Raw genomic sequence first — 115,343 nt, 5'->3', positions numbered from 1 at the left:
CATCCTTGGTGATAATTATTTTCTCGATCACTAGCCTTGTATGGATTACTCAGATATTAAAGTTTTTACACTTAATTGATAAAGGAATAAAAGCTCAGGATTTCTTAAATTTAATTATTTTAGTTATTCCATCTTTGTTATTTATTTTGTTACCTTTTGCAACTATTATCACTATTATTTATACTTATAATGCTTTAAGTGAGAGGCGTCAGATAATTATTCTGCAAAATTTGGGATTAAGTAATATACAACTAGCTAGTCCAGCATTGATTGTAGCCTTGGCAGTTACGTTATTTGCTTATTATATTTCGACTAGTTTATTGCCATTATCTTATGCAAAGCTTAAATCAGATCTTAATTTCATGAAAAATAATTATGCATCCACTCTACTAAATGAGAAGACATTTAATACAATTTCTAAAGATATCACGGTTTATTTTGATAAAAGATTGGCTGATGGTACAATGAAAGATTTAATCCTTTTTGATAATCGTAAACATGATAATCATGCAATTTTATTTTCTAGATATGGGATATTTAAAATACACAACAACTCTTCATTTTTTCAGTTAAAAGATGGAGTTAGGCAGGTATATGACTATAATGGTAATTTAACTAATTTATCATTTGATGTTCTAACAGTAGAATTAGTCAGTAATGATGCTAAAAGATTGGAAAAGGAAGAGTATAGTCGAGAAATCAATGAATATTATATTCATGAATTATTAAAACCCAACAATAATCTATCGAAGCAGAGGAAGATTAAATTAGTTGCTGAGGGACATCAAAGGTTGATTTGGCCAATGTATAATTTTGTACTTGTTTTTCTAACATTGTCGGTTTTTTTAAGACAGGCTTATAATAAAAAATCTAGTCTAAGGCAGATTTTAATTACGGCACTTTCTGCAATAATTATTACATATTTACACTTTGTATTACAAAATCTTGCTTCTAAAGATTTAAATTTTATCTTTGCTTGTTATGCTAACATTATTATCGCTATTATTTTAAGCCTGTATTTATATTTTCGTAAAATTATATGAGTTTTCAAGATTTACCACAATTTCTAAAAATTTTAGAGCAAAATGGTCTCCTAAATCGTATATCTTATCCTGTATCATCTAACCTTGAAATAACAGAAATCAGTAGAAGAGTTTTAATAAAAGATGGTCCTGCTCTTTTGTTTGAAAATGTTATTAGAGATGATGGGACTAAGTCTGATATGCCAGTTTTAACTAATTTATATGCCAGCACGCGGCGGATCGCCTTGGGACTTGGTTTAAAGAATACAGAAGAGTTGAAGAAATTTGGTGAATTGCTAGCTTTTCTTAAAGCCCCAGAACTACCTTCTTCCTTTAAAGAAACCTTTGCTATGTGGCCACTCGCCAAAAGAATATTGGCTATGTCGCCCAAGATTTTGTCAAAAGCTCCTTGTCAAGAAGTGATAATTAATGATCCTGATGTTAATATATTGCCGATACAAACCTGCTGGCCTCTTGATATTTCGCCACTACTTACTTGGTCAATAGTTGTTACAAAAGGACCTAGCTTAGAAAAAATAGATAATTTTAACCTTGGTATATACCGAATGCAGGTAGTAGAGCGTAACAAACTTATTATGCGCTGGCTTAAAATGCGAGGTGGAGCTCAGCAACATAAGCGTTGGCAATCAGCAAAGATTGATCCTTTCCCTGCTGCAGTGGTTATTGGGACAAGTCCTGCTGTAACTATGGCTGCTGTTATGCCGCTACCCGATAATATGTCTGAGTATAATTTTGCTGGATTATTAAGAGGTAAGTCAATTGAACTAGTAAATTGTGTCAGTATAGATATGAAAGTGCCAGCTCATAGTGAAATTGTTATTGAAGGGCATGTAAGTTTTGAGGAGTATCTACCAGAAGGACCATTTGGCGATCATACAGGTTACTATAATGATGTTGAATATTTTCCAGTGTTTAATGTTAAGACTATTACCATGAAAAAGCAACCCATATATTTAAGTACTTATACTGGTAAAGCCCCAGATGAGCCATCTATACTTGGTGAAGCATTAAATGCAATGTTTATTCCGATAATTCAACAGCAATTTCCAGAGATCGTTGATTTTTGGTTGCCACCTGAAGGCTGTTCTTACAGAGTTGCTGTGGTATCTATTCGCAAAGCTTATGCAGGTCATGCAAAAAGAATAATGATGGGGATTTGGTCATTTTTAAGACAATTCATGTATACAAAATTTATTATTGTGGTAGATGATGATATAGATATTCGTGACTGGAAAGAAGTGGTTTGGGCCATATCGACTAGGGTAGATCCTTCTAGGGATACTACTTTTATCGATAATTCACCAATAGATTATCTTGATTTTGCCTCACCTGTGTCTAGCCTTGGTAGTAAAATGGGAATAGATGCAACTAATAAAATAGCCCCAGAAACTAATAGAGTTTGGGGTAAGAAAATAGAAATGACTAGTGAAGTTGTTGAAAAGATTGACAAAATTTGGGATATGCTTGGTATATCCGCAAAAACTTGAAATATTGATAAGCCAATATTGACTTATTAAATAATTTTTTCTTAAAACACTTAGTGTTAGAAATTTATAGTATATATTATACTTAGCAAGTTAGTACTAGGCTCAAGTAATCATCCCTATTGTGGGTGATGTCACCCCTACTTGCCATTAGGTCATCCCAGCGAAAGCTGGGATCTAAAAAAATAGCCAAAAGCTTATTAAAACATTTTTAGACCCCTGCCTACGCAGGGGTGACATCCGAAGGGGCAGGGATGTCACCCTAGGCTATTAAACCGATGTCTTACATCGATATTTGAGGTTACTTAAATGATTTGAAGAATTGGAATTGGATATAATGGATAATATTTCTAGTGATGAAATAATCAAAAATATAAAAGAAGTTAGTGATAAATACCAAGAGATAATACTTTGTCTTATGCAGGGTAGGGGGAATCTGATCCCTGCATCTCTTATTGATATGGATAAAAATAGAGTTATTTTATCAAGCTTAAGTGAACAATTTATAAAAAATCCTGAAAAATTTTGGCAACTAAATATTCAGTATGTTGAGAAATTTCAGGATCTTGTCATAAATTCAGTAGAGAAATTTGTAGGAAAATCAACTACCCCTCTTTTTTCACCAAATAGTAAAGATAGAAGGTTTAAGGATTTAGCTTGGCAGGATAATGCGTATTTTGATTTTGTTAAGCAGTTCTATTTAATGTCTTCAGAATGGTTACAGGATAATATCGAACAATATGAACTAGCACCTGACCTTAAACAGCATTTGGCATTTATGACGCAGCAATTTATTAATGCCTTCTCTCCGTCAAATTTTGCTTTTGGCAACCCGATAGTTCTTAGTAAAATTTTGGAAACAGGTGGTCAGAATCTTGTTCAAGGCTTAGAGAACTTTCTTGCAGATATAAGAAATTCGAGTGATATATTAAATATAAAAACTACCGATAATAATGCTTTTTTACTTGGCAAAAATATAGCTACTACTAAAGGAAAAATTGTTTTTCAGAATCAATTAATACAGTTAATATGTTATGAACCTAAGCAAAAAACACGGTCGATACCATTACTTATAATTCCACCCTGTATTAATAAATACTATATACTTGATCTATCTGAACATAATTCAATGGTCGCATTTCTTGTCGAACATAATTTTCAAGTATATATGGTCTCTTGGGTTAATCCCGATGAAACTCTAGCTGATAAAAGTTTTGAGGACTATTTAAAAGAAGGAGTTTTAGAAGCTTGTGAATATATAATGCAGTCTGGATATAACCATATTAATGCTATGGGTTATTGTATTGGTGGAACTTTTCTTGCGACTGCCATTGCTTATCTGAAGGCAAATAATTTAAATTATATTAATAGTGTCAGCTTTATTACTACCCTTTTAGACTTTAAAAATCCCGGGGAAGTAAGTATTTTTGTCAATGAATCATCGATTGCTATGATCGAACAAGAAATGAATTCTAAAGGATATTTTGATGGTCGTTATTTGTCGAATAGCTTTAGTTTGCTAAGAGCTAATGATTTAGTATGGTCGTTTTTTGTTAATAACTATCTGCTTGGTCAAACTCCAATGCCATTTGACTTATTATATTGGAATGCTGATCCAACGAATTTACCAACTAATATGTATAGCTATTACTTACGTAATATGTATCTAAATAATTTATTGAAAGAATCGAGTAACTTATCATTATTTGGTACGCCAATTGATTTGAGCAAGATTGACTGTAACTCTTTTTTCCTTGCTGCAAATGAGGATCATATAGCTCCGTGGCAATCGGTGTATGAAGGATTAAAACTATTAAAAGGTAACAAAACCTTTTGTCTTACAAGTTCTGGACATGTTGCAGGTGTGGTTAATCCTCCTGCAATGTCTAAATATAATTATAAAACTAATAAAGACTTAACCTTTACTAGTGAATCATGGTTTATTAATGCTGACGAACATCAAGGATCATGGTGGCCTTACTGGCTTACTTGGTTAGAAGATAATAGTGGTGAGTTAATAAAATCGCTAGATTATGATAGTTTAAAATCCATCGAACTTGCCCCCGGCAAATATGCTCATAAAAGAATATAACCCCTAATTTTTTCAGTCCATTATATAATATTTAAATTTAAGTTGAGTTATTTTTGCTTATTCTTTATAGTTATTCGTATAATATGTTTTATACGTACCGTTAGGGCATAATTTATTTTTCAACAGTTTCATTATATGAAAAAATTTTTACTATTAATCATATTATTAATCATTAATACTAGAACTTTGGCAAAAGAACAAATAACTAATTTAATCACCCCAGTTAGTTATTTTGTCAATCATGAACAACAGCTTAAGACTATTAAGGACAATTTAAGTAAATATAAACAAGCAAGTATAGTTGGTACTAGTGGTATAGGTAAAACTCAATTAATTAGAATGTATGCTTATGAAAATAAAAATAATTATGATCTAATTTGGTTTTTTGATTGTAACCTTGATTTTGATGAACAATTTGTTAAATTAGCAAAACAACTCAATATGGTTAAACAAACTAATATATCTGAAAAGATCGCTTTAGCAAAAAAAGAAGTAATATCCTATTTAACTACTATTAATAAATGGTTATTAGTGTTTGATAATTTAAAAGTTAATGAAAATAAGAAAGTGCAAGATTTAGTTGAATGGGAACATAATGGTAATGTAGTGTTTTGTTCGCAAGATAATGAAAAGTTACCTAATATTATAGCAATGCCCATACTTGATAAGCCTACTATTATAGCTTTAGCTAATAACTTATTGAACAATAAGGATAATAATAGTATCGAATTTTTAACGCAATCTTTTAGTGGTTATCCAATATTGATAGTGCAAGGAACTCAATTACTTAACAAAGTTCAAGGTTTAGATAAAGAGGAATATAAAAAGAAAATTTATCAATCGATTGATAAAATAGCAACGAATATTAGTATGGCTATTCAACAATTACCTCCTAGTGCAATAAAGTTACTTAATAAAATAGCTTTACTAAATAACCAAAGCTTCTCAAAACAGCTTCTTACTATCATTACTGAACATAAAGATAGTTTAGATGATGATATATATCAATTATCTAAATTTATGCTAATCAATAATATCAATCCTAGCGAGGATAATCCTATTTTTGAAATGCATGATATAGTTAGCAATAAAATAATGGAGCTAAATGGTGATAATAATAAAATATATTTAGAAAATATTATTAATAAATTACCTAAATTTAAAGGTCCTTATTCAGGATATTTGTGGACAAGCAGCAACACTATACCAGAAAATTTAGAAATTCTTCTAAGCAACTCTGAAAAATATAATATTAACTTATACACAATACTTACCTTAAGAGTTGAGTTGTTTGCTCTATATGTGAACAGTTATAACAGCAAAATGCAACAAATAGTTGATTTATTTAATCAAGAAGATAAAAACAAGGCATTTAAATTATGGCAAATGTCTGAATCTCAAAAGTGTTATTATGTTAGATATTTAACGATAATAGGGAGATATTATCATATAATGCTCAATCCTGAAAAAGCTATTGTTTATTTTACTAAATCATTAAAGATTTTGGATAAACTTGATAATAATGAAACTACTTGTGCCTTGAAATTTAATATTTTGACTAATATTGCTCTATCTTATGTGATTTTAGGTGAAATTAAATTAGCTGAAGAATTTCTTAACAATGCAGAAAAGCTAGTAAAACAAGGAGTAATACAAGAAATTGATACATTTATGATATATACTTTAAAAAGTTCATTATGTGAGGTGCAAGGCAAATATCAAGAAAGTTTAGAGTGGGAAGATAAAGTTATTAAGCTACGTATAAACAATGGAGTGCATATTAATGACCTAGCCTTTTTGGGATCCTATATATTTAGAGCAAGCGTATTGAATTCTCTTGGTAGATATCAAGAAGCCCATATTCAAGATCAGCAGATATATGATATGCTTAAGACAAAGCATAAGGATCATGAAATATTTGCAGATCTTTACGTAGAAATGGCAAGAAGTGAATTAGGTTTAGGTAAAGTAGATAAAGCTTCTGAATACATTAATAAAGCTATTTCAATATTTTTAGCACATGAAAATATAAATACTAAGGCAATAAATTATTCTAAAAATCCAAGCTTAGCAGCTGGTTATATAGTACAAGGTGATATTTTGTTTGCTCAAGATAGCCTTGAACAAGCCATAGAATCTTATAAAAAAGCGTTTGTTATATATCATTATTTATATGGGGATAGAAGTAAAAATATTGCTCAAGTAAGTAAATTATATAATAAAGGAGCAAAAGCCGCCTGTAAAAGCAAAGACTTATACAATTATAAATTTTTTGGTAAGCCCCAAATAAAGGAATTTGGCATACACCACCCTAACACAGTAGATATGTTTGAATATTGTAAACAATATAACATGGATTTGTGGATCAAGAATCATTAAGCATTAGTTGTGTTAACCAACAGTAATTAAACTCTTACCAAGAGGGTATCCTAGGTTATTAAACCGATGTCTTACATCGATATTTGAGGTTACTTAGAAAATCTTGCTACCCTTATAGTTATTATGTCTGAATTTAATTCAATATTAGTCATATATTCTGGCGTGAAATCGCTAGCAAATTCACTTAAGGTTTGCTCGAGAATGAATATACTATGTTGCTCAACTATTTGCATAAAATCTAGTTTGCCTATGATTTCTAGGAAGATTCTATCATTCATGGCAAAATTGGCATCTTTTCTCGCTTGTTGAATAAAACGTACTAAATCTCTTGCAATACCTTCTTCGTATAGTTCTTTTGTTATTTCTAAATCCAGTAATATTAGTCCATGATTATTAGCTAAAGACTTTGTACCTTTAACATTTTTAGGTTCTAAAATTAGAGAGAACTCATCTTGATTTAATGTTTCTCCCGCTATTACTAGATGCTCATTCATCAGTTGCCACTGATGCTTTTTAGAAGCTATTATGATATCTTTGACTTTATGAGGTAGACGTTTCCCTAAATTAGGAAAGTTAATCGATAATTTGTAATCAGCATGATTTTCTACATCATCTTTATAAATTACTCTTTTAACATTAATCTCATCTTTAATTAATTCCTCAAATTTTACTAGTAATTCATTATTTTTACTAATGATCGTTAAACTGCTCAGTGGTTGTCGAACCCGGATATTTTCGTTACTTCTAATGAATAAAGCATTACTACAAATATCTAATACTTGATCCATGATGCTGACCAAATCATAGTCAACTTTTATCATATCAAGTTCAGGAAAATCCGCTAAATGAACACTGCCTCCTTGCTTTTCTAGCCTTGTAAGTCCTAAATAAATTTCCTCAGAAATTAATGGTAGTAAACTGGATTGAGCAATAGACATTATTTCAAGACAACTATACAAGGTATTATAAGCATCTTTTTTATCTTGATCTTTTTCACTTTTCCAAAAACGATTTCTACTTCTTCTAATATACCAATTATTTAATACTTCAAAAAAATTGCCAACATTATTATAAGCTATTTGAGTATCAAAATTATCTAGCCCATACTGGATTTTTTCTACTGATATTTTTAGTTTTGATAAGATATAACGATCTAGCACATTTTGAGAATTAAAGTGGTTTTCTGCTTTTATCTGATCGCTATTAGCATACAGAGTAAAGAAATGGTAAGCATTCCAAATGGGTTTGATAAATAAACGTAAGCTCTCATAAACCATTTTACCGTCTTTATCGATCAGCAGTTCCTGACCTTTGACTACATTGGAAGAGAGCATGGTAACTCTTAGAGCATCAGAACCATATTTATCAAATAATTCTAGCGGATCAGCATAATTATTAAGACGCTTTGATAATTTTTGCCCGGTGCTGTCTAATATAACCCCATGACAAATACAATTTAGAAAAGGTGGTTGGTCGAAAAGGGCTGTTGACAGTACCATTAAAGTATAGAACCAACCGCGTGTTTGTGCTGAATATTCCACTATAAAATCGGCAGGAAAATGCTTTTCAAACCAATCTTTATTTTCAAATGGATAATGTACTTGCCCATAAGGCATAGAGCCGCTTTCAAACCAGCAATCAAAGACATCTTCTACTCTAACCATCATTGATTTACCGGTTGGATCATCCGGATTTTTTCTAGTTAGTTGATCAATAAAAGGTCTATGTAAATCGGTAACTGTAACCCCAAAATCTTTTTCTAACTCCTCTATTGATCCATACACATCAATCCTAGGATAAGTCGGATCATCTGATTTCCATACAGGTAGTGGTGTACCCCAAAATCTATTGCGGCTAATTGACCAATCCTTAGCATTTTCGAGCCATTTGCCAAATAAATTATCCTTGACATGCAAGGGTATCCAGTTAATTTGTTGATTTAATTCAACCATTCTGTCTTTAAATTCGGTAACTTTTACATACCAAGAAGGAACGGCTTTGTATATAAGAGGGGTGTCAGTACGCCAACAATGGGGATAACTATGAATATATTGCTCGGTTTTAAGCCAATTACCCTGATTTTTTAGCTTAATGATAATTTGATCATTAGCATCAAATACTTGTAAACCGACAAAATCATAAATTTCTTTAGTAAATTTCCCAGCATTATCTACAGGACAAACAAGTTCTATTCCTTGAGATTGACAAAGAATCTGATCCTCCTCACCAAAACCAGGAGCCATATGTACGATACCGGTGCCGTCTCCTTCAACTACAAAATCTCCGGAAAGTACTTTAAAGCTACTTGGATGATTGGCAAAATAATCGAATAATGGCTTGTAAGTAAGATTTAATAGGTACTTACCTTCAATTATATCATAATTTTGTTCATCACTAAGCCCTAATTCTTTCTGATATTTAGCCAAAGCAAATTTAGCTAAAATATAACAAACAGGGCCATTTGGTACTAGAACATATTCGATATTTGGTCCAACGGCTAATGCTAAATTAGCCGGCAAAGTCCATGGCGTCGTAGTCCATGCCAGCATTCTGTACTCGTTATATTGTACAGAATTTGGTAATTTCCCCTCAAGTACAAAACTTACCGTAACTGCCTTATCAGTTCGTTCTCTATATGAATTATCTAGCCTTGTTTCAAAATTAGACAAAGGTGTCTCACATGCCCAAGAATAAGGCATTACTCTCATTGATTCATATAGCAGTCCTTTGTTATATAATTCTTTAAAAGCCCACAGCACAGATTCCATAAAAGCTTTATCCATGGTTTTATAGGAATTGGTAAAATCCACCCATCGTGCTTGTCGATTAACATATTCCTGCCACTGATTAGCATATTTCATGACCGATGATCTACAATGCTCGTTAAATTTATCAATACCAAAATTGATAATAGCCGTTCTACCAGAAATACTTAATTCCTTCTCTGCTTGCATTTCGGCAGGGAGTCCATGACAATCCCAACCAAAGCGTCGCTCGACTCTTTTTCCTTTACTAGTTTGATAGCGTGCATAAACATCTTTGATAAAACCAGTTAGCAGATGGCCATAATGCGGTAGGCCATTAGCAAAGGGCGGTCCATCATAGAATACAAACTCATTATTTATGGATGGTCTAGCATCTATCGTTTTTTGGAAAATATTGTTCTTCTGCCAATAAGCTAAAATCTTTTTCTCAATCGTTGGAAAATCGACATTAGATTGGATATCTTGGTAGTATTTATTAGTCATGTTGTAATCTTGATTATTATGAAAATAGTCGAATAATTGGTATATCGACAGGATTTGGTAGCTTTACAATATTCTTAAATTTAGAGGTTATAGTTATAATATTGGATAAGGATTTAGTAATATATTTATCGGTATCTATATTATTCTCTGACTCATCTTGAATGTAATAGAGTATCGAACTTATATAAACGCTGAGTAATAAACTTCTCTTAGTATAATAATTATAATCTATAGACTTATCACCTGCATAACGCCAAATTAAATCACAGGTACGAAAGCCTATTTTTGTAGCAAATAGAGTGTTTGATGGTGTGGTAAAATAAGTACGATTCTTCAAATGTACAAGTTTAGGTGTACAATTTTTTATTCTAATTTTTAAAGCTAAATCAATTTTATCCTTTATTTTAGCTGGGGTTTCTTGTTGAGATAATAACTCAAGCATTTTTTGATCTTGCCAGCTTTCAAAAAAATCAACTATTTCCCTTAGACCATTTGGAAAAATTATATGACAATACCCCTTAACAAAACCACATTCCTTTTCCGCATCTAGCAATAATTTATTATTCCACTCATCAAAGATTAGTAGTCTTGCTAGAACTTGTACAAATTGTACTTTCAAACTATGATATTTTTCGTAAATAGTCATTAAATGCATCTTTTAATCTTGACATATAAGCTTAGTATATAGATAATGTTACTATCATTCAATAGTCTAATTTATGTTAAAAAGGGGGTAATTAAAAGTGATACTAGTAAACGTTCATGCTGGGAATGGTGAGCAAGCAATTAAAAATTTGAAAAGAAAAATGCAAAGAGAGCTTGTGTTCCGTTCAATGAAAATGTCGCGTTTCTATGAGCCTCCTTCAGTAAAACGTGTTCGTAAAGATCAAGAAACAGAAAGAAGAAAAAGAAAAGTTGCACGTAAACAACTAATGGAAGGTTGATGTCGTTGTAAACGGCATTGCCGCGTGGATCAGTGGTGTGTCATTGCCGCGTAGGTAGCACTGCTGTCCGGTTTAAGTCGGTTGTCATCTAAAACTAGAGCATACTTCACCTGAATTTATTTCAGGATTTAGAAAATCAAGTAGTTAGCGTAAATTATCGTAAGTAACCTCAAGTATCGATGTAACAAGTTAATACTAGGTTCAGTATCATCGCCATTAGGGATGATGTCACCCCTGCCGCCATTGTGTCATCCCAGCAAAAGCTGGGATATAATAATGTTTAATAGTCTTTTAGGCTATTTTTTTAGATTCCCGCCGTTGCTAAGAATGACAGCTCTGGGTAGTAACTACAACTGTAGTATTAGCGTAGTTAATAATGGGAAATGGTATTACTTTAGCAAGAATTCTTATAAATCCACGAAATTAACATAGAAGATTTCCAATAATCTATAGATTTTACTTCTAAAAGTTGTTTTTAACAACTTTTGAAGTTATAGTTATACTTAAATAATTTTATAAGATTAATTTTACCTCAATTCGATGTAAGAGATCGGTTTAATAGCCTAGGGTGTTATCTCTGCTCGCCATTATGTCATCCCTGCGAAGGCAGGGATCTAAAACTATATAACATACCTTCTATGCTATTTTTTTAGACCCCTGCCTATGCAGGGGTGACATCCGAAGGGGTGGGAATGACATAATGGCGGCAGGGGTGACATCACCCCTAATGGCGATGATTACTTGAGCCTACTATTAATTTATTACATCGATATTTGAGGTTAATTTAGATAATTTTAACTATGGGTAAATAAAATGTCATTACAAGAATCAGAAGAAACTTTATCCGCAATAACACAACTTCAAAAAAAGATGAAAACTGGACAGGGTATATTTGAAAAAGCTAATGAAGACCTCAAAGTGCTACAAAGAGATATCCGAGACAAGCAAATAGCATTAGATACTCTAAGAAAGAGTTTGCAGGGACAAGATAATGATGCATTAGAATTGTTGGAAAAACTTTGGAAACAGCAGAAAAAAATAAAAGGATACCTAGCTGCTCAATCATCAGACGAAATAATACAAGCCATCCAAGAACAAAATGAATTTATAGATTCAGAGTTAGAACTGATCACGCAGCAATCTGAAAAAATTGTATCAAATCTTAAACTATGCCAAGAGTTTGAGCAGTTTTTACATGAAGATAGAAAAGATATTTCTTATAGGAGCATTGAACACAAAGAGGAATTTGCTAAATTCCTTGAAGGAAATGCCTTACTTAAAGAAGATGACAAACAAGGATTACTTGAGAAAAATTCGCAGCATATGGTCGAGCTTAATGCCAGTATGAAGAATTTAGAAGAAAGGGAGAACTCTTTAATCGAGCAAAAAAAGAAGTTACAAAATAAAGATTTAGCTGATAATCTAGCAGTTTATGTTCAGCCAAAACTACAAGAATTGTTTAAGGAATGGCAAGCGGAGATAGAAAAAGAAATAGACGTTATATTAGCAGACAGTCCTATAATAGTGGAGCAATATGAAAATGTAAAACTACAAGAAGAAGAAATAAGGAAAATCCAAGATCAAATAGAGCAAAAAACTCAAATCATTGAGCAAAACAAGCAGCAAGAAGGGCAGTGGTTTGAAGAATTAAAACAATTGGAAGAAAAATCTTACCCCCCTCTATCCAGTGCAAAACAACAACAAGAAGATCCAGTCAGTCATTATCCTATATTACAAGAAAGAGCTAATGATGCTGAGGTGTCAGTGAAACATCAAATTGAGCTTGGTAAGTTGAATACTAAGCTTGATATTGCAGAGGAAGAAGCAGATTATAAAACCTACCAATTAGAGCAATTAAAGTCATTGATAGATACGGAAAAATTATCTGTAAATCAAGAAAGGAAAAAACATCTAGCAGTAATAAGTGAACTCCAAGAACGGATTGGAGAACTGGAAAGAGAAAAAAAAGAGCAGCAAATAGGGCAGCAGCAATTTATTACACCGCAGGATCTTAGTTTATCGGATGAACTAGAAAAAGTACTTAAAACAGATGAATTTGTAATAAAGTCAGAAGCTCGGATAAGTGAGTTAACCCAAGAGAATAATGATTTAAAAACTAAGTTAACCAAAGTTCAGGGTGAGTTAGAAGGTAAGATAGAGCTTCTTGGTAAAGAAAAAGAGTCAGCAACTTTCAACTTGCAGGCATTACAATTAGTTCATGAAGCAATGCTTAAAGGGCAATCAGAGGCAGCTGCAGCAGAATTGCGAACAATAAACGAGGAATTATTACAACTAAAATCAGAGCAGCAAGAAAGACAGACAGAGTTAGATAGAACAAAAGAAAAATTAACTGGTACTAGTGAGAAATTGCTTGAAGCTGAAGAATTGCATGGAAAAGGAAGTGAGCAGGCTAAAAAATTACAAGATCAGGTAGAGGAATTAACCAAGGTTCAGTATCAACTAACGACTGAGTTAAAAGCAACAAAAGAGGAGAAGGAAAGTCAGATAAAGGCTCTTACTGAAGCAAAAGAAGCCGCTAATTTGGATTTACAGGCAGTAGAAGAAAAATATGCAGTAATGCTTAAAGGACAATCAGAGGCAGCTGCAGCAGAATTGCGAACAATAAACGAGGAATTATTACAACTAAAATCAGAGCAGCAAGAAAGACAGACAGAGTTAGATAGAACAAAAGAAAAATTAACTGGTACTAGTGAGAAATTGCTTGAAGCTGAAGAATTGCATGGAAAAGGAAGTGAGCAGGCTAAAAAATTACAAGATCAGGTAGAGGAATTAACCAAGGTTCAGTATCAACTAACGACTGAGTTAAAAGCAACAAAAGAGGAGAAGGAAAGTCAGATAAAGGCTCTTACTGAAGCAAAAGAAGCCGCCAATTTGGATTTACAGGCAGTAGAAGAAAAATATGCAGTAATGCTTAAAGGACAATCAGAGGCAGCTGCAGCAGAATTGCGAACAATAAACGAGGAATTATTACAACTAAAATCAGAGCAGCAAGAAAGACAAACAGAGTTAGATAGAACAAAAGAAAAATTAACTGGTACTAGTGAGAAATTGCTTGAAGCTGAAGAATTGCATGGAAAAGGAAGTGAGCAGGCTAAAAAATTACAAGATCAGGTAGAGGAATTAACCAAGGTTCAGTATCAACTAACGACTGAGTTAAAAGCAACAAAAGAGGAGAAGGAAAGTCAGATAAAGGCTCTTACTGAAGCAAAAGAAGCCGCTAATTTGGATTTACAGGCAGTAGAAGAAAAATATGCAGTAATGCTTAAAGGACAATCAGAGGCAGCTGCAGCAGAATTGCGAACAATAAACGAGGAATTATTACAACTAAAATCAGAGCGGCAAGAAAGACAGACAGAGTTAGATAGAACAAAAGAAAAATTAACTGGTACTAGTGAGAAATTGCTTGAAGCTGAAGAATTGCATGGAAAAGGAAGTGAGCAGGCTAAAAAATTACAAGATCAGGTAGAGGAATTAACCAAGGTTCAGCATCAACTAACGACTGAGTTAAAAGCAACAAAAGAGGAGAAGGAAAGTCAGATAAAGGCTCTTACTGAAGCAAAAGAAGCCGCCAATTTGGATTTACAGGCAGTAGAAGAAAAATATGCAGTAATGCTTAAAGGACAATCAGAGGCAGCTGCAGCAGAATTGCAAACAATAAACGAGAAATTATCACAACTAAAATTAGAACAGCAAGAAAGTCGGAGTGAGCTAGAAAAGAAGCAACAAGAATTAATAATCGTTCAAGAAAGCCTAAAGGCAGCTGAGCAAGAATATGGTGTAGAAAGTAAGCAAGCTAAAGAATTACAAGCTCAGCTAGGTGGATTAACCAATGAGAATAATAGTTTAAAAACTCAGTTAGAAGAAATAGAAAATGCAAAAGAACAGTTAGAGATACTTAGTGGGAAGAAAGATTTAGAGTATAATTATTTAGAGGCAGAATACGAAAAACAACAGGCAGAGCTAAAGAAAATTCAACAAGAATTAACCGAAGTCCAAGAAGAACTAACGTTGGAAAAAGCTATTTCTGATGAGCAAAATAAAAACTTTAAAACTCAGCTAAATAAAGTAACCGATGAGAATGAGGGTTTAAAATCTCAGTTAGAAAAAATAAAAGAAGATACAAAAAATCAGCTAGAAACACTTAGTGCAAGAAAAGATTTAGAGTATAATGCCTTAGAAGAAAAACAAAAAGGGGATATAGATGAACTTTGGGGGAGGTTGGAGGTTGCTCAGGAACATGCCCAAAGAATCCAAAAAGATGAACAGGCTAGGGTAACAGAGCTTAAAGATAAGGATGTTAGGATAGCGGAACTTGAAGCTAAAAATGCTGCACTTCTAGAGCAGTTGAAAAAATTACAAATTAAGCCGGAAGTACAAGGAGCTGGGATTCAAACGGATGAGATAGCTGGTAAAGAGAAGACGTCAGTAAGTACGGAAACAGAGAATATTACTAAAGAGTTTAGAGCAGTTGATAGCCAAACAGATAACATGCATGAAAAGCTAGAGCAATCAGTAGGTACAGAGTATAGGTCTAGTATGGATAGTGGCGTGTCAACCGAGGAAGTTGCAACTAATGCGACAAAGGTAATTGTTCAGGAGCAAACAGTACCTACTTCAATTGAAGAGCAAACTGTAGATAAAGTGTTGGTTCAGAATAAAACTAAGGGTAATGTTTATGACGATGATAAAATATTGCAAGCTTTTAAGGAATTGTCAAGAGAGCAAGTCCAGCCAATTATTAATAAATTTTCTTTGGAATCTACAAGCAGTTTTGCTCAATTTGCCCAAGAAAATGTTGGAGAATTATCCGAAGCATTTCGGGACTCAAAAGTACTACGAGAGATAGAAAATATTGAACAAAGAGGCTATACAGATATTCATAAAAAATTTGCAGCTGAGTATAAAGATATTGAATGGCAAGAAAAAGCATCAGGTAAAAGCTTTAGCTTGCAGCAAAACGGTCAGGATGTTGTGACAATAAATGAAACAACATTGAATCATAATGACAAAAATGCTAAATATAAAACTAGTAAGGGAGAAGAAATTAAAAATGCTCGTATGGTAAATATACCGTTATCTATAGATATGAAAGGGGCGTGCCATATGTCTTTTGCAGTACAAGATACAAATGGACGTAATATTAGTAAAGAAGATGCTGTATATTTGACTGCTCACTATAAGAATGGCAAGTTAGTGCATCTGACCAAACCTACAGAAATATTTTCTTGTTCTGATGACAATAAGTCACCTTTATATTTGAAACGTAAGGGTAAAACTTATACTTTACCAGTAGATAAAAACACTCTTGAGCAACTTGAGCAAGAAGTCCTTAAAAACAAAGGAGAATATGTAGGAATAGTTAAAAATGCCCAGGGTAATATTAGGGTAAAGTCAGCTGCTGTTCACGGGTTGCAACCTGATTGTGTAACAGCTGATCCTCTTTTTAAGGATGCGTCTCAGCTATTACACGATGCTAATGCCACCCCTGCTCTAGATGGTTCTCTAGATATGAAAGGACTTGCTCATAAAAAACCTAACCGAAATGCAGGTAGTGTCGGAAAGTTTTAACGAGAGTTGCTAATTATGTAATAATTAGCAACTTGTATTAAAATTTCACTGATCCATTAACATAGAAAGAGTGGGTAGTAAAATTTTTCTTTAAACTATAATCATAACCAGCACCTAATTCAAGTGCTGATACAGATTGCATGTTTATACAACCTCCTAAAGTATACATAACATTCTTTGGAGAAGGTCTTAGAGATTTTGTGATAGCTACTGTTTGAGTATGGTGTTCTATGCTAGTAAAATTAATAATGTCGGTTGAATTATTTAGTAGAATAGTATGATCTAGTTTGAAGTGTACCTTAGGAATAATTGAAATATTTTTTACCAAAATGCGTTTACTGAAATCAATTCTAGTTTCAAGTGATACTCTTTTTCCTTTTCTAGTTGGTACATTAATATTAAAATCTTTCCTATATTCTGTAAAATTTTTGATTAGAAAACGATCAAATATTATTCCTACCATTGGTTTGAACAAAAATTTATCTAAATCAACTTTATAGTGAGTTTCAAGCTTCGCACGTCCTACATAACCCTTAGTCTTGCTGTTAATTGATATAGTATCTCTTTTCCCTAGATTTTTAATAAAGGCTTTACCATATTTAAGATAAGAACTCAGATACATATTTGGTGATAAGGTATATTTGCTGTAAATTGCAGCTACGTGTAAAATAGTATTTTGCTTATCATTAAAGATGCTTTGAAATTCAGTGTATGAATTTGCATTAGCATATGCGATTCCTATAATAAGTTCATCAAGAGGCTGTGCATCAAAACCTAGAACGAAGCCTTGCTGATTATTTTTAAAGGGTAAAGTATTTCCTTTTTGTTTGCTAGTAGAGTTCATAACTTGAATCCACCCTCCTTTTTTAATATAATAATCATTATCCCCTGCCGCTGCCATATTTACCGTAGAATTATGTTTTAATAGATTATTTCTAGTACTTAAAGCATTTGAAATTAAATCCAAGTAATCAAATTCTATATATGTAGTATATTTTGCTATATTTTGTTCGATATCGAAATTAATAGGCGGGATATAAGGTTTTTTTTCAACTAATATTATAGTTTCTGCAGGAGGTTGAGGTGCAGCTACGAGAGTTTGCTTATTATCTACAATCTGTTCATCCTTCTGAGATTGATCATTATCTGCATGATGTTTATCCTTTTGAGGTTGATCTTCCTGAGGTTGATCATTAGCTGCAAGAGGTTGAACTGCAGGAGGATCATTTTTTACATGGACTACATCTGCAGGAGGTTGATCATTAGCTACTATTGGCACAGCCTCTTCTTTAAACAATTCTTCTAACCCAAGATTATCTTCATCAAATATATCATGTTCAGGCTTCTGAGGTTGACCATTAGCTGCAAGATGTTCATCCTCAGGAGGTTGAACTGCAGGAAGATCATTTTCTACTACATGGACTACATCTGCAGGAGGTTGAGGTGCAGGTGCAGCTGCAAGAGGTTGATGATCAGCTACAGGATGCTGCTCATTAGCTACAGGAGGTTGAACTGCAGGAGGATCATTTTTTACTACATGGACTACATCTGCAGGAGGTTGAGGTGCAGGTGCAGCTGCAAGAGGTTGATGATCAGCTACAGGATGCTGCTCATTAGCTACAGGAGGTTGAACTGCAGGAGGATCATTTTTTACTACATGGACTACATCTGCAGGAGGTTGAGGTGCAGGTGCAGCTGCAAGAGGTTGATCATTATCTACAATATGTTCAACTGCATGATATTTAGCCTCAGGAGGCTGCTCATTAGCTACTATTGGCACAGCCTCTTCTTTAAACAATTCTTCTAACCCAAGATTATCTTCAAATATATCATGTACAGCTATACTCCTTTTCTGCCTTTTAGTTTTGTAAAGTTTCGGTGGATTCTCATATTCATGTAGCTCTACGTTGTTTTCGCTTACTCCTTGTTTATTGTCTACATTGTATATTACAACTTGGTCAACTATTGCGTGCATTGTTGAAGATTGTTCTTGAGTTATTGGTGGAGGTTTATCCTCATAGAATGTCGGTTCTAGAAGAGGTGGAGGGTTAGTTAATTTAGCTACTGAGGGCATAGTTTCTATAGGAGCTATAGTTTCTGCAGGATATTGAAGTTTAGTTACTGGAGGTGTAGTTTTTGCAAGAGACTGAGATTCAGTTACTATTGGCATAGCCTCTTGAGTTATTGGTAGAAACGTTACTACTGCTATTTCATTACTGTTTTGAGAGGGTGCAACATCTTGATCAGATGTTGCATTTGGAGTTCTATCTATTTCTAGAGGCTGAGATTGCAATATAGGAGGAGCTGAAGAAGATCTTCTATACAATCTTGGTGGTTTAGATTCCTCGTCATCTAGTTTACTATCTAGGGATTTATCACTAGAATCAAGATTTAAGGCATCTGATGATCTTCTTGAATAATATAGTGGATCGAGTGGTGCTAATGAAGATGACCGTGAAAACCTTTTTAAGGGAAAATCTATGGGTGATTCATCTTCAGAGTCGCTCCACTCTTCCTTTTCAGATTCTGATGTGCTGTGATGAGAAAAAAAACCTTCGTCTAGTGATTGGGGTCGGGGGAGTTCGAGGCTAAACGTACGAGTAATAGTTTTCTTATCTTGATAATATTTAGGTTGTTCTGTTTCGACGCTATGTCTGCGAGTAATAATCTCCTTACGTTGATTATTACCGTCATTTTCTGTTGAAAACTCTTGAAATTCATCGTGTAAACTTTTAGTGTTTACTTGTGGTATAGCTTTATCGGTTAGCGTTTCATTATTAGGGGTATCTAATATTAGAGGCGTAACAACAGAAGCCTCTATTTGGTATGGTAATATCTCTGTTTGCATACTTAAGCTTGGAGGCGGAGGTTGGTCATCAAGAGATATATAAGGTGATTTTACTGACACCAAATTATTAGAAGTTTGAGGTTGTGCTTTGATAATAGAAATAATGTGTGCTGCCACATCCCTAAACTGTAGTTTCTTCTTTGGTAAAGTAGGTAATAAATTATCAGCCTCTTTACAATCTAGCTTAGATTCACAGTATTTTTTTGTTTTGTTTAACTTGCGGATTTTTTCTTTTTTTATATTGATAGCACTTGATAGTTGGTCGTAATTATCTTTTTCTTGCTTGAGTATTGACTCTTGCTGTTCTGTCTCACTTATCTTCTGTGCCAAATCTTCTAAATTTTTATTTACTTCATTAAGCTGATTAGTATAGAGAGTTTCTTTTGCGTTATCATCGTACCCTAGCTCTTGTGGAGATAGGTCTATTTTTTTTAGAATTTTAACTATACTTAAATGATCTGAAAAATTGCCTTCGTAAATACTTTCGGGACCTGCGTTTACTACGTTGTATTCGCTCCCTCCTTGTTTGTTGTTCTCATTCTTCAAATTATTCAAGGATACAGCATCTTGATGTGGGGTTTCCTCTAATTCTTTTTTTATTTCTGATAAAGATTTTTCCTTGTCCACCAAAGCCTTTAGTTTAGCTTCTGATTGAGCTTTATAATATTCTGCCTTTTCCTCAGAAGCCTTTCGTTCAGCCTCTGATTGAGCTTGATAATATTCTTTCTTTCCCTCAAAAGCCTTTCGTTTAGCTTCTGATTGAGCTTTGTCATATTCTTCAGAATTGCTCTTTATTAGTTGCTCTATTGCGGTTAAACCTTTCTTCTTTATACCTTGTAGCGTTTTGTTATCTGATATTTTTTCTTCGATCATTTCTTTCTTTAAACTATACTTTCTGTGTGAATTAAGTAATGTTAAATAATCTGCTTTTAGTAACTTAAGTACTCTTGGATAATAATTGTTTTGTAAACCAAATACTTTTTTCAACTCATTGTCATAATCCTCAAATCTGTCTATTATTTGTGCATTACGTGTTTGTTCTAGTATTGTCAACTCACCACGAGCTTCATCAATAAGTTGCAGAGTTGCCTCTATTTCATTTTCAAAGTATTCTCTATTAGTAGTTGGGTCTAGATGAGGTAGATTTATACTCAAATGATTTGAAGAATTGGTTTCGTAAAACTGCGGGGTATTCGCGTACTGACGTACTTCATGTACGCTTCGTTCGCTCACCCCTTGTTTTACGTTCCAATTCTCCAAATCATTTGAGTATATTTGCTCATTTCTTAGTCCTGCTGCCAAAACATTAGATGTACCAAACCCTTGTAATAAAAAAAAAAGAAAAATTATGCACCTTGTTACTAAATATCTATTAGATCTATTAATAAGAAAGTTATTTTGTAGCTTGTTAAATAAAACCATTTTATTACCTATTAGTTAATTTATTTATTAAAGATTAATTAATGTTAATGCGATTGTCATAGAGAGGGAAAGTAAAAAGTGTATTTATAATTTTATTTTTAAAGGAGAATTTATTAATATGTGATAAAAATCACGATTACAGATTAAGTATATTGTTATAAAGCATGACTTTAAATATGAGAGAACTACCAAGAAAAAAGTAAAGTAAGGCAAGAATATTAAGTGAAAATGTGATTTATCGACTTCGAATTATGGATCTTTAATTTTAATTCATCAAGGTTGAACGTTATGTTGACAATTGCCCCTCCCTCGTGCTTGTTTGCTAACTCTAGTGTTGCACAATGATCTTGTGCTATTTTTTTGATAATGGCTAGCCCTAAACCAGTTCCTTTAGATCTAGTTGTTATATAGGCTTCTGTAGCCCTATCAATTAAATTTGCTTGGAATCCTATTCCATTGTCATTTACTGTAATAGTAATCTGATGGTTAGACTTGGTTATAGAAACAGCAATAACACCTTGTTGAAATCTAGTAAGTCCTATAGATTCTTCGGCATTTTTTAACAAATTAACCATAATCTGATTAATTTGAGTTGTATCACAGATGAAATCTATGTGCTGATCAGTTGTGATGAACTTATATAATATTTTATCATTAATTAATTTTCGTGATTCAACCATATTCTTTATAAGAATTACTAGATCACAATCCATAAATATTGGGGCTGGTAATCTTGCAAAATTAACAAATTCAGAGACAATTTTCTTAATGTCGTCAGTATGACGTATAATCATCTGTATGTATTTGTTGAACTCTGCCTTATCTTCAACTTGATTACTAAATTTCCTAAGCAATCTTTCGGAGGCAAGATGAATAGGTGTCAAAGGATTCTTAATTTCGTGAGCTACTTTCCTTGCTACGTCAGACCAAGCAAGTGCACGCTGAGCTATAACTAGATCTCTTTGTTGATGATCAATTTGTTTAATCATCCTATTAAAAGCTGAGGATAAAACGCTTATTTCATCTTTATTAACAAGGTCTTCTGGCACTTGAATAGTTAAGTCACCATTTTTAACCTTTTCAGTAGCAATCACTAATTTCCGAATAGGCTTTACTATCTTTGTAGCAAAAATCATCCCCCAGCTTATTGCAGCTAATAGCAGTAATAAAGCAATAAAAATAAATACTATAGAAAATTTGATCTGCATACTAGATATATGTTTTTTAAGACGATAATATTCTTCAGCTGCACCGTTAGTTTTATCAATATGATCAATAATTTTGGCATCAATCAATCTACCTACCAACAAATATATATCATTATGATCTTTAAGTTTTGTAAGCATTCGAATCTTTTTAGGATCAGATTTTATTTCAACAATTTCTCCTACCTCAGCTCTTTTCATTAAATGAGCTGGAATAGTAGCAAATGAAATTGCGAAACTTAAGAATGTATTAGCAATAACAGTATTAGTAGGTCTATGAAAAACTATAGCTTCATCAAGAGAACGCATCTCAACTTCAGTATTTAATGCTTCATTAAATGAAAGGGGATTATGTATTAAATTATAATACATCTCAGTTAAATCATCAGCGACAGATAATGCTGTTTCTCGTAACTGCAGTTTATGTTCGTCTATATAAGATTCTGCTACTATTATCGACTGATCAAGCACAGCAGAAATCTTTTTATCGAACCAAGATTGAATACCAAAGTTAAAGAAATATGCTGAAAACACTGAAACAATAATAGTTGGGATTGTAGCAATCAAACTAAAGGTAATAATGATACGATTTTGTAATTTCGAAGACGTCTCCCTCTCACCTTTATCAATAAAATCTCGTAAAAATTTACGAGCTAATAAAATGCCTAAAAATAAGAATACAGCAAGATCTACTAATATAAGCCCTATAACTCTACTTGGGTCTGGACCAAGAGATTTCGACTCAATTGAAATCACATAATAAGTTGAGCAAGCCAATATAATGGCTACAATTATTAGAACAAATATTAATTTACCGCTATTACAATATTTTTTAAGATCTCGATAAAAGTAATTCAACATTTTTATTATTCAAAATCATTTGAGTATATTTGAAGTTCTACCACCTACCTAGTACTACAGTTGTAGTTACCCACAATATCTAGATTATAGCATTTTTAATAGATCCTGAAATAAATTCAGGATGACGTCCCACGAGTCCAAAGATGTGGGTAATAGGAAGGTGTTGAAGCAGGGGTGACATCGTTTTTACTACTGATAATCTAGTGATACTACAACTGTAGTAGTAGTTAGAATTAATTTTTAAGCTATTATTTAGAGCTAGTTTAAACCTAAGCAAATTCAAGTAACACCTGCCCACTAACCACCTGATCTTTCTCATTAACTAGGATTTTAGCAATTTTCCCATTACGCTCAGCAACAAGTATATTTTCCATTTTCATGGCAGTTAAAACCATAATCTCTTGACCAATAACTACCTTACTGCCTTCTTGAACCTTAATTGCAATAATTTGTCCCGCAAGCGGGGCGTGCAGTTCTGTTTGCTCTTCTTGGATATTTTTTGTAATCATCAACGCTTCTAGTTCAGACATCCGTGGGGAACGGACATAAGCTTTAACAGTAATACCTGAATGTGATAACATATAACCTGTTAAGATATTGTCAAGTTTTATATTGGCTTTTCTACCATTTACAATACAGGAAAAGAGTCTACTGCCTAAGTTCCAGTTACTACGTATATAAATTCTATCATTTTCTTGTCTTATATTATAACCATAATCTACTGATTTAATTAAAACTGGAAATAGTTTATCATCAATTGATACAACCCATCTAGTGCCGATTTTATGAGTTTGATCGACTATTTGACCAGAAATTAACGAAGCACGTTTTTGTTCGGCAATATAAATAAAAATGGCTGTAGCGAGGAATATTTTAGTGATTTCAGAAGTTAAGCTTGCTCCAGAAAAACCATCTGGATATTCTTCTTCTATAAATGCAGTATTTATATCACCTGCTATAAAACGAGGATGTGATATTACTGCTTCTAAGAAACTAATATTATGAGAAATACCTTGTATTATGTAAGCACTTAAAGCAGAACGCATAACCTCAATAGCTTGTTCTCTAGTCTCTCCGTAAGTACAAAGTTTTGCAATCATTGAATCATAAAACATACTGACTTCTCCACCAAGTCCAAGACCTGTATCCACACGTATGTTAGCATTTTTTGGTGGTTCTGCATATTCAGTAATTCTACCGCTAGACGACAGAAATCCACGCGTTGGATTTTCTGCACAAATTCTAGATTCAAACGCATGCCCCTTTAATTTTATATCTTCTTGAGAAAATGATAATTTTTCACCAGCAGCAATTTTTATCATTTCTTCTACTATGTCAATACCAGTGATCAGTTCAGTTACTGGATGCTCAACTTGTAGCCTAGTATTCATCTCAAGGAAATAAAAATTCTTATCTAAATCAACTATAAATTCAACTGTACCGGCTGAGTAATAACCTACCTTGCTAGATAAAGCTAAGGTCTCTTTATACATTTTTTGCCGTATTTCCTCGGTAATAAAGGAGCTTGGGGCTTCTTCAATCACTTTTTGATGATAACGTTGAATTGAACATTCTCGCTCACCAAGACAAACACTGTTACCATATTGATCAGCTAATAATTGTATTTCAATATGCCTTGGGGACTTAATTAATTTTTCAATGAATAATCTACCATCGCTAAAATTATTTACTGCCTCAAGCTTAGCTGATTCAAAGGCATTAGCCATTTCTTCAGAGTTTTTTACCACTCTCATTCCACGACCACCACCGCCAGCTGTTGCCTTAACTATAACAGGGAAACCTATTTTTTCTGCAATTTCTATGGCCTGATTTATATTGCTGATAGTCCCAATATAGCCAGGGACTAGGCTGACTCCTGCTTCCATAGCGATTTTTTTTGCTTCAATTTTATCACCCATTTTCTTAATAGCAGAAGCATTGGGACCTATTAAGGCAACTCCTTCCCTTTTTAAGATATTTGCAAAATTTGAATTTTCTGATAAAAATCCATATCCTGGATGCACCGCCGAAGCACCACTTGCTCTAATAGCATTTACAATATTTTTAATTGACAAATAGCTCTCAGTGGCAGGAGAATTGCCGATATAATAAGCTTCATCAGCATATTGTACATGCATTGAATGTGTATCTGCTTCAGAATATACGGCAACTGATTTAATACCCATCTTCTTTAGGGTTTGCATTATTCTCAAAGCTATTTCACCACGATTGGCGATTAAAATTTTATCAAATAATGGTTTAGTCATAAAATCTCGTGCTTAAGTATACTAAAGTGGTAAGTTATCATGCTTCTTCCATGGTAATTGTATTTTTTTGTTTTGAAGAAAGTTTAGTGCTTTACATATGCGCCATCTAGTATTTTGAGGCTTTATAATATCGTCTAGGTATCCTCTAGATGCTGCAGCGAAAGGAGAAGTAACAGTATCTTTATACTCTTGGATTTTTTGTTTTTTTGATTCTGGATCTTTGCATGCTTCTTTAAATATTATTTCAGCAGCTCCTTCAGCCCCAAGTACTGCAATTTCTGAGTTGAACCACGCGTAATTCATATCACCACGAAGATGTTTTGAGTTCATCACTATATAAGCTCCACCATAAGCTTTCCTAGTAATTATGGTAATTTTTGGTACAGTTGCTTCAGCGTACGCATATAACAATTTTGCTCCATGTTTAATAATTCCGTTATGCTCTTGATCAGTGCCAGGTAAAAAACCTGGTACATCAACTAGAGTTACTATTGGGATATTAAACGCATCACAAAAACGAACAAACCTTGCTGCCTTTCTTGATGCGTTAATATCCAAACAGCCAGCTAAATGTAATGGTTGATTCGCAACAAATCCTATAGGTCTTCCTTCCATATAACCAAAGCCGATTATAATGTTTCTAGCAAAATCTGGTTGCAGCTCAAAAAATTCTCCTTCATCAACAATACGCTCAATTAATTCTTTCATGTCATAAGCTTTGTTCGGAATGCTTGGGACTAAGGTGTTTAGAGACATATCAACCCGATCAGCTGGGTCTTCGGTACGACGATGTGGTAGGGGACTACGATTTGATAGAGGTAAAAAATTAAAGAACCTTCTAGTTTCTAGAAGTAGTTCTATATCATTTTTAAAAGCAAGGTCAGCAACACCACTCTTGGTAGTATGCATTTTTGCCCCGCCAAGTTGTTCTTGGCTTACTTCTTCACCTGTAACAGTTTTAACTACGTCTGGTCCTGTTACAAACATATAAGAAGTATTTTTAACCATGAATATGAAATCTGTTAAGGCGGGAGAATAAACAGCACCACCAGCACAAGGTCCCATAATTAAGGTGATTTGTGGAATAATACCGGAAGCAATTACATTGCGTTGAAATAATTCTCCATAACCACCAAGAGCGTCAACCCCTTCCTGAATTCTTGCACCCCCCGAATCATTTATGCCAATAACTGGTGCTCCTACTGCCAAAGCAGAATCGAGTATAGTGCAAATTTTTTTAGCGTGATATTCCCCAAGAGATCCACCTAACACGGTAAAATCTTGGCTATACACAAAAACCAACCTACCATTTATAGTGCCATGTCCAGTTATTATACCGTCCCCTAGGAATTTCTTGTCGTTCATGCCAAAGTTACTGCATCTATGTTCAACAAACATTCCTGTTTCTTCAAAACTCTCAGGATCTAGCAATACTTCTATCCTTTCTCTCGCAGTAAGCTTACCTTTTTTATGTTGTAAGGCGATTCTCTCTCCCCCCCCACCTTGACGGGCATTATTACGCTTTTCATCAAGTGATTCAGGAGAATTTACAATATGTTGATTCATTATGGCTATACTAGTTCATTATAAAATCATAACCTGTAGTATAATAATAAAATGTCGAAAAGATAGTAGAAATTTATTTGAATAGTTATAGAATGTAAGTAGTAAAACTTGAAGAATTTATAGGAGGGTTTTTATAACAAAGGAAAAGCAGCAGAAATTACAAAATAGTGACAGTAAATTTCAAAAACTGTCTAGTGCTTTAAAACAGAATATAGCAAGAAGAAAAAATAGCCAAAAAGTTCATATTGAGGATAAAAACAAAAGTGAAAATAATTAAGATCGCACCTTCGTTACTATCAGCAGATTTTGCTAATTTGCAAAAAGAAATCAGTTCTTTGGAAGAAGCTGGTGCTGATATGATCCATATAGACGTTATGGATGGACATTTTGTACCTAACTTAACATTTGGGTCTCCTATAATCAAAGCTTTAAGACCTCACACTACATTGCCATTTGACGTACATTTAATGATTAATAACCCAGAATATTCGATTAAAGACTATGCTAGTAGCGGAGCGGATATTATCACTATCCATCCTGAAACCACTATCCATCTTGACAGAACTTTAGGTATTATTCAAAATTTAGGGCTAAAAGCTGGGGTGGCACTACTTCCCTCTACAAGTCCAAATTCTATAGATTATATTATTGATAAAGTAGATCTAATTCTAGCAATGACCGTAAATCCCGGTTTTTCTAGCCAAAGGTTTATAGAGAATCAGCTAGAGAAAGTCAAAATTATTTCAGAAAAAATCAAAAATTTTGGTAAACCTATAATGCTTTCTGTAGATGGAGGAATAAATGATGTTACCGGTAAGAACTGTATAAAAGCTGGAGCTGATATTTTAGTATCAGGTAATTTTATTTTCCAATCAAAAGATTATAAAAAACAAATAGACTTACTAAGGCATTAAATATTGATGGAGAGTATTGCCATGTTCCTTAAGCCATAATCTAGCCAACTTATAGTCTGGATAAAGTCTTGCTACTAAATTCCAAAAACGAGGACTGTGATTCATTTCGATTATATGACACATTTCATGGACCACTAAGTATTTTAATATTTTTTTTGGAGCAAAAATAAGACGCCAATTAAAAGCAAGTACAGCCTTACTAGAGCAACTTCCCCATTTGCCCTTATTATTCATAATTTTAATTTTAGTAAAGTTTATATTATGTTCTTTCGCTAGAAGAGTAACCAGTTTTGTGGTTTCTAGTAACAACATATCTTTCAAAAACTTTACTAAAGTACTTTTGTGTTGTGAGGGTAAAGAATATATTTGAATAACATCATCCGTGATTTGTACTTTTTCATAATCTGCATCAATATTTAATAACGAATATACTTCGTCAAAGACTGTTATTGTGTTATAATCGACGGGGGGCTTGTTTAAGAATTTTTGCAAATTTTGTCTAATCCAAGATTCTTTTTCTAATAAGAATTTATATCCTGTATTAAAATTTTTATTAGGTAAAACTAATTCAGCTCCTTTGTGGTTTATTCTAATGCTAATTCGTGTGGCTTTATTACTATATCTTACTGGAATGTCAATATCAGACCCTAGTTTATCTAAAGTAATCTTCTGATGTTTCATGTTTAAAATCTAATTTAAAAATTATTACTAATATAGTATATTGATGATTATAGTTAATTAAATTTATTAAGAGTAACTTAATTATGCATACTTTATCTTTGATGATCAGTTAAACGAACAAATTGAAACTTTTGCTAAAGTGCATGACCGTAGTAAAGCCTATGTACTAAGAAAAGCTGTAGAGTTATATTTAGTCGATCAAAATGATCTTACAATTGGCAGGCAAGCTTTAGATGAGTTTTATAACGATGGTTTTAAAACTTACTCATTAAATCAAATTAAAAAGGAAAATGACTTATAGTATTCTGTTTACGGATCGTAGTAGAAAACAATTTTCCAAATTAAATTATAGCCAATGATAGTATCATATGATACTATCATTTTATGAATAACAAACCACCTTTTCAAGTAAGTAATAAAGTACTTACATTACTGCAAGATATTGCATATGAGCTTGGTATTTTATCTGGAGCTAAGCTTTCTCTGCCTGCAGTAAAACTTAGAAAAAGTAACCAAATAAAGACTATCCATTCTTCTTTAGCAATTGAAGGTAATAGTTTAAGTTTAGACCAAATAACCAATATAATTGATGGGAAACCGGTACTAGGTTCTAAAAATGATATTATTGAAGTTAACAATGCCATTAAATTATATAATAATTTACATAAACTAAATCCATTATCAATAGATTATTTACTAGAGGCACATAGATTATTGATGCAAGAGTTAATAGTTGATAATGGCTATTTTCGAGCCAGCGGAGTTGGCATATTTAAAGGCGATGAAATAACTCATATAGCTCCTAAAGCTAGTCGTGTCCCATTATTAATGGATAAATTATTTCAGTTCATAAAACAAAATAAGGATATTCCGTGGCTAATTAAAGCTTGCGTATTTCATTATGAGCTAGCATTTATCCATCCTTTCTCAGATGGTAATGGACGAATGGGTAGGTTATGGCAACAATTATTATTAATGAAAGCAGATCCAATTTTTAAATATATTCCGGTGGAGGTACTAATAAAAAACGAACAAAGTGAGTACTATAACGTTTTAGCTGAGTGTGATAAAGCAGGGGAGTCTACCTTATTCATTGAATTTATGGCAACACAGATACTAAAGACTCTGCAACTATATGTTAATAATGTAGTATCTCCAGTCAAAACTCCTAAGTCTAGGTTAGAATTTGCTAAAATAAAATTACCAAATAGTTGGTTTTCAAGGAAAGATTATATTCTATTACATAAGGATATTTCTTCTGCGTCGGCCAGTCGTGATCTAATCTTTGGTGTTAAGGAAGGTATCCTAACTTATAAAGGTATAAAAAATCAAACTTGTTATAAATTTCAGTAGCCATTTTTATTACTGTAGTTATAGTAGGTTGAATATACTAAAATACGCGAATTCGGGATAAGAATTTGTCAATTCTTATCCCGAATTCGCGTAAGACGTCATTGCAAGACCACGTGAGTGTAGTGGCAATCCGTTTCTAATCTACTTTCGTGGATTGCTTCGTCGCTACTATTAAGTAGCTCCTCGCAATGACGGATACTATTGGGTTAGTGGTAGAGAAAACATTAAAAAAGTAATGAATGAATAAGTGGATATATTAATGGAAAATTACGATCTAGCGATTATTGGTGGTGGACCAGGTGGTTACGTGGCTGCGATTAGGGCCGCACAACTAAATAAAAAAGTTGTGTTGATTGAGAAGGAGCATTTAGGGGGGGTCTGCTTAAATTGGGGTTGTATACCAACAAAAGCATTGCTTAAATCAGCTGAATTATTTCAAAAAATTAGACATGCTAAAGATTATGGTATTATAGTAGGCGAAGCAAGTTTTGACCTAAAAAAAATAGTACAGCGTTCTAGAGATATATCGACGCAGTTAACATCTGGTATTAAATCTCTGCTAAAAAAAAATAAGGTTATGATAATTGATGGCACGGCTAGGCTAGGAACAGGCAAGGTAGTAGATATCAATAATAATGGTCAAAAAATTTCGATTAAAGCAAAGGACATAATAATTGCAACAGGTGCAAGATCTAGAATCTTAGATGGATTTGAGCCGGATGGCAAGCAAATTATTACCTCCAAAGAGGCTATGGTTCTTGATAAATTACCAAAATCTATGATTATCGTTGGATCAGGAGCGATTGGTATAGAATTTGCTTCATTTTATAATGCTTTAGGAACAAATGTCACTGTAATTGAAGCACAAAATAGGATTTTACCTAGTGAAGATGAGGAGATTTCTTTAATGGCACGAAAAACCTTTGAAAAGAAAGGTATAAAAATTCATACTAATAGCAAATTGTTAAATCATAGCAAAACCCAAGACCATATTGTAGTTGAAGTTGAGATAGATGGCAAAAATTACAAGATACAAGCTGAAATTTTGCTTATAGCCGTTGGTATAGTTGGTAACACGGAAAACCTTAATTTAGAAAAAACTAATATCAAAATAGATAGAGGTCATATTATTACCAATCAGTTTATGCAAACTTCGGAAGAAGGCATTTATGCAATAGGTGATGTAACATCAGCACCATGGCTTGCCCACAAGGCAAGCCATGAAGGTATTATTGCTGCGGAAACTATAGCGGGTCTTAAGGCTCATCCTATAGAGAAACGTAATATTCCAGGCTGTACTTATTCCTCACCACAGATTGCTAGTGTAGGACTTACTGAAGAACAAGCGAAAAAAGCTGGTTACCAAGTAAAAATTGGCAGATTTCCATCTATCGCTAACGGTAAAGCCTTGGTTGATGGTTATAATGAAGGAATGATTAAAACGATTTTCGATGTAAAGACCGGAGAATTGTTAGGGGCTCATTTGATAGGTAAAGAGGTTACCGAACTAATTCAAGGTTATGTAATTGCTAGAACTATGGAAGGTACAGAGCTTGATTTAATGAATAGCATTTTTCCACATCCAACTTTATCTGAAATGATGGGAGAGGCGGTATTGCAGGCTTATGGTAGAGCTATTCATATTTAAAGAACTCGCCTTACGCGTAACCCATAGCAATTTAAAGTTGCTGGAAAGTACAGGACGTCATTGCGAGGAAGACCGTAGGTCGACGAAGCAATCTAGGAAAATGACTAGAAATGGATTGCTTCGTCGTCACTAAAGTGGCTTCTCGCAATGACGCTAGGCTGTTTTGCCTATGACTTTTAAATTACCATGGGAGTTATGCGTAAGGTGAATAATAAAAAATTTTTCTTTTTGCTACTTAGTGGTAAGCATAAATTATGTTATAAATTGTCCTAGAATTATATGAGGAAAAAGAAATGAGTAAAATGAACCGTGAAGATTATGGAATCTACCCACCAAGGAGGAAAATAAACCTTGTTATGCAGCATGGCGTGTCATTTGGTTCGGCACTTGCTATGGCTATTTCATTTAATATAAACCACTCGGTATTATGGGCAGTCGTACATGGCGTGTTTTCTTGGCTGTATGTGGCTTATTATTGTTTGATTTAGTTTTAGTATAGCTAACCCGAAAAGGTTTAAGGCATAGTAATGGTGATAGAATTGATGTCATTCCCGCGTAGGTAGCGAAATCTAATACGATCTTACAATGTCACCCCTGCGTAAGTAGGGGTGACATATACGATGAAACGATGTCATTCCTGCTTCGGTGCGGAATCTAAAGAAATAGACAGGAAGGGTGCTTTAAATATTCTAGATACCTGCCTTCGCAGGGATGACATAAAGGGAAGCAGAGACATAATGGCGGTAGGGATGACATCGTTTTGACGTTAGTACTACAACTGTAGTACTAGGGTTATAGAATTTTAATGGATATAAAAATATAAGATATAAAAACATAATGATTAACAATAAATTAGTACGTAACTATACTTCTGCTTTATTTGATAATGCATTGGCAAGTAGCTTGGAAGATAAAATATTACAGCAGATTACCATTATTAATCAATTTATCGAGGATAATTCGCAAATCAAGGCTGTTATATTTTCTCCTATAGTAAAGGATGTTGACAAATGTAAAATAATTGAGTTAATTACAGAAACCTTTAATATTGAATCTATAGTTAAGCGGTTTTTGTTAATATTACTAAGGCATTCACGTATGCCTATTTTATCAAACATAGTAGTATTATACCAACAACTACGTAATAACAGCAGAAATATTAAAATGGTAAAAGTAACTTCTTCTAAATCTTTGCAGACTAGAGAGAAAGAATGGTTAACAAAGTATTTAGCAGATGACTTTCAACAGAAGGTTGCTATAAATTTTTGCCAAAGTCAGTCAATTATTGGTGGTATTGTGGTGCAATATGATAGCATAGTTAGGGACTATTCTATTGCGGGAATGTTAGAAAAAATAACGAAAACCTTGAAAGCTACAAAGATACAGCCGAATTTGGGATAACTTGTTATCCCGAATTCGCGTGTTAAATAAATTTTATATGAGGAATAACTATGGGGTCTACCCAACAATTAAAGGCTGTCGAACTTGCTGAAATATTAAAAAAAGAAATTGCTAACATTGATCAGCTTAGCGATTTACGGGAAGTAGGGCAGGTTGTAACAGTTGGCGATGGTATAGCTAGGGTATATGGTATCGATAATGTGGAAGCTGGCGAGGTAGTTGAGTTTGCGTCAGGAGTGAAAGGGCTTGCTCTTAATCTTGAAACAGATTCTGTAAGTATTGTATTAATTGGTAGTGATCGAGAAGTCAAACAAGGTGATGCGGTAAAAAGAACAGGAAAGATTTTACAAGTACCAGTTGGTAGGTCATTGCTTGGTAGGGTCGTTGATGGTATGGCAAATCCTATTGATGGTAAAGGTGAGATTATAACTGATACATATAGGAATATAGAGGAAAAAGCTCCGGGGATAATTGTCAGAAAAAGTGTTAAAGAGCCGGTGCAAACGGGTATTAAAGTGATTGATGCCCTAATTCCTATTGGTAGAGGTCAGAGAGAGTTAATTATTGGTGATAGGCAAATAGGTAAAACCGCTATTGTTATCGATACTATTATTAACCAAAAACAAGCTCATCTTAACGGCGATGAAAAAAATAAAATTTATTGTATTTATGTAGCTATTGGTCAAAAAAGATCGACTGTTGCACAGGTAGTAAAAAGATTAGAAGACTCAGGAGCAATGGAATATACCACAGTTGTAGCAGCTACTGCCTCTGATCCTGTTGCATTACAATATGTTGCACCTTACACTGGTTGCAGTATTGGTGAGTATTTTCGTGATAATGGTATGCATGCGCTAGTTATTTACGATGATTTAAGCAAACATGCTGTTGCCTATAGACAAATCTCACTGTTACTTAGAAGACCGCCGGGACGTGAAGCTTATCCAGGAGATGTATTTTATCTACATTCTAGGTTACTTGAACGAGCAGCAAAAATGTCAGATAAAGCTGGTGGTGGATCTCTTACGGCTTTGCCAATTATTGAAACCCAAGCAGGTGATGTTTCCGCATATATTCCAACCAATATTATATCAATTACTGATGGACAGATTTTTCTAGAAAATGAGTTATTCTATAAAGGTATCAGACCGGCAGTAAATATTGGTATATCAGTGAGTAGGGTAGGATCAGCAGCACAAGTAAAATCTATGAAGCAAGTGGCAGGAAGTGTGAAACTTGAGTTAGCGCAATTTAGGGAATTAGCAGCTTTTTCTCAGTTTAGTTCAGACTTAGACGTTTCAACTAAACAACTTATTTCACATGGTACAAAGCTTAGCGAAATATTGAAGCAGGATCAATATAGCCCTTTCCCTGTTGAGGAACAAGTGGTTAGTCTTTATGCTGGGGTAAAAAATTATCTTGATAGTATTCCTGTTGAACGAATAAAAGAATTTGAGCATAGAATGCTGCAAGAAATAAAACTGAGTGAAAACGATATTTTAGTATCTATTAGAGAGCAAGGACAAATTACTGAAGAAATGGAACAAAAGTTAAAAATTTTCTTAGAAAATTTTGTGCAAAACTTTAATGCTTGTTCAGTAAGTTAATCTGAGTTCAATATAAGAATAACCTCAGTTTGATGTAATAAATTAATAGTAGGTTCAATATCATCGCCATTAGTGGTGATATCACCCCTGTTGTCATTATGTCATTCCTGCGTAAGCAGGAATCTAAAACTATATAACATACCATCTATGCTATTTTTTTAGACCCCTGCCTACGCAGGGGTGACATCCGAAGGGGCAGGGATGACACCCTAGGCTATTAAACCGATGTCTTACATACAAACTGAGGTAAGAATAATTATTCATCCCTGCGAAGGTGATGTCATCCGATGGGATGACATTGATGATATGGTAATGTTGTATCGACTTTAGGTTAAGATTAATTAGGTAGTATGTCAGGTTTAAAACAGTTAAGATCTCGTATTAAGAGCATTAAAACAACGCAAAAAATCACTAAGGCTATGCAGATAGTTTCGGCTACTAAGTTTACAAAAGCCAAAAACCAAGTTAAGGACTCAGAGGATTATATTGGGATTCTGCAGGATATAATGTCTAGCGTGGCATCTAGCAATAATTTACAGGATATGCCGATCGAACAGAAAAAATTTTTTTCGGAAGGATTATTAGACCAAGGTGACTTGAATATAAATAAGTCACATTTACTAATAGTAGTCACCTCCGAACGAGGTTTATGTGGAGCTTTTAATTTTTTACTGTCCAAGCAGGTAAAATCTGATATTGCAAATTTGGAAAATGCTGGTAAACAAGTAAGGCTTATTATTATTGGCAAAAAGGGTTATGATGCATTTAAGGGGCAATATTCCCATTATATTGATAATTATTATGAGTTTCCAAAAGCTCATAATAATAATTTGTCATTTCAGCTCAAAGAAAAACTGATGGAGATGGTAGAGGATTTTGGAATTAGCAATTGTCAAATATATTTTAACAACTGTAAAAATGCTATGATACAGATTCCAACTAAAAAGCAAATATTGCCAATTGAAAAACAGCTATGTTCAAATGAGAAATATTTGAGCTATGAATATGAAGGTGAAGGGCTTATTTTGCATATGATTCATCTTTATGTATCGGCTCAAATTAATTATGCTCTACTACAAAATAGAGCTAGCGAAGAAGGAGCTAGAATGACAGCAATGGATAATGCAACAAAAAATGCTAAGGAGCTTATTAATAAGTTAACACTAAAACTTAATAGATCTAGACAGGATCTGATTACTAAGGACTTGATAGAGATTATTGCAGGGGCAGAAGCCGTATAAAAAAATAAATTAAGGTAAAATATGACGAAAACTATTGGCAAGATTGTGCAGATTATTTCAGCTGTAGTCGATGTGCAGTTTAGTAGTGATGGTAAATTGCCAAAAATTCTCAATGCACTTGAATGCGATAATAATGGAGAGAAAGTGATACTAGAAGTATCACAGCATATAGGAGACGATATTGCTAGATGTATATCTATGGGGCCAACAGAAGGGCTAGTAAGAGGGCAAGCAGTAGCAGATACAGGAGAGACTATTAAGATACCTGTCGGTATTGGCACACTCGGACGCATAATAAATGTGGTTGGTGTACCAATTGATGAAAGAGGTAAGATTGATTCAACTGACTTTGCTTCAATTTACAAACCAGCTCCAAATTTTGTTGATCAATCAACTGAAAGAAACATTTTAGTTACAGGGATTAAAGTCATTGATCTTTTAGCTCCTTATTCAAAAGGAGGAAAAATTGGGTTGTTTGGTGGTGCTGGGGTAGGAAAGACAGTGTTAATTATGGAACTTATTAATAATATAGCAAAAGCACATGGAGGATATACGGTTTTTGCAGGAGTTGGGGAAAGGACTAGAGAAGGTAATGACCTTTATCACGAAATGATTGGCTCTGGGGTAATTGATTTAAAAAATCCCAAAAAATCTAAAGTAGCTCTTGTTTATGGGCAAATGAACGAGCCACCCGGTGCAAGAGCTAGAGTTGCTTTAACTGGTCTTACTATAGCCGAAAGTTTCAGGGATTTAGATGGAGGACAGGATGTCTTGTTTTTTGTCGATAACATTTTTCGCTTTACCCAAGCTGGTTCTGAGGTATCAGCCCTTTTAGGCAGAATACCTTCAGCAGTTGGTTATCAACCAACACTGGCAACAGATATGGGAGAGCTACAAGAGCGTATTACTTCAACAAAGCTTGGATCAATTACCTCTGTGCAGGCTATTTATGTGCCAGCAGATGACCTAACTGATCCTGCTCCTGCTGCCTCTTTTACCCATTTAGATGCGACTACCGTACTTAGTCGACAAATTGCTGAGCTTGGTATTTACCCGGCAGTAGATCCACTTGATAGTAGTTCACAATTACTAAATCCGGCAATTGTTGGAGAGAAACATTACTCGGTTGCTCGTGAGGTACAAAAAGTTTTACAGTCATATAAGTCTCTGCAAGATATAATTGCCATTCTAGGAATGGATGAGTTATCGGAAGCAGATAAATTAACCGTTACTAGGGCAAGGAAAATTCAACGCTTTTTATCTCAACCTTTCCATGTTGCCGAAGTATTTACAGGTATAGCTGGGAAATTTGTTAGTTTAGCTGATACTATTGAGGGGTTTCATGGGTTGGTTTCCGGCAAATATGACTATTTACCAGAGGCTGCTTTTTATATGGTTGGTAGCATTGATGAAGCAGTAGAGAAAGGCGAAACACTTAAAGAAAAAGTGGCATAATGAATAAAACAATTAGGGTTAAAATTGTAACGTCAGCGAATGTTGTGTTTGACATGGAAGCTCAGATGGTAACAATGCCGGGAGAATTAGGAGAATTTGAGGTTTTACCAGGTCATGAGTTATTAATTGCAAATTTAAAAGATGGATTGACAAAAATTACAGTAGATAATTCTGTATTTAAGTACTTTATCTACTCAGGGTTAGCTGAGGTCACGTGGACAAATGTAAATATAGTAACAGAGTTTGTTGTTGATACTAGCAGTTTGCAACTACATGAGATAATTAGGAAAATAGACTCTTTAACAAAAGAAATAGACGAAGAAATTGATGATACAAAAATTGATATTATTAAATTGGATATTGCTAGATATGAATCTTTGCTAGCTCATATTTAAAGAATTCCCCTTACGCATGGCATTTAAAAGTCATAGGGAATCTGAATTCGATGTAACTTGTTACATCGAATTCAGGTTACCCTAGGCTATTAAACTGATGTCTTACATCGATATTTGAGGTTAATTATGATAAAGTGTACTCGTAAAATTGAATTTGATGCAGGTCATAGAGTTGTTGGACATGAGAATAAGTGTCAATTTCTACATGGTCATCGTTATGTCCTTGAAGTTACAGCGGGATCAAGTGTTACCGATAATCTTGGTATGGTTATAGATTTTGGTCACATGAAGTCAATAATACAAAAGTGGATAGATGATAATTTTGATCATAATCTTATATTACATCAAAATGATAGAGAAATGGGAGATAGAATATGTGACTGGACTGGTCAAAAAATATATTATATGCAACAAAATCCAACCGCAGAAAATATAGCGTTATACCTAAAATTGGATATTTTACCCAAATTATTTACTAATAGTTCTTTTGTTATTACAAAAGTCAAATTATTTGAAACACCTAATTGCTTTGTTGAGGTATAAGTGGTACAAAGATGTTGTGTGATTTTAACTACGACCAATGACCGGCAGGTGGTAGACAAAATAACAACTAACTTATTGGAAGCAAATCTAGCTGCTTGCATACAAGTAGATAATATAGTCAGCTATTTTAAATGGGAAAGCAAGATTTCTTCTGTGCTAGAATATCGTATTGTGATAAAGGCTAAGTCTGATAACTACAATACAATAGAAAAGGTGATTACTGATATACATAATTATGATCTTCCGCAAATAATAAAGCTCGACATTCAAGATGGGCTGTTTAGCTATTTAAATTGGGTAACTCAAAGTATCTAATTTTAATAGAGTGTTTATTAGAACTAAGATTTACCCAATATATATAGCTAAGATAACTAACATATAGCTAAAACCTTCTTTAGGTTAGCTATAGACATTTACATGAAATCAGCAAAATAAGTTTAATCAAAACACTCTTTAATTTAATTAAGTAGAACAATGAAATTATGGAAAAAAGTTACCTTGGGATTAATCCTAGGTATAATGTTTGGTATATATTGTCCTGAATATGTATCTTATATAAAACCGGTAGGAGATATTTTTTTGCGTTTGATCAAAATGATTATTGCTCCTTTAATATTTTTTAGTTTAGTAGCAGGCATAACTAGTATGAGTGACCCTACTTCTCTTGGCAGAGTAGGAATAAAGGCTGTTGCTGCTTTTTTAGGAACTACTTTTTTTGCCACAGTTTTTGGTCTTACAGTTGCTCTTGTATTAAAGCCAGGTCATGGTGTTCATATTAACTTTGATGTTGCCTCAAATATTTCACAAGAGAAATCCTTTAATATGATTGATTTTTTTGTGAATATTGTGCCTGATAATGTCGTAGGGGCTTTTGCCAGTTCTAATGTTTTACAAATTGTATTCTTTGCAATATTTTCTGGGCTTATACTAAATAAAATGGGAGCTAGTGCTGCACCCATTAAAGATTTATTTCATAGATTATCAAAAATGGTGTTAAAAATGATCTCAATGATCATTCAACTTTCTCCATATGGTGCATTTGCTTTAACTGCTTGGGTAGTCGGTACGCAAGGCTTTGATGTAATGATTAGTTTATCAAAATTAGTTGCTGCCGTAGTGATTGCCATGATATGTCAATATGGTATTTTTGGCACGCTAATTTATGTATTTTGTCGAATGTCACCATTGCCTTTTTATAAAAAGAGTTTGGAATACCAAATACTTGCCTTCTCTACTTCTAGTAGTAAAGCAACGCTTGCTACAACTATGCAAGTTTGTCGTGAACGGCTAGGTATCTCTGAATCTAGTACTTCTTTCATATTGCCACTTGGGGCATCGATAAACATGGATGGGTTTGCTATAAATTTGGCTCTTACCACCATATTCTTTGCTCAAATGATGGGTATAGATTTAGCGGTGCATGATTATTTAGTCATTATTATTACCTCAACTCTTGGATCTATAGGTGGTGCTGGTATTCCAGGGGCCTCTTTAATAATGCTACCTATGGTTCTGTCTTCAATCCATTTACCGATTGAAGGTGTTGCTATAATTGCTGGAATTGATAGGATATTAGATATGTTACGTACCACCATTAATATTACAGGTGATGCAACAATTACCTTGATTATCGATAACAGTGAAGGTACTTTGGATAGAGATACATATAACTCGGTTTAACAAATATACCAAATGTACAAGTTTAAGTAGATATAACAGCCATAAGATGTTATTCCCGCTTCGGTGCGGAATCTAAAAAAATAGCCTAAAAGACTATTAAACATTATTAGATCCCAGCTTTCGCTGGGATGACATCGTTTTGACATTAGTACTACAACTGTAGTGCTAAATAGCGTAGTTAATAATGGGAAATGGTATTATTCCACCGAAGCAGGGGTTGATGACAATTTGGTAAAATATATAAAAAAATACATTTTTTGTATTAGTGGGCAACATAAAATATGATAAAAGAGAACATATGACAAATAATGGAATCAAAACTCTAGAAAATGTTGAATTAAAAATAGGTGATAAGTCTTTTAATTTACCAATAAAAAAAGCATCGATTGGTCAAGATGTTATTGATGTTAGCGGTATATATTCATTAACAGGCTATTTCACTTATGACCCTGGCTTTATGTCTACAGCAGCTTGTAAATCTGCAATGACGTACATAGATGGGGATCAAGGGATATTAAGATATCGAGGATATGATATTAAAACGTTAGCAGAAAAAAGTAATTTCTTAGAAGTTGCCTATTTACTGTTAAATGGTGAATTACCCACCACGAATCAGTATAAATCTTTTTCTCAGAAAGTTACTAATCACTCGCTGGTTAATGAACAGCTTAGAAGTTTATTTATGGCTTTCCGTCACTCAGCTCATCCTATGGCAATTATGTTGGCTGTGGTAGGATCTTTATCTGCATTTTATCCAAATTTTTTAAACGTAGAAGAAAATGAACGCGAGTTAGCTGCTATTAGAATGATTGCAAAAATGCCAACTATTGCAGCAATGGCATATAAATATTCAATAGGTCAGCCTTTTATATATCCTGATAATAGTTTAGATTTTACTGAAAATTTTCTCCATATGATGTTTGCGACGCCTTGTGAAAAATATAAGGTAAACCGAGTAGTAAAGAACGCCTTAGATAAAATATTTATTCTCCATGCTGACCATGAGCAAAATGCTTCCACTTCAACAGTACGTTTGGCCGGATCATCCGGTGCTAACCCGTTTGCCTGTATCAGTACTGGCATAGCGTCTTTATGGGGGCCAGCACATGGCGGAGCAAATGAGGCAGTAATTAATATGCTGAAAGAGATTGGGACAATAGATCGTATTCCACAATATATTGCAAGAGCAAAAGATAAAAATGATTCTTTCCGCTTAATGGGTTTTGGTCACCGAGTCTATAAAAGTTATGATCCAAGAGCAGTTGTACTTAGAGAGACCTGCAAAGAAGTATTAGATGAATTAGGAGAAAATAATAACCCATTACTACAAATCGCTACTGAGCTTGAAAAAATTGCTCTCAATGACCAATATTTTATAGAGCGTAAGCTTTATCCAAACGTTGATTTTTATTCTGGTATTATTTATCAAGCTATGGGGATACCATCACAGATGTTTACAGTGCTTTTTGCTATAGCAAGAACTGTTGGTTGGATGGGACAATGGAAAGAGATGCATGAAGATCCAGAACAAAAAATTAGCAGACCTCGGCAATTATATACTGGGTATGTACAAAGAGAATTTATTCCTTTTGATAAAAGATAATTATAGTAAAATCCTATATTAAAAAAGAGTCCTACGGCATTGCTGGCTAAATCTAGTGGTGAGCCTATTGCTTTATTGAATCATAATAAACCCACGGCTTATTTAGTTCCAGCTGAGCTATACGAACAAGTAGTTGAAATATTAGATGATAGAGATTTACTTAAACTTGCTGAAGAAAGACTAAAAGAAAGAAGCTATAGCAGTTGATTTAAATTGTTTATAAACTTTTATGTATACTCGGTGAACTTCAAGAATTGGCGTCGTCGTGTCTAAAGATCTCCGCTGCTCACGTACTAATGTACGCTCCGCTGCTCGACTTTGACACTCCTAGCTCTTCTTGAAGTTGACCTTCGTCTACCCAACTCTTGAAATCATAGCAGTATACATAAGTACAAGGTCTCGAAAATACTTAAAAGACCCTGAAATATTATGCATTGCCGACTTTATGTAATTCTTCATCATCTGTTATTTTAGCAGCATGCATTATAATGTTAAAATATGAGAAACAGTATTTTAATAAATAACGCTCAGTTATTATGTTAGTTACTAAAAAATTATCAAATTTATCTTTTTCAGTATTGGCAGTATGCAATATATTTTCTTGAATATAAAGCCTATTAATCAGCTTAGCTTCTAATAAAGTAGTAATTACCACCCAAGTTACGAAATAACAAACATTACCAAATATACTGTCATCGATGATTAGATTGATAGGACTATTATAATTATTTTGTTTGCTTACTGTATAAATTAATTCGCGAAGTATACGGTCATCGTATTTATTTGGTGCGTCGATAATTTTTATTATTGTAAAATTATTTTCCTTACAAAAATTGATCAAAGATTGCCTTATGAGTTCAAAACGGGCATGTGATAAATATAATAAGATAATGGCTTGTTGGTTGTTCATATGCGACCCCTTCTCTAATGTTTTAATAATTAAGAGTTTTGATCGCCAAAGATAAAATGATAAAAGAAAAATTTTTATAGGTTATACATATCTTGGCGATCGGGAAAGTTCGCAGAAACCGTCAACAGCCGGTATGGTAGCCTTTAGGCTTGAAGTTTACACCCCAAGCCTTGAACATACGCTACCACCCCCCCGATCATAATAATCAAGGAACAACATTTACGGTTGTTGTATACCGCTGTTGATAGGGGCTGCGAAACCCCAAAATAACTTTGCAGTTACTTCATTTTTAATTTTAAACTATAGTTAGCAAAAGTCAATAATAAGCTTTTAAATTACCCTCAGGGTAATTTAAAAGTCGGGCTGCAAGCCTAATAGATAAAGGAAAAAGTGCTTAATATGCACTCGATGTTATTCTTAGCAACGGCGGGAATCTAAAAAAATAAGCCTGAAAGACTATTAAGTAATATAGATTCCTGCCTTCGGTAGTGGTTAAACTTGTATCTATAACAACTAATGATTGCGATTTTTAAATTACCCTAGTTGTTTCACTTTGCCTTTTCATCTCCAGGTAATACATAACTTGGTCCTTGCCAACTTGATGAAAAATCAAATTCTCTATATGGTTGGTCGAGTTTCACTGGCTCATATACTACTTTTGCAAGAGTCTCATCATATTTAACCTGCACGTAACCCGTTAATGGGAAGTCTTTTCTGAGAGGATGGCCGACAAAATCATAATCTGTTAGAATACGACGATTATCATGACTACCACCAAAAATTACTCCAAACATATCATATGCTTCGCGTTCATACCAGCAAGCAGCACTAAATATTTTGGTAACTGAAGGGATTATGTCATGTTCTCCAGCCTCAATTTTTACTAATATACGTTTATTTAATTTAAGACTTAGTAAATTATACACTATCTCAAACCGATTAGAGCGGTTTAGGAAATCAGCAGCAAATAGATCTGTTAGCACAGTAAAACGCAAATCCTCAGATTCTTTAATTGCCGATAGAAATGGTAGTAAACTTTCTATACCAGCTTTATAGCTAATAAAATGTATATTCAAATCATTTACAGGCAAAGCAGTTATCTCAAGCTCCTGATTTTTTATTAAGTCGTCAATGATATTTTCCATTTGTTGCCTAGGGTAATTTAAAAGTCATATTTTCACCTTCTCTAAATCTAGTAGTTCTTCTAATCTTCTTTTGTAACTGCATTAAACCATAAATCAAAGCTTCAGCAGTTGGAGGGCAGCCTGGCACATATACGTCTACTGGAACAATCTGATCACAGCCGCGTACTACTGAGTATGAATAGTGATAATAACCACCACCATTGGCACAGCTTCCCATTGACAGAACCCACTTAGGTTCAGTCATTTGATCATAAACTTTTCTAAGAGCCGGAGCCATCTTATTTGTTAATGTCCCTGCAACTATCATTAAATCAGATTGACGTGGGCTTGGTCTAAACAACATGCCAAAACGATCTATATCATAGCGGCTAGAAGCAGCTTGCATCATTTCTACTGCACAACATGCAAGACCAAAAGTCATAGGCCAAAGTGAATTAGATCTAGCCCAGCCTATCAAATCATCGAGTTTAGTTATAAGGAATCCTCGGTTTGAAATTTCTTCTTCAAGGAGCTTATCTTGATCGTATTCATATAGATCTATCTTTGCTTGCATGTCATTACTCCCAGTCTAAAGCACCTTTTTTCCATTCATATACAAAACCGATAGTAAGTACCAATAAGAAAAACATCATTGAGAAGAAACCAAATTTACCAATTTGTCCAAGCGTAATAGCCCATGGCACCAAAAAAGTTATTTCTAGATCAAAAATAATAAATAAAATAGCTACTAGATAAAAACGTACATCAAATTTGCTTCTAGCATCACCAAAAGGTTCAAATCCGCATTCATAACTATCCAACTTAGCCTTATTATATTTTTGAGGAGCTAAAAGCCTTGGCAATGTAACTATTACCAACGACAAAACTGATGCTATACCAAAAAACACAGCTATAGGCAAGTATTCCTGTAAAATATTAGATGTTTCCAACATTAGTAATTATACTCCTGTGATTTTGCAAGAAGTAACTTAAACAAAATCATTGCTCCAAAAGAGCTGCAAACCCACCATATTTGCCAAATGTTAAATGAAATCATACCTATTATATAATAATTTATAAAGCAAGCATAGGCAACTGACTTATAATTTAATACATCTATACTCTTCTGCTTTGAAGAATTGGTTTCGCAAAACTGCGGGGTATTCGCGTACTCACGTACTTCATGTACGCTCCGTTCGCTCACCCCTTGTTTTACGTTCCAATTCTCCAAATCATTTGAGTATACACCTATTTTGTTATTCTCCTTCGTTCGATTTATCTTACCACTTTTAGAAGACTGCACTAAGGATATATTACTAATTTTTTGAATATATTTGTAAATTAAAGATAAAAATAGTATCAAACCTATTAAGCCCGTTTCCAATAAAATTTGCATTATATTATTATGTGGGTGTAGAGGAAGGGGAGACCACGTCCACTGGTTATAGCTAATCATTTGTTTCTCATCAATTTTAAAATTTCTTGATGAAGCAAATCCATGACCCAAAATTGGTTTATTGATAATTTGTTCGGCAACAAAGTGCCAAATAAATACACGGTGCTTAGCAGAGTCTGGTAGAAACTTGGCATAGTGATCTGAGGCATAATATGGTTGTATTTTATATGCAATTATCGGCATCAATATTGAACCAGATATCATAGCAAGGGTAAATAATTTCAAAAAAACAGATTGCAGTGATTTGGTTACTAACAGCCTATTTGTTAAAAATACTAATCCAGCTACGGTAAATGCTAAAGAGCTTGCAAGGCTATCTGAGATATAGAGCAAATAAAAAATTATCAGGTAATATATTAGTGCTAATAAATATCTATGATATGATATAATTATAGCTATAGCTACCCATGAAAGAACTGATAATAAAGAACATCCACGGTCAAGAATGAATAAAAAGAATTGACATGGAGATTTTGGTTGAAAAACAGTACGGAAAGCCTTTGTTATAATACCGTGGGATGCGTATTCTATAAAAAACAGAGCAATTGCTGCTGTTATTCCTATAATAAAGTATATTTTTATTTTAGTTACATTTATGGATAATTTGTCAATATTGCTATTTACGATAAACCCTATTAGAACAATTAAACAAACCTGTAGATAGTTAAATAAAGAGGAGGGGTAATTAGGTGAATAAAAATTTGTTATAAGACACCAAAGACAAAATAGTAATTCCAGTTTCCAATTGGATAACAAAGTTTCTTTAATAGTAGCGTATTTCAAATGAATAAAGATTTTATCTCGCAAAGCAATTGATATAGTTAATAACAACATAGGAACTGTTACTGCAGCAGAAAAACCAGAAATCAATCCAACTACTGGGAATAACATAACTAATAGGCAGATCATGGATTGTATACTCTTCTGCTTTAAAGAATTGGTTTTTGCAAATACTTGCGGGGCATTCGTGTACTCACGTACTAAATGTACGCTCCACTCACTCTCCCCTTGTTTATTGTCCCCATTCTTCAAATCATTTGAGTATATCATTACTTAAAATATCCTATAAACAATTTTTAGCAAAGATTTCATAAATAGGATGTTCAAAGGTGGAGACTGAAATACTTGACGAGATAAGCCATCCTTGGAAAATTAACATAGCATCCTCATCAATTTTATGCTCTGTAATGGTTAATAGCATGTAATTATCTTCATTATAAGGATCAAGATTTTTAATACATTTATGAAGTTTAATTTGAATATTACCAAAATATTGTGGTTCATTAGGCTTTAATACCAGCTCCTTTGATGTTGCTGTGATTTTATTTAAAGCAATAATCTTACCAATACTGCAAGTTTTTAACTTTGAATGTTCAACATTATTTTGTATATTTAGCAAATTATTAGAATTAGCAACATGCTCAGTAAAATTATTATCTTTTTCTAATTCATTACTTTCATCTGTAGTATCAAGGAATTCCATATTTTGAGCAGTATCTTCAGCTTGTCCATAAGAAGAAAGAATGCATAAAAACCCCATTATACTGGCAAATATAAGGTGCTTCATCAATTTCTGCAACATGCGAAAATAACAATTCTTTAAGTTATAATTTGGATTATGCTGAATTATACTAGCATGTAGCAAAATTGTATATATAAAATTTTGTGGTAGTGTGATTCATCGCTAGTAGTTTAACCTCAAGTATTGATGTAATAAATTAATAGTAGGCTCAAGTAATCATCGCCATTAGGGGTGATGTCACCCCTGCGAAAGCAGGGGGCTAAAGAAATAGCCTAATGGAACAGTTGAGCATTTTTAAGACCTGCCTTCGCAGAGATGACACCCTAGGCTATTAAACCGATGTCTTACATCAATACTTGAGGTTAGTTTAAAATAAGTAAAACTTTAGTAATATTTTTATTGTAATTTATTTCTCTATACTCCATATTGGTAGGATCGCTACATAAAGATCAAATAAAAACTAAAAATATTTAAATAAATTTTTGGTTAGTTATTTATTTTTTCATAAATCAATATCACTTAAGTGAACATTAATGCAAGCTATTATCCGCCTTATATTAACAAACCCGCAGATTAAGTCTAAATTTAGGGTCATTTTCTCGTACTTTTCTATATTCCTTTTTATGGGGTTTGCTACTTTTGTATCTTTATCGATCAATAAGTTCGTTAGTGATACTATGTCAATTACCATAGCAGAGCCAGAACTTGAATCTTCAGAAGAACTATCAAATGAAATCTCTCAAGTTATAACAGTCAAAAAAGGTGATACATTAAAGGCAATACTTTTACGGCAACAAATTCCAAATAATGAAATAAACCAAATCATAAAACTAGTAAAAGACAAGAATATTGAATCTTCCCTGAAGATAGGACAGCAACTTGTTTTTGATTATGAAATAAAAATTACTGAACAAGACGATGAAGATCTTGCTTCTGAGTCACGTATATTGAATAAAATAACCATAGCGTATGATAATGTTAAATCTTTAGAAATTATTAGAGAAGAGGAAAGTTTTTATGCGAAAGATGTGACCAAAGTTCTAAATAAATTAATAACCAAATCTTCTGTGGTTATTAATTCAAGTTTTATGTCGGCCTTAAAATCGTTGGGATTATCAAGTAATAGTATAATTGAGCTGATTAACTCGTATAGTTATCAGATTGATTTTCAACGTCAAATTAAAAGTGGTGATACGGTAACTGTTATAACCGAAAAATTTGTTACCAAGGAAGGTAAATTTTCTCATCATGGTAAGGTTTTATATGTATCGCTTAATTTGTCAGGTACAGAATATAATATTTTCCGGTATTCTCTAGACAATACACCCAATAATCATGATTTCTTTTCTGAAGATGGTAAAAGTGTAAAAAGAAGTTTGCTTAGAACCCCTGTTAAATTAGTTAGAATTTCTTCTCATTATGGTAATAGACATCATCCTACTTTAGGCTATACCAAAATGCACAAAGGTGTTGATTTTGCTGCTCCAACTGGTACGCCGATTTATGCTGCAGGTAATGGGGTGATAACTGAAATAGGATGGAAATCTGGCTATGGAAAATTTATACAGATCAAACATAGTCAAAATCTATCAACTGCTTATGCTCATGCTTCTAATTTTGCTAAAAATCTTAAGCCAGGAAGTATAGTTAAACAAGGCCAAGTTATTGCGTATGTTGGTAGTACTGGTAGAACTACAGGGCCACATTTGCATTATGAGGTTAAAATAGGTGGTAAGAACATAAACCCTATGCACGTTAAATCTAGTCCAGGTATAGAACTTGCTGGCAAGCAATTAGCAAAATTTAAACAATTTAAAAGTAATGTAAAGTCTTTAAGTAGTGAGCTTGATAATAAGTCAGAGATTGCTGAAAATTCAGCAACAAAATTCTTTTGAAATTTTAAGGATGTCACCACATAACTGTTGAAAGTTAGTAAATACAGCTTCTTTATACGTCATGAGCTACGAAGGCCGTAAGGTCGACGAAGCAATCCAGTAACATCATTTATCTATAGATTGTTTCCTAGATTGCTTCGCTTACGCTCGCTAATAGACGCTGTGGTATAGGTATTTGTAAACTTTCGACAGTTGTGGGATGTCACCCCTACTCGCCATTATGTCATCCCCGCTTCGGTGCGGGATCTAAAGAAAATAGCCAAGAAGGATGTTATACATTTTTAGACCCCTGCATACGCAGGGGTGACATCCGAAGGTGCAGGGAGACACCCTAGGCTATTAAACCGATGTCTTACATCGCATTAATTAGTTTATGTTGAAGAGTTTGCTAGTTCATTAGCAGCAATAAGCCGAGAAAAGCAGCTAAAAAACTGGCATAGATATTGTTTAGTCAAAATGCAGCTAAGTACTGTAAATAGTAAACATAAGTAAAACAAGGTGATCCTAAAAATTATGTCATCATTTCTTTCGCAAAAACATAAGAATATAGGTATAGTTGGTTTAGGTAAGACTGGTATAGCTGCTTGGGAAGTACTGAATAAAGTAGCTAAAGTAATTTGCTATGATCAAGCAAGTAGCAGTCGGGATGCTTTTACCAAAATCTATGGGAGTGATAGTCTTGTTAGCTTATCTGATCTGCAGTGGCAAAATCTTGATAAGATTCTACTGAGTCCAGGTATTCCTTTGTCTCATGACATTGTTACAATGGCTAATTCCCATAATATACCGATAACTTCAGATATAGATCTGTTATTTGAGGAAGTTAAGTTAAGAGAGCCTGAGGCAGCTAATTTCATTGGCATAACTGGTACTAATGGTAAGAGTACTACCACTGCTTTAACCGGTCATATTTTACAATCTTGTGGTTTTGATTATCAAGTTGGAGGAAATATTGGTTTTCCTGTTTTGGCTATGAGGTTAGATAGTAAAGGATATGTATTGGAGCTATCCTCATTCCAATTAGATTTATTAAACAGTTTTAAAGCCAAAATTGTGGTGCTTCTTAATATCACGCAAGATCATTTAGACCGACATAATAATATGCAAGGCTATATTGCTGCTAAAAAAAAGATATTTAATCGAATGGATAAAGATTCATTTGCTATAATTAGTGTTGATAATGAAATTACCAAGAATATTTTTCTAGAATTACAAAAGGAAAATAGAACAAATGTAGTACCAATCTCTATTTATGAAATTCTTAATAAAGGAATATCAATTTGTAATAATATGATTTATGACAATATTTTTGAACCGATTACTATTAATCTCCATAATAATAACTATCTACAAGGTATGCATAATCAAGAGAATATTGCCGCTAGTTATGCAGCTTGTCGAGTTATAGGGGCAAGGCCAGAACAAATAATTGCCGCTATCGGGCTATTTAAGGGGTTACCACATAGAATGCAATATGTTGGTACAGTACAAAAGCTATATTTAAATGTTCCTACGAATATAAATTTTTATAACGATAGCAAAGCTACCAATAGCATGGCTGCCTCTAAATCCATCTCATCGCTTGATAATATATATTGGTTAGCTGGGGGGATAGCAAAAGAAGGAGGGATAACAGAGCTAGAGCCATGGTTTTATAAAATTCGTAAGGCTTATCTTTTTGGTCAAGATAAAGATCTTTTTGCATCATTCCTTAATGGCAAGGTAGATTACCAAATTTGTCAAGATTTAATGGAGGCTTTTAATTCTGCCTTTAGAGATGCAATGGAGGATATGGGGGGTATAAAGAATATTTTGCTAGCCCCGGCTTGTGCTTCCTACGATCAATTTAAAAATTTTGAGGAACGCGGAGAATTATTTATTAAATTATATAATGCTATTATTAATCATGGCTAAAGATAATAATAATGAATTGTCTAACAACTATATAAAATGGTGGTGGCGTAGTATTGACCAGCAAATGATTATTGCTTTAGTAATCCTATTTGTGTTTAGTATGATGTTGGTTACCACATCAGGATCAGCAGTAGCAAATAGAATTGGACTTAATGAGTATTATTTTGCATCTAGACAATTATTCTACCTTGCTAGTGCTTTGTTACTAATCATTTTTTTTTCTTTTTTCTCAAAAAAATGGTTAAAGAGATTCTCAATTCTAGGATTTATTGGTAGTATATTATTATTAATTTTAGTTAGATTTTATGGTTATGAGGTTAAGGGGGCTACTCGTTGGATTAATATTCTAGGTCTCTCTATGCAACCTTCAGAATTTGTAAAACCATTTTTTGCAGTGGTGGCAGGCTGGATATTATCGCTGAAATTTGAAGGTGAATTTCCAAGTTTTTCTATTTGCATAAGTCTTTATAGTATCGTTGCTTTATTATTAATTATCCAGCCAGATTTTGGTATGTTAGTGATGGTTACTGCTGTTTTTGGTATTCAACTTTTTATTGCTGGTATGCCGATATTTTGGATTATACTTGCTGCTTTTATGTTGGTATTTGGGGTTACAGCAGCTTACTTTTGGCTTCCTCATGTAACAAAAAGGATTAATAGTTTCTTGGATCCTGATAGTAGTAGTAATTACCAAGTTGGTAAGTCAATCAGGGCGTTTGAGCATGGAGGTTTATACGGTCGTGGTCCTGGTGAAGGGGCGGTAAAACAAGTATTGCCGGATTCGCATACTGATTTTATCTTTGCTGTTGCTGGTGAAGAATTTGGGGCAATTATTTGTTTAATCATTGTAGGGATATTTGCTTTTATAGTTATTCGTAGTTTACTTAAACTTATTAATGAAGAAGATAAATTTATTCAATTAGCAGCAAGTGGTATTATTTCCCAAATAGGGTTACAAGCAATCGTTAATATTGGTGTAACCTTGAATTTATTGCCAACCAAAGGTATGACGTTACCCTTTATTAGTTATGGTGGTTCTTCAACTCTTGCCATAGCCATTGCTACGGGGATGCTGCTTGGTTTTACCAAACATAAAACCTCTCTTAGTAAATATAAAATTCAAGATATTGACATATGAAGAATATAATTGTTGTTGGTGGTGGTACGGCTGGTCATTTGTTCCCCGCTATTGCTTTAGGTGAAGAATTAATGGAGCGTGGGTATGAGTCGTATCTTATCACCGATGTTAGATGCCAAAAATATTTGGCTGAAGATTTAAAACTTATACCACATATAATAAATTTTAGATTGCCACCTAAAGGTTTATTTAATAAGTTTAAATTATTGATTTCTTTATTAATTATAACTTTTAAGATGTTATTGCTATTAGTGAAGATTAAACCATATGCTATAATTGGGTTTGGTGGCTATCCGACTTTTCCTCCATTGCTCGCTGCAGTATTTTTACGTATTCCTATCATAATTTATGAACAAAATTGCTTTATTGGTAAAGCTAATAGATTTTTCTTAAAATATGCTAGGAAAATTGCTCTTACATATGATGAAACTAAAAATTATAATATTCTTGATAAGAATAAGAAATTGGTTATAGGAAATATAGTACGGGAGAATGTTAAAAACCTGAAAGTTAGGGAAAATTTTAATAATGATATTTTCCGAATATTTATTTTTGGAGGAAGTCAAGGAGCAAAGATTTTCTCTACTTTAGTGCCTGAAGCTATTCAGATATTAGTGCAATCAAATCCTGATATTAAACTGCATATTACCCAACAAGCTTCCCTAGAAGATCATGATAATATTGCTAAAATTTATGCTCAGTTGAAAATTCCATATAAGTTGGCAGATTTTTTTTATGATATGGATCAGCAATATGCCAATCAAGAATTAGTAATATCAAGAGCTGGGGCATCGACTATTTCTGAGCTTTGCTATGTGGGATTGCCGGCGATTTTTATTCCACTACCTTCAGCTAGCGAAAACCATCAATTCTATAATGCCAAGGCTCTAGAAGATAGTGGGGCAGGGTGGTGTTTTGAACAAAGTACAATCACAGCAGAAAAATTAGCCAATAAACTCTTAGTGCTAGTAAAAAATCGTGATATATTAAAAAAAACATCTAATGAGTTATTAAAAAGGAAAAATGATGGTAGTAAGACTTTAGCTGACGCAGTAGAAGAAATAATAAGCTGATTCTTGCAGTTTTAATAATTTTGTGTCATTAATTAATATTAATAGAAAATTATCGGATTAGGTTATGTTAAAGAAAATTATTATTACAGTTTTGGGATTGTTCCTACTTTCAGGTTGTACTGATGGTTTTAGAGGATATTTTAAAAAATCTGCTAATAATAAAATTATAGATACCAAAGGTTTTGAAGGTGGTAAGCGTCCGCCTCTTTATAATAAGAAGTATATATCAACGGCAAAAAGGAACGTCATGGAAGGAAATTTTGATGACGATGATGAAGATTTACTTAGTGAAGATGATACGGAAACAATCAATCCAACTTTAAGAAATCGTCAGATGTATCTTAAGATGGTAAAACAGGATGCAGATCGCAAAAGAAGGCAGAAGTTAAATCAAGACAAAGATTATCCTTCATTGAACTTAGCAAGTGATAGGGTGAAAAAGCGAAATAGTGATGAGGCAAACAGTAAGTTACACAAAGAGCTAGAGCAAATTAAAGCTATGCTGCATGAAACTAAAAAAGATTTAGAAAAGTATAGTTGTCCTGCGGGAAAAAATGCTAAAACACAAAGTGCTGATATGTTACCAATAGAAACAGATAGTCATAAAACAATTAAAAAGCTAGAAACTAATAAAACTAAGAGTGTACTCAATAAATCAGAAATGAAAAGAAAGTTTCTTAGTGAAGATTATGATGATATAAAGGTAAATGACCCTAATGGGAAAGTTGGTAAAAACGACACTAATAATAGAGTTAATGAACAAGAGAAATTCCAGTTACCGCCTCGTGCAATATAAACAACCCTTTAGGATATTTTTTAGACCCGCTACTTTCGCAGTGGTGACATCAGGGATGATACTGAACCTAGTATTAACTTGTTACATCGAACTTAGCTAAAATAAGTAGGAATAGTTGAAGGTATGAGTAAATTTATCCAAGCAAATGGCAGGGTTATATATACCCAGACCCACCTTACTAGAGAGCAAAAAGAAGCTGTCGGGTTACTTTCTATCGGAACGTTCTTAGAGTTTTTTGACTTAACTTATATATTCCCATTATTAACTACGTTAATACTACAGTTGTAGTTACTACCCAGGGATGTCATTCCCGCCGTTGCTAAGAATGATGGTATGGACGAGTAAGTAAAAGAAACTTTACTTACTACCGTGATCACGAATATAATTCGGTCACATAATTATACTATTTAATAATTAAAAAGGAGTCCATACCATGAAAGATATTAACATACTAGGCATTGATTTAGCAAAAACAATTTTTCATATTGTTGCATTAAATAAAGATGGTGAAAAAATATTAGCTAAAAAATTACACAGAGAAGAATTTGAAGACTACATTTTAACAAACATTCCCAAGAATAGTTTATTGGTAATGGAAGCATGTGGCAGTTGTCATTATTGGAGCAATAAGTTTATGGAATCAGGTTTTACAGTAAAATTACTTAAACCATGTGATGTAAAAGCTTTTGCAAAAACTCGGCAAAAAAATGATACAAATGATGCTTTGGCAATAGCAAGAGCAGGAAAAGATCCGGAGTTAAAATCGGTTCGTATAAAAAATATATCACAACAAGAGATTAGTTGGTTACATAAACGTCGGCAACATATTATTAGACAAAGAGTACAATATAGTAATGGTTTAATGAGTGATTTACTTGAATTTGGTTATTACATAAAAATGCTTAGTACAGGACAAAGAGATTAACAAGGTGATAATCGGAGTAAAGATGGTATTATTGGCTTAATAAATTTTGTTATAACTTCCATCCATTTTTCCATCATTTCTTCAATATTCAAAAATATTCTCTGCAAATAATCTAAGCCATACCTGAATAAGGAGATAGACTTTCTACCATGTTTTTTAAGCTTTATAGGTTTGATAGAATTTTGCCATTGACCCACAACATAAGCAAAAGTAAATGCTATAGCAAGTAAACCAAGCAATTTACTAATTCTATCTAAATACGTTAATTCGGGATAAGGATTAGTAAAAATAGCAGACATATATATACTACGAAGAGCAATTAATGTATGAATTCACAGAAATGCAATTTATACATATCCAAAATCTTGTATTAGTTATAGCTAAAGCATTTTTACTAATCCTTATCCCGAATTGACGTTAAATGTATTATATGGGTATTTTCAAAATTGAAGCCCCGCGTCTTAAGGCAAGCAAAAAGGCTTTCTATTTCCCATCTTTTTTTATATATATTTAGTGCTACATGCGGATTATCATTGGTAGCTATGATTACTAATACGCCTTCATCATTACGCAGTGCAGCCACAGATACTTTAGGTCCTTTATAATTCTTACCCAAATATCTTTTTCCTTTAAACAACATATATTCACCATTCTGTAACTTCTTAATTAAATGATTAGCAGTAACTAACTCGTCTTCTGCTCTGCCAATGGTAAGATTGGCTTTGATTCTAATATAAAATGGTATCATTTTATCAGCTAAAAACTTTAGCCATAAATCACCAATAAACTCCCGATCCCCAAGCAATGCTGACATTTTCTCTATGCCAAACACACTCATAAACCTTTCCATTAATTGCTGACGTTCAACGTTATTAGAAGTTCCTGCTTTTGGCAACATATCCCACATAATTGGTATAGCAATGCCTTTATGGCAAATAGATAATACTAAAATATTGATGTCAAGCTTGCCAAATTTCCAATTTGTCCGATCAAGCACTAGTAACCATTGATCAGCATCAATTCCAGCCAACTTCACCAATAACTTGGCTAAGGACGTATATGATAATTCACATTTGGCAAAAAATCTCTGTAATTTCTTATAGCGTGATTCTTGCTTATCTCCTTTTATCGTTAAGGCAAGCTGGGTAAGATTTACATCTCTCACTTGCAGTAATCCTAATATTATTTGTTCTATTAATTTTATGCTTGCAAAACTATTAAAAAAGTAGTCTCCTATTAATTGTGATAACGCTGTAATCATTCTCTTGCCTCTTAAGTCTTCAATAACCTAAGTAATAGAGCTTTGGCTACGCGTTATCTACTATTTTTATTCTCTCCTTAATCTCTTTGTCCTGTACTGAGATAAAAATGAGTAAATCTAAATTTGCCCGTGAGGCATTAAATATAGTAGAAGATGCCAAAAATGCTGGTGTGATTTCAGAGAGAATGTATAAGGAAATGAAGGTAATAGCTGAAGAAATTGCTACGTTATTAATACAAGAATCAGCAATAGATAAACAGCTAATAGCAATAAATAAAGAATCTGAAACAGCTACTTTATTAAAAACAATACCAGGTATTGGAGAAATTAATGCTAATATACTAAGCATAGCAGCTTATGAAAATTATGATGATTGTCGAAGTTTTGCTGCAAGTTTGGGATTAGTGCCTAAGCAAAATAGCACAGGTGGTAAAACAAGTCTTGGATCTATCACTAAGAAAGGAGATAGATATGTTAGAACTATGCTGATACAAGGAGCAAGGTCTATTGCAATCAGAGCAAAAATACAAAAGGATCCTACTGATCATTTAGTGCAATGTGCAAAGAAATTGCTGGAAAGGATGAGCTTTAATAAGGCTGCTGTGGCAATAGCAAACAAATTAGCTAGAATAGCGTATGTATGTGTTACAAGAAAATGTGCATATGCTTGATAGTTGGTGGTGTATATAGATTTATCTGTATTTTATCTATATAAAAAGAAGAAGTAAGTAAATAGGATTTAAGAGGTACGATATAAGCGAAAGTGATTGGAGATAATAAATGGGCATTCCAAAAACAAGTCCGAGATTTTATGTCAAGGCTTTAGAAGCCGTAAGAATGAGTGGATAACTCCAAGGATTGCGTGGAATGCGAAAACTATTATGGCACTAGATGCAGAATATATGACAGCTTATTTTTTTATTACTCCCGCATCATTTTTCTTATTGACTTACTTACTCGTCCATATATGACATCTTCTCGAGTTCTTTTCATGACTTTTAAACTGCCATGAATTATATAACTCAATAAAAACTTGATTATCGAGTAAAAGACAATAAAACATTATTAGATACCAGCTTTCGCTGGGATGACATAATGGCGAGTAGGGGTGACATAAAAGGAGAGGCAGGGAAACACCCTAGGCTATTAAACCGATGTCTTATATCGAACTCAGCTTAGTTATTCAAATTGAATTAAATAGCAAAAAAAGATATTATTCTTGTAAAAACATATTAGTGGAAGAAATTTTTGGTATATACTGCAAAAAATTGAAGAATTTAGAAGAGAAAATTCTATAACGATGTTATCCGAGCTACAGCACATAAGTGTTAACTTAAACAGCCACTATGTCATCCCTGCTTCGGTGCGGGGTCTAAAAAAATAGCATAGAAGGTATGTTAATAGTTTTATATCCCAGCTTTCGCTGGGATGACATAATGGCGAGCAGGGGTGACATAAAAGGAGATGCAGGGGTAACAATAGTGGCTAGTAGAGATGACATCGTTTGTAGGGAATACATCAGTCCTCGTGGAGATGGCATGAAAGAAAATAAAAAATATTATAGCTGGTTAACAATAATATTTTGTTTAATAATTAACTGTTATTCAACTATTTATGCTTCTAATACAAATATTGAAAATAGATTTGCGACAAGAATTGCTATTGTAGATATATACTCTATTCTAGAACATTCTGTAGCAATCCAGTCTATAAGAAAATCTGTAGACCAAATAAGCGAAAAAATTCGACAAGATATATCAAAGAAGGATGGAGAACTAAAAGAAATAGAGAATCTATTAATGGAAAAACGTAACTCTTTAAGTGAATCAGCTTTTGAACAAGAATTTAGTCTTTTTGAAAATAAAATAAATATAGCACAAAAAGAAATACGAGATAGGAAAGTACGTCTTGAGCAAGCCCATGCTGAGGGCATAGGGAAAGTACAAGAAGCAATAACAAAGATTATAAGTGCTTTAGCAGAAAAGTATAATCTTGATCTAGTTATACCTAGTACTCAAATTTTATTTGCTAAAAATAGTCTGAATATTACGCAAGAAGTAATAGCAGAACTAAATAATGAACTAAAACATGTTACAATTAAATACGAATAATTTGTTATAGAGGTTTATCAATGACAGAATTTACTCCTATTACAGTAGCTTATGGTGATGGTATAGGCCCAGAAATAATGCAAGCAGTACTGTATATTTTAAAAGAAGCTGAAGCAAGAATACGTATAGAAATGGTGGAAGTAGGAGAGAAATTATACAAGAAGCATTATACTTCAGGGATAGCACAAGATACTTGGGAATCATTGGCAAGAACTAAAATTCTTCTAAAAGCCCCTATTACCACTCCTTTAGGTGGTGGGTATAAAAGTTTAAATGTAACTCTTAGAAAAGCCCTCTCTCTTTATGCAAATGTTCGCCCTTCTGTCTCTTATGCTCCTTTTGTTAAAACACTCCATCCAAACTTAAATACAGTTATAGTACGGGAAAATGTTGAAGACTTATATGCTGGAATTGAATATCGCCAAACTCACAATGTTTATGAATCTCTTAAACTAATCAGCAGAGTTGGTAGTGAAAGAATTATTAGATATGCCTTTGAATATGCGATAAAAAATAACCGTAAAAAAGTCACATGTTTTAGTAAAGATAATATTATGAAACTTTCTGACGGAATTTTTCATAAAGTTTTTGATGAAATTGCGAGTAGATATAAGCAGATTCAAAGTGACTATTATATAATAGACATAGGCACTGCAAGACTGGCAACTCAGCCAGGATTATTTGACGTCGTTGTAACCTCAAATCTGTATGGGGATATTATATCTGACGTAGTAGCAGAAATTTCTGGATCAGTAGGACTTAGCGGTTCTGCCAATATAGGTCAAAATTATGCTTTATTTGAAGCTGTACATGGCTCTGCCCCAGATATTGCAGATCGTAATCTAGCTAACCCTTCTGGTTTGCTTAATGCAGCAATTATGATGCTAGTTCATATTCAGCAAAAGGATATTGCTGCATTAATAGAAAATGCTTGGAAAAAAACCATTGAGGACGGAGTTCATACTGGGGATATCTATGATGAGAAAATATCTAGCAGAAAAGTTGGAACTAAGGAATTTGCTGATGAAGTAGTGAAAAGACTAGGTTTCAAACCTTCTAAGCTCGCAGAAGCTGCATATTCATCATCAACTGCACAAGAAACTATTGACAAGATATATTCGATTAATACTAAAGAAACTAAAGAATTGGTAGGTAGTGATATATTCATACAGATGGAGGCTTTGACTGCCCATGATGTAGCAGCAAAAATTCAAACTATCAATTTAGGTGACTTAGAATTAAAAACCATAGCTTCCATGGGACTTAAATTATGGCCAAGAGATGAGAGATTTGAACTACTGTCTGACCATTGGTGTTGCCGCTTTATGGCAAAGAAAGATGGGAAAAGAGTAACGCATTTATCTATAGCCCATTTACTTGAAGCTCTAAGTAAGGCAAAAGTAGATTTTATTAAAATTGAAAATCTATTTGAATTTGATGGGAAAGCTGGATATTCGCTTGCTCAAGGAGAATAGAATATTTATGTTTTTTGTTATCGGTTATGGATTAATCTTACTCGGAATTATAGCAATATTTTCCGGGATTGTTGGACTTTTTAGATTTCCTGATTTCTATACAAAAATTCATGCTGCTAGTGTAATTGAATGTTGCGGCGTACCTTTATCACTTGTTGGTCTTGCCTTTTTACAGGATGATTTTACTAGCTCTTTTAAATTAGTTTTTGCCTCTATATTGATTTTAATATTAAACCCGGTATCTACTCATGCAATTGGCAAGGCTGCTTCATTAGGAAAAACTAACCTAAAATGATTGATCGTTTATTTATGATACCAGAAATAATAAATTTTCAACTAGCTAGCTGGTTGCTTATGGTAATCCTTATAATGCTTGCCATCGTATCAATTAAGATTATATTTTGTAATTCTTTATTAGAAACAGTAGTAATAAATTCTATTTTTAGCTTACTTATTGTTTTATCTTATCTTCTTATGGACGCTCCAGACGTGGCAATGACTGAGGTAGCTCTAGGTAGCTGTTTATCTAGTTGTGTATTTTTAGGATTTTTAAGCAAATTGCCAACCATACAAAAATGTAATCCTAAACCAACACGAGTAATAAGTTCATCAATTATATGTGTAATTTTTATAGTAGTGTTAAGCTTTGCAGGACTTGATTTACTAGAATATGGATCTATAGATTCTCCTATGCAAAGTCACCTAACCAAATATTATATTGAAAATACTAAAAGTGATATTGGTATTCCCTCTTTTGTAGCAGCACTACTAGCTAGCTACAGAGGTTATGATACTCTTGGAGAAACGGCAGTCATTTTAATTGCTGGAATATCGGTATTATTGCTATTTTCACAAAAAAGTAATGAACATGCTTAAAGATTTTATCATTATAAAACATTCTACTCTTTTTATCTTACCTTATATATTCTTATATGGTCTATATATTCAAATTAATGGTGATGCATCACCAGGAGGCGGATTCCAAGCTGGGGCTATATTTGCTTCTATGATAATTGGTTTTGATTTAGTTCATGGTCAGTTTAAATTAAAACAATATTTTTCTACTGATTTACTAGTTGGTATGGCTACTATCGGGGTACTTATCTATGCCATGACCGGTATGGTATCAATATTATTTGACGATAATTACTTAAACTACTATTCTCTTGCAAATGACAAATTATTAGCTCAACATATTGGTATCTTTATCATTGAAATTGGCGTTGGACTTTGCGTTGCATCGGTTATGTGTTTAATATATTCTATAATGAGATATACTCGATGAAAATCAAGAATTGCGTCGTCATTATCCAAGATCTGCGGTGCTCACGTACTATATGTACGCTCCGCTCCTCGACTTGGTAATTCCTAGCACTTCATGATTTTGATCTTCGTCTATCAACTCTTCATTTACGAGCAGTATATGTATAAACTAATACAGCTAATAAAATGGGAATACTTAATTCAAAATCGTATTAATAATCTTAGCAAATATCTATTTATATTTTTTTTATTTTGTATTTTCAGCACTGCTTTAATCAATGACCAAGCAGATATTAAGAAATTTGGGGTTATCTTTTCAGTAATTTTTTTACCAATAGCCCTAATTGGCTTCTCTAGTCTAATATTAAAGCAAGATGTGGAGGACGGAAGTTTAGAGCTATTATTATCCAGTTTCAGTGAGAATGAAATTGTTACATCTAAATTATTTGCTATATTTTTTAGTTCACTTACTAGCTCTTTATTAAATATCCCGATAATTTATATTATTTTCGATCTTGATCTAATAACAGTAACCTATCTTTTTATCACTCTAACTTTGCTATTAACTTTGTCCAGTAGCCTACTAGTTTTAATTGGATCTATTCAAAGCTATTTTAGGTCAAATACTAACCTGCTAGCAATATTAATCATGCCACTATTAGTACCCAACATAATACTTACCGGTCTTGTTTTACAAAATCTTGAGAATATAAGCCTAATTTTTGTTATGATTGGTATCAATATGCTTCTTTTACCAACCATATTTTATCTCTCATCATATTTAATTAAGAATATTTACAACATTTAATTTATATTATACACCATACTGACCCCTTCACTAATAAAAAAATTGTTATTTTTTTATTATTCATGTAATTTAGTCATAGTTTTTTAACCATTTTTTGGTAGTTATATATGTGGCAAGCTTTAAGAAGACTAATAGCAGCTAACCCTATGGGGATGTTTTTATGGAGTATCATAGCTAAATGGTACTTTATGATAGCAGTTACCTCTTTGATAGTATTATTTTGGGTAGCCAAGGGTCTTGAACAAATTGGATTTATAAAATATATGACCAATGCTACAACTGAAATTCTTTATACATCTAAATCAATTGCACAAAACTGTACTACAAAATTAGGTCCCAACTTTGAGAGCTTAACCAATTTTTGGAAATGTTTAGGAGACCCACCAAAATACGAGATTAAAGAAGAAGAAACAGGTGAAAAAGCTTTAGAGGATGGATTAAATAAGTTATTGCCTAAAGATAAGACAGTACCAGAAATGCTTCCATATCGCAATCCTTATGATTCTCCTAGAGATTCTACAGATAGTGATGGTAAATAAACCGATGGTAATTACCCCAATTCGGGATAAGAATTGACAAATTCTTATCCCGAATTCGCGTTAATTGAGAATAATCTAAGCAAAATTAGGGTAATACTTCACTGTTAATTGCTGAAGCTATCCTTGATTTTTTGTTATTTTTCCAGTAATCTATTATAAGCTCAAGTATCGATGTAACAAATTAATACTAGGATCAGTATCATCTCCATTAGGGGTGATGTCATCCCATAACTGTTGAAAGTTAGTAAATACAGCTTCTTTATACGTCTATTAGCGAGAAGGCTGTAAGGTGCAACGAAGCAATCCAGTAACACCATTTATCTATAGATTGCTTCGCTTACGCTCGCAATGACGCTGTGGTTTTAGATATTTTAGATCCTGCTACTAAAACAGAGATGACATTGAAGGTAGCGGGGCTATTAAACCGATGTCTTACATCGATATTTGAGATTATTATATTAAATATACTAGTCAGTTTATGTCAAATACTAATGATTATGATAAGGCAACTCGTAGAGATTTTATAACCTTAACTGCCAGCAGTATGGTTGTGGTTGGAGCTGCATGTGCTACTTGGCCTCTTGTTGATTCATTCAACCCTTCAGCGGATGTTCTTGCCCTATCTTCAATAGAAGTGGATTTATCTCACATACAACCAGGTCAAACTCTTACTGTTAAATGGCAAGGTAAACCGGTTTTTATTACTAACAGGACTCCTGAAAAAATTGCTGAAGCAAGAAATGTAAACCTTTCCGAGTTAATAGATCCCGAACTTGATCAAGTACGAGTTAAAGCTGGACATGATAAATGGTTAGTAACTATCGGCATTTGTACACATTTAGGTTGTGTACCACTTGCAAACCAAGGAGATTATGATGGTTGGTTTTGTCCATGCCACGGCTCTCAATACGACTCATCTGGTCGCGTTCGTAAAGGACCAGCTCCTTTAAATTTGGCTGTCCCACCATATGAGTTTATTTCCGATACAAAAATTAAAATCGGATAGTTATTTATGAATGAAACTAATAATCCTAAAAAATCAAACCCCGTTATAGAATGGGTAGACTATAGACTACCTGTTTTCTCGTTCCTTAAACATTTAGGCGAATATCAAACACCCAAAAATTTAAGTTACCTATGGAATCTAGGGTCAATAGCTGGTATCGCTTTAGTAATTCAGATAATCACTGGCATTATTTTAGCTATGCATTACACTCCTCATGTCGATTACGCCTTTGAGAGTGTTGAAAAAATTATGCGTAATGTCAATTACGGCTGGTTAATACGTTATATACACTCAGTTGGAGCATCAATGTTTTTTGCTGCAGTTTATCTACATATCTGTAGAGGATTATATTATGGCTCGTACAAAAAACCTAGAGAGTTGTTGTGGCATATAGGCATAATAATTTTTCTTACTATGATGGCTACTGCTTTCATGGGATATGTACTACCTTGGGGACAAATGAGTTACTGGGGAGCAACTGTAATCACCAATTTATTTTCAGCTATACCTATTATTGGCAAATCGATAGTTACTTGGCTTTGGGGAGGATTTTCAGTTGATAACCCTACACTTAACAGATTTTTTGCTTTACATTATTTATTGCCGTTTATTATAGTAGCTTTAGTACTACTCCATTTAGTAGCACTACATATTCATGGATCAAATAACCCCAAAGGGATCGATGTTAAGTCATCCAAAGATACTATTTCTTTTCACCCGTATTATACGGTAAAAGACTTCGTTGGATTCGGTGTCTACTTTTTAATATTTGCCTTTTTTGTCTTTTACCAACCAAATTATCTAGGACATCCTGACAATTACATACCAGCCAATCCTTTGGTTACTCCAGCTCATATAGTTCCCGAATGGTATTTTCTGCCATTTTATGCCATTTTACGTGCAGTACCGTCAAAGCTAGGTGGCGTAATATTAATGTTCTCTAGTATTTTGTTATTATTTGTTTTACCTTGGCTTGACAGTTCAAAAGTTAGGAGTAGCAATTATAGACCAATGTTCCGCATAGCTTTTTGGCTGTTCATATTGGACTGCTTGACACTTGGGTATCTTGGAGGACAACCAGCAGAAGAACCTTACATTACCTTAAGCCGGTTTGCTGCTACTTATTATTTTTTTCATTTTTTAATTGCAGTACCCCTAATTAGCAAATATGAAAAAACTCTGCCATTACCGGATTCTATATGAAAGACAACAAAATTATACAGGGGCATTTGAAGTTCAGCTTTATAGCAAAAAAGATGTCATTCCTAGCTAAAGGCTTTGCCCGTGTAGATCAGGGGCTATCATTCTTAGCAACGGCGGAATCTATGATATTTAAACCGATGTCATCCCTGCGAAAGCAGGGATATATTATACTTAATGGTCTTTCTTTTCTGTCATGGAGAAACTCTATTATTTGTCTATTCATATTATTACTATCAAACATCTCTATCGCAAACGAAGCACTACCTGCAAAAAAGATTGCTTGGCCATTTGATGGAGTTTTTGCAACTGTTGACAGGAAAGCTGCACAGCGTGGATTCCAAGTATATAAAGAAGTATGCAGTAGCTGTCATGGTCTTTATAATTTATATTATCGTAATCTTAAAGATCTAGGATTTTCAGATGAAGAAATTAAAGAAATAGCCAAAAATTATACTGTACAAGATGGTCCAAGTGATGCAGGAGAAATGTTTGAAAGACCTGCTCTACCCTCCGATCCATTTGTTCGTCCCTACCCTAATGAACAAGCAGCAAGAGCTGCCAACAATGGAGCAGACCCGCCTGATTTATCGTTGATTATCAAAGCAAGACCTGATGGAGCAAATTATTTATATTCTATACTTACTGGTTATAGTGATCCTCCTGAAAATTTTAAACTAATGCCAGGATTAAATTACAACCCATATTTTCCACATAGTCAGATTGCCATGCCAGCTCCCTTGTCAGATGGACAAGTAAAGTATATAGACGGAACAAACTCATCAGTCGAACAAATGGCTATGGATGTTACGACATTTTTACAATGGGCTGCTGAACCTGAAATGGAAAACCGTAAATCCATGGGTTTGAAAGTGATGATGTTCTTAGTAATTTTTATAATTTTCTTCTATATCTCTAAAAATAGAATTTGGAAGAATCTAGAAACAGAAGAGTATAAATAACAAATCTTTAGAAGTAATTTACTTTTTAGTGTAATACCATTTCCCATTATTAACTACGCTATTTAGCACTACAGTTGTAGTACTAATGTCAAAACGATGTCATCCCAGCGAAAGCGGGGATCTAAAACTATTAACATATCTTCTATGCTATTTTTTTAGACCCCGCTACCTTCGCAGGGGTGACATCCGAAGGTGCAGGGGTGAGCATAATGGCGGCAGGGGTGGCATCACCCCTAATGGTGATGATTACTTGAGCCTACTATTAATTTATTACATCGATACTCGAGGTTAGTAATAGAATTAATGTCACCCCTGCGTAAGCAGGGGTCTAAAAATGTATAACATCCTTTTTGGCTATTTTTTTAGATCCCAGCTTTCGCTGGGATGACATAATGGCGAGTAGGGATGACATAACGACGGCAGGGGTGACATCACCCCTAATGGTGATGATTACTTGAGCCTACTATTAATTTATTACATCGATACTCGAGGTTAGTAATAGAATTAATGTCACCCCTGCGTAAGTAGGGGTCTAAAAATGTTCAATTGTACTTCGATCTACTTTTTTTAGATCCCAACTTTCGCTGGGATGACATAATGGCGAGTAGGGATGACATAATGGTGATGATTACTTGAGCTTACTATTTATCCCTACGCCTTCGATGTCATCCCAAATTCGCATAAATCGCTACGCCCTCCCAGATTCAGTACCTTTTTTGATACTAACTGGTTTGGGGGATGGAGGAGGAGCAAGGGGTTTGTCTCCATCTTTTGGGGTCATGGAGAGACTTCCTGCAATAGCTTTTGCTTCTGACTGTAATTTTGGAGGGAATTGTCCTTTTGTCGCATCAACGTTAGCAACAGGGATAGACGGTAACTTAGCCAATTCTCCTCTATCAAGATTTTCCTTAATCTCCTTTAGATGCTTGATGACTTTGTCTCGGTTTTTCTCCCTATCGTCATCGTCCCAAATTTGGTCATCATTAATAAGTTCAATTAGCTCCTCATCGTTGTTAACACCACCCTTCTTAATAAGCATGTTAAGAGTATTTTCATCAACAATTTTGTCCTCAATAAGTTGCACAAGAGCAGCATGTTCAGGTTCATCATCATCATCATGCCATGCCTGATACCTCTTTGCCATAGTCTTATCAAAGTCTTCACCCAGTGGGCTAGGAGAGCGAGGGGGTGTTTTTTGTTTTTTCTCTAGTTCTTCTAGTGCTTTATTTCCCCCTGATTCAGATATCTTTTCTTCCCTAAGCTTTGCCTTCAGTACCATTTCAGTTAAGAAGTTTGCCTTTCCTTCCCCTTGCGTTGCTACTGTTGCTTTGTCATGATCATAACCTGACGGCGAAGGTGGTGCTGGATGGGCTGTTGTGGGTGCTACCTTTTTAAGTTGTATCCCCGTCTTAATTTGAGCAAATAAGTCTCCCCTCTCTTCCCCTTGTCCTTTCGGTGTTGCTACTGCTGCTTGCTTCTGATCTTGACCTGCCGTAGGTTCTACAGCTGGTGGTGGAGCTGGCGGCGGTGGCACACTTCCCTTTGTTTGCTGAGTAGCTTGTGGCAATGGAGGAGGTGGAGGTATATTAATTGTAGGTGGCAACGGTGGAGGCGGTGGCGGCGTAGGTGCTGCCATAGCATTTCCTGCTGCTCGCTGAGCGGCATGTAAACCTTCTATCGGAGGAGGTGGAGGTATATTAGCTGTAGGTGGCAACGGTGGTGGTACTGGTATACTTCCCACTGCTTGCTGAACATCTTGGTTCTGCAACGGCACAGAATGTGTAGGAGGCGGTGGGGCTTGACGCAGCGTTGTATTTTGACCCGGCAACGGAGGAGCTGGAGGTATAGAACCCGGCAACGGAGGAGCTGGAGGTATAGCAGGCTCTGCTGCTTGCTGCACCTCTTGATTCTGCAACGGTGGCTGTGGTGCTTTATATTTAAGAGATTTAGGTGTCTGTTTAGCTTCCTTTCCATGCTGAATATTTTGTGAATCCTGCAATGATATATGGGGAAGGGATGAAGATGAAAGAGATCTTGTTGTAGTGTTTTCTGCTGCTTGATGAATAGTTGGGTTCGGCATTGACGTAGTACGCATAAGTGGCGGAGCTGGAGGTATAGCACTTTCCACTACTTGCTGAACAGCTTGGTTCTGCAATGATGCATATGGAGGTCGTGGTGGTGCTTGGCGTGTAGGTATTATCCGGTCAGGCATTGATGATGACATGGCTTGAGATTTAGTCTGATCTTGGCTTGTAGACAATGGCTGTGAAGCAACAGAAGCTGCTGCAAAAGTGGACTCAAGCTTACTACTTAAGTCTTTTGCTGCTGTTAACTGCTCAGGTGACAGTTTCCTTTTTGTCAGCTTCTCTAATTCTTTATGTAACTTATTTGTTCTAGCTATTGTTGAATCCTCTATGTTTTTACCAGTGATCTCTAATCCCTGATCAACCCTTTTTAATATTTCATTATTGTGGGTTATGTTGTCTTTTAAAATTTGTTCTGGAGTATTTACGAAAACATGCTTGATCTTTACAACAATTTGCTTAAGTTTTTTTATTAGCAAATTTGATGGTAATTCTTCCCGCAATTCTGCTAATTCTTTCTTTATTGAAAGAAGTTCTTTAACATTATCATTAGCCTTTACCAACTTAACTAGGTCTTGTTGTAGGTGTGACAGTCTTATTCTTTCTTGGTATAGTGCCTTCGCTTCATCAGCATTATAAACTTGTGGTACAATTTGGCTAAATTTTTCAGCAGATATATCCAACTTTACTAAGGATTCTCTTAATCGTTTTACCCGTTGTAGTTGTTCTTCTGATAGTTCTTTGGTTATGATCTTATTAAATTCTTCTTGTAACTCTGTATCTATAATTCTCTGTAAAGATAAGTTTTTTTTACCTACATCTCTTAATGTATTGTCAACATGTTTGAGTACAACTCTGTTGGTTCTTCTCTTTTCTTCAGCAATTTCCTCATCATTTTTTATAAAAAGATATTTTACTTGTGGAATTATATGTATAAGTCTTTTAAACCAAGGTAAAGAGGGGGCTTCTTTCTTTAAATTTTCCACTTTTTGTTGTAGATCTCTACTAGCGTCTAGTTGTTTATTAGCCTCTAAAAGATTATCTACAGAATTTATTATACCCCGTAATGTATCTTTTTCCTGTGATAACACGCTTTCTATTTGTTGATCTTTATCTTTCGACATGCAAATACCTCCTTATATAACTTAAACTATCATTTGTGTTATACTCGATAATCAAGTTTTTATTAAGTTATATAATTCATGGCAGTTTGAAAATCATGAAAAGAAGTTGAGAAGATGTCATTCCCGCGTAGGTAGATGAATCTAAAAAATAGCCTAAAAGACTATTTAAACTTTTTTAGATCCCCGCCTACGCTGGGATGACATAAACTGCCATGAATTGTAGCCTTTAGAAAAAAACTTGATTATCGAGTTATAAACACATTTGGTATTGTAAGCAGCTTTAAAGCTGCTTGTCAAATTAATACTTGAATTTTTTAGCATTTAGTACTATCATCTATGCTTTAAAAGCTCTTGGGAGAAAAAGATGAGTGAACTATTAGAACTTGCAGCAGAAATGCGGGAGAAATTTGGTACGGGAGTCGCAAGAGATCTACGTAGGAAAGGTATGATTCCAGCCATGGTTTATGGAGCAGGTAAAGAAGTGCTAGCCGTTTCTATCGAAGAAAAAGAGATAACTAAGCATTATAGAAAACCTGGTTTTATCTCTACAGTTATTCAAATTAAAGTGGGTAGTAAAACGCATAAAGTGTTACCAAAGGCTGTAGAATTGCATCCTATTACTGACATAGTAAGGCATGTTGACTTTGTACATTTAGAGGAAAAGACCCAAAGAATGGAAGTGCCGGTAGTCTATGAAGGTAAAGAAAGAGCTTTGGGAGTTAAAAGAGGTGGATTCTTTAATATAATAAAAAGAACTATAACTCTTGTATGTGATGTCAATAATATACCTAAAAATATTAATATTGATGTTACCAACATGCATATCGGTCAGTCTTTAAAAGCAAAAAGCATTAAACTCCCTGAAGGAGTCCAGCTAGCTAGTAAAAATGATTTTATTATTGCTACTATAATCGGTCGTAAGGGTAGTAAGTCAGAAGGTGAAGAAGCTGCAACTGAGGAAGTGAAGGCAGCGAAGTAGTTGTTTTTGAAGCTACGAGGTAACAAAAAACGATGTCACCGCCATTATGTCATCTCTGCGAAGGCAGGGATCTAAAAAGGTTTACATATTCTTCTTGGCTACTTTTTTAGATACCTGCCTTCGCAGGGATGACATATACGGTGAAACGATGTCATTCTGCGAAAGTAGCGGAATCTAAAACTATATAACATACCTTCTTGGCTACTTTTTTAGATACCAGCTTTCGCTGGGATGACATCGATGCAGGGATTGCATCAACCCCTTAAATATAAATATAAGTGCAAATCGCTCTCTAATGATATTATAATATGCTTAAATCTGAAGACAAAGGGTATATAGTTGTTGTAGGTTTGGGCAATATAGGCAAAGAGTACCAAAATACTCGCCATAATGTTGGCTTTACAGCTGTGGAACGTTTATCAGAATACTATAAATTTTCTTGGAATAGCAAAGATAAATTTCATGCAGAACTTGCACAAGGGATAATAGGTGGACATAAAGTACTATTAGCAAAGCCTCTGACTTATATGAATCTGTCTGGAAAAGCGCTGCAAGCAATATGTTCTTACTATAATGTCAAATTACAGAATATTTTTGTTTTACATGATGATATAGATTTAGAAACTGGTAGAATAAAATATAAATTGGCTGGTGGTAGTGGTGGGCATAATGGTTTAAAATCATTGGATCAGTGTATAGGAAATGATTATCACCGTATAAGAATAGGGGTAGGAAGACCAGCAGCGTATGATGATGTGTCGGATTACGTTTTAGCTTCTTTTTCTAAAGAGGAATATAAAATTATTGTTAATTCCATTGAAGTAATAATGCATAATTTTCATTTATTGCTTTCATGTGAAATGGAAGAGTTTAAAAGAGGCATCGTTTAAATATGAACCAACAATTAACTTGTGTCTATGCAGATGACATGGATGCACAATATTCGAAGATAATGCAGGATGGATTAGATGAACATGCTAAAAACAAGAAGGGTCTTGATGCTGTCCAATCATTTTCCTTCTCGTGTTTTGATAATGATAAAAACTTTGTTGCTGGTATAAAAGGTGTAGTTTTTTATGGTTGTTTATACGTTGGTACGTTATGGGTTTCTGAAGATTTTCGAGGTCAGAATTACGGTACTTTACTAATGTCCAAGGCAGAAAATCTAGCACGAGAGCGTAATTGTAGATTTATGAATTTGTGTACTACCGATTGGCAAGCTAGACCATTTTATGAGAAATTAGGTTTTAAATTAGAGTTTACAAGAAGGGGATATGATAAAGATTCAGAATTATATTTTTTAAAGAAGGATTTGTGATAATCTGAATTCGATATACCTTCCCGCTTTCGTAGGAATGACAGCAAAACTGCCACTTATTACAAAAAAAATAATTCCTATAAACAAATGAATAAAAAATTATGACATTAAAATGTGGTATTGTTGGCTTGCCAAATGTAGGAAAATCAACCCTATTTAATGCCTTAACTTCAAGTATTGCAGCAGAAGCGGCTAATTATCCTTTCTGCACTATAGAGCCAAATTCTGCTATAGTACCAGTGCCGGATGTTAGGCTAAATGAGCTATCCATTATTGCTGGTTCTAGTAAAATTATTCCTACTTACATAGAAGTTGTAGATATTGCAGGTTTGGTAAAAGGTGCTAGTAAAGGGGAGGGGTTGGGTAATAAATTCTTATCTCACATACGAGAAGTCGATGCTATTTTGCACGTACTACGTTGTTTTGAGGATATAGATGTTACTCACGTACATAATAAAATTGATCCAATATATGATGCTGAAATAATAGAAACAGAATTAATTTTAGCAGATCTTGAGTCGGTAGAGAAACGCTTAATAAATGCTGAGAAACGTTTAAAAACAGGTGATAAAACTTTAAAAGACCAAATAGAGTTATTAAAAGAAATTCAAGCAACTCTAACGGTAGGTAAACCGGTGCGTAGCATGATAGGGACTTATAGTAAAGAGGCTTTGGATCAATTACAATTATTAACTTCTAAGCCGGTTTTGTATGCTTGCAATGTACTGGAACAAGATGCAGTTACTGGTAATAAATTTACGGAACTTGTAGCCAAAAAAGCTGGGGAAGAAGGTGCAAAACATGTTATTATTTCATCAAAAATTGAAGCGGATATTGCAATTTTAGAAAGTGAGGAAGAGAAATCTGAATTCTTAAATAGTATGGGTCTTGTAGAAACTGGTCTAAGTAAAATTATCAAAGAAATGTATAACTTATTAGACCTAAGAAGCTTTTTTACTGTAGGTCCAAAAGAAACACATGGTTGGACTTTTTGTAATGGTACGCTAGCCCCTCAAGCAGCCGGTATTATTCATACTGATTTTGAGAAAGGTTTTATCCGGGCTGAGGTTATTAGTTATGAGGATTATATAAATTTTAATGGTGAAGTGAAAGCCAAAGAAATGGGTAAAATGCGTTTAGAGGGCAAGGAGTATAAAATGCAGGATGGGGATGTGGTGCATTTTAGATTTAATGTTTAAATAAGGGATATGAGAAAATTATACCATTATCCTATTTGTCCATTATCACGTCAAGTTCGGGTGTATTTAAAAGAGCTAGATGTGCAGTTTACTATGGTTAAGGAGGATTATTGGCTTCGAGATAAGGAATTTTTGTCTTTAAATCAGGCGGGGACGATACCTGTCTTACAAGAGGCGTCCACCCTAATTATAGCAGGAATTTATCCCATCACTGAGTATTTACATGAAAAATATCCAAATTTTAATTTTATCGATGAAGATATTGATATTAGATGTGAAATTCGTAGGTTGCTCAGTTGGTTTAATGAGAAATTTTACCGCGAAGTAACAAAAATTATTATCGATGAAAAAATAGTAAGATCCTTCTGTCAATTAGGTGGTCCTAGAACCGATTTTCTTAGGGCAGCAAAAAATAATCTATCACATCATTTAAACTATATGTCAAATTTATTTGAAAAGCGTAGCTTTATTGCATCAAATTCTTTAAGTTGTGCAGATATAGCTGCTGCCTGTCATATATCGGTTCTAGATTATTTTGGCGAAATTAATTGGGACAAATGGCTGTCTATTCGTCATTGGTATGCAATCATAAAATCTAGGCCTGGCTTCCGCTCTTTATTACACGACCAAATACTAGGTTTCACCCCACCCGTTTGTTATGCTGATTTAGATTTTTAGTGGTTGCGATACAGTTGCTTTTATGATAGCTTCTAATAGTATAATAATCAAAATATAGAGGAGATTATGAGTAAAGGTGACGATAATAATCCAAAAGTGGATTCTCCACCGTCTTATCAGGAAGCTATAAAACCAAGTGTACCGTTTCATGATAAAGCTGTCGGTTTAAGTAATAGTGGTGTTGTTGGACCATTGGGAAATATAAACATAGCTTTAAATACAGTTGAAGAATATTTGAAACAGGTAGAAGAAAAACTAAAAGAAATTCCACAATTAAACGGATTAGATAAATTGCAAGGTGAAAAAACGCAAGAACTTTGGCAGGATTTTAAAAAGGGCTTTGACAAAGTAAAACAAGAGGTAAAAGGTTATACTGACACTCTAGCTGGTTCTCCTATCAAAGCTTTTGCTGATGAGAGAAATGCTGAAAATTACGCAAAAAGTCCAATTGGACGCCTAGAAAAATTTGCCAAAGAGCAATTAAAGAAAGTTGAAAAAGTATTTGAAGGGCCAACTAATGCAGTTAAAAACAATCCAATTTTAAATGCGGTAGGGAATGTGATAAAATCTGCCTGTCATGCGGTTGTTACTATAGCTAAAGGTACTTTAAACAATGCGATAGCTACTGGAGAACTTGCCAAAAATGTTGTTAATCTAGGTGTAGCAATAAAAAATACCATTGTAGGAAAAGGAACTAAACAAGCTATGGGTGTAGTTTGACATAGTCATTTTTTGTGTAATCGTTATCGCGATGCACCTACAGACACCACAATCGTCATTGCGAGCAGCTACGTGGCAATCTTTATGCAGTATTACGCCTCACTCCACTAGATCGCCACGACACCTAAAGGTGTCTCGCGACTCATCTTCGAGATAAATATGAGTAAAAATTATGCTATAGAACTGGATTATCATGCAGCGTGTGGAATGAAAATTTATATTTTAGTTACTGGCTACATTGTGTCATTTGTGGTATCTTGATGTCGAGTAAATTGAATAAATATTGATGGTAGTGCGGTTTAACGATGAGAATTTTCACTTGAAACAATTATAACATACATGCAAAAAATTATACTGATTAATTTTAAGCATGTCAAGCAAAAAAGTAATGTTTACATGGCTACAAACCTCATTCTTTAGGCGTTTTAAGCACTTTTTTGTTTGGAAGATGAGTAGCGAGGGCGTTCTGACTTCATAGTGGCTAGCACTCGTTTATCCATTGCTTGTTGTCCCCATCAAATTATTTGAGTAAACATCTTTAGTTACTTAATTTCTCTGCTATCAAAATCACATTCTCTCTTCCATCTAAGCTCCATGATTTTGATTTATACTCTAATCCAACCACTTTACATCCAATTATTCTAAAATTGTGTTTTTTAAAGATTGAAGTTAGTACGTTTTGATCCAGAAACATAAACGGTTCATCACGAATTGACGCAAGCTGATTAGAATTAGTAACTGGGATATTTACCCAATCTTTTAAAGATTGGACATAACCAGGAAATGGTTCTTTATTTAATACTCTTTTTTCATATTCAGGAATAAAACTCTCAAAACGCTTAACATATGGCGTAATAGCAAGTACATAAACTCTTCCCCTATCTTTTAACAGACTAAATATGTTGGCAACTGCATTATCTAATTGCTCTGGAGAAAAGAAATGTAAGACCCGTGCTATCAGAATAGCATCATACTTATCACCAGTTTTAAAGGTTGAAGTAATATCACCAGAGATAAATTTAATTTTATCTAAAGTTGATTGATTTAATTTTAACGTTTCTATGTTGTATGCTGCAATAAAAAGATGACGTTCATCAAGATCATTTAAGTGATAAATAACGTTATATTGCTTCTTTAGTGTTTCTATCATAGCTTTTCCATAAGCACCCCCAATTTCTAGGACTGTCCGGTTCTTTGAAAATTCTATAAATTTCTTTGTTACCTCATCTAAACGTGGTGACATTGCCCCTTTCTTATTAAGAGTTTGAATCCGACCATCATCTTCTTCTTTAGGCTGCAACAATTTTAGATCATAATATTTGTTTATTGCTTCTTTAAAGCTATATTCTGCTGCATAAAGTTCATAATTCTTGCATAATACGATTAGCCAAATACAAGATATTTTTAAAATTTTAGACATTTACTTTATTTAACTTCTAATTATAATAGTGGATAATATTGTGTGGTTATATAATTCTCCAGTATGGCAGCAACGCCGGTAACTTGGGTATTTCTCAGGATTACTATAGGTATCCTCTAACATCTTGGTTATATCTTTAACACCTGCTTCTTGTAATTGAAGTTCTACATAAGCTGGTAAATCGAACATATAATGTCCTGTTTTCAGGGAATTAATAAAAAACCTTGAGTAATCAGCTCGCTGCTTTACAAAATTATCATAATATTCCTGACCAACTTCATAAGAATATTATTGAATACTAGGGCAAATAATAGCTTTAATATTTTTTGCTCCTTTTTTCTGCATTAATTCTACTACATTATTGCCGAGTAAATTGAATAAATATTGATGGTAGTGCGGTTTAACGATGAGAATTTTCACTTGAAACAATTATAACATACATGCAAAAAATTATACTGATTAATTTTAAGCATGTCAAGAAAAAAGTAATATTTACATGGCTACAAACCTCATTCTTTAGGTGTTTTAAGCACTTTTTCGTTTGGAAGATGAGTCGCGAGGCATCACCCACAATCGTCATTGCGAGGAGCTGCGACAGCAGCGACGTGGCAATCTTTATGCAGTATTACGTCTCACTTCACTAGATCGCCACGACACCTAAAGGTGTCTCGTGATGACGATTACACAAAAAATGTAGGGTACTATGGTAGTTTGACAACACCCTATATTCCACTTGCATTGATATATTCATGGATTTTTAGTAAATCATACCAAGTGGTTTTTTTCTGCATTGGTTGTCTAAGCAAATAGGCAGGATGGAAGATAGAAGTGGTTTGAATTGGTTTGCTAAGATACTGATTTGTGTATAAATAATATTCTTGTCTGATTTTACTTATACCAGCATTTTTGCCAAGTAAGCTGGTTGCCGCGACATTTCCCACTAAAACAATTAGTTTGGGGTTTATTAAAGCAATATGTTTCTCAACAAAAGGTCTGCAAATATCTATTTCTTCTTGTGTTGGTTGGCGGTTGGCTGGTGGTCGCCAAAATACAGTGTTAGTAATATAAGCGTTATGTTCTCTTGAAATATTGATAGAGGCTAATACATTATCGAGTAACTTACCACTTTCACCGCAAAATGGTATCCCTTGTGCATCTTCGTTACTACCCGGTGCTTCCCCAATAAACATTATAGAACTTTGTGGATTCCCATCAGCAAATACGGTTTTATTGGCTAATTTCTTTAAACTACAACCGTTAAAATCCATTAGTAGTTTTTTTAGTTCTTCTAGGCTGCTAGCTGCGTCAGCCAAATCTCTAGCAAGCTGTATATTTGAATGTTCCTCCGAATTCGAATCCACAGGAGATTTTGTCGGCGTTTTTCTTAGGGGCATTTGAACTTCCTTGATGTTATTCCCGCTTCTCTTTATATCATCCCTACTCACCATTATGTCATCCCTGCGAAAGCAGGGATCTAGAATTTCTAAAGTACCCTTTCGGTCTATTTCTTTAGATTCCGCACTGAAGCAGAATGACATTGTTTCATCGTATTTACTTCGTTTATCTCCGCTTTCCTTTATGTTATTCGAGCTGTGGCGGGAATCTAGAATGTCTAATATTTTTTGCTTACTGCTTGATTCTGATAAATAATAATCTATACCAATTGCTTGCAACCATTTTAGTTGGTTGATTTTTTGTGTAAAATGCGTCATTTTATTCATTTAAAAAATATTTCGTAGTAGATGGAAGAATATAACGTACCAAAAAATTTAGATGGGTTTAGACTTGATAAGGCTTTGGTAAGTCTTATCAGTAAAACATCTAGAAGCCAAATTCAGAAGCTCATAAATGGCTTGCAAGTACAAGTTAATGGTTTGATTATTTCTGATTCCGACTTTAAGGTCAAGGAGAATGATCTTATTTCAGTAGTTTTTAAAGATACTGAGCCTTTAACAATGCAGGAAGCTGATATTAAACTTGATATTTTTTATGAAGATGAAGATTTAATGGTTATCAATAAAGCAGCTGGTATGACAGTGCATCCTGGTAGTGGAAACCATCAGGATACTTTGGTCAATGCTTTATTACACCATGCAAAATCTTTATCTAGCATAGGAGGGTTGGAAAGACCTGGTATAGTTCATCGTTTAGATAAAGATACATCAGGATTGATGGTTGTCGCCAAAAATAATTTTGCCCATCAACATCTTGCCAGTCAGATAGAAAGTCGTAATCTTATACGCAAATATAAAGCATTAGTTTGGGGTATTATCAATCCACAAGAAGGAGTTATAAGAAATAATATCGGAAGAAGCCGTTCGCTACGGCAGAAAATGACTATTTTGAAATTTGGTGGTAAAGAGGCAATTACTCATTATAAAACAGAAGAAATATTTTTTAATGGTATTATAAGTATGGTAGAATGTCGACTTACTACTGGGCGAACTCATCAAATCAGAGTGCAGTTGAGTCATTTAAAACATTCTGTGGTAGGAGACCAAACTTATGGTAAGAATAGCAGGAAAGTTAACCATAATTATAGCATAGTACCACAGAAACTAGTAAATTTCAAGAGGCAAGCATTACATTCTTGGTATATAAGTTTTACCCACCCAGTGAGTGGTAAATTGTTGGAATTTCAATCACCTTTGCCACAGGATATTATGGAGATAATTATACCCGATGAATATAAAAGCATTATTAATTTATGCTGCTAGCAAATTACAAACAGTAGGTATTAAATCAGAAAACCTAGAATCACGCATATTGATGCAGCATGTAACTGGTAAATCTATTGAATATTTATTAGCAAAATCAGAAGAGGAATTGACCGAGGCAGAACAAATTATTTTTAAAAATTTAGTTAATAGACGTATATTATTAGAACCAATAGCCTACATTATAGGGTATAAAGAGTTTTATGGTTACCAATTTATCATAGATAATAAAGTGCTTATTCCTAGGCAAGATACTGAGGTACTTGTAGATGCGATTTTAAGCGATATAAAAACAAATGCAGAGCTAGCAATATTGGAACTTGGCACAGGTAGTGGTTGTATAGCTTTGAGTTTGTTACTGGAAATGCAAAATAGCAATGTAACTGCGACTGATATAAGTAACGAAGCGATTGCTATAGCTCGTCAAAATGCTATAAAACATAAAGTTTCTGATAGATTTAAAATAATTAATAGTAACTGGTTTGAAAATTTGGAAAAGCAAAAATTTGATATTATCGTAAGTAATCCACCATATATTTCTTTTGATGATACTGTTTATATGTCTCCTGAGACTCTAAAATATGAACCCCACTTAGCCTTATTTGCCGAAGATAATGGATTAGCCTCATATTACATAATTGCTAAAGAAGCCAAGGGATTTTTAAAACAAAATGGTAAATTATTCTTAGAGATTGGTTTTAATCAATTGGCAGCTGTTACAGAAATATTTGTTAGTTATGGTTATACGGTTAAGCAAGTTTATAAGGATTTGGAAGGTAGAGATAGAGGGTTTTTAATAGATATGGCTAACCCGGGAAATGTTTGAGGTATAGGAATGATAGAATCGATGTTCATATATGGACGAGTAGGAGTGACCTGTACTATGTCATCAACTATGATTTTTTAAAAATCATAGTTGATGACAATATTGTGAGTAACTACAACTGTAGTATTAATTAGATAAGTTTTAAATTTAAGAGAATTATCATGCAACAATTTAGTCTTTACCATACTGCTGAAGGATTACTATATAAGACAACCTGCCTTTTAGTAGAAAAATCTTATCATAGTAATTTAAGGATTGTAGTTTTAACTCCGGATCTTGAGGTACAAGAATCACTAAACAAGATGATATGGACATATTCTAGGAAACAATTTATTCCGCATGGCAGTAAACTTGATCCATTACCAGAAAAACAACCAGTTTATATTACTCATCAGTTAGAGAATCCTAATCAAGCTACCATCCTAATAATCATTGCCCCATTTGATATACAAGAAATTCTTAATAACAAACATTATATCGCACATTTTCAGAGAATAATTATAATATATGATGGTTTGGATAATTTAAGTCTAATAGTTAAAACGATAAATGAACTAACTATTGCAACACCGATAATTGATTGTTATAAACAGAGTCCAGTAGGAACATGGAGTAAGATTGAAATATAGCTAACTTGACTAGGCTAAATTATTTTTAGAAGAATAAACAAATTTACCAATATGCAAAAATTATCATTTCAGCAAATTATATTAACCTTGCAGAATTACTGGGCATCATATGGTTGTGCAATTTTACAACCATATGATTCGCATGTTGGAGCTGGTACTTTTCATCCTGCCACTGTACTACGAAGTCTTGGCAAGAAGCCTTGGTTTGTAGCTTATGTTCAGCCATCTAGACGCCCTAATGATAGTAGATACGCTCAGCATCCCAATAGAATGCAGCATTATTATCAATTCCAAGTTATACTAAAACCATCTCCTGATGATATACAAGAGCTATATTTAAAGAGTCTCGAATGTCTTGGTATAGATTTGAAAAAACATGATATTAGGTTTGTTGAAGATGATTGGGAGTCTCCTACTCTTGGGGCAGCTGGACTTGGTTGGGAAGTATGGTGTGATGGTATGGAAGTATCGCAATTTACTTATATGCAACAAATTGGTGGTATTGAATGTCGCCCGGTTGCTGGTGAAATTACCTATGGTTTAGAACGTCTAGCACTTTATATACAAGGGATCGATGAGGTCAAAAGTCTTGACTGGAATGGTCAGGTTGGAGAAAAGGCTTTAACCTATGGTGAAGTAGATTTTGCCGCTGAAAAACAATTTTCAAAGTTTAATTTAGAATTGGCTGACATAGCAATATTATCTCAACATTTTATTGATAGTGAAAAACAATGTAATGATTTGATTGCTGCAGATTTACCGTTGCCAGCTTATGATTATTGTATTCAAGCTAGCCATCTTTTTAACCTGTTAAATGCTCGGGGGGTGATTAGCGTAACAGAGAGAGCATCTTACATACTCAGGGTACGAAATTTGGCGAAGCTATGCTGTAATAAGTGGTTAGAATTAACCTCAATTCGGGATAAGAATTAGTTAATTCTTATCCCGAATTGGCTTTAATATAAGGAAAAATGCATTCTTAAAGCGGTTTTGCGAATGCATTTTAAACCTTTCTAAAGCTAAAAACATGATTTTAATTTTTTAAAATCATGTTTTTAGCAAAATATTAATTTAACAATCAGATGCAGAGCCGTCTCAAATCTGATTGTTTCGATTAAATTTTACCGAATTTGGGATAAGAATTTATCAATTCTTATCCCAAATTCGTGTAATTAGAAGAGAAGAAGAGTTAATATGAGTGAGTTATTGTTAGAATTGTTTAGTGAAGAAATACCAGCTTTGATGCAGAAAAATGCAGCGGAAAGCTATAAAACCATATTTACTACAATCTTGCAAGATAGTAGGCTAACAGGGGATGTTCAGGTATTTATTGGACCTAGGCGAATTGCCGTATATATTACCAATTTACCGAAATCTATACCGCCAAAAGAAATTACCATAAGAGGGCCAAAAGTTTCAGCTACATCGCAGGCTATAGAAGGGTTTTGTCGCTCAAATAATATTGAGCAAAAAAAATTATCTACACTATTAGTGCAAGGGCAATCATATTATATAATAGTAAAAAATACTAAAGAAACCGATATACGAGTGCTATTGGAAGATATGATTCCTAAAGCAATTAGTAAGTATATTTGGCCAAAATCTATGTATTGGGGGAACTATGATATAAGCTGGATTAGACCTCTTAGGAATATTTTATGTATATTTGATGGAGAAATACTAGCAATTAAATATGGTCATTTGACGGCTAATAATATTACCTTTGGGCATAGATTTATCAGTCCTGAATCGATTACTATAGACAGTTTTTCTGAGTACCAGATTAAGCTGCGGGAGAGTAATGTCATTATTGACCAAGAAGAACGCAAGGAGATAATTAAAAGGCAATTATTAATAATAGCCAAATCACTTAATTTAGTGATAAAAGAGGATGAGAAATTATTAGAAGAAGTAACAGGATTAGTAGAATTGTCAGTTGTTATGGTGGGTAAAATACCATCTCACTTTTTGAAGTTACCTAGAGAGGTGCTGGTTAGCTCAATGCGCAACCATCAAAAATATTTTAGTACTTTTGATGAGACTGGTAATTTTGCCCCTTATTTTCTTTTCGTCAGTAATATGCCTCATGATAAGGATATTATTGTAGCTGGCAACGAGAAAGTATTATCTGCTAGACTCTCTGATGCCTTGTATTTTTATCAGCAGGATTTATCTAATAGTTTACAATCAAAATTGCCAAAACTTGAAAGGATAACATTTCATGCCAAGCTTGGTAGTGTAAAACAAAAAACTGAAAGGGTTGCTGATATTTGTAATTATATCATATACTCAAATGATTTGGAGAATGGGGACAACAAACAAGGGGTGAGCGGACTAGGCGTACATGAAGTACGTGAGTACGCGAATGCCCTGCAGTTTTGCGAAACCAATTCTTCAAAGCAGAAGAGTATACCAAGAAATCAGAATTTACAAATAGCCGCTAGACTTTGTAAAAGTGATCTCACTAGCGAAATGGTTGGAGAATTTCCTGAGCTGCAAGGAATTATGGGATATTATTATGCTAAAGAAGATCGGCTAGGGGAGGAAATCGCAGCGGCAATCAGGGATCATTATAAACCACAAGGTCCATCGGATAGTTTGCCAGTAGGAGATGCAGCAATATTGGCTATTGCTGATAAATTGGATAGTTTAGTAGGTTTGATATTAATAGGAGAAGAGCCAAGTGGTTCAAGAGACCCTTACTCACTCAGACGGCAAGCACTAGGTATTATTAGGATAATTTTAGGTAATAGACTGAGTATAAATATTAAGCAATTAGTTGCTTATGTAGTTCACTTATATCAAACTATGTTTGAAGACATTGTATCACACCGTCATTCCCTACCGCCCCCTAGTGAGGCAAGTGGGAATGATAGTGGGCTAAATAAAGCTAGGCAGATAATTCTAGATTTTTTAGAAGAAAGAGCAAAATATTATTTTAAAAATCACTATGATATATCGTTAATTAATGCTGTGCTTGATTTTGATATTGAAGAAGACCTAGTTGTTAGTGAAATAAAGCTTGCCTCCTTACAGGAGTTTCTGACTAAGGATGATGGTAAGAATTTATTAACTATTTACAAAAGAGCAAACAATATACTAGAAGGTAGTAATATAGAAGGAGATGTTAACCAAGATGCTTTTATTTCCAAATATGAACAAGAATTGTTTTTATCATTGGGAGTTATTTCTAAGCAAATTGATAGTTATATTATAAAAAAAGATTTTACTAAGACTCTTAGTCTATTACTAGAGATATTAAAACCTGTAAATGAGTTTTTTGATAATGTTATGGTCAAAGATCAAGATCATAACATTGCCAATAATCGTTTATTGTTGCTCAGAATGGTTACGCAATTATTTGATAAATTAGCAAAATTTAGTTTCTTATGACTGATACATTAAAGCAGGCTGTCAAATTCATAAAACTTGGTAATGTGGTAGCTTTTCCAACAGAAACAGTATATGGACTTGGTGCAGATGCTAGTAACGAACAAGCTTGTCAAAAGATTTTTAAGATAAAAAAGCGTCCAAGTATAAATCCTCTGATTGTCCACGTGGCAACTATGAGGCAAGCTAAAACTATAGGGGAATTTAATGCAGATGCTCTTAAGTTAAGTAATGTCTTTTGGCCAGGACCTTTATCTATTGTTGTACCATTAAAAAGCGGTGCAAATATAGCGGGGTCAGTATTAGCGGGACTTACGACGGTTGCACTTCGTATACCATCACATAATATTGCTTTAGAGCTAATAAGAAAATCTGGCACGGCTATAGCAGCACCTAGTGCTAACCCATCAGGTTATATTAGTAGCACGGCTTTAGAACATGTAAAAGAACATTTTTTAGATGAGAAAGATGTTTTTATTTTAGGTGATAATTTGAATGATTGTAAGTGTCAGTATGGTATAGAGTCCACCATAGTGGACACTACTACTAATAACCTAACTATTTTGCGAGATGGCTTTATAACGAAGGAAGCATTAGAGGAAGTTCTAGGTAAGAAATTAGATAAAACACCTAGCTTGATGCAAATTAAAGCTCCAGGTATGATGCATAAACACTACTCTCCAAAAGCTAGAGTAAGGTTGAATGCAGAGAGTTTAGAAGCTAATGAGGTAGGGCTTAATTTTGCTAATAGTAAGCTTGAGGGCAAATTATCGCTTAACTTAAGTTTAACTGGCGATTTAATTGAAGCAGCTAGTAACCTATTTGCCAACCTTAGAATATTGGACAATTATGCGGAATTAAATGGGTTGGCAATTGCTGTTGCCCCCATACCGGAAGTTGCTATCGGAGTTGCGATCAATGATAGGCTTAAAAGGGCGGCTATAAAATGACCTCTATATTTACTAAATTAAAACAGGCATTAATCAATAGCTCGGATAAAATATCTTCGGGCATTGATCAAATATTTTATAAGAAAAAGCTAGATGAGCAAACTTTAAATGAGCTAGAAGAGTTGTTAATATCTTCAGATATAACTCCATCTGTTGCGATAGAACTTGTCAGTAAACTAAGATCTATCAAATTTGACAAAGAAGTGAGTAGCTTGGTAATCAAAGAAAAACTTGCTGATATTATTGGGCAATTATTGATAAAAACTAGCAAGCCTTTTGAATTGTATGATAAAAAGCTTAATGTAATCCTAGTTTGTGGTGTTAATGGTTCAGGTAAAACTACCACGATAGGAAAGCTTGCCGCCATTTATAGTGGGCAAGGTAAAAAAGTGGCTATTGCAGCTTGTGATACATTTAGAGCTGCTGCTGTTAGCCAATTATCTAGTTGGGCTGATAGAAGTGGAGCTATGTTTATTACAGGAGAAGAATCAGCTGATCCTGCTAGTGTTGCTTACACTTCTATGCAGTCCTCAATAAAAAACGATGTGGATATATTATTTATTGATACAGCTGGCAGGTTACATAACCAAAAAAATCTGATGGAAGAGCTTGGAAAAATTGTTCGGGTTATCAAGAAGATTGATGATACAGCACCTCACCATAGTATATTGGTAATTGATGCTACCACTGGGCAGAATGTATATAACCAAGTCGAACAATTTTCGGCTATTGCTAACATAAAAGGTCTTATAGTTACTAAATTAGATGGTACAGCAAAAGCTGGCGTAATAGTTGGTGTTGTACAGCAATTCACCTTACCGGTATATTTTATAGGGATAGGAGAGAAAATAGATGATTTAAAATCGTTTGACCCGGTTTTATTTGCCAGTAGTTTAGTAGGAAATTAACTATTAAATATAGACAGGGTAATTTAAAAGTCACAATTAATAGTTGTTATAGATATAAATTCAACCGCCTTCGATGTCATTCCCGCGTAGGCGGGAATCTAAAAAAATAAGCCTGAAAGACTATTAAGTATTATGGATTCCCGCTTACGCGGGAATGACATCTTCTCGGCTTCTTTTCATGACTTTTAAACTGTCCTGAATTATATAACTCAATAAAAACTTGATTATCTAGTGTAAGGTCTAATAATGTTTCTCAAAAATAAGGTGTTTCTATAATGCACGTTGTAACAAAAGAATTATCTATCCAATCACGCTATTACAAAGAAATTTTGTCAATACTGAAACTAAATGGAGGGGTGGCTAGAATTGTTGGGGGGGCTGTTCGGGATGCTATTCTTAATGTTGTCAACTACGACATTGATATAGCAACAAATTTATTACCAAAACAAGTAATAGATATTTTATCAAAAGCCAACATTACGGTCATACCAACTGGCATAAAACATGGTACAGTTACGGCTTTAGTAAAGAATGAAAAATTTGAGATTACTACACTTAGAAAAGATATAAAATGTGATGGTAGGAGTGCAGAAGTTATCTTTACTGATGATTTTATGGAGGATGCTGCTAGAAGAGATTTTACTATTAATGCCCTCAGTTATTGCCCATTTGAACATAAAATTTATGATTATTTTGGTGGCATAGATGATTTACGACAATCGAAAGTAATATTTATAGGACAGGCATTTGAACGAATCCAAGAAGATTTTTTGCGTATTTTACGGTTTTTTCGCTTTTCCTGCTATTATGCTGCACAGCTGAATCCCGATGGGCTAAATGCTTGTATTAAATTGCAAGAAAATCTAAAATTATTATCAAAAGAACGGATAAAATGGGAAATGGATAAATTGATTATCTCAGACAATAGTCCTGATATTTTGCAACAAATGTTTGATAATGGCATATTGCAAATAATATTGCCAGTTAGCCAGTTTGATAAAAAATATTTGTCAGAAGCAATTAGCTTTGGTTCTTTTGAACAGGCTGACATATACGATGGAACGATGTCATTCCTGCGAAAGCAGGAATCTAAAGAAATAGACAGGAAGGATGTTTTAGATATTCTAGATTCCCGCCGCAGCTCGAATGACATAAAGGGCAGTAGGGATGACATCGAAGAAGTTCAAATGCCCCTGTCTCTTGCAATTTACACTAGGTATTCACTTTTATTTTATCACATAAAGAACTTATCACTAAGTGATTTACTAAATTTAAAATTTTCCCGGCAAATCGCCCTAAAAATCACTACTATACTTAAAGTTATTAATAGAGAAATAAATGAATTTGTATTAAGAGAAATTTGGTTGGAAAATGGTGATTATTTGCAGTATATAAGTGTTCTAGTATCATTAGGCAAAGTAGATAGAACGGTAGCCAAGAAATTTCTAGATAGATATAGCTCTAAAGCCCGTCCAATATTTCCTATAAAGGGTCATGACTTGCAAAAATTAAATATTCATGGTAAAGCTATTGGCATATTGCTGGACAAATTAAAAAAAGATTGGATAGAAAGTGATTTTACACTTAATAAGAATCAATTACTTAAATTATTGGAAAATAATGAAAATTACTATTAGTGCTAGCATTTTTATTGCTATGATGATGATATTGTTTAATTATGCAGCTTTTGCCAGTGGTAAAGTGAAAATTGTTACTAGTATAACTCCGCTAGCAGCTATTATAGCTATGCTAGTTAAAGATCAAGCAGAGATTGTAGCTATTGCTAATAATGATGATTGTCCGCACCATTATAATTTAAAACCTAGTGACCTTAAAAAAGTCAAAGATGCAGATATTGTATTTTATATAGATGAGCAATTTGATGGTTTTGCTGGGAAGCTAATGAATGGTCATAGTAAAAATGTTATTAAAATTAGTAATTTTACGGGGCTAAAAATTATTAGTAATGACTCATATAGTAATTGGCATATTTGGCTTGATTTAGATAATGTAAAAGTAGCGTTAGAACAATTATCTAAGATATTAGCGGAACGATTTCCTGAGATTAGTTCAGATATTTACCAAAATCTTGATAAGGCAAAAAAACAAATAGAGAGACTTACGAAAATCAAAAATGAAAAATTAAGACCTTTGACAGATGTTATTTTACTTAGTGATAGTCTAGAATATTTTTTTGATAATAGCCAAAAAAGCGTTGCAAAATTATATAATTCTGATCAAAAAAGCCTTAAATATATCAGTAATCTTGAGCATTTATTAGCTATGTCCAATAGTAAATGTTTATTATTAAGTCTCGAGCAAGATGTTCGAATTTATAAAAATTTTAAAGCAGAGATAGTAGAAGTTGAAAGCGAGAATTGGAGAATAACTGACATTAACGATGATTTATACTATAATCAATATTTAAAAATAATTAACCAAGTAGCTAAATGTTTAAATTACTAAATCCTTATTTTTTTAGTAAGTTAATACAAACCATGATACCATTATTGCTAGTTTCCATGTTGATATTAATGGGGCTGGGGTTATACCAAGCTTTGATAGTCTCACCACAAGATTACCAGCAAGGTGAGATGGTCAGGATTATGTATATTCATGTGCCAGCTTCTTGGATGGCACTAGGGATTTATACATTTATGGCTATTTGTAGCTTGTGTAATCTAGTGTGGAAGACTAAAATGTCTTTCTTAATGGCGGTGGCCAGTAGCCCTATTGGTGCAGTTTTTTGCCTGATTAGTATGGTTACAGGTTCGTTATGGGGAAAGCCTATTTGGGGGACTTGGTGGGTTTGGGATGCTAGACTTACCTCAATGTTAGTATTATTCTTACTATATTTAAGTTATATAGTAGTTGTTAATAGTGGTGATAATATAAGGCGTGCTGAAAGACCAGCTTCAGTGATTGCCTTGATTGGTTTTATCAATATCCCCATAGTAAAATTTTCGGTAAATATTTGGTATAGTTTGCACCAACCAGCAAGTGTTTTACGGCTAGGTAGCCCGACAATTCATAATTCTATGTTATTGCCCTTAGTGCTAATGTTTATAAGTAGTATACTATATTTTCTATTAGTTTTAGGTTTGAGATCTTGTGTTTTAATAGCCAAATTCAAGGAATATGATAATTCATGACTTATGTTGTTACCGATGAGTGCATAAAATGTAAATATACCGATTGTGTAGAAGTGTGTCCTGTCGATTGTTTCTATGAAGGGGAGTTAATGTTGGTGATTAATCCCGATGAATGTATTGATTGTGGAGTATGCGAGCTTGAGTGTCCGGTTAAAGCTATTAAGCCGGAGTCAGAACAGCTGATTGATTGGATAGAGAGAGCTAAATTTTTCTCAAGCATTTGGCCGAATATTACTATTAAAAAACCAGCTCTAGTGGATGCAGATAAATATCAAGACGAGGAAAATAAGTTTGAAAAATATATGGGAGGGATCTAATTTGCTATGGATTATTTATTTAATTAATTCGATGTAAGACATTGGTTTAACAACCCCGATGTCACCCCTGCGTAGGCAGGGGGCTAAAAAAATAGCCAAGAGAACTATTTAGACTTTTCTAGACCCCGCACTGAAGCAGGGGTGACATCAGGGGAATCAGGGAATCTAGAATGCCTGAAACACTCTTCCTGTCTGCTTCTTTAGATTCCGCTACTTTCGCAGAATGACATCGTTTCATCGTATTTTGAATCAATTAATTATAGTTTTTTGTTACGCTGTCCATAAATTAAAAACTCCTGATTGCCTTTTGCCCCTAAAATAGGGCTGGGTATTATCCCGTATATATTAAAGTTATGGTTTGATTCTAGCCATTGTTGAATATGGTTACATACTCTTTGGTGTAAGAGTTGGCTTCTGACAATTCCACCACTCCCGACTTCATCCCTTGCTACTTCGAATTGTGGTTTAATTAGGGCAACTAGATTACAATTATCTTTTGCTAGGGCAAATGAAGTGGGTAATATAGTGGTAAGACTAATGAAGCTGGCATCACAAACGATAAGGTCTAGTGGTAAGCTAATTTGCTCAACTGTTAGATAGCGGGCGTTAGTTCTTTCAATTACTGAAATTTTAGGATTATTACGCAATTTATAATGTAGTTCACCATATCCTACATCTACTGCAAAAATCTTTTTGGCATTTCTACGGAGTAAAACCTCAGTAAAACCACCAGTGCTAGAGCCTATATCTAGACAAACTAAATCTTGTGGATCAATATTGAAATAGTCTAGAGCAGCAATTAATTTCAAAGCACCTCGTGATACATAATCATGTACTGGGTGTTTTATAATAATATCAGGAGTATCAGGCAATATTCCTGTACCTGGTTTGGTATTTTGGTACTGGTTGATATATACTTTGCCTTGCACTATTAAGCTTCGTGCTATGTTAATATCATCAACTAGTTTGGATTCTACTAGATACTGGTCAAGTCTTATTTTTTTCATAAATCTTCATAGTAACTTAAACCTGAGTTCGATGTAACAGGCTTGATGTCATCAACTAGGGCTAAATTAATTTCTGTTGAATCAAATTTATAGAGTCCTTAATACCAAAAAGTTTAATAAAAGACCCAAGCCTTGGTCCTTCATTTTGTCCAAGTAATATTTGATATAATTCTTTAAAATAATCTCTTAAATTATTATAACCATGCTTATTACCAATATCATAAATTTTTTCTTGGATTTGCTCGGAAGTAATATCTTCCGGCAAAACATCTAACATAGAGATAATGTCTTGTAAGATAATTTTCTGCTGATCATTAGGAACTAAATAGCACTTATTAGCTTTAATAAAGTCATTATAATAACGAGTGGCAAAATCTGTCAAATGATCAAGGTACGGGGCATTTTGTTTCGTCGCACTCGGGGCGTACTTACTGATAAATCCCCAAAGTACCGATTTATCTTCAGGATTGCAAACCGATGCGAGGTTTAGCAATAAGCTAAAACTAATGCCAAAAGTTTCGATATTAGGCACATTCCCGTGATGAATATGATGTACTGGATTAGCAAAACGCTTTACTTGCTCTGTTTCTAAATGATATTTTTTATTGAAGGTAATATATTCATCAACATTTTTAGGTATCACATCAAAATGTAAACGTTTGGCTCTTGTTGGATTTTGGTACATAAATAACGACATACTTTCCACTGGTGCATATTGCAGCCATTGATCAACAGTAATGCCATTGCCTGTAGATTTAGAGATTTTCTCTCCGCTTTCGTTAAGAAATAATTCATAAAAAAATTGAACTGGTGGGATTCCCTCTAAGATTCGACAAATCCTAGAATATAAGCCAGCATTAGGCATATGCTCCTTACCATACATTTCATAATTAACTTGCAAGCCGGCCCAGCGCATACCAAAATCAGGTTTCCATTGCAGCTTACAATGTCCCTTTGTCACAGGAACTTCCACAAATTTCCCTTCATCGTCTTTATAGGTAATAGTAGCGGCTAAGCGATCGATCTTTGCAATAGGTACTTGTAGTACAATACCGGTTTTTGGACAAATTGGCATAAAAGGTGAGTAGGTGGCTTTTCTTTCCTCTCTAAAGCTTGGTAACATTAGAGCCATTATTTCATCATATTTGTCTATGACTTTAAGCATCATCTGATCAAATAAACCGGATTTATAACATTCTGTACTACTAAAAAATTCATATTTAAAGCCAAACCTATCTAAAAATGAGCGAAGCTTAGCGTTCATATAATGTCCATAACTTTCACATTCCCCAAAAGGATCGGGAATAGATGTTAAAGGCTTGCCAATATGTGATGCCACCATATCAGGATTTGGGATATTATTTGGGACTTTACGCAAACCATCCATATCATCAGAAAAACAGATAATCTTAGTTGGGATATTGGATAGTTGTTTAAATGCTTCTTGCACCATTATAGATCTAGCAACTTCTGCAAATGTACCTATATGTGGTATCCCTGACGGTCCATAACCAGTTTCAAATAATACATAACCTTTAGCTGGAGTTTTGTTACCCAGTTGATCTAATATTTTTTTTGCTTCTAAAAAAGGCCAAGCGTTTGATTTAACGGCATTTTCTAAAATTTCTAATTCTGACATCTATATATTCCATGTAGTTTGATTATACCCACTGAGATTATACGTATACTTGGTTTTCTGTAAACTTATAAATTATCTCTTGAGTTTTTGGTAATATTCCTAGACAATAGCGACTTAAAAAAATAATATTTACTTATGCTAATTTCTTCTATTGTACATTTTTTTCGCAAAGATAGTTTTAGAGTTTTACATATAACCCTAGTTTGTACGTGCATCTTTGCCTTATCTTTGGCTTATTTTGTCGAATATATATTACATTTTTCACCTTGCCCTTTATGTATTTATCAAAGATTCCCATATTTATTTATAATCAAGATTTCAGTTGTAGCGATTCTTATCAAGAAAATAAGCAAATATACTTTATTTTTTATCGTTCTAAACTTATTAGGTGCTTGCATATTAGCAGGCTATCATAGTGGAGTGGAAAGAGGGATATTTGAACCAAGTAGTCTTTGTTCAACTTTAATCCATATTCCAAAGCACTTATCCATCCAAGATATTAAAGAAATATTTTATAGCCAACCTATTGCGACTTGCACAAAACCGGCAGTTAAATTATTTGGTATATCTATGACAGAATGGAATTTACTACTAAACCTATCTTTATTATTTGCCGTACTCTTTATTTGGTTTTATCCTAATCCTACAGTTGTAGTTACTACACAGAGCTGTCATTCCGCGTAGGCGGGAATCTATAATATCTAATAGCCTTTGCAGGCTATTTTTTGGATTCCCGCCTACGCGGGAATGACATCGTTTTGACGTTAGTACTACAACTGTAGTACTAATCCCAAATCCGGAAATTAATACTAATATAGAGGAAATTTGACTAGCACTAAGTATAAATCTTGAAAAATATCATAATTCTTCAAATATTTTACATACTTGGATCAAAAAGAAAATTAAATTCTTTCCAGCTATTGTAACGCTGAGGGTCTAGATTATTAATAGGACTTGCTTGCCATACTGCCCTCATTGCACTGTTAGATAGAGCGTCACAAGCTATTTTTGTTATATTTGGGCATATTGTTTCTTTGACTTTTACTTCTTTGACACTGCCATCTTGATTTAAAGCTATATACAAAGTTACCCGTAGCTGCTCAAGGTTTTGTATCCCAATAGGTTTGTTCCATACTCTCTCTATTTGTTGTTTAATTAAAGATATTTCACTGATGGAAAGAGGCAATGTGTCATCGTAAGGACCTTTTGATTCTTGGGTTTCTTTATTTTCTTTGGATCTAGCTTGTTTATTTGATTTTGCACTCGACCCTTCAGATAATTGTTCTAAATTTTTAAGCAAAGAATCTAAGTCACTTTTATTAGGAATTTTCTTTTTTTTCTCGAGTGGCTTCTTTGTTTCTACAGGTTTTTTTTCTTCTGCAGACTTCTTCTCTTCTATAGGCTTTGTATCTATAACCTTCTTTTCCTCGATAGGAAGTTTGTCTTCAAGAGGCTTCTTCTCTTCTATAGGTTTTTTATCTATAACCTTCTCTTCCTTGATAGGAAGCTTGTCTTCTAGAGGTTTCTTTTCTTCTAGAAGTTTTTCTAGAGGCTTCTCTAAAGGTTTCTTCTCTTCTGTATCATCAGGTTTGCTTTGTTCTACTTTTTTTGTATCTTGATTTTCTATAGTTTTTTCAGACTGTTTTATTTTATTGGGTACATTAGATTTACTATTAATTGATAACATTTCAAAAACTATTACTTGTTCTTCAGGAGGTTTTTTAAACAATGATGGAAGACCAAATAAGAAGAAATATATTATTAGTAAATGAAGTACTACGGAGCAAATAAAAGAAATAGAAAAAATATTATTATTTTTCATTATATTTAATATTTGAAACTAGTGCTACCTTAGAAAAGCCTGCTGCATGGATTTCAGATACAACGCTAACTACCTCGCCATATGGCACGTTTTTGTCGCCTCTTACAAAAATTCTAATATCTTTTTTTTCTTTTGTAATATTAGTTAGCTTAGTAGCTAAATTTTGTCTCTCTATTTTAGATTCCAATAAATATAATTCTCCTTTGTTGTTAATACTAATCACTAACGGTTCATCTTGCCCTGACAGTGGGCTAGAGGTTGTTTCTGGTAAATCAACATTAATACCGGACACTAGCATTGGAGAGGTTATCATAAAGATGATCAATAGCACTAACATGACGTCAACGAGTGGTGTAACGTTGATCTCACTGACTAAATTACGTCTAGATCTTTGATTGTTTGAATTTGGTAATTGTATAGCCATTACATTTTCCCTTCATCTATGGCTCTTGATAGTATAGAACTAAGCTCATTAATGAAATCATCAATTTTGTTATTAATCTTAATTATTTGTGAAGAAAGGTAGTTATAAAAAATCACCGCCGGAATTGCCGCAAATAGACCTATTGCCGTTGCAAGTAGAGCTTCTGCAATGCCAGGAGCTACGATAGCAAGTGAGGTATTTTTTGATGCTGCAATAGATTGAAAACTATGCATAATCCCCCAAACAGTACCAAATAACCCTATAAATGGTGTACTAGAAGCAACAGTTGCCAAAAAACCTAAATTTTGCTCTAATCGTTCAAGTTCACGATTCCTTATCAAGTACATAGATTGTATTATTCGCTCTTTATGGCTAATTTTAAGTGCATCAGTGAGGTTGTTAGGATTTTGGCGTTTACATTCGTTCATAGCTGCTACAAAAACTGCGGCAAGAGGATTATTCATTGTTCTTTTAATAGTTTCATATAACTGATCTAAAACTGCTCCAGACCAAAAAGTAGCTTCAAAAATTGCAATTTTCTTTCTTATTTGAACTAAATGAACTATCTTATCTATAATTATTGTCCATGCCCAAATTGAAGCAATTACCAAAATTATCATAACAGATTTTCCTATAATATCAGTGGATGATATCATAGAGAAAATTGATGAACCGCTTTGTGCTGTAATTTCTACAACATCATTAATATTGTTATGTGTACTCATTGGATGTAACTAACCTTCATTGCCTAAATATTGTTTTTGTATATATTTGAATGTGTCTTCAAATTAGCTTCGTGAATAACCTGAATTCGGTATAACATTACTCTGACATCAACCCTCACTGGGATAAGTCTAGCTTTCAAATTGCCTTGGTCACAATGATGGTACCTCTGGCCGGACTTGAACCAGCACGCCTTTTGAGCTGTAGATTTTGAGTCTACCGTGTCTACCATTCCACCACAGAGGCATTAAATCCCTAAAAATTAGATCATATTTTTTAAGTTTTGTAGACAAAATAGCAATATCTTTGTATCATGTAAACAACTAAATTACCTGAGCTTATCGGGGTAATTTAAAAGTCGCAACTAATAATTGGTATTTACCTCAGAATAATTTAAAAATTAGGCTGTAGGGCTTGTAAAATAAGGGATACAGCTTTCAATATACCCTCAATAATTCGATGTCATTCCCGCGTAGGCATTGCCCACATGGATCAAAAAGCCAACGTAAGTAATGGTACTTACAGGACCAAAAACGATGTCATTCTTAGCAACGGCGGGAATCCGTATTACGTCAATTCGGGATAAGGATTAGTAAAAATGCTTTAGCTATAACTAATACAAGATTTTGGATATGTATAAATTGCATTTCTGTGAATTCATACATTAATTGCTCTTCGTAGTGTATATATGTCTGCTATTTTTACTAATCCTTATCCCGAATTAACGTGTATTCTTAATAGCCTTTCAGGCTGAATAATAAATATTAATCTAGGAAACTGATTATAAAATTTTCTCTCTAATCTTTTCTTTGCTTTTATAAGCGTTTCATGATAATTTAAATAAATATTTCACAATTTTCTTCTTGAAAAGAAAAGGTATGAAGCTTATACTATTATAGTATAAATAATAACATGATTCATGGGGTTTCTTATGATTGATTACACCAAGACTTTTACTGCTACTCAGAAAACATATGATGTTGGACTGAGAGAATACATGCTGAAAGTCTATAATTATATGGCTTTAGCTCTTGTGCTAACTGGAGTAATGGCTTTTGCTACTATATCATTTGAGCCATTAACTAGGCTTTTATTTCAAGTTGAAGCAAATGGACAGTTCATGGGCTATACCGGTTTGGGAACGTTGGTAATGATTTCTCCTGTGGGAATTGCTTTGTACTTTTTTATGGGATTTGGCAGGATGAGTCTAGATACTACTAAAGTATTGTTTTGGGTTTATGCTGCTTTAACTGGTATGTCTTTGGCATCCCTCGGGTTTATCTATACAGGAGAGTCAATTGCTCGAACTTTCTTTATTTGTTCATCTGTTTTTGGTGCAATGAGTCTTTATGGGTATAGTACCAATAGGGATTTGACATCAATGGGTTCATTTCTTATCATGGGATTATTTGGTCTTATCATTGTGTCGCTAGTCAACATGTTTTTGCAAAGCTCAGCGATATATTTTGCAACGTCTCTCATTGGAGTTGGCGTATTTATGGGTATTATTGCATGGGATACTCAAAAAATTAAGTCTATGTATTTTATGTCTGGAGGTGGAGAGTTAGGGCAAAAAATGTCTATAATGGCTGCTTTTAATTTGTATTTAGACTTTATTAATTTGTTCTTACATCTTCTAAGATTCTTTGGTAGTAGAAGAAACTAGTACTACAGTTGTGTTACTACACAGAGCTGTCATTCCCGCGAAGGCACACTGATATTTGGTTTAAGTTGGCGACACGTCACATCCTAGACAAGTGAGAGCCTTCGGTGCGAACGCTCGAGTCAGAATTCTCGAAACTTCAAATTGTCGTAAGGCTGATTTGTAAATTTTACTTAACCTCAATTTGATGTAAGACATCGGTTTAATAGTCTAGGATGTCATCTCTGCACTTTCGGATGTCACCCCTGCGTAAGCAGGGGTCTAAAAAATAGCATAGAGAGCTATGTTATGTAGTTTTATATCCCTGCTTACGCAGGGATGACATAAAGGAAAGCGGGAATGACATGTACGATGAAACGATGTCATTCCTGCGAAAGTAGGAATCTACCGTCTTGCTAGTCAAGAAAAAAAGTAGATTAGTATTCATAAATTTTATTATTTTTCACCATAGAATTTAAACAAATAATTACTTTACGCATAACGGCTACTAAAGCGACCTTTGCTTTTTTACCAGCATTAGTCATACGTTCATATAATGCCTTCATTTTGTCATTATGACGCATCGCTACTAAAGCAGCCATATACAAGCTTTTTCGAACAAAAAACCTGCCGCCTCTAATATGAGCCCCATTAGTTTTTTGACCGCTTTGGCTTGTTTTTGGGGCGAGTCCAACTAAGCTTGCAATTTCCTTATTGCTCAGCACACCAAGCTCTGGCAGTTCTATTAGCAAAACACTAGCTGTTTTTTCGCCTATACCTTTATAGCTTATCAGCAAATCATTTTTTGCCTTTAAACTCTTATCTTCCTTTATGGCAGCCTTTATATCTTTTCTAATTTCCTCAAGCTGTTTTTTGCCACACTTTATCATTTCCTCGAGATATTTCTTGGCCTTCTCGGATGCAACTTTTGTTCTGCATTGATTAGCATGTATATCTTCTTCTATATTACGTTCTATGCTCCTTAGAGATTGTAATTCTTCTTGTATAACAGAAATTATTTGGTCTCCTTTCTCATCATTAGCAATAAAAGCTGCATATTTCTCAAGTAATAACGCATCCAATTTATCAGTCTTAGCAAAATGGTTACAGACCTTGGCAAAAGCGTGAACTCTATTAGGATGAGCTCTATGCACAGCAAGCCCGGCTTGTTGCAACATCCTCATAACCAAACGTTCATAACCGCCAGTAGATTCCAAAACAGTAAGCACAATATTTCGAGAAGCTATTTCTGATTTTATAAAATCAGAAATAGCTTTATCTGTATTTTTAATCTTACAATGAATATTGTTCATAGATATATCAAGCGTATTTTTTGAAACATCTATTCCCATAAATATCTTGCTTTTTTCGGTCATTTGCTTTACCTATAATTAGTGGTTGTTTTGCAAAGTTTTGATACATGATTGTAAATTCGATCTCTAAAGGATCATCCTACCGTTCGTATTATACTTTGCGATTCAAGGAAGGAGTGTACCAAGATTCCCTCGGTCTTTAAAGACCAATCTAAATTAAACGGCGTCACTCCTTCCGACCATATTAACTCCATATTGAGCTAATATTCAAGATACAATTCAAGGAAGGAGTGCACCAAGATTCCCTCGGTCTTTAAAGACCAATCTAAATTAAACGGCGTCACTCCTTCCGACCATATTAACTCCATATTGAGCTAATATTCAAGATACAATTCAAGGAAGGAGTGCACCAAGATTCCCTCGGTCTTTAAAGACCAATCTAAATTAAACGGCGTCACTTCTTCCGACCATATTAACTCCATATTGAGCTAATATTCAAGATACAATCTAAAGAAATAGACAGGAAGGGTGTTTTTAGATATTCTATATCCCTGCTTACGTGGGAATGACATAATGGCGAGTAGGGGGGCATAATGGCGGCAGGTCTGCTCCTCATGTGCATCTCAGTACGCTGCGGTTCGCAGTGAAGTGGCTTCTTTAAATTCCTCAGCATAAGCGAATTTCGAAAGAGATCTATTGAATTCAGGATATTCTAGTAAAACTAGTTGTTATCGTATAGTTTTTGTTAGGGCCTAAAACTTTATAACTCAGTTCAAAAGAATTCTTATTCAAGAATGTGTAATTAGCTTGATAAAGATCCAAGTTGCATTGATGTGTACCTTCAGCCTGAAAAGGAGTATTAGAGATAAAATGTAATTGGTAAAATAAACCATTGTTATTTTCATTAACAAAATATTTAACAATTTTGTTTTGCTCTAGAGAGTATAGATAGTCCTTAAAAGCTTTTACCTTATTGGTATTACCATAGTATTTAACATCAAGCTCCTCTCTGTATAATATACGTGAATGAGGTGAGTATATATGTTTTTTATCTTCTATAAAGTAAGCGATTCCTTTAGCTGTACCATAATTGCCTAAAATTCTCGTAATAGCATATGTTCCAACTAGGTTGTGAAATATACTCAAATGATCCTCCGAATCAGCTCTTGCAAATACTTGCGGGGTATTCGCGTACTCATGCACTTCATGTACGCCTAGTCTGCTCACCCCTTGTTTATTGTTCCCATTCATAGGATCATTTAAGTCTATTATTTTTATTACATCATTTGAGTACATTTCAATCTAGCAATAGCATTTTCTTTACCAATTATGGCGATAATTTCAAAAATACTTGGGGAAGCAGTCATGCCTGTTATTAGAGATCTAATGGATTGCATGAGATCTGCAAGTTTAATATTATTATTCTTGGCTATTTCTTTAAATTTTATTTGAATTGAGTCTTTATCAAAATTTTGTAAATTCTCTAATTCCTCAATAACTTGGTTAAGTAAATTTTTATCACAATTTTTGATTATCTCTTTGGCTTCCTCAGAGTAGATAATAGGAACGTTAATCAAATAAATCTTGGCTAGTTCAGCTAATTCGACTAAATTTGTGCTTCTTATCTTCAAGTTTGGCATTGCTTGCTTAATATATTCCGTTTCTTCCGTGGTAATTTTATAAGTTTTTTGCAAACTCTCACAAATCATTTTTGTTAATAGCGTAGCATCAAGCTGACGTAGATAATGAGCGTTTAAATTATCCATTTTGGCAAAATCAAGACGAGCAGGCGATTTACCAAGTCCTTCAAGGTCAAACCATTCTATAGCTTGTTGTCTTGAAATAATCTCATCATCTTTGTGACTCCATCCTAACCTTAGTAAATAATTACACAAGCTCTCGGGTAAATATCCCATATCTTGGTATGCTTTTATTCCAAGAGCTCCATGTCTTTTAGATAATTTTGCCCCATCATCACCATGTATTAACGGTATATGTACCATATGTGGTACATACCAACCAAAGGCTTGATAAAGTAGGATTTGACGAGCAGCGTTAGTTAAATGGTCATCCCCCCTGATAATATGGGTAATCTGCATATCGTGGTCGTCCACTACTACCGCCAACATATAGGTACTACTTCCATCGCTACGTAACAGCACCATATCATCTAGGTGGGAGTTTTCAATAGTAACATTCCCTTGTAAAGCATCATGGATAGTTGTATAGCCAGTTCTTGGAGCTTTCAGCCTAATCACTGCTTTTGTGGATTGGTAACCTTTCGGAAAGTTAGCAGGATCAGCATCTCGCCAAGGGCTTTGAAATAAAAAATGTTGTTTATTAGCTATAGCATTATCTCGTTGCCGATCTATTTCTTCTTGAGGCGTAAAACAATAATAAGCTTTTCCTTCATCTAGTAATTTCAGAGCTGCTGTTTTGTATAAATCATTTCTTTTAGACTGAAAAACCACTTCACCGTCCCAGTCTAAACTAAGCCATTTCAAACCGGAAAATATAGCATCTACTGCATCTTCGGTTGATCTTGTTTTATCAGTATCCTCAATTCGAAGTAAAAATTTGCCATTATGGTGTTTGGCAAATAAATAATTAAACAATGCTGTCCTTGCCCCACCAATATGCAAGAAGCCAGTAGGGGAGGGAGCGAATCTGGTAATTATAGTCATAGTATTTCCTTTAAAGTCAATTCAGAGCGGGTTTTGCAAGAGGTCTAGTTAAATAAGCAAAATAATTTACCTCTATATCATCACTCAACTGCCAATTTCTATTGACGATATTATAGGTTAAGCCCTTAAGCTCTTTAAGCTCTATGTTATTTTTACTAAACATAGAATAAATTTCAGATGGTTTAAGAAATTTACTATGGTCATGGGTTTTTTTTGGTATCCAACTAAGCACGTATTCTGCCATTAAAATAGCTAACATATAAGCTTTTACAGTACGGTTAATTGTTGAAATTATAATCATGCCATTTGGTTTTACTAAACTAGCAAGGTTTTTTACAAAATCACTAGGATTGTCTATATGTTCTATGACTTCTAAGCATAATACCACATCATACTGTTTGCTATTTGAGTATACTAATTCCTCAGCAGTCGATTTAAAATATTGTATATTCAAATTTTCTTCTTCAGCATGCTGCATCGCAATATCTATATTACTTTGTAGTGCATCTATGCCAGTGACTGTGCCATTTAGTTTACAGAGAGCAGAGGTAATTAATCCCCCGCCACATCCTATGTCTAAAATATCTAATTTTGAAGGTAGTACTACATCATCATCTATATTAAAATGATCTTTTATCTTATCTATTATGTAACCAAGACGAATAGGATTTATTTGATGAAGAATTTTAAACTCTCCATCTTCCTGCCACCACTCGCTAGAAATTTTACTAAACTTTTCTAGTTCTATTTGATTAATAGAAGATTTTGTAGACATATTTCTTCACTGGTTATAGAATCCATTCCTAATATACCACAAAAATCATGAAGCACTAAGTGCTATTCTCAAATTATCTACCAAAAATCGTATAAAATGACTATAATAATATTAACTATAATTCTAATCAGTCTAATTTTTGCTCCTCTTGGTTGTATAAGCTTATGGAAAAAATATATTTATTTTGGTGATGGTCTTTCGCACGCAAGTTTACTTGCTGGAAGTATTAGTATCCTTGCCCATTTGCCTGTTGTTTATTCAGGACTAGTTGTTGCCGTTATATTTGCTATCTTGGTGTTTACGTTAAAACATAGGTCAGGTGGTAGTAGTGTGGTAATGTTAATATCAAGTTTTATGTTATCTTTAGCCTTAGTAGTAGGTTATATGTACCCACTACAGATTAAGATCACTAACCTATTATTTGGCGATATTTTATCTGCCTCTTTAAATGATATATTAACCTTATCAATTATACTTATATTCGTTATTTCTTTCGTTTGGTATTTCTATAGTCAGATTATTCTAATTGTCATTAATAGAGATATTGCACAAATTAAGGGGGTGAAAGTAAGAACGATTGAATTGGCATTTTTGTTACTGTTATCTTTATCAGTATTCTCGACTATTAAGATTGTTGGGGCATTACTTGTTACTAGTATTTTGCTGATTCCAGCCATGACCGCTAGGATGATTTCTAGTAATCCAGCACAAATGATTATCAATTCAGTTATCGTAGCTTTAATTGTAGACTTCCTTGGCTTAGTAGTGTCATTATATCTTGACATACCAATTACCCCAATAATTACGGTAATAAACACCATAGTTTATTGTTTATTCTATATAATTTCACGGGCAAATAAAGCAGGATTTTTTAGATTATAAAAAATTAAGATTGTTAAATTTTGTATTTTCGAACCTAGAATTAAAAGACGGAAAGCTAGACTTTATGCTACGTCCACCGTTTTATATGTTCACAAAATGTACTAAAATCAAAGAATGGCTGGGGCGGATGGATTCGAACCACCGAATGACGATACCAAAAACCGTTGCCTTACCACTTGGCCACGCCCCATTATTAATACTAGTGTATACACAGAGCTTATAACAACAAACATTTCCTGAGTCAAATATTCTTTTTAATTTGACTATTCTTAATATGATCTTTATTGGTATTGTAGACACAAAATTAGCTTTTTGAATAGGCTAAAAGAATAATTTTTACAAAAAATAATAACATCTTTTCTAATATGTGTTAGAATCCAATATAGGTAAGCAATTATTTAAAGCTAATGGATAAGGTGTTAAGTTCTGTTCAAGAATATATTAAGTCTGGTGAATATTTTGTTGATGCTAAAAGATGGTATAATTTTGAATATGTATATCCACTTGTACACAGAACATTTTTGTTGATATTTAGTGTAGTTCTATTTGTATTATTTCTAAGTGTGGTGATTAATTTTGAGACTTTATTACCAGTAAAGCGTCAGGTGAGATATGCAATTAGTGCTAAATCCCTTAAAAGTGCAACAATAACTAACGCTAATCATATTAAGCATGATGCAATTAATTCTATTGCAGATATTATGATTAGAAATTACGTTATACATAGGGAATCATATGACTATGATTTACTTCGTCCTCAGTATATATTTATGCAGAATAATTCTACGCGTATAATATTTAGACAATTTGCCAATTTTATGAATATTGACAATCCATTGTCTCCAGTTATGCGTTACCAAAAGTCCTTAAAGCGTTCTGTTAATATATTATCAGTGGTTTATCATAAAAATAATAAGGCTGAAGTTACATTTACATCTTTGGCAAAAAACGCTTCTAGTGATATTTTAGAAAATATGGTGTGGCAAGCTACAATAAATTTTGAAATAGATGCAATTAATATACATCTACCGTCTAACTCAAGATTTAATTTTGCTGTTACTGGTTACAAACTTAAGTTAATAGAAGATAAAAGTAAAAAAATAAGATGAAGCAACTAATAATATTTTTTGTAGTAGTATTTTTTGTAAATACTGCGTTAGCCGTTAGGGAATCTAGACCAATGCCGATTGATAGTAGAATCAGGGTGATGGTTTATAGTCCTGATGATGTATTTAAGTTTACTGGATATTATGGTTATCAGGCTAGTATAGAGCTAGCAAAAGATGAAGAAATAGTTAGTATTTCCATGGGAGATACCACTTCTTGGCAAATAGTACCAGCGGGTTATAGGATCTTCATTAAACCGATGGAACAAGATGCTACAACTAACATGACGCTTATTACTAATAAGCGAACTTACTTTTTTGAACTATATGCTACAGAAGCCTTAGATATGAGAGATCCAGATATGGTTTTTAATTTAAGGTTTATTTATCCTGATGATGAAAATTCTGGAGATCACTTACAAAGTTACGTTACATCTTCAGCTAACCTTGATTTATCGCATCCTGAAAAATATAATTTTAATTATTCCATAAGTGGTAATGAATCGATTGCACCAATTAAAATTTTTGATGATGGAGTGTATACTTACCTACAATTCAGAGATAAAAATGTTGAGTTACCAGCTATTTTTGCAGTTGATGAAGCTCTTAGAGAGTCGATGGTAAATTATCGACTCTCCCAAGATAACGCTAATATGGTGATTATCGAACAAGTATTTCACAAACTTTCAATACGTCATGGTAAAAAAATAGTGTGTGTGTTTAATGAAGCATTTAAGCCGTATTAAACCTCATATATGCAAGGAAAATATCATCCCTGTGAAGGTTGATGTCATTCCCGCGTAGGCGGGAATCTATAATATCTAATAGCCTTTGCAGGTTATTTTTTGGATTCCCGCCTACGCGGGAATGACATACTAGCGATTCACGCAGGTCTACGCGGGAATGACATCGAAAGTGTTTTTACTCGATCCGGAAATAATTAAGTTAAGCAATAATGTTTTTAGAAACTATATATATCTCAAAAATTTTATATTTTTTTACACTGCTAGTGTTAGTTAGTGGTTTATTTATAATGCTAACCAGTGATAATTATGTTCGTAAAATTATTGGGCTTAGTGTAATGCAAAGTTCGGTGCTAATTTTTTACCTTATGCTTGGTAAGGTAAGTGGAGGTATTGTACCAATTGAACGTACAATACTACATAGCTATTCAAGCCCACTCCCTCAGGTGTTAATGCTCACGGCTATTGTTGTTGGATTTGCTACTTTATCATTGGGTCTTAGCTTGATTTACCGTATTTCTAAGCAATTTAATACTATATCAGAAGGTGAGATTAATTTTAGTGAAACGACTAATGATCGAAATGAATGACATTAATTAAACATTTTCCTGCTCTGCAAGTATTGCTACCATTTTTTGGAGCGTTATTCTCAATACTAACTTTTCGCTATAGGCTAGCTACTCGAATTATAGCAGTTATATCGATTGCACTAAGTTTATTTTTAAGTATTTACGGTTTATCTGTAATTAATAAAGAGGTCGTATCATATAATTTTGGTGATTGGCATGCCCCTATGGGTATTGAATATCGGCTAGACTATCTGAACCAACCTATAATTATCTATATTAATGGCGTATTATTATTTTTTCTAATCTTTTGTAACAAATTGGTTACAAATACCATACTTAAATTTCTTGATAGAAAAAGACAATCGTTATTTTATGCAGTTTTATTATTTGCCCATAGCGGCTATCTTGGTATTGTAAGCACTAATGACCTCTTTAATCTTTATGTATTCATTGAAATATCTTCATTAAGTAGCTATGTATTAATGGCACAGGGCAATAATCCTAGGGCTGTTATCGGTGCTTTCGATTATCTTATGCTTGGTACTGTCGGGGCTACTTTGATATTAATAGGCATTGGATTTTTATTAAGTAGCACAGGCAGCCTTAATATGTTAGATGTTTCAATGCTTCTTAAGACGCATTATGACTCTAAAATAGTGATGCTAGGCATTAGTTTTTTTCTAATTGGCTCTATACTAAAAACAGCTTTTTTTCCTATGCATTTTTGGATGATCAGAGCCTATAGTTCAGCTGCTCCGGTTATTCTGACATATCTTGCTAGTATATCCAGTATAATTGGTATTTATATAATCTTGAGGTTCATTCATTTTACTATTGATTACAATGTGATCATTAAGGATCTATCAAATTTTATCAGCTTAATCGCTTTGGTAACTATTACTTTATGTACATATTGTGCTTACAGAAACCAAAAAGTCAGAAATATTGTTATATATTCTTCTGCGGTGCAAATTGGTTATATGTTTTTGCTTTTAGTTATTCCTAGAGGTGAATCACTGTTATTTCCCTTTTTGTTTGCTGATAGCCTTAACAAGATCGCTTTATTTCTGATCATTGCTTATTCTGATGTTTCGAAACCGTTTAGTATGTTATGGCGTGTTTTGGTAGTTTTTAGTCTAATTTACAGCTGTGGTTTGCCAATAAGTAGTATGTTTTTCATTAAGATTAGTATTTTTGAGTTGTTGATTGTTGAAAATATGTGGTTAGAGTTTGGTATTGTTGTTATAAGTTCTGCTATGTCGTTACTTTATCACTATAAAATTGCCAAAAAACTATGTTGGGATCACTACGATTATACACGATTAAAATCGAACACTAAGTATGGTGGGCTGATTTTTATTAGTATAATGCAATTTTTTCTACCAATATTCTTAAACTTTTTTTAGGAGTCATGAAAACGATATGAGATATATTGCTTCTAGAACGATGTCATTCCCGCTTAAGCGGGAATCTAAAGAAATAGACAGGAAGGGTGCTTTAGATATTTTAGATACCTGCCTTCGCAGGGATGACATAAAGGGGAGCGGGAATGACATAAGGGGAGGGCAGTAATGTATTCTGCTATTACCCCTAGTTTTTTGATTTTATCGACTTTACTGCTAGCTATGCTAAATTTAGTAACTCCCCTTATCAGTAATAGTAATAATAACACCCGTAACTCTTTATTAATTACTATTAGCAGCTTCTTTTTTGTCAATATTTTAATTATTGACTGGTTATTTCTGAAAGGCGTAAAAGCAAATCTGTCAATAAACATATATGGTAATTTTTTTATAGGGCTGCATTTAGAAGCACTCACTCTTATTTTTTTAACGTTGCTGAGCTTTTTGTGGATTTGTGCTTTGATTTACACAACAAAATATTTGGCAATCAATAATATCGATAATTCAAGTCGTTTTCTATTCTTCCTTAATCTAAGTGTGTTATTTGGCGGGATGGCAGCATTATCTTCGAATCTTTTTACTATGTTTATTTTTTATGAACTATTAACATTATCAACTGCTCCACTAATTGGTCACAGTGGTGGAGATAAAGTTATGGCAGGGGTTTATAAATATTTAAAAATATTAATGATTTCAGGGATATTACTATTCTTGCCAGCACTAATAATTATTTATGCTAAAGCGGGTCATGGAGATTTTACATCGCAAGGTTTTATCAAGTATTATTTCTCCAAGAATCAAACAATAATTTTGTTATTAATGTTTATTTTTGGTATATCAAAAGCAGCTTTATTTCCTGTACATCAATGGTTACCAGCCGCGATGGTAGCACATTACCCAGTAAGTGCCTTGCTACATGCTGTGGTAGTTGTTAAAACTGGACTTTTTTGCATTTATAAAATTCTGATGTATATTTTTGGTCTTAAATATTTGCAATCTCTTTTTGCAGAATTTAACTGGGTTATTTTCTTACCAATTATAACTATAATTTATAGTTCTTTTAAAGCGTTAAAAAGTGATAATATTAAGAAGATATTAGCCTATTCTACCATTAACCAATTATCTATAGCTTTACTTAGTAGCTTCATGTTTACATCAAAATCTATGGGAGCTTCTATCCTACATTTATGTTCACATTCATTTACTAAAATCTGTTTATTTTATGGAATGGGAAGTATTTATAGCTTAAAGAATACCAACCAAGTCTCTGATCTTATAGGTACTGCTAAAGAAATGCCCAAAACCAGCTTTATGGTACTCATTGCCAGTTTATCCTTAATAGGCATTCCTCCTTTTGGTGGTTTTATTAGTAAATTTTATATTATGTTAGCTGCTGCAGAACAAAATCAAATATTAGTTATGGTAGTACTAGCTTTAAGTACGCTATTCTCTGCATTGTATTTAGCAAAGTTAATAATATTTATTTATAAGCCTATTGATAATAATTCTAAAATATTTTCTATAGAAAATAAATTGCCTAATTCTATGCTATTGAGTTTAGTTATATGCTCGTGCATGGTGGTATTATTTTATTTTATACAGATTTTTATTAAGAAGTTTTTGGTATTTATAACTTGAATTCGATTTGGATTTAAAAATGAGGGGCGAGTAAGCGGAGTGTACATGAAGTGCGTATGGTACTTACAGGACCAAAAACGATGTCATTCTTAGCAACGGCGGGGATCTAAAAAAATGTCCTGAAGGGTTTCTATATATTTTAGACCTCTGCCTTCGCACATGGGTGTCAACTTAAGCACTATAAGTAGCATCCCCTAAGGGTTTAGGTCATCCCTGCGAAAGCAGGGATCTAGAATATTTAACAAGTCATCTTAGGATGTTTTTTTAAGATTCCGCACCGAAGCAGGAATGACATCGATACTATTAAACTGATATTTTATATCGAATTAGGTTAACCTATCTCTTATATCAAATTGAGGCTAAATAATGAGAAAGGCATTTTATAAAATATTTTATATTATTTCAATAATATATCCAATAGTTGCTGGCATATTATTAATTAACAACAAAGATGAGATGGTAATTAATTTATACAATAATAGTTTTGTTATTAATTTTAGTAGTGAAAATAAGTTAATAGCACTTGCTTTTATTGTTGTAACGTTGGCTACTAACTTATATGCCATAAGTAAAAATAGAAAATTCGAGGTACTTATAGGTAGCCTATATTCAGCTAGTTCTTTGGTCTGTTTATTTGCTGGGGATTTTGTTTCGATGTTTGCTTCTCTAGAAATGATGATGATATTTGCTGCTTTGTTGATTTTTTATGGCAATTACAAAAATAGTGTTAGAGCAGCAAGACAATATTTGCTTACCCATCTTATAAGTGGTAGTCTTATTTTAATAGGGATTAGTTATATAATTACTCACACATCTAGTTCACAAATTGTTTCTCTTACCTCATTGACAGAAAATCAAGGGGCTGGTTTTATATTTTATGCTCTAATACTTTGTGGTTGTTTGATTAATGTAGCTAGCATACCTTTCTCTGGGTGGATTGTTAATTGCTATCCATTTGCTTCAAGCTCAGGGATGATATATTTAACTAGCTTTACTAGTAAAATATCGATAATTATACTCCTTAAACTATTTAGTGGCTTAGAAATACTTAAATTCTTTGGATTATTAATGATTATATATGGCGGGGTTTATGCTTGCCTAGAAGATAACATCAAAAGATTAGTAGGTTATCTTACTATTTCTCAGCTTGGATTCATGCTAATTGCTATTGGCACAAAATCTCAACAAGCAAATTTAGGAATCATAGTTTTTCTTTTTGTCCATATACTGTATAAAGCTTTATTTGGTTTATACGTTGCTATATTAATAGACAAAGAAAATATAGAGAATTGTTCTGAGATAAAAGGAATTTACTTGCCCAAAAATCATTTGTTGTTTGTTAGTTTAATAGTTAGTGTATTGTTCATTATAGCCTTGCCTCCTTTTGCTAGTTTTGTTACCAAAATTGTTGTGACCAATGCTTTGGACCAAGATATTAATTATTATGCTATTTTCCTACTCAAGATTGTCACATGCATCGCTTTATTTTCTACGGTTAAATATAAATCTTTGATTAGTGGTTTTTACCTTAAGTTAAATATTCTCACTAAAGTTAGTTTATTTGTCATGTTATCGTTTCTATTAGTAACTAGCTTTTGTTTAGAAGAAGGTTTGAAACTACTATGGTCCTCTTATCCTGTTGAAATAATTGATACAAATTGGTTGGATTTAGTAAAACAAATGGTAATAATAGTAATAGGTATAATATTTGCCTTAGTTCTTAGTAAAACGATTTCTAGGCGTTCAACTGCCAACATAAATTTAGACTTATTTCAGTTTGTTGAAAATAATATTCGTCGTATTTATTTTAAATATAACTTAGTGGTGCAAGAGTTTTATGATAAAATAGGGGCGGACTACCCTATTTTTGACAGAATAGAAAAAAGTACTTTACGTAAAATGAAATCTTGGCATAATCAGTCAACCGGTTTGTTGGTAGTAATGATATTATTAATTATTTTTACCATATTATTGATTACAAGTAGTAGAGGAGAATTAAAGTGAAGCCCCCCATAGCCGATAAGATTGATTATAATTTTGTATTACATGGTCAAAAAATTACAGATGAGTATGCTTGGCTTAGGGATAGTGAATGGCCTAATGTTAATAATAAAAAAATTATAGAATATTTACAGGCAGAAAATAAATATTCCGAGCAATTTTTTGTACAATTACAACAAGAAAAAGATAAAATATTTGAAGAGCTAAAAGGTAGGATTAAGCTCAAGGATCAGTCAACTTACGTAAAGAAAGATAATTATTACTATTATACTAGAACTGAAGAAACTACAGAATATCCTATATATTGCCGAAAAATGGGGTCAGTAGATGCTTATGAAGAAATTATATTAGATGTTAATAGCATCTCTAAAGGTAATAAATTTACTGATGTAGGGCAAGTAGCAGTCTCTCCTGATCATACGTTAATGGCTTATAGTGCTGATTTTTCCGGTGATGAAAAATATATAATTAGGGTTTATAACTTAAAGACTAAAGAATATTTACTAGATGAAATAAATAACGTTAGTAGTAATATAATTTGGCATGAAGATCTCAAGGGATTTTTTTATATGCCTATTAATGAGAATTTTCGTCATGATAAATTAATGTTCCACTCTTTAGGTGATGTAGTTTCAGATGATAAGTTAGTACTCCATATAACAGACCCATTATATCAGCTGGACGCTACAAAGTCAGCTAGTCGACAATATATTTTTGTTAATAGCTTTGGTCATAATGAAAATGAAATATATGCGGTGCAAATGCATGATCATAGCTTTCAGCCTAAACTGATTAGAGCGTCAAAAGAAGAGATTTTTTATTCAGTTGAGCATAATGGTGATAATTTTTATATTAAGACCAATGAAGGGGCAAAAAACTTTCGTATAGTACTAGTAAATGTAAATAATTTCCAAAATGATTTGTGGAAAAATGATTATATACAGGAAGATTCGGGTAGATATTTATCAAGCTTTGACATCACTAGAAATTATTTGATACTTAATTATCGTGACCAAGGATTGCCTGTTATTAAAATAAAATATCTTAAAGAACAGGAGGAAAAAGTTATTCACTTTCCGGATACTTCTTTTACTGCCTACGCTTTGTCTACTAATTTTGAGGAAGATGATATTAGAGTAAATTATTCTTCACTTGCTAGACCAAACACCACTTATAGTTATGATTTTGATAGTGATCAATTGTCAATATTGAAAGTGCAAGAAATACCAAGTGGTTTCAACCCTGAAGAATATACGGTAGAAAGGATATTTGCTGATAATGAGGGGGTTAAAGTGCCAATTACCTTATTATATAAAAAAGCACTGTTTAAAAAAGATGGGGAAAATCCTTTATATTTGTATGGCTATGGTTCATATGGTATTAGCATACCAGTATCTTTTCGGAATACAGCTATTTCTCTTGTAGATCGTGGGTTTGTCTACGCTCTTGCCCATATTAGAGGTGGAGATGATCTTGGACATGATTGGTATGAGGCTGCCAAATTCCTCAATAAAAAAAGAACTTTTGACGACTTTATTGCGGTTAGTAAAGAGCTAATTAAAGAAAAATATACTAGCCAAGGTAATATAGTAATCTGTGGCGGAAGTGCAGGGGGGTTGTTAATTGGAGCGGTAATTAATGAGCAACCACAATTATTTAAAGCAGCACTTGCCCATGTACCTTTTGTTGATATGTTAAATACCATGCTCGATGAACAATTGCCATTAACCCCCAGTGAGTTTAAAGAGTGGGGGAATCCTAAAGAATTAGACTATTTTAACTATATTAAGTCTTATTCTCCGTACGATAATATAAAGCCACAAAATTATCCAAGTCTATTTATTACTGCTGGAATCTCTGACCCAAGAGTTGGGTATTGGGAAGCGGCTAAATGGGCAGCAAGGATTCGTGCAACAAAACTCGACGATAATATATTATTGCTAAAAACTAATATGGATTCAGGACATAAAGGGGCTTCTAGTCGTTTCGATTATCTAAAAGAAGCAGCCGATGATATAGTATTTGTATTTAGGGTTTTTGGTATACTCGGTGAACTTCAATAATTGGCGTTCCCGCGATCAAAGATCTGTGCTGTCACGTACTAATGTACGCTCCGCTGCTCGACTTTGCTACTGCCTAGCTCTTCTTGAAGTTCACCGAGTATATAATCAATTGACTATATTAAGATTATTATTAACCAGCTATTGACTCATGTTTTTATAAGTGCTAGCATGAAGTTTATGATTTACACAATAAATAGAATCACTTAATTTAGAGGATTTACAATGACTAATAGTACTACCCAATTTTTAGATTTAATGAAATCTTTTATGAATCCAGAAGTTTACATGAATTCCGTAAAAAACTTACCTGTTATGGATTTTTCTGCTATGTCAGATACTATCAAGAAAAGTACTAAAATACTTACTACAACAAATCAGATTGTTACTGAATCACTGCAGTCTATGATCCAAAAAAATTCAGAGGCTTTTCAGAACAATGCTATGAATATGCTGAATTCTGTAAAAGATGCAATAGCTTCTGGAGATTTAAACCAAATAGCCGAATGTCAGCAAAAATACCTTAAGTCGACTTGCGAGACTTCAATCAATAACATTAAAGAGTTTGCCAGTATGGCATCCGATAATTCAATGAAAATGTTTGATGCCATAAATAGTATGACAGGAGAGATGACTAAGACTTGTGACAACATAAAAAACAAAGCTTAAGATATTTACTGATTAATAGTAACCAGCTTGCTTTTCTAACTTTTCAAAGTGATAGATGCCAAAAGCAAACCCTAGGGTTATTGGGGTTATGATAACTAATAACCCATAATTACCAAAATATTCTATTAGGTATACAAGGCCAAAAGAAGTAACAATATACATTAAAGTACGCGATAAAGCGAAAGACAAACTAACGTAAGTACATCGTCTAAAAATAGAAATATGCCGGAAAAAAATTGTATCCGCTGGCATGGTACAGATACCAAATAGCCCAGTCATTAATTGGATTAGAAATATAGCAACAGGGGTTTTATAATGGTCTAGTAAATAGGGACAACTAACAATAAAAATACAGAATATCGCTAGTCTTACCTTAAGAATTATTAATGGGTATATTTTATAACTTAAATACGCATAAATTAAAGAGCTAACTAAAGATAGCATTACAAGAAGAAAATTATGATGAATTACCTCCTCCGACGAATAACCAAAAGAGTTTTTTAAAATGTTACTACAATGGATATAGGCAAAATAGAAGCATATCGGCCATCCACACTGTATCAAGAAGTAAGATAACATTGTTGTCATATTAACTTTTGTAGGTCCAATAGAATTATTTACTACTGCTTTTTGTTTTAACAACCTTGGTGCTTCTTTAAGCAGTGTCCTAGCCATTGTACCAACAACTGCAATTGCTGCACCTGCCCAAAAAGCCATACGCCAACTGATTCCAAATGACGTACTAAAAGATGCTAAACCAAGTGCCAATATTCCTCCCATGATAGTACAAACTGAAACTAACGCTACAATTGGATATTGGATAGGTGGCTTTGTCATTTCAGTCAGATAGAGTTCAGTACCTATTAGTTCTCCTACAGAAGACATACCTTGAATAATTCGACATATTATAATTACCCATGTAGATATAATACCTATTTGTTCATAAACAGGTAAATTAGCTATAACAATACATGAAATAGCCATCATAAAAGTTGTTATAATAATTGTAGCTTTATAACCAACATTATCTCCTATATAACCAAAAATAAGAGCACCAACAGGTCTGAATATATATGTCAAACAAAAAGTCAAAGCAGCGAGGAGGGAAGCAGCGTGTGGGTCAGTTTTAGGAAAAAATAGCTCATTTAACAGGATTGCTAAATGAATATATAGCATCAGATCAAAATACTCTAAAAATGTACCTATCAAAAGTAAAGCTACAGTGGTTTTTTGATCGCTTGTTAAATGTGTTTGAGTAGGTAGTACTTTTCTATTTGATTGAATAACTCTATCCATAGTTTTACCATAGCTAGTTGTTTATTTTTTAAATCTTTCCATATTTATATATGTCTATTAATTCTAGATGTATAAATTATTATATCTGTAGTGGAGAACAGATAAAAGAAGAATATGAAATTTTAAATAAAAAAAATCTATTGCCTTAAATACAAACATTTCAGACTTGGACTTCATTTTATGCTATCTCTATATACTAGATATCTTTCGAAACTCTACTTCTGCTGGTAATTTATTCGTTGTACCTAGACTCGAATCCTTACGTACATCATCGTCCGCTGTGGGTCTGCATTGCCTGCGTGGATTACTAGTATACGAAAGTTCGATGTAACTTGTTACATCGAATTCAGGTTTCTGTAAATGCCATTACTTACGTTGGCTTTTGATCGACGCAGGCAATACCTTCCCGGGAATGAGGATACGGTAATGTTATATCAAATTCAGGTTAATTAAGTCTATCATTTACTAACATATTCTATTATTGTTATGTAATGGTTAGCTATAGTAGAAGAGAAGATTATGATTAAGAGTATTTGGGAGAAGGTTAAATATGTAGTATACTTGCTTATATATATAGTGATTACTTGGGTTGCTGCGAAAATTATACTTATATCAACATTTCCTGATGATGGTCAATGCCATTGCACTGAAACTCCAACGTTACTACATTATATTTTAGCTTCGATAGTAACTATATTGCCAGTAATAGCACATATATGTACAAAAAATCGTAAACCAAAAGTAAAATCTGATACTAAATAAATTATGATTGGTAAATTAAAAGGTAAAATAGATGCATGTTTTAATGATTATGTCATTATTGATGTTAGTGGTGTTGGATATTTAGTGTATTGTTCTAGTAAAACTTTAAATAAGTTAGTCGTTAATGAGTTTTGTCAATTATTTATTGAAACACATGTAAGAGAAGATCATATTAATCTTTACGGCTTTTTATCTCTCGAAGAGAAGGCTTTTTTTAATTTATTACAATCGGTAAACGGTATTGGTACAAGAATGGCTTTAGCTATTTTATCAAATTTATCACCCGAGCAAATCCAATCAGCGATAGTAAGAAGGGATAAAGAATCTTTTAAAGCTATTTCTGGTGTTGGGCTAAAACTAGCTGAACGAATTATCATAGAGTTAAAGGATAAAGCCTTAACTAATTTTACTAACAACCTTACTATGGATAACAATGATACTGACTTAGCTAAGATATCATCTGATGCCACATTAGTGTTAACCTCGCTTGGTATTGGTAAAACTGAAGCACAGAATTTAGTACAGGGAATTATTGCAGAAAATTCTAATCTCTCTATTAATGAACTAATTAAACTTGCACTAAAAGTACGTGGATCCAATGTCTAAAAATGTTTTGTCAGCTGATATACTTCCGAGCGATCAAGAATTTTCTCTACGGCCTAGCTATTTAAGAGAATTTGTCGGACAACAACAAATTAAGGAGAATTTATCCATTTTTATCCAAGCAGCTAAAAATAGGTCTGAACATTTAGATCATACATTATTTTACGGTCCTCCTGGACTTGGTAAAACCACTCTTGCACAAATTATTTCTAAGGAAATGGGAGTAAATTTTAAATCCACCTCAGGACCTGCTATATCAAAAGCGGCTGACTTGGCTGCTATACTTACTAATTTGCAAGATAATGATGTGTTATTTATCGATGAAATTCACCGTCTTAGTACAAATATTGAAGAAGTATTGTACCAAGCAATGGAAGATTTTGCTTTGGACATAGTTATTGGTGAAGGGCCTTCAGCAAGGTCAGTAAAAATCAATCTACCCAATTTTACTTTAGTTGGAGCAACTACTAGGCTCGGTTTACTCAGCAATCCTTTGAGAGATAGATTTGGTATACCATTGCGTTTACATTTTTATAACGTGGCTGAATTAAAACTTGTTTTGAGTAGAGCTAGTAAGTTGCTAACAATTAATTTAACCGATGAGGCATTAGAAGAGATAGCTAAGCGTAGTAGAGGAACACCAAGAATTGCTCTTAGGCTAGTTAGACGGGTGAGAGATTTTGCTTCTGTCGATGATAAGCTAGAAATTGATAAAAATATTGCTAATATCTCCCTAAATCGATTAGAAGTTGACAAAATAGGTTTAGACAGTAATGATTATAGATACTTAAAATTTATAGCTGATAATTATGCTGGTGGTCCGGTTGGTATAGAGACAATTGCCGCAGCTCTATCAGAACAACGTGATGCTGTTGAAGAGACTATAGAACCATATTTAATACAAATAGGGTTATTACAACGCACCCCAAGAGGTAGAGTTATTACTAAAAATGCCTTTGACCATCTTGGAATAGCAAGCCCTACGTCTCGCATTGATGATAACCAATATAATATGTTTAATGGAAATATTTGAAACTTATACTTAAATGTTTTAAAATAACCAATCAGTGAGAAGCAATTAGTACTTTTATGACAGAAAAAACATTGATATCGCTTGATTATGCGATTAAATATCTATTAAAGGATAAAAATGATTATGAAATAGTCGAGGGCTTTATTTCGGCTGTGCTTAAGGATGCTGGCTATTCTGCTGTGAAAATCACCGCTTTACTAGAGAGCGAGAGTAATAAAGAGCGTAGAGCCCTAAAAAAAAGCGTAGCTGATGTTATTGTTGAAGACCAGCAAGGTCATAAATATATTGTTGAAATAGATCGCTCAATTACTCACACTTTTCTCCACAAAGCATGTTTTAATAGTTGTCGGTTGATTGTTGATAATATTAATTCTGATCAGGATTATAAGGATATTAAGAAAATATTCCATATCAACTTAATATATTTTCTCTCGAGCAATATAGATTCACCATTGTATCACGGTCAAACTATATTTAGAAAAATGGATAACGAACATCCAGTAGACCTGCACCTTGCTGATATGAGACTCAGGTTTTTTGATATTTATAATATATTTCCTGAATATTTTATTATTTCTGTACCACTATTTAATGATGTTATAAAAGATGAGTTAGATGAGTGGTTATATTTTGCTAAACATTGTGAAGTTAAAGATGACTTTAAGTCACCTTATATGAAAAAGGTAGCGAAGCGTCTGAGTGTTTTAAAAATGACTCCGGAAGAACGTCGACACTATCAGAGTTATGTCAATGAAAACTTAAAAGAACGTGATTATATGGTGGCTGCTTTGGAAGAACAAAAAATAAAAATAGCAAAAAAAATGTTGGCTAAGGGAAAATCCATAGATGAAATCATTGAATTTACGGAACTACCCGTAGAAAGAATAGAACTATTGAAAGAATAAACAGTAATATGAATAAATTATACTCCTCTTCTGAATTAGCTTTAGCTGATTTACTGCATGATGGCATGACTATTATGGCTGGAGGTTTTGGTCTTTGTGGTATACCTGAAAATTTGATTAATACTATATTAAAGTCAAAAGTAAAGAATTTAACGGTGATCAGTAATAATTGTGGCATAGATAATTTTGGTCTTGGTTTATTACTGCAAACTGGTCAAATAAAAAAAATGATTTCTTCCTATGTAGGAGAGAACAAACTTTTTGAGCAACAATATATTAATGGTTCTTTAGAACTTGAATTAAACCCGCAAGGGACGTTATCGGAAAGAATTAGAGCTGCTGGTGCAGGAATTCCAGCATTTTACACACGGACAGGAGTTGGTACG

97 protein-coding genes, 2 tRNA genes and 4 pseudogenes (2 of these 103 cut by a window edge) are annotated in these 115,343 nt (G+C 33.6%); 72 read left to right on the top strand and 31 right to left on the bottom strand.

The window, feature by feature from the left end:
* The 4 genes from ACN1AG_RS07820 to ACN1AG_RS07805 all read left to right on the top strand — a co-directional run.
* A protein-coding gene (locus ACN1AG_RS07820) for an LptF/LptG family permease (protein ID WP_367363676.1) crosses the window boundary here: on the top strand, positions 1-1,043 show its 3' portion. It extends 40 nt beyond the left edge of the window; only the last 1,043 of its 1,083 coding nucleotides appear in the window; its start codon lies beyond the left edge, outside the window; the stop codon is at positions 1,041-1,043.
* Positions 1,040-2,530, top strand: coding sequence for a UbiD family decarboxylase (locus ACN1AG_RS07815; protein ID WP_417904960.1), 1,491 nt, complete (start codon positions 1,040-1,042; stop codon positions 2,528-2,530). Before ACN1AG_RS07820 ends, ACN1AG_RS07815 begins: the two co-directional genes overlap by 4 nt.
* Positions 2,531-2,864: 334 nt before the next feature.
* The gene (locus tag ACN1AG_RS07810; RefSeq protein ID WP_417904959.1) at positions 2,865-4,619 is read left to right on the top strand and encodes a PHA/PHB synthase family protein; all 1,755 of its coding nucleotides are present in this window, start codon (positions 2,865-2,867) and stop codon (positions 4,617-4,619) included.
* 135 nt (positions 4,620-4,754) lie between these two features.
* The gene (locus ACN1AG_RS07805; RefSeq protein WP_417904958.1) at positions 4,755-6,998 is read left to right on the top strand and encodes a tetratricopeptide repeat protein; all 2,244 of its coding nucleotides are present in this window, start codon (positions 4,755-4,757) and stop codon (positions 6,996-6,998) included.
* Positions 6,999-7,087: 89 nt separating this feature from the next.
* Here the strand turns inward: ACN1AG_RS07805 and ileS are convergent, their stop codons facing one another.
* Together ileS and ACN1AG_RS07795 are read right to left on the bottom strand one after the other, a co-directional pair.
* Positions 7,088-10,246: an isoleucine--tRNA ligase gene (gene ileS, locus ACN1AG_RS07800; protein WP_417904957.1), complete on the bottom strand. Its 3,159-nt coding sequence runs from the start codon at positions 10,244-10,246 to the stop codon at positions 7,088-7,090.
* A gap of 16 nt (positions 10,247-10,262) precedes the next feature.
* On the bottom strand, positions 10,263-10,892 hold the full coding sequence (locus ACN1AG_RS07795; RefSeq protein ID WP_417904956.1) for a COQ9 family protein: 630 nt from the start codon (positions 10,890-10,892) through the stop codon (positions 10,263-10,265).
* A 97-nt stretch (positions 10,893-10,989) separates the two neighbouring features.
* Between ACN1AG_RS07795 and rpsU the strand changes: the two genes are divergently transcribed.
* A complete protein-coding gene (gene rpsU, locus ACN1AG_RS07790; protein ID WP_341748434.1) occupies positions 10,990-11,190 on the top strand; it encodes a 30S ribosomal protein S21 in 201 nt (66 codons plus the stop codon).
* 813 nt (positions 11,191-12,003) lie between these two features.
* Positions 12,004-16,779 carry a Sca4 family protein gene (locus ACN1AG_RS07785; protein ID WP_417904955.1) on the top strand — a complete coding sequence of 1,592 codons (4,776 nt, stop codon included), beginning with the start codon at positions 12,004-12,006 and terminating at the stop codon, positions 16,777-16,779.
* Positions 16,780-16,816: 37 nt separating this feature from the next.
* On the opposite strand, the gene ACN1AG_RS07780 is transcribed toward ACN1AG_RS07785, so the two are convergent.
* From ACN1AG_RS07780 to ACN1AG_RS07765, 4 genes are all read right to left on the bottom strand, one after another.
* Positions 16,817-21,049 (bottom strand): autotransporter domain-containing protein, encoded by a 4,233-nt coding sequence (locus ACN1AG_RS07780; RefSeq protein WP_417904954.1) that lies wholly within the window; start codon positions 21,047-21,049, stop codon positions 16,817-16,819.
* Between the two features lie 218 nt (positions 21,050-21,267).
* Positions 21,268-23,115, bottom strand: coding sequence for an ATP-binding protein (locus tag ACN1AG_RS07775; protein WP_417904953.1), 1,848 nt, complete (start codon positions 23,113-23,115; stop codon positions 21,268-21,270).
* Positions 23,116-23,384: 269 nt separating this feature from the next.
* Complete coding sequence (locus ACN1AG_RS07770) at positions 23,385-25,382, bottom strand: acetyl-CoA carboxylase biotin carboxylase subunit (protein ID WP_367363686.1); 1,998 nt, start codon at positions 25,380-25,382, stop codon at positions 23,385-23,387.
* A 21-nt stretch (positions 25,383-25,403) separates the two neighbouring features.
* A complete protein-coding gene (locus ACN1AG_RS07765; protein ID WP_367363687.1) occupies positions 25,404-26,948 on the bottom strand; it encodes an acyl-CoA carboxylase subunit beta in 1,545 nt (514 codons plus the stop codon).
* A gap of 263 nt (positions 26,949-27,211) precedes the next feature.
* On the opposite strand from ACN1AG_RS07765, the gene rpe reads away from it, so the two are divergent.
* Positions 27,212-27,862: a ribulose-phosphate 3-epimerase gene (gene rpe, locus ACN1AG_RS07760; RefSeq protein ID WP_417904952.1), complete on the top strand. Its 651-nt coding sequence runs from the start codon at positions 27,212-27,214 to the stop codon at positions 27,860-27,862.
* On the opposite strand, the gene ACN1AG_RS07755 is transcribed toward rpe, so the two are convergent.
* Positions 27,851-28,543 carry a M48 family metallopeptidase gene (locus ACN1AG_RS07755; RefSeq protein ID WP_417904951.1) on the bottom strand — a complete coding sequence of 231 codons (693 nt, stop codon included), beginning with the start codon at positions 28,541-28,543 and terminating at the stop codon, positions 27,851-27,853. The genes rpe and ACN1AG_RS07755 overlap by 12 nt on opposite strands.
* Before the next feature lie 139 nt (positions 28,544-28,682).
* Between ACN1AG_RS07755 and ACN1AG_RS07750 the strand changes: the two genes are divergently transcribed.
* From ACN1AG_RS07750 to ACN1AG_RS07685, 14 genes are all read left to right on the top strand, one after another.
* Positions 28,683-28,844 carry a hypothetical protein gene (locus tag ACN1AG_RS07750; protein WP_417904950.1) on the top strand — a complete coding sequence of 54 codons (162 nt, stop codon included), beginning with the start codon at positions 28,683-28,685 and terminating at the stop codon, positions 28,842-28,844.
* Between the two features lie 83 nt (positions 28,845-28,927).
* Positions 28,928-29,896 carry a Fic family protein gene (locus tag ACN1AG_RS07745; RefSeq protein ID WP_417904949.1) on the top strand — a complete coding sequence of 323 codons (969 nt, stop codon included), beginning with the start codon at positions 28,928-28,930 and terminating at the stop codon, positions 29,894-29,896.
* A 259-nt stretch (positions 29,897-30,155) separates the two neighbouring features.
* The gene (lpdA, locus tag ACN1AG_RS07740) at positions 30,156-31,544 is read left to right on the top strand and encodes a dihydrolipoyl dehydrogenase (RefSeq protein WP_417904948.1); all 1,389 of its coding nucleotides are present in this window, start codon (positions 30,156-30,158) and stop codon (positions 31,542-31,544) included.
* Positions 31,545-31,837: 293 nt separating this feature from the next.
* Complete coding sequence (locus ACN1AG_RS07735; RefSeq protein WP_417904947.1) at positions 31,838-32,032, top strand: hypothetical protein; 195 nt, start codon at positions 31,838-31,840, stop codon at positions 32,030-32,032.
* A 349-nt stretch (positions 32,033-32,381) separates the two neighbouring features.
* Entirely contained in the window at positions 32,382-32,945 is a 564-nt protein-coding gene (gene atpH / locus ACN1AG_RS07730) for an ATP synthase F1 subunit delta (protein ID WP_417904946.1), read from the top strand.
* 50 nt (positions 32,946-32,995) lie between these two features.
* A complete protein-coding gene (gene atpA, locus ACN1AG_RS07725; RefSeq protein ID WP_417904945.1) occupies positions 32,996-34,552 on the top strand; it encodes a F0F1 ATP synthase subunit alpha in 1,557 nt (518 codons plus the stop codon).
* A 350-nt stretch (positions 34,553-34,902) separates the two neighbouring features.
* Complete coding sequence (atpG, locus tag ACN1AG_RS07720) at positions 34,903-35,793, top strand: ATP synthase F1 subunit gamma (RefSeq protein ID WP_417904944.1); 891 nt, start codon at positions 34,903-34,905, stop codon at positions 35,791-35,793.
* Positions 35,794-35,814: 21 nt separating this feature from the next.
* Positions 35,815-37,248, top strand: coding sequence for a F0F1 ATP synthase subunit beta (gene atpD / locus ACN1AG_RS07715; protein ID WP_417904943.1), 1,434 nt, complete (start codon positions 35,815-35,817; stop codon positions 37,246-37,248).
* The gene (gene atpC, locus ACN1AG_RS07710) at positions 37,248-37,643 is read left to right on the top strand and encodes an ATP synthase F1 subunit epsilon (RefSeq protein ID WP_417904942.1); all 396 of its coding nucleotides are present in this window, start codon (positions 37,248-37,250) and stop codon (positions 37,641-37,643) included. The genes atpD and atpC overlap by 1 nt, the downstream gene beginning before the upstream one ends.
* A 126-nt stretch (positions 37,644-37,769) precedes the next feature.
* Positions 37,770-38,186, top strand: a complete 417-nt coding sequence (locus tag ACN1AG_RS07705) for a 6-pyruvoyl trahydropterin synthase family protein (protein ID WP_367363698.1) — start codon at positions 37,770-37,772, stop codon at positions 38,184-38,186.
* On the top strand, positions 38,187-38,501 hold the full coding sequence (gene cutA, locus ACN1AG_RS07700) for a divalent-cation tolerance protein CutA (RefSeq protein ID WP_417904941.1): 315 nt from the start codon (positions 38,187-38,189) through the stop codon (positions 38,499-38,501).
* Positions 38,502-38,660: 159 nt separating this feature from the next.
* Positions 38,661-39,866 (top strand): dicarboxylate/amino acid:cation symporter, encoded by a 1,206-nt coding sequence (locus ACN1AG_RS07695; RefSeq protein ID WP_341757389.1) that lies wholly within the window; start codon positions 38,661-38,663, stop codon positions 39,864-39,866.
* Between the two features lie 298 nt (positions 39,867-40,164).
* Complete coding sequence (locus ACN1AG_RS07690) at positions 40,165-41,469, top strand: citrate synthase (protein ID WP_417904940.1); 1,305 nt, start codon at positions 40,165-40,167, stop codon at positions 41,467-41,469.
* A 15-nt stretch (positions 41,470-41,484) separates the two neighbouring features.
* Positions 41,485-41,676 carry a type II toxin-antitoxin system Phd/YefM family antitoxin gene (locus tag ACN1AG_RS07685; protein ID WP_417905613.1) on the top strand — a complete coding sequence of 64 codons (192 nt, stop codon included), beginning with the start codon at positions 41,485-41,487 and terminating at the stop codon, positions 41,674-41,676.
* A gap of 220 nt (positions 41,677-41,896) precedes the next feature.
* Here the strand turns inward: ACN1AG_RS07685 and ACN1AG_RS07680 are convergent, their stop codons facing one another.
* From ACN1AG_RS07680 to ACN1AG_RS07655, 6 genes are all read right to left on the bottom strand, one after another.
* On the bottom strand, positions 41,897-42,379 hold the full coding sequence (locus tag ACN1AG_RS07680; protein WP_417904939.1) for a hypothetical protein: 483 nt from the start codon (positions 42,377-42,379) through the stop codon (positions 41,897-41,899).
* A 548-nt stretch (positions 42,380-42,927) separates the two neighbouring features.
* Positions 42,928-43,524, bottom strand: a complete 597-nt coding sequence (locus ACN1AG_RS07675; protein ID WP_417904938.1) for an NADH-quinone oxidoreductase subunit C — start codon at positions 43,522-43,524, stop codon at positions 42,928-42,930.
* Between the two features lie 7 nt (positions 43,525-43,531).
* Positions 43,532-44,077: a NuoB/complex I 20 kDa subunit family protein gene (locus tag ACN1AG_RS07670; RefSeq protein WP_417904937.1), complete on the bottom strand. Its 546-nt coding sequence runs from the start codon at positions 44,075-44,077 to the stop codon at positions 43,532-43,534.
* 4 nt (positions 44,078-44,081) lie between these two features.
* Entirely contained in the window at positions 44,082-44,456 is a 375-nt protein-coding gene (locus ACN1AG_RS07665; protein WP_341747807.1) for an NADH-quinone oxidoreductase subunit A, read from the bottom strand.
* The gene (locus ACN1AG_RS07660) at positions 44,456-46,009 is read right to left on the bottom strand and encodes an O-antigen ligase family protein (RefSeq protein ID WP_417904936.1); all 1,554 of its coding nucleotides are present in this window, start codon (positions 46,007-46,009) and stop codon (positions 44,456-44,458) included. Before ACN1AG_RS07660 ends, ACN1AG_RS07665 begins: the two co-directional genes overlap by 1 nt.
* Positions 46,010-46,022: 13 nt before the next feature.
* Positions 46,023-46,526 carry a DUF2155 domain-containing protein gene (locus ACN1AG_RS07655; protein WP_417904935.1) on the bottom strand — a complete coding sequence of 168 codons (504 nt, stop codon included), beginning with the start codon at positions 46,524-46,526 and terminating at the stop codon, positions 46,023-46,025.
* 488 nt (positions 46,527-47,014) lie between these two features.
* Here ACN1AG_RS07655 and ACN1AG_RS07650 point away from each other — a divergent pair, with 488 nt between their 5' ends.
* The 7 genes from ACN1AG_RS07650 (at position 47,015) to ACN1AG_RS07620 (ending at position 54,222) form a co-directional block, all read left to right on the top strand.
* Positions 47,015-48,376 carry a peptidoglycan DD-metalloendopeptidase family protein gene (locus tag ACN1AG_RS07650; RefSeq protein WP_417904934.1) on the top strand — a complete coding sequence of 454 codons (1,362 nt, stop codon included), beginning with the start codon at positions 47,015-47,017 and terminating at the stop codon, positions 48,374-48,376.
* Between the two features lie 513 nt (positions 48,377-48,889).
* Positions 48,890-50,290: a UDP-N-acetylmuramoyl-L-alanine--D-glutamate ligase gene (gene murD / locus ACN1AG_RS07645; protein WP_417904933.1), complete on the top strand. Its 1,401-nt coding sequence runs from the start codon at positions 48,890-48,892 to the stop codon at positions 50,288-50,290.
* Positions 50,283-51,428 (top strand): putative lipid II flippase FtsW, encoded by a 1,146-nt coding sequence (gene ftsW / locus ACN1AG_RS07640; protein ID WP_417904932.1) that lies wholly within the window; start codon positions 50,283-50,285, stop codon positions 51,426-51,428. The genes murD and ftsW overlap by 8 nt, the downstream gene beginning before the upstream one ends.
* Positions 51,425-52,501, top strand: a complete 1,077-nt coding sequence (murG, locus tag ACN1AG_RS07635) for an undecaprenyldiphospho-muramoylpentapeptide beta-N-acetylglucosaminyltransferase (RefSeq protein ID WP_417904931.1) — start codon at positions 51,425-51,427, stop codon at positions 52,499-52,501. Before ftsW ends, murG begins: the two co-directional genes overlap by 4 nt.
* A gap of 64 nt (positions 52,502-52,565) precedes the next feature.
* A complete protein-coding gene (locus tag ACN1AG_RS07630) occupies positions 52,566-53,297 on the top strand; it encodes a hypothetical protein (protein WP_417904930.1) in 732 nt (243 codons plus the stop codon).
* Positions 53,298-53,420: 123 nt separating this feature from the next.
* On the top strand, positions 53,421-53,585 hold the full coding sequence (locus tag ACN1AG_RS07625; protein ID WP_417904929.1) for a hypothetical protein: 165 nt from the start codon (positions 53,421-53,423) through the stop codon (positions 53,583-53,585).
* A 145-nt stretch (positions 53,586-53,730) separates the two neighbouring features.
* Complete coding sequence (locus ACN1AG_RS07620) at positions 53,731-54,222, top strand: IS110 family transposase (RefSeq protein WP_417904928.1); 492 nt, start codon at positions 53,731-53,733, stop codon at positions 54,220-54,222.
* Here the strand turns inward: ACN1AG_RS07620 and ACN1AG_RS07615 are convergent.
* Both ACN1AG_RS07615 and ACN1AG_RS07610 read right to left on the bottom strand, forming a co-directional pair.
* On the bottom strand, positions 54,219-54,521 hold the full coding sequence (locus ACN1AG_RS07615; protein WP_417904927.1) for a hypothetical protein: 303 nt from the start codon (positions 54,519-54,521) through the stop codon (positions 54,219-54,221). The two genes, ACN1AG_RS07620 and ACN1AG_RS07615, sit on opposite strands and share 4 nt — an antisense overlap.
* Before the next feature lie 95 nt (positions 54,522-54,616).
* Positions 54,617-55,483 (bottom strand): IS4 family transposase, encoded by an 867-nt coding sequence (locus ACN1AG_RS07610; RefSeq protein ID WP_417904926.1) that lies wholly within the window; start codon positions 55,481-55,483, stop codon positions 54,617-54,619.
* 107 nt (positions 55,484-55,590) lie between these two features.
* Here ACN1AG_RS07610 and ACN1AG_RS07605 point away from each other — a divergent pair.
* The 10 genes and pseudogenes from ACN1AG_RS07605 to ACN1AG_RS07560 all read left to right on the top strand — a co-directional run.
* Positions 55,591-55,996 (top strand): annotated as a pseudogene (locus ACN1AG_RS07605) (transposase); the annotation flags it as partial.
* Between the two features lie 881 nt (positions 55,997-56,877).
* Entirely contained in the window at positions 56,878-57,594 is a 717-nt protein-coding gene (locus ACN1AG_RS07600) for an OmpH family outer membrane protein (protein WP_417904925.1), read from the top strand.
* A gap of 20 nt (positions 57,595-57,614) precedes the next feature.
* The gene (locus tag ACN1AG_RS07595) at positions 57,615-59,069 is read left to right on the top strand and encodes an NADP-dependent isocitrate dehydrogenase (RefSeq protein WP_417904924.1); all 1,455 of its coding nucleotides are present in this window, start codon (positions 57,615-57,617) and stop codon (positions 59,067-59,069) included.
* 7 nt (positions 59,070-59,076) lie between these two features.
* Entirely contained in the window at positions 59,077-59,364 is a 288-nt protein-coding gene (locus tag ACN1AG_RS07590; protein WP_417904923.1) for a Na+/H+ antiporter subunit G, read from the top strand.
* Positions 59,361-60,354: pseudogene (locus ACN1AG_RS07585) on the top strand (DUF4040 domain-containing protein). The gene ACN1AG_RS07590 and the pseudogene ACN1AG_RS07585 overlap by 4 nt, the downstream one beginning before the upstream one ends.
* A 138-nt stretch (positions 60,355-60,492) precedes the next feature.
* A complete protein-coding gene (locus tag ACN1AG_RS07580; protein ID WP_367364364.1) occupies positions 60,493-61,140 on the top strand; it encodes a heme exporter protein CcmB in 648 nt (215 codons plus the stop codon).
* Between the two features lie 107 nt (positions 61,141-61,247).
* The gene (locus tag ACN1AG_RS07575) at positions 61,248-61,679 is read left to right on the top strand and encodes a DUF2670 domain-containing protein (RefSeq protein ID WP_367364363.1); all 432 of its coding nucleotides are present in this window, start codon (positions 61,248-61,250) and stop codon (positions 61,677-61,679) included.
* A 478-nt stretch (positions 61,680-62,157) separates the two neighbouring features.
* Positions 62,158-62,685, top strand: a complete 528-nt coding sequence (petA, locus tag ACN1AG_RS07570; protein ID WP_341753569.1) for a ubiquinol-cytochrome c reductase iron-sulfur subunit — start codon at positions 62,158-62,160, stop codon at positions 62,683-62,685.
* A gap of 6 nt (positions 62,686-62,691) precedes the next feature.
* Complete coding sequence (locus ACN1AG_RS07565) at positions 62,692-63,888, top strand: cytochrome b (RefSeq protein ID WP_417904922.1); 1,197 nt, start codon at positions 62,692-62,694, stop codon at positions 63,886-63,888.
* 206 nt (positions 63,889-64,094) lie between these two features.
* A complete protein-coding gene (locus ACN1AG_RS07560; RefSeq protein ID WP_417905612.1) occupies positions 64,095-64,847 on the top strand; it encodes a cytochrome c1 in 753 nt (250 codons plus the stop codon).
* 688 nt (positions 64,848-65,535) lie between these two features.
* Here the strand turns inward: ACN1AG_RS07560 and ACN1AG_RS07555 are convergent.
* On the bottom strand, positions 65,536-68,055 hold the full coding sequence (locus tag ACN1AG_RS07555) for a WH2 domain-containing protein (RefSeq protein WP_417904921.1): 2,520 nt from the start codon (positions 68,053-68,055) through the stop codon (positions 65,536-65,538).
* Positions 68,056-68,419: 364 nt separating this feature from the next.
* Between ACN1AG_RS07555 and ACN1AG_RS07550 the strand changes: the two genes are divergently transcribed.
* From ACN1AG_RS07550 to ACN1AG_RS07525, 6 genes are all read left to right on the top strand, one after another.
* Positions 68,420-69,034: a 50S ribosomal protein L25/general stress protein Ctc gene (locus tag ACN1AG_RS07550; RefSeq protein ID WP_417904920.1), complete on the top strand. Its 615-nt coding sequence runs from the start codon at positions 68,420-68,422 to the stop codon at positions 69,032-69,034.
* A 308-nt stretch (positions 69,035-69,342) separates the two neighbouring features.
* Positions 69,343-69,924 carry an aminoacyl-tRNA hydrolase gene (gene pth, locus ACN1AG_RS07545; protein ID WP_417904919.1) on the top strand — a complete coding sequence of 194 codons (582 nt, stop codon included), beginning with the start codon at positions 69,343-69,345 and terminating at the stop codon, positions 69,922-69,924.
* A 2-nt stretch (positions 69,925-69,926) separates the two neighbouring features.
* Complete coding sequence (locus tag ACN1AG_RS07540; RefSeq protein ID WP_417904918.1) at positions 69,927-70,352, top strand: GNAT family N-acetyltransferase; 426 nt, start codon at positions 69,927-69,929, stop codon at positions 70,350-70,352.
* A 101-nt stretch (positions 70,353-70,453) separates the two neighbouring features.
* Entirely contained in the window at positions 70,454-71,551 is a 1,098-nt protein-coding gene (ychF, locus tag ACN1AG_RS07535) for a redox-regulated ATPase YchF (RefSeq protein WP_417904917.1), read from the top strand.
* A 9-nt stretch (positions 71,552-71,560) separates the two neighbouring features.
* Entirely contained in the window at positions 71,561-72,229 is a 669-nt protein-coding gene (locus ACN1AG_RS07530) for a glutathione S-transferase family protein (RefSeq protein WP_417904916.1), read from the top strand.
* Positions 72,230-72,295: 66 nt separating this feature from the next.
* A complete protein-coding gene (locus ACN1AG_RS07525) occupies positions 72,296-72,949 on the top strand; it encodes a hypothetical protein (RefSeq protein ID WP_417904915.1) in 654 nt (217 codons plus the stop codon).
* Positions 72,950-73,487: 538 nt separating this feature from the next.
* Here ACN1AG_RS07525 and ACN1AG_RS07520 read toward each other — a convergent pair.
* The 3 genes and pseudogenes from ACN1AG_RS07520 to ACN1AG_RS07510 form a co-directional block, all read right to left on the bottom strand.
* Positions 73,488-74,369 (bottom strand): class I SAM-dependent methyltransferase, encoded by an 882-nt coding sequence (locus ACN1AG_RS07520; RefSeq protein ID WP_417904914.1) that lies wholly within the window; start codon positions 74,367-74,369, stop codon positions 73,488-73,490.
* 9 nt (positions 74,370-74,378) lie between these two features.
* A pseudogene (locus ACN1AG_RS07515) lies at positions 74,379-74,594 on the bottom strand (laccase domain-containing protein); the annotation flags it as partial.
* Between the two features lie 497 nt (positions 74,595-75,091).
* Positions 75,092-76,090, bottom strand: coding sequence for a uracil-DNA glycosylase family protein (locus tag ACN1AG_RS07510; protein ID WP_417904913.1), 999 nt, complete (start codon positions 76,088-76,090; stop codon positions 75,092-75,094).
* A gap of 21 nt (positions 76,091-76,111) precedes the next feature.
* Between ACN1AG_RS07510 and ACN1AG_RS07505 the strand changes: the two genes are divergently transcribed.
* The 12 genes and pseudogenes from ACN1AG_RS07505 to fdxA all read left to right on the top strand — a co-directional run bounded on the left by ACN1AG_RS07505 (position 76,112) and on the right by fdxA (position 87,258).
* Positions 76,112-77,086, top strand: coding sequence for an RluA family pseudouridine synthase (locus ACN1AG_RS07505; RefSeq protein ID WP_417904912.1), 975 nt, complete (start codon positions 76,112-76,114; stop codon positions 77,084-77,086).
* Positions 77,052-77,912 (top strand): peptide chain release factor N(5)-glutamine methyltransferase, encoded by an 861-nt coding sequence (prmC, locus tag ACN1AG_RS07500; RefSeq protein WP_417904911.1) that lies wholly within the window; start codon positions 77,052-77,054, stop codon positions 77,910-77,912. Before ACN1AG_RS07505 ends, prmC begins: the two co-directional genes overlap by 35 nt.
* A gap of 161 nt (positions 77,913-78,073) precedes the next feature.
* On the top strand, positions 78,074-78,541 hold the full coding sequence (locus ACN1AG_RS07495) for a DNA polymerase III subunit chi (RefSeq protein WP_417904910.1): 468 nt from the start codon (positions 78,074-78,076) through the stop codon (positions 78,539-78,541).
* A 51-nt stretch (positions 78,542-78,592) separates the two neighbouring features.
* Positions 78,593-79,474: a glycine--tRNA ligase subunit alpha gene (locus tag ACN1AG_RS07490; protein WP_417904909.1), complete on the top strand. Its 882-nt coding sequence runs from the start codon at positions 78,593-78,595 to the stop codon at positions 79,472-79,474.
* Positions 79,475-79,735: 261 nt separating this feature from the next.
* Positions 79,736-81,532 (top strand): annotated as a pseudogene (gene glyS, locus ACN1AG_RS07485) (glycine--tRNA ligase subunit beta); the annotation flags it as partial.
* Positions 81,515-81,934, top strand: a complete 420-nt coding sequence (locus ACN1AG_RS07480) for a DALR anticodon-binding domain-containing protein (RefSeq protein WP_417905611.1) — start codon at positions 81,515-81,517, stop codon at positions 81,932-81,934. The pseudogene glyS and the gene ACN1AG_RS07480, both read left to right, overlap by 18 nt.
* Entirely contained in the window at positions 81,931-82,881 is a 951-nt protein-coding gene (locus ACN1AG_RS07475) for an L-threonylcarbamoyladenylate synthase (RefSeq protein ID WP_417904908.1), read from the top strand. The genes ACN1AG_RS07480 and ACN1AG_RS07475 overlap by 4 nt, the downstream gene beginning before the upstream one ends.
* Positions 82,878-83,789 (top strand): signal recognition particle-docking protein FtsY, encoded by a 912-nt coding sequence (gene ftsY, locus ACN1AG_RS07470; protein WP_341758539.1) that lies wholly within the window; start codon positions 82,878-82,880, stop codon positions 83,787-83,789. The genes ACN1AG_RS07475 and ftsY overlap by 4 nt, the downstream gene beginning before the upstream one ends.
* A gap of 275 nt (positions 83,790-84,064) precedes the next feature.
* On the top strand, positions 84,065-85,426 hold the full coding sequence (locus ACN1AG_RS07465; protein ID WP_417904907.1) for a CCA tRNA nucleotidyltransferase: 1,362 nt from the start codon (positions 84,065-84,067) through the stop codon (positions 85,424-85,426).
* The gene (locus ACN1AG_RS07460) at positions 85,410-86,255 is read left to right on the top strand and encodes a metal ABC transporter substrate-binding protein (protein WP_367364353.1); all 846 of its coding nucleotides are present in this window, start codon (positions 85,410-85,412) and stop codon (positions 86,253-86,255) included. The genes ACN1AG_RS07465 and ACN1AG_RS07460 overlap by 17 nt, the downstream gene beginning before the upstream one ends.
* The gene (locus ACN1AG_RS07455; protein ID WP_367364352.1) at positions 86,240-86,941 is read left to right on the top strand and encodes a heme ABC transporter permease; all 702 of its coding nucleotides are present in this window, start codon (positions 86,240-86,242) and stop codon (positions 86,939-86,941) included. The genes ACN1AG_RS07460 and ACN1AG_RS07455 overlap by 16 nt, the downstream gene beginning before the upstream one ends.
* Positions 86,938-87,258: a ferredoxin FdxA gene (fdxA, locus tag ACN1AG_RS07450; protein ID WP_417904906.1), complete on the top strand. Its 321-nt coding sequence runs from the start codon at positions 86,938-86,940 to the stop codon at positions 87,256-87,258. Before ACN1AG_RS07455 ends, fdxA begins: the two co-directional genes overlap by 4 nt.
* A 257-nt stretch (positions 87,259-87,515) precedes the next feature.
* On the opposite strand, the gene ACN1AG_RS07445 is transcribed toward fdxA, so the two are convergent.
* Both ACN1AG_RS07445 and ACN1AG_RS07440 read right to left on the bottom strand, forming a co-directional pair.
* On the bottom strand, positions 87,516-88,265 hold the full coding sequence (locus ACN1AG_RS07445) for a TlyA family RNA methyltransferase (RefSeq protein WP_417904905.1): 750 nt from the start codon (positions 88,263-88,265) through the stop codon (positions 87,516-87,518).
* A 61-nt stretch (positions 88,266-88,326) separates the two neighbouring features.
* Positions 88,327-89,904, bottom strand: a complete 1,578-nt coding sequence (locus tag ACN1AG_RS07440) for a lysine--tRNA ligase (protein ID WP_417904904.1) — start codon at positions 89,902-89,904, stop codon at positions 88,327-88,329.
* Between the two features lie 135 nt (positions 89,905-90,039).
* Between ACN1AG_RS07440 and ACN1AG_RS07435 the strand changes: the two genes are divergently transcribed.
* Positions 90,040-90,588, top strand: coding sequence for a disulfide bond formation protein B (locus tag ACN1AG_RS07435; protein WP_367364348.1), 549 nt, complete (start codon positions 90,040-90,042; stop codon positions 90,586-90,588).
* Positions 90,589-90,781: 193 nt separating this feature from the next.
* Here the strand turns inward: ACN1AG_RS07435 and ACN1AG_RS07430 are convergent, their stop codons facing one another.
* The 4 genes from ACN1AG_RS07430 to ACN1AG_RS07415 form a co-directional block, all read right to left on the bottom strand.
* Positions 90,782-91,726 carry a cell envelope integrity protein TolA gene (locus tag ACN1AG_RS07430; RefSeq protein WP_417904903.1) on the bottom strand — a complete coding sequence of 315 codons (945 nt, stop codon included), beginning with the start codon at positions 91,724-91,726 and terminating at the stop codon, positions 90,782-90,784.
* Positions 91,716-92,150 (bottom strand): protein TolR, encoded by a 435-nt coding sequence (gene tolR / locus ACN1AG_RS07425; protein ID WP_341755720.1) that lies wholly within the window; start codon positions 92,148-92,150, stop codon positions 91,716-91,718. Before tolR ends, ACN1AG_RS07430 begins: the two co-directional genes overlap by 11 nt.
* The gene (tolQ, locus tag ACN1AG_RS07420) at positions 92,150-92,875 is read right to left on the bottom strand and encodes a protein TolQ (protein WP_367364345.1); all 726 of its coding nucleotides are present in this window, start codon (positions 92,873-92,875) and stop codon (positions 92,150-92,152) included. The genes tolR and tolQ overlap by 1 nt, the downstream gene beginning before the upstream one ends.
* A gap of 159 nt (positions 92,876-93,034) precedes the next feature.
* A tRNA-Leu gene (locus ACN1AG_RS07415) sits at positions 93,035-93,119 on the bottom strand.
* Positions 93,120-93,804: 685 nt separating this feature from the next.
* Between ACN1AG_RS07415 and ACN1AG_RS07410 the strand changes: the two genes are divergently transcribed.
* Positions 93,805-94,539, top strand: coding sequence for a Bax inhibitor-1/YccA family protein (locus ACN1AG_RS07410; RefSeq protein ID WP_417904902.1), 735 nt, complete (start codon positions 93,805-93,807; stop codon positions 94,537-94,539).
* Between the two features lie 413 nt (positions 94,540-94,952).
* Here the strand turns inward: ACN1AG_RS07410 and ACN1AG_RS07405 are convergent, their stop codons facing one another.
* The 4 genes from ACN1AG_RS07405 to ubiG all read right to left on the bottom strand — a co-directional run bounded on the left by ACN1AG_RS07405 (position 94,953) and on the right by ubiG (position 99,287).
* On the bottom strand, positions 94,953-95,891 hold the full coding sequence (locus ACN1AG_RS07405) for an IS110 family transposase (RefSeq protein ID WP_417904901.1): 939 nt from the start codon (positions 95,889-95,891) through the stop codon (positions 94,953-94,955).
* A 639-nt stretch (positions 95,892-96,530) separates the two neighbouring features.
* On the bottom strand, positions 96,531-97,124 hold the full coding sequence (locus ACN1AG_RS07400) for a DUF6314 family protein (protein ID WP_417904900.1): 594 nt from the start codon (positions 97,122-97,124) through the stop codon (positions 96,531-96,533).
* Positions 97,106-98,512: a glutamate--tRNA ligase gene (gene gltX, locus ACN1AG_RS07395; RefSeq protein ID WP_417904899.1), complete on the bottom strand. Its 1,407-nt coding sequence runs from the start codon at positions 98,510-98,512 to the stop codon at positions 97,106-97,108. The genes ACN1AG_RS07400 and gltX overlap by 19 nt, the downstream gene beginning before the upstream one ends.
* 16 nt (positions 98,513-98,528) lie before the next feature.
* Complete coding sequence (gene ubiG, locus ACN1AG_RS07390; protein WP_417904898.1) at positions 98,529-99,287, bottom strand: bifunctional 2-polyprenyl-6-hydroxyphenol methylase/3-demethylubiquinol 3-O-methyltransferase UbiG; 759 nt, start codon at positions 99,285-99,287, stop codon at positions 98,529-98,531.
* Positions 99,288-99,383: 96 nt separating this feature from the next.
* Here ubiG and ACN1AG_RS07385 point away from each other — a divergent pair, with 96 nt between their 5' ends.
* Positions 99,384-100,169, top strand: coding sequence for a metal ABC transporter permease (locus ACN1AG_RS07385; RefSeq protein ID WP_417904897.1), 786 nt, complete (start codon positions 99,384-99,386; stop codon positions 100,167-100,169).
* A 115-nt stretch (positions 100,170-100,284) separates the two neighbouring features.
* Here the strand turns inward: ACN1AG_RS07385 and ACN1AG_RS07380 are convergent.
* Positions 100,285-100,359: transfer RNA gene (locus tag ACN1AG_RS07380), tRNA-Gln, on the bottom strand.
* A gap of 217 nt (positions 100,360-100,576) precedes the next feature.
* Here ACN1AG_RS07380 and ACN1AG_RS07375 point away from each other — a divergent pair.
* The 8 genes from ACN1AG_RS07375 to ACN1AG_RS07340 all read left to right on the top strand — a co-directional run bounded on the left by ACN1AG_RS07375 (position 100,577) and on the right by ACN1AG_RS07340 (position 110,358).
* Positions 100,577-101,278: a VirB8/TrbF family protein gene (locus ACN1AG_RS07375; protein ID WP_367364340.1), complete on the top strand. Its 702-nt coding sequence runs from the start codon at positions 100,577-100,579 to the stop codon at positions 101,276-101,278.
* Complete coding sequence (virB9, locus tag ACN1AG_RS07370; RefSeq protein WP_341758521.1) at positions 101,275-102,021, top strand: P-type conjugative transfer protein VirB9; 747 nt, start codon at positions 101,275-101,277, stop codon at positions 102,019-102,021. The genes ACN1AG_RS07375 and virB9 overlap by 4 nt, the downstream gene beginning before the upstream one ends.
* Before the next feature lie 230 nt (positions 102,022-102,251).
* A complete protein-coding gene (locus ACN1AG_RS07365; protein WP_367364780.1) occupies positions 102,252-102,608 on the top strand; it encodes a Na+/H+ antiporter subunit C in 357 nt (118 codons plus the stop codon).
* Positions 102,605-103,993, top strand: coding sequence for a proton-conducting transporter membrane subunit (locus ACN1AG_RS07360; protein WP_367364339.1), 1,389 nt, complete (start codon positions 102,605-102,607; stop codon positions 103,991-103,993). Before ACN1AG_RS07365 ends, ACN1AG_RS07360 begins: the two co-directional genes overlap by 4 nt.
* 165 nt (positions 103,994-104,158) lie before the next feature.
* Positions 104,159-105,628, top strand: coding sequence for a proton-conducting transporter membrane subunit (locus ACN1AG_RS07355; protein ID WP_367364337.1), 1,470 nt, complete (start codon positions 104,159-104,161; stop codon positions 105,626-105,628).
* A 366-nt stretch (positions 105,629-105,994) separates the two neighbouring features.
* Positions 105,995-107,632 (top strand): proton-conducting transporter membrane subunit, encoded by a 1,638-nt coding sequence (locus ACN1AG_RS07350; protein ID WP_367364336.1) that lies wholly within the window; start codon positions 105,995-105,997, stop codon positions 107,630-107,632.
* The gene (locus ACN1AG_RS07345) at positions 107,629-109,692 is read left to right on the top strand and encodes a S9 family peptidase (RefSeq protein WP_417904896.1); all 2,064 of its coding nucleotides are present in this window, start codon (positions 107,629-107,631) and stop codon (positions 109,690-109,692) included. Before ACN1AG_RS07350 ends, ACN1AG_RS07345 begins: the two co-directional genes overlap by 4 nt.
* Before the next feature lie 222 nt (positions 109,693-109,914).
* On the top strand, positions 109,915-110,358 hold the full coding sequence (locus tag ACN1AG_RS07340) for a phasin family protein (RefSeq protein ID WP_417904895.1): 444 nt from the start codon (positions 109,915-109,917) through the stop codon (positions 110,356-110,358).
* Positions 110,359-110,370: 12 nt separating this feature from the next.
* Here the strand turns inward: ACN1AG_RS07340 and ACN1AG_RS07335 are convergent, their stop codons facing one another.
* On the bottom strand, positions 110,371-111,654 hold the full coding sequence (locus ACN1AG_RS07335; protein ID WP_417904894.1) for an MFS transporter: 1,284 nt from the start codon (positions 111,652-111,654) through the stop codon (positions 110,371-110,373).
* Positions 111,655-112,173: 519 nt separating this feature from the next.
* On the opposite strand from ACN1AG_RS07335, the gene ACN1AG_RS07330 reads away from it, so the two are divergent.
* The 5 genes in view from ACN1AG_RS07330 to ACN1AG_RS07310 are tightly spaced (at most 56 nt apart) and all read left to right on the top strand, a layout consistent with a single transcriptional unit that may run on beyond the window.
* The gene (locus ACN1AG_RS07330) at positions 112,174-112,416 is read left to right on the top strand and encodes a Holliday junction ATP-dependent DNA helicase RuvA (RefSeq protein WP_341758513.1); all 243 of its coding nucleotides are present in this window, start codon (positions 112,174-112,176) and stop codon (positions 112,414-112,416) included.
* A gap of 3 nt (positions 112,417-112,419) precedes the next feature.
* Positions 112,420-113,022 (top strand): Holliday junction branch migration protein RuvA, encoded by a 603-nt coding sequence (gene ruvA / locus ACN1AG_RS07325; RefSeq protein ID WP_417904893.1) that lies wholly within the window; start codon positions 112,420-112,422, stop codon positions 113,020-113,022.
* Positions 113,015-114,052, top strand: coding sequence for a Holliday junction branch migration DNA helicase RuvB (ruvB, locus tag ACN1AG_RS07320; RefSeq protein WP_417904892.1), 1,038 nt, complete (start codon positions 113,015-113,017; stop codon positions 114,050-114,052). Before ruvA ends, ruvB begins: the two co-directional genes overlap by 8 nt.
* A 56-nt stretch (positions 114,053-114,108) precedes the next feature.
* A complete protein-coding gene (locus ACN1AG_RS07315) occupies positions 114,109-114,957 on the top strand; it encodes a PD-(D/E)XK nuclease family transposase (RefSeq protein WP_417904891.1) in 849 nt (282 codons plus the stop codon).
* Between the two features lie 8 nt (positions 114,958-114,965).
* Positions 114,966-115,343 carry the 5' portion of a CoA transferase subunit A gene (locus tag ACN1AG_RS07310; protein WP_417904890.1) on the top strand. It continues 321 nt past the right edge of the window, so only the first 378 of its 699 coding nucleotides appear in the window; it begins with the start codon at positions 114,966-114,968; its stop codon lies off the right edge, out of view.

Source organism: Candidatus Tisiphia endosymbiont of Micropterix aruncella (genome assembly GCF_965178575.1).
Lineage (GTDB): Bacteria > Pseudomonadota > Alphaproteobacteria > Rickettsiales > Rickettsiaceae > Tisiphia.
This window is presented reverse-complemented; position numbering and strand designations above follow the sequence as displayed.

Bases quoted from the DNA above. Each gene is read 5' to 3' on its own strand.
- ACN1AG_RS07670 (WP_417904937.1), bottom strand. From the start codon at position 44,077: ATGCAAGCAAAGATAGATCTATATGAATACGATCAAGATAAGCTCCTT.
- ACN1AG_RS07590 (WP_417904923.1), top strand. From the start codon at position 59,077: ATGTTTTTTGTTATCGGTTATGGATTAATCTTACTCGGAATTATAGCA.
- ACN1AG_RS07520 (WP_417904914.1), bottom strand. From the start codon at position 74,369: ATGTCTAAAATTTTAAAAATATCTTGTATTTGGCTAATCGTATTATGC.
- ychF (WP_417904917.1), top strand. From the start codon at position 70,454: ATGACATTAAAATGTGGTATTGTTGGCTTGCCAAATGTAGGAAAATCA.
- ACN1AG_RS07655 (WP_417904935.1), bottom strand. From the start codon at position 46,526: ATGAAGCACCTTATATTTGCCAGTATAATGGGGTTTTTATGCATTCTT.
- ACN1AG_RS07350 (WP_367364336.1), top strand. From the start codon at position 105,995: ATGAGAAAGGCATTTTATAAAATATTTTATATTATTTCAATAATATAT.
- prmC (WP_417904911.1), top strand. From the start codon at position 77,052: ATGAATATAAAAGCATTATTAATTTATGCTGCTAGCAAATTACAAACA.
- ACN1AG_RS07410 (WP_417904902.1), top strand. From the start codon at position 93,805: ATGATTGATTACACCAAGACTTTTACTGCTACTCAGAAAACATATGAT.
- ftsY (WP_341758539.1), top strand. From the start codon at position 82,878: ATGACCTCTATATTTACTAAATTAAAACAGGCATTAATCAATAGCTCG.
- ACN1AG_RS07360 (WP_367364339.1), top strand. From the start codon at position 102,605: ATGACATTAATTAAACATTTTCCTGCTCTGCAAGTATTGCTACCATTT.
- ACN1AG_RS07745 (WP_417904949.1), top strand. From the start codon at position 28,928: ATGAATAACAAACCACCTTTTCAAGTAAGTAATAAAGTACTTACATTA.
- ruvB (WP_417904892.1), top strand. From the start codon at position 113,015: ATGTCTAAAAATGTTTTGTCAGCTGATATACTTCCGAGCGATCAAGAA.
- pth (WP_417904919.1), top strand. From the start codon at position 69,343: ATGCTTAAATCTGAAGACAAAGGGTATATAGTTGTTGTAGGTTTGGGC.
- ftsW (WP_417904932.1), top strand. From the start codon at position 50,283: ATGGCTAAAGATAATAATAATGAATTGTCTAACAACTATATAAAATGG.
- atpC (WP_417904942.1), top strand. From the start codon at position 37,248: ATGAATAAAACAATTAGGGTTAAAATTGTAACGTCAGCGAATGTTGTG.
- ACN1AG_RS07505 (WP_417904912.1), top strand. From the start codon at position 76,112: ATGGAAGAATATAACGTACCAAAAAATTTAGATGGGTTTAGACTTGAT.
- ACN1AG_RS07385 (WP_417904897.1), top strand. From the start codon at position 99,384: ATGACTATAATAATATTAACTATAATTCTAATCAGTCTAATTTTTGCT.
- atpH (WP_417904946.1), top strand. From the start codon at position 32,382: ATGATTAACAATAAATTAGTACGTAACTATACTTCTGCTTTATTTGAT.
- ACN1AG_RS07490 (WP_417904909.1), top strand. From the start codon at position 78,593: ATGCAAAAATTATCATTTCAGCAAATTATATTAACCTTGCAGAATTAC.
- ACN1AG_RS07660 (WP_417904936.1), bottom strand. From the start codon at position 46,009: ATGATATACTCAAATGATTTGAAGAATGGGGACAATAAACAAGGGGAG.
- ACN1AG_RS07455 (WP_367364352.1), top strand. From the start codon at position 86,240: ATGTTTAAATTACTAAATCCTTATTTTTTTAGTAAGTTAATACAAACC.
- ACN1AG_RS07675 (WP_417904938.1), bottom strand. From the start codon at position 43,524: ATGGAAAATATCATTGACGACTTAATAAAAAATCAGGAGCTTGAGATA.
- ACN1AG_RS07795 (WP_417904956.1), bottom strand. From the start codon at position 10,892: ATGACTATTTACGAAAAATATCATAGTTTGAAAGTACAATTTGTACAA.
- murG (WP_417904931.1), top strand. From the start codon at position 51,425: ATGAAGAATATAATTGTTGTTGGTGGTGGTACGGCTGGTCATTTGTTC.
- murD (WP_417904933.1), top strand. From the start codon at position 48,890: ATGTCATCATTTCTTTCGCAAAAACATAAGAATATAGGTATAGTTGGT.
- tolQ (WP_367364345.1), bottom strand. From the start codon at position 92,875: ATGAGTACACATAACAATATTAATGATGTTGTAGAAATTACAGCACAA.
- ACN1AG_RS07555 (WP_417904921.1), bottom strand. From the start codon at position 68,055: ATGTCGAAAGATAAAGATCAACAAATAGAAAGCGTGTTATCACAGGAA.
- ACN1AG_RS07610 (WP_417904926.1), bottom strand. From the start codon at position 55,483: ATGATTACAGCGTTATCACAATTAATAGGAGACTACTTTTTTAATAGT.
- ACN1AG_RS07575 (WP_367364363.1), top strand. From the start codon at position 61,248: ATGTGGCAAGCTTTAAGAAGACTAATAGCAGCTAACCCTATGGGGATG.
- atpG (WP_417904944.1), top strand. From the start codon at position 34,903: ATGTCAGGTTTAAAACAGTTAAGATCTCGTATTAAGAGCATTAAAACA.
- petA (WP_341753569.1), top strand. From the start codon at position 62,158: ATGTCAAATACTAATGATTATGATAAGGCAACTCGTAGAGATTTTATA.
- ACN1AG_RS07680 (WP_417904939.1), bottom strand. From the start codon at position 42,379: ATGAACAACCAACAAGCCATTATCTTATTATATTTATCACATGCCCGT.
- ACN1AG_RS07340 (WP_417904895.1), top strand. From the start codon at position 109,915: ATGACTAATAGTACTACCCAATTTTTAGATTTAATGAAATCTTTTATG.
- ACN1AG_RS07650 (WP_417904934.1), top strand. From the start codon at position 47,015: ATGCAAGCTATTATCCGCCTTATATTAACAAACCCGCAGATTAAGTCT.
- ACN1AG_RS07615 (WP_417904927.1), bottom strand. From the start codon at position 54,521: ATGTCTGCTATTTTTACTAATCCTTATCCCGAATTAACGTATTTAGAT.
- gltX (WP_417904899.1), bottom strand. From the start codon at position 98,512: ATGACTATAATTACCAGATTCGCTCCCTCCCCTACTGGCTTCTTGCAT.
- ACN1AG_RS07510 (WP_417904913.1), bottom strand. From the start codon at position 76,090: ATGAATAAAATGACGCATTTTACACAAAAAATCAACCAACTAAAATGG.
- ACN1AG_RS07735 (WP_417904947.1), top strand. From the start codon at position 31,838: ATGAGTAAAATGAACCGTGAAGATTATGGAATCTACCCACCAAGGAGG.
- fdxA (WP_417904906.1), top strand. From the start codon at position 86,938: ATGACTTATGTTGTTACCGATGAGTGCATAAAATGTAAATATACCGAT.
- ACN1AG_RS07755 (WP_417904951.1), bottom strand. From the start codon at position 28,543: ATGAAACATCAGAAGATTACTTTAGATAAACTAGGGTCTGATATTGAC.
- ACN1AG_RS07530 (WP_417904916.1), top strand. From the start codon at position 71,561: ATGAGAAAATTATACCATTATCCTATTTGTCCATTATCACGTCAAGTT.
- atpD (WP_417904943.1), top strand. From the start codon at position 35,815: ATGACGAAAACTATTGGCAAGATTGTGCAGATTATTTCAGCTGTAGTC.
- ubiG (WP_417904898.1), bottom strand. From the start codon at position 99,287: ATGTCTACAAAATCTTCTATTAATCAAATAGAACTAGAAAAGTTTAGT.
- ACN1AG_RS07375 (WP_367364340.1), top strand. From the start codon at position 100,577: ATGGATAAGGTGTTAAGTTCTGTTCAAGAATATATTAAGTCTGGTGAA.
- ACN1AG_RS07540 (WP_417904918.1), top strand. From the start codon at position 69,927: ATGAACCAACAATTAACTTGTGTCTATGCAGATGACATGGATGCACAA.
- ACN1AG_RS07525 (WP_417904915.1), top strand. From the start codon at position 72,296: ATGAGTAAAGGTGACGATAATAATCCAAAAGTGGATTCTCCACCGTCT.
- ACN1AG_RS07785 (WP_417904955.1), top strand. From the start codon at position 12,004: ATGTCATTACAAGAATCAGAAGAAACTTTATCCGCAATAACACAACTT.
- ACN1AG_RS07775 (WP_417904953.1), bottom strand. From the start codon at position 23,115: ATGTTGAATTACTTTTATCGAGATCTTAAAAAATATTGTAATAGCGGT.
- ACN1AG_RS07705 (WP_367363698.1), top strand. From the start codon at position 37,770: ATGATAAAGTGTACTCGTAAAATTGAATTTGATGCAGGTCATAGAGTT.
- ACN1AG_RS07580 (WP_367364364.1), top strand. From the start codon at position 60,493: ATGTATAAACTAATACAGCTAATAAAATGGGAATACTTAATTCAAAAT.
- ACN1AG_RS07565 (WP_417904922.1), top strand. From the start codon at position 62,692: ATGAATGAAACTAATAATCCTAAAAAATCAAACCCCGTTATAGAATGG.
- ACN1AG_RS07810 (WP_417904959.1), top strand. From the start codon at position 2,865: ATGGATAATATTTCTAGTGATGAAATAATCAAAAATATAAAAGAAGTT.
- ACN1AG_RS07550 (WP_417904920.1), top strand. From the start codon at position 68,420: ATGAGTGAACTATTAGAACTTGCAGCAGAAATGCGGGAGAAATTTGGT.
- lpdA (WP_417904948.1), top strand. From the start codon at position 30,156: ATGGAAAATTACGATCTAGCGATTATTGGTGGTGGACCAGGTGGTTAC.
- ACN1AG_RS07445 (WP_417904905.1), bottom strand. From the start codon at position 88,265: ATGAAAAAAATAAGACTTGACCAGTATCTAGTAGAATCCAAACTAGTT.
- ACN1AG_RS07625 (WP_417904929.1), top strand. From the start codon at position 53,421: ATGAGTAAATTTATCCAAGCAAATGGCAGGGTTATATATACCCAGACC.
- ACN1AG_RS07495 (WP_417904910.1), top strand. From the start codon at position 78,074: ATGCAACAATTTAGTCTTTACCATACTGCTGAAGGATTACTATATAAG.
- ACN1AG_RS07665 (WP_341747807.1), bottom strand. From the start codon at position 44,456: ATGTTGGAAACATCTAATATTTTACAGGAATACTTGCCTATAGCTGTG.
- ACN1AG_RS07465 (WP_417904907.1), top strand. From the start codon at position 84,065: ATGCACGTTGTAACAAAAGAATTATCTATCCAATCACGCTATTACAAA.
- ACN1AG_RS07440 (WP_417904904.1), bottom strand. From the start codon at position 89,904: ATGTCAGAATTAGAAATTTTAGAAAATGCCGTTAAATCAAACGCTTGG.
- ACN1AG_RS07315 (WP_417904891.1), top strand. From the start codon at position 114,109: ATGACAGAAAAAACATTGATATCGCTTGATTATGCGATTAAATATCTA.
- ACN1AG_RS07815 (WP_417904960.1), top strand. From the start codon at position 1,040: ATGAGTTTTCAAGATTTACCACAATTTCTAAAAATTTTAGAGCAAAAT.
- ileS (WP_417904957.1), bottom strand. From the start codon at position 10,246: ATGACTAATAAATACTACCAAGATATCCAATCTAATGTCGATTTTCCA.
- ACN1AG_RS07435 (WP_367364348.1), top strand. From the start codon at position 90,040: ATGCTAATTTCTTCTATTGTACATTTTTTTCGCAAAGATAGTTTTAGA.
- ACN1AG_RS07335 (WP_417904894.1), bottom strand. From the start codon at position 111,654: ATGGATAGAGTTATTCAATCAAATAGAAAAGTACTACCTACTCAAACA.
- ACN1AG_RS07690 (WP_417904940.1), top strand. From the start codon at position 40,165: ATGACAAATAATGGAATCAAAACTCTAGAAAATGTTGAATTAAAAATA.
- ACN1AG_RS07330 (WP_341758513.1), top strand. From the start codon at position 112,174: ATGATTAAGAGTATTTGGGAGAAGGTTAAATATGTAGTATACTTGCTT.
- ACN1AG_RS07405 (WP_417904901.1), bottom strand. From the start codon at position 95,891: ATGACCGAAAAAAGCAAGATATTTATGGGAATAGATGTTTCAAAAAAT.
- ACN1AG_RS07765 (WP_367363687.1), bottom strand. From the start codon at position 26,948: ATGAATCAACATATTGTAAATTCTCCTGAATCACTTGATGAAAAGCGT.
- ACN1AG_RS07630 (WP_417904930.1), top strand. From the start codon at position 52,566: ATGTTAAAGAAAATTATTATTACAGTTTTGGGATTGTTCCTACTTTCA.
- ACN1AG_RS07780 (WP_417904954.1), bottom strand. From the start codon at position 21,049: ATGGTTTTATTTAACAAGCTACAAAATAACTTTCTTATTAATAGATCT.
- atpA (WP_417904945.1), top strand. From the start codon at position 32,996: ATGGGGTCTACCCAACAATTAAAGGCTGTCGAACTTGCTGAAATATTA.
- ACN1AG_RS07805 (WP_417904958.1), top strand. From the start codon at position 4,755: ATGAAAAAATTTTTACTATTAATCATATTATTAATCATTAATACTAGA.
- ACN1AG_RS07620 (WP_417904928.1), top strand. From the start codon at position 53,731: ATGAAAGATATTAACATACTAGGCATTGATTTAGCAAAAACAATTTTT.
- ACN1AG_RS07400 (WP_417904900.1), bottom strand. From the start codon at position 97,124: ATGTACTCAAATGATGTAATAAAAATAATAGACTTAAATGATCCTATG.
- ruvA (WP_417904893.1), top strand. From the start codon at position 112,420: ATGATTGGTAAATTAAAAGGTAAAATAGATGCATGTTTTAATGATTAT.
- ACN1AG_RS07695 (WP_341757389.1), top strand. From the start codon at position 38,661: ATGAAATTATGGAAAAAAGTTACCTTGGGATTAATCCTAGGTATAATG.
- ACN1AG_RS07430 (WP_417904903.1), bottom strand. From the start codon at position 91,726: ATGAAAAATAATAATATTTTTTCTATTTCTTTTATTTGCTCCGTAGTA.
- ACN1AG_RS07475 (WP_417904908.1), top strand. From the start codon at position 81,931: ATGACTGATACATTAAAGCAGGCTGTCAAATTCATAAAACTTGGTAAT.
- tolR (WP_341755720.1), bottom strand. From the start codon at position 92,150: ATGGCTATACAATTACCAAATTCAAACAATCAAAGATCTAGACGTAAT.
- ACN1AG_RS07600 (WP_417904925.1), top strand. From the start codon at position 56,878: ATGTTAATAGTTTTATATCCCAGCTTTCGCTGGGATGACATAATGGCG.
- ACN1AG_RS07595 (WP_417904924.1), top strand. From the start codon at position 57,615: ATGACAGAATTTACTCCTATTACAGTAGCTTATGGTGATGGTATAGGC.
- virB9 (WP_341758521.1), top strand. From the start codon at position 101,275: ATGAAGCAACTAATAATATTTTTTGTAGTAGTATTTTTTGTAAATACT.
- ACN1AG_RS07355 (WP_367364337.1), top strand. From the start codon at position 104,159: ATGTATTCTGCTATTACCCCTAGTTTTTTGATTTTATCGACTTTACTG.
- ACN1AG_RS07460 (WP_367364353.1), top strand. From the start codon at position 85,410: ATGAAAATTACTATTAGTGCTAGCATTTTTATTGCTATGATGATGATA.
- ACN1AG_RS07770 (WP_367363686.1), bottom strand. From the start codon at position 25,382: ATGACTAAACCATTATTTGATAAAATTTTAATCGCCAATCGTGGTGAA.